The sequence below is a fragment of the Dickeya sp. ws52 genome, assembly GCF_007210685.1.
Lineage (GTDB): Bacteria > Pseudomonadota > Gammaproteobacteria > Enterobacterales > Enterobacteriaceae > Dickeya > Dickeya chrysanthemi.
This window is the reverse complement of record NZ_SZVX01000001.1, coordinates 229,671-345,013: the sequence shown is the minus strand read 5'-3', so window position 1 is coordinate 345,013 and position 115,343 is coordinate 229,671. Positions and strand designations below refer to the sequence as shown.

Below are 115,343 nucleotides of genomic sequence, written 5' to 3'. Positions count from 1 at the left end.
GTTTAACAAATCAGCGACGTTTATATTCATGGAATGTAACTTGTTGTTTACTGGTAAATTATTGATATAAAAAATAATTTAGACTAAATTTACCCTATAAAAGAGGGCCTGACCATGTCTGGACGACAACATGATGATAAGAAAGGTTTGGGTCCCGTTATTCATTATCTGGCAAGGTCGCCAGGGACGGGGAACACCGTCTGGTATGGCCGCGCCATTTTAGTGATTTCTCCGGCGGACAACCAGCCGATGGTGCTGATAAATCACCTCGTTGCTGGCTTTTCGTCCTATCAGGGATATCTGACGCAGCATGAGTGAAGTGAACGATGAGCGTTGCTTGTCATGCGCGGCTTTGGTCTATTGCGGGGAGGCTCACATGACAGGCAACAGAGGTTGGTTGGGCGTAGTCAGCTGTTTTGTGTTGTTTACGCTGGTGTTTTTAAGTCAAAAAATGCGTATTGTCGGAACCTCGCTGGAAGACGGCTTTCATGGCGACCCGGGTATGCTGTTTTTTTTATTGCCAGGCATGGTGTCGAGTTACCTGTCGCGTAATCGGCGATTGCGTTACCCGCTGCTGGGTGCGGCAGCGGCGATGCCGCTTTGCCTGCTGGTATTGCAGATATGGCGGTTTTCCAACTTGTCGTTCTGGCAAGAGCTGGCGTATGTCAGTAGTGCGGTGTTCTGGTGTTTGATGGGCGCCTTGGCATTTCTGTTCTTACGTGCGGTCAGTCTGCATTTGCGTTAGGTTTCTGCCGATGCCGGCAACTGATTGCATGGCGATAGATGTCTTTAGGGAATGAATGCGACCGGCAGGAAAACAACAAAGGCGCTTATCGCGCCCTTGTTGTCATGAGATCAACGTTGTCATGAGATCAACGTTGTCATCACATCAACGATACGTGATTACTGAAACAGATTTTCTCTGGCATAGGCTTCGAAATCGGTGCAGCCGCCAATGTGTTTTTCATCCAGGAAAATCTGAGGCACGGTTTCTACCGGTTTTCCTACCGTTTTAGACAAGTCGGCCTTGGTGATGCCTTCTGCGTGTATGTCGACGTAACGGTAATTGAAATCGTCGCGTTCTTCGGTCAACTTTTCAGCCAACTCTTTGGCTCGGACACAATAAGGACAGCCGGGACGACCAAAAATAACTGCGTACATGTGAACTCCTTAACATCTCATTTTGTCTGGGCATCGCTGTAATCAGGATATACCCATATTGTAACGGTTTTAGCCAACCGCGTTACTATGCCTGCAATCAGATGAGACCTGAAGCAGTCATTACCTGTCATAACGATTAGCGCCGTCTATGATTTTATGCCACCTCTTCTATTGTGGCTTATCGCTTAAAATGGTTGGCGACATTGGTCTGCCTGCTGGTCTGACATATACTAGATGGACGTTTTTTATGGCACGAGGCGCGGACATCGTCGCCGGAAGCTTATCATCTCAACATTGTGTTTCAGGGATATTCAACGTGACGCCAACCATCTCGCTACTACGCCAGCATCGCTCCATCCGATCGTTTACCGACCAGGCGCTCAGCGATGAGCAACGCCATGCCATTATTGCAGCGGCTCAGAGTGCATCCACCTCCAGTTTCTTGCAATGCAGCTCGATCATCCGTATTACCGATCGCGCTTTGCGCTCGCAATTAGTACACCTGACCGGCGAGCAGCCCTGGGTTGGAAAGGCGGCGGAATTTTGGGTATTTTGCGCCGATTTTCATCGTCATCAACAAATCTACCCGCAGGCTGAGCTGGGGCTGGCGGAGCAATTGCTGCTGGGGTGCGTCGATACCGCGCTGATGGGGCAGAATGCGCTGGTGGCGGCGGAGTCGTTGGGGTTGGGCGGCGTTTTCATCGGAGGGATCCGCAATAATATTGCCGAAGTCACGCGTTTGCTGGCATTGCCGCAACAGGTGTTGCCGTTGTTTGGTTTGTGCCTTGGATATCCGGCCGCGCAGCCGGACCTGAAGCCGCGCCTGCCCGCAGAACTGGTGGTGCATGAGAACGGCTATCAACCGCTGGATCGCGCTTTGCTGGCGGAATATGACCAACATATCGTCGAGTATTATCGTCATCGCGACAGCCATCAGCGTATAGACAGCTGGAGCGAACAAATCCGGCGCACTCTGAGCAAAGAGCGCCGGCCATTCATGCTGGACTACCTGCGGCAGCAGGGCTGGGCCACCCGATAGCACCGGAGCGCTATGAAAATCGCCATTCTGTCGCAGGACGGTTCTCTCTATTCTTGCAAGCGATTGTGTGAAGCAGCGGAAGAACGGCAGCACAGCGTCGAGGTCATCAATCCGCTGTCGTGCTATATGAATATTAATTCGGCGGCACCCTCGGTGCATTATCGTGGGCGTCATCTGGACCCGTATGACGCGGTCATTCCACGCATCGGCGCGGCGATTACCTTCTACGGCACGGCGGTGTTGCGCCAGTTTGAGATGCTGGGCAGCATGGTGCTGAATAACGCGATGTCGGTCATCCGAGCCCGCGACAAACTGCACTCGCTGCAATTACTCGCTCGCCAGGGTATCGATCTGCCGATTACCGGTTTTGCGCATTCTCCCGATGATACGGCTGATTTGATCAAAATGGTCGGCGGAGCGCCGCTGGTAGTGAAACTGGTGGAAGGCACGCAGGGGATAGGCGTGGTGCTGGCGGAAACCCAGCAGGCGGCGGAAAGCGTGATTGATGCGTTTCGTGGTCTTAATGCCCACATCCTGGTGCAGGAGTATGTCCGCGAAGCGCAGGGGAAAGATATTCGGTGCCTGGTGATTGGCGATAAGGTCGTGGCGGCGATTGAACGGCAGGCCAAACCTGGGGATTTTCGTTCCAATCTGCACCGAGGCGGTAAGGCCAGCCGGGTGAGAATTACGCCGCAGGAGCGTGCAATTGCGGTCAAAGCCGCAAAAACATTGGGACTGAATGTGGCGGGTGTTGATATACTGCGCTCGGCGCGTGGGCCTCTGGTTATGGAGGTCAACGCCTCGCCCGGGCTGGAGGGTATCGAAACCGTTACCGGGTTGGATATCGCAGGGATGATGATCGAATACATTGAGCAACATCATCGCACCGTATCCCGTTCAGCCAAAGCCGGGTGAGTACGCCGCGTGAACATCGCTTTTGGCGGCGTAGGCGTATCGTACCTGAGTTAGGCGTTGGCGTAGGTCAGGTTTTTTATCTCCATGAATATGAGGCGGTCAAGATGGATTCAATCATCGTCCCTGATTTGAATTTGCTTCGGCGGTGGCTGGATCAACTGGGCATCATTTATTTCGAATGCGATTCTTGTCAGGCGTTACATCTGCCGCATATGCAGAATTTTGACGGCGTGTTTGACGCGAAAGTCGACATGGCTGACAACGTTATCCTGTTTTCCGCCTTGGCGGAAGTTAAGCCGACGGCGTTGATTCCGCTGGCGAGCAACCTAAGCCAGATTAACGCCAGCTCGCTAACGGCTAAGGCCTTTCTTGATGTTCAGGACGATAACCTGCCCAAGTTGATCGTGTGCCAGACATTCAGTGCCGGCGCCGGTATCACGCTCGAACAGTTCCGCCATTTCATGCAGCAAGCCGAGCAGCAGATCTCCATGGTGATTATGGAGGCCAGCGCCAATAATCTGCTGTTTTTAGGCGATGAGGAAGAGAGCCCTGCTGAGCGCTTCAACACCTCCAGCCTGCACTGATTGCGTTATGGATCAATCACTGGCCATTAGCTTTTCTTATTTTCAAAAACCGCATTTAGTGCGGTTTTTTGCTTTCTAATCCATATTTTTTTCTGCGTTTGTCGCTTTGGGACGCAGCACATAGATAAATAGTGAATAAATAATCGATAAAACCCGTTTTTTGCCTTCCGGTATGGTACGGGCGTAACAGTGCGGTTATGCTTTATTTCTGTATGGTTCAGATAATAACGTCGTGACGGGTTGTGTTTTAACGATGAAAAACGCGGGTGCATAGCCATTCATCGGCGACGTTATCCTGAAGCCTGATAAACAACGAACGGTGTTGCTGCCGGGCACCGTGCAATCACCCCCCTATATTTATCCCTGGTATGGAGGAAGGAACGGATGTTCACCCAACGTAAAAAATGGCTTTCGGGTGTTTTAACCGGCTTAATGATGGCCGCGTCCGTCACCGCATCTGCGGAAGAGAAAACGCTGCACGTCTATAACTGGTCTGATTATATCGCACCGGACACACTGGAGAATTTCCAGAAAGAGAGCGGTATTAAAGTCGTGTACGACGTGTTTGACTCCAACGAGGTGCTGGAAGGCAAATTGATGGCCGGCAGCACAGGGTTTGACCTGGTGGTGCCTTCCGCCAGCTTCCTCGGGCGCCAGATCAGCGCCGGTGTCTTTCAACCGCTGGATAAGAGTAAACTGCCGAATTACAAGAACCTCGATCCTGAGCTGATGAAGCTGATCGAAGAACACGATCCGGGCCATAAATACGCGGTGCCTTATCTGTGGGCCACCACCGGTATCGGTTACAACGTGGATAAGGTGAAAGCCGTATTGGGCAAAGACGCGCCGGTCAATAGTTGGGATCTGGTGCTGAAGCCGGAGAACCTGGAAAAGCTGAAGAGTTGCGGCGTTTCCTTCCTCGACGCGCCGGCTGAAATTTATGCCACGGTGTTGAACTATCAAGGCAAAAACCCGAACAGCGCCACCGAAGCGGATTACACCAAAGACGCCACGGATCTGCTGCTGAAACTGCGCCCGAACATTCGCTATTTCCACTCGTCTCAGTACATTAACGACCTGGCCAACGGCGATATCTGCGTGGCTATCGGCTGGGCCGGCGACGTGATGCAGGCGGCTAATCGGGCGAAAGAGGCGAAAAACGGCGTGAACATCAGCTACAGCATTCCGAAGGAAGGTGCGTTGGCGTTCTTTGACGTATTCGCTATTCCGAAAGATGCCAAAAATCTGGATTCAGCCTATCAGTTCCTTAACTATCTGCTGAAACCGGAGGTGATTGCCAACGTCAGTAACCATGTGTATTACGCCAACCCGAATAAAGAGGCTACGGCACTGGTGAAAGATGAAGTGCGTAATAACCCGAATATTTATCCGCCAGCGGATATTCGCGCCAAGTTGTTTACGCTCAAAGTACAATCACCCAAAATCGACCGCGTGATTACACGCTCGTGGACCAAGGTAAAAAGCGGGAAATAACCGCCGCCTTTGATGCCACTTTCATGCAACAGGCGGCTTAACCCCGCCTGTTTGTGCTATTTGTGTCGCAGTCATGTGGCTGCGATTTTGTTCTGCTTTTGCCGGAGAGCAATATTAAGTGAACGAAGCGATTCCCCGCCCCAAGCCCCAGAAAGCGGCCACACCGCTGCTGGAAGTGCGCAACCTGACCAAATCCTATGATGGTCAATTTGCGGTTGATGACGTCAGCCTGACCATCTACAAAGGTGAAATTTTCGCCCTGTTGGGGGCATCCGGATGTGGTAAATCCACATTGTTGCGTATGCTGGCGGGCTTTGAGCAGCCCACTCAGGGGCAAATTGTGCTGGACGGGCAGGACCTGTCTCTGGTGCCGCCTTATCAACGGCCGATCAACATGATGTTTCAGTCTTACGCGTTGTTCCCGCACATGACGGTGGAGAAGAATATCGCTTTTGGCCTGAAACAGGACAAGTTATCGCGCGGTGAAATCAAAGACCGCGTAGAGGAAATGCTGACGCTGGTACATATGCAGGAATTCGCCGGGCGTAAACCGCATCAGCTTTCCGGCGGTCAGCGTCAGCGCGTGGCGCTGGCACGCAGTCTGGCCAAGCGCCCCAAATTGTTGTTGCTGGATGAACCGATGGGCGCGCTGGATAAGAAACTGCGCGACCGTATGCAACTGGAAGTGGTCGATATCCTGGAGCGGGTGGGGGTGACCTGCGTGATGGTGACGCACGATCAGGAAGAGGCCATGACCATGGCCGGTCGTATCGCCATTATGAATCGCGGTAAATTCGTGCAGATTGGCGAGCCGGAAGAGATATACGAAAACCCGAATAGCCGCTTCAGCGCTGAATTCATTGGTTCGGTCAACATGTTCGAAGGGCTGTTGGAAGAGCGCCAGGATGATGCGCTCATCGTACAGAGCCCAGGGTTGGTGCATCCGCTGAAGGTTAATTCGGATGTGTCGGTAGTGGACGGCGTGCCGGTGTACATCGCACTGCGTCCGGAAAAAATCATGCTGTGTGACGATGTGCCGGCGGATGGCTGTAACTTTGCCGTGGGCGAAGTGGTGCATATCGCTTATCTGGGCGATCTCTCTATCTATCACGTTCGGCTGAACAGCGGCCAGACCATCAGCGCCCAATTACAAAACGCCGACCGGTTCCGTAAAGGTTCGCCCACCTGGGGGGATGAAGTCCGCCTGTGTTGGGATGCGGACAGCTGTGTGGTGTTGACGGTGTAACGGGGGAAGACGCAATGGCGATGTTATCTGAACAACATGAACCGCCGGGTCAGTCGATGAGCCCGTTGCGCGCTACACTGGCGCGGTTGCGCCTGGCGCATGGCCGCAAACTGGTGATCGCGCTGCCTTATCTGTGGTTGCTGTGCCTGTTTATGCTGCCGTTCCTGATCGTATTCAAGATAAGCTTTGCGGAAATGGCGCGCACCGTGCCGCCTTATACCGATTTGCTTGAATGGGCGGAGAATCGGCTGCAAATCAGCCTGAATATCGGCAATTATCTGCAACTGTTGTCCGACCCGTTGTACATCGACGCTTACCTGCAGTCGCTGAAAGTGGCGGCGATTTCCACCCTGTGCTGTCTGGTGGTGGGATATCCGATGGCCTGGGCGGTAGCGCATAGCAAGCCGTCCACCCGCAATATTCTGTTGCTGCTGGTGATCCTGCCGTCATGGACCTCGTTCCTGATCCGCGTGTATGCCTGGATGGGTATCCTGAAAGACAACGGTATCCTGAATAATTTCCTGATTTGGCTGGGGGTTATCGATCAACCGTTGGTGATTCTGCACACCAATCTGGCGGTGTATATCGGCGTGGTCTACTCCTACCTGCCGTTTATGGTATTGCCGATTTATACCGCGCTGACCCGCCTTGATTATTCGCTGGTTGAAGCCTCGTTGGATTTGGGCGCCCGTCCGGTGAGAACCTTCTTCAGCGTGATTGTGCCGCTGACCAAAGGCGGCATTATCGCCGGGTCGATGCTGGTGTTTATTCCTACCGTGGGTGAATACGTGATTCCTGAACTGTTGGGTGGGCCGGACAGCATCATGATCGGTCGCATTCTGTGGCAGGAATTCTTCAATAACCGTGACTGGCCGGTAGCGTCGGCGGTGGCGATGGTGATGCTGTTCCTGCTGATAGTCCCGATCATCTGGTTCCATAAACATCAGAATAAAGCCGCGGAGGATCAGGCATGAACAATTTACCGGTCGTGCGTTCGCCGTGGCGGACGCTGATTCTGGTGCTGGGATACAGTTTCCTGTATGCGCCGATGCTGATGCTGGTGATTTACTCCTTCAACAGTTCGCGGTTGGTGACGGTGTGGGCCGGCTGGTCTACCCAGTGGTACAGCGCGCTGTTCGAGGATTCGGCGATGATCAGTGCGGTCTTGCTCAGCCTGACTATCGCGGCGGCCTCAGCCACTATGGCGGTGGTGCTGGGAACGCTGGCGGCGGTCGTGATGGTGCGCTTCGGCAATTTCCGCGGTTCCAATGGTTTTGCTTTTATGCTGACCGCGCCGCTGGTCATGCCGGATGTGATTACCGGGTTGTCGCTGCTGCTGCTGTTTGTATCGCTGGCGCAGGCTATCGGCTGGCCGGCGGAACGCGGCATGTTGACCATCTGGCTGGCGCACGTCACCTTCTGTTCGGCGTATGTCACCGTGGTCGTCAGCGCTCGCCTGCGCGAACTGGATCATTCGATTGAAGAGGCGGCGATGGATCTGGGGGCGACGCCGCTGAAGGTGTTCTTCATTATCACCGTGCCGATGATAGCTCCGGCGCTGGTTTCCGGCTGGCTGCTGGCCTTTACCCTGTCGCTGGATGACCTGGTGATTGCCAGCTTCGTCTCTGGTCCCGGTGCGACCACCTTGCCGATGCTGGTTTTCTCCAGCGTAAGAATGGGCGTTAACCCGCAGATTAACGCGCTGGCCTCTCTGATATTGTTGGTGGTAGGCATTATCGGTTTGATTGCCTGGTGGTTTATGGCCAGGGCGGAAAAGCAGCGTCAACGCGATTTGCAAAAAGCAAGGCGCGGCTGACGATAGCCGCGTTTTCGCCCTGAACTTGCCAATTCCCGCCGCGCCGCCATACTTTCTGGTGGCGCGGTAATATCAGGGGGAACGCAATCATACTGTACAGTAAACGGGAACCGCTGCGGCGGGGCATGTTCGCCCCTGTCTCCATTATGGTGGCGGGCTCAGCGATTATCGCTACCCGGTGTCTGGGTATCGTCCTGACTATCAGTGAGTTGGGGCTGAGTGGTTTTGGCGGCTGGCTCAGTAGTAGCGCCAAACAGTGGGATAGCACGCTGGTGCTGCTGGCGGCGTTGCTGGTGGTTTGCCTCGAAATCCGCTGTGGATTTGCGGTGCTCAGCGGGCTGAACTGGGGGCGCTGGTGTTTCCTGCTGATCCAGTGTCTGGTGACGATGTATATGCTGACGGCGTCGCTGGTGGAGTTTTTGCCGCCGATCTTTCATGTCAGCGGCGACGGCATGAGTGAGATTCTGCATCATTTGCTGATGCAGCGGCTGCCGGATTTTTTGCTGATTTTGCTGTTGTTTTCCCCCCGGCGCAGCCAGCGTTTTTTTACGCGCCATCCCTAACTTTCTCGCACGGGGGTGATACAATCAGCCCCCCTTGATGTTAACGACAGATTTCAGATTTTCCATGCAATGTGCCCGCTATAACGACGGTTCGTGCCGTTCCTGTCAATGGCTGGAAACCGCCTACCCGCAGCAGGTAACCAATAAGCAGCAACATCTGCTCGGGTTGCTGGCCGCTCATCCGGTTCAACGCTGGCTGACGCCGGTAACCTCGGCGGAAAACGCTTTTCGCAATAAAGCCAAGATGGTGGTCAGCGGCAGTGTCGAACGCCCGTTGCTGGGAATGTTGCATCGTGACGGTTCGCCGGTTGATCTTTGCGATTGCCCGCTCTATCCCGACAGTTTTGCGCCGGTGTTTCGTGTATTGAAAACGTTTATCGCCCGCGCCGGACTGACGCCCTATAACGTCGCCCGACGCCGAGGTGAACTGAAATACCTGCTGTTAACGCAAAGCACCTTGAGCGGCCACTTCATGCTGCGTTTTGTGCTGCGCTCCGACGCCAAGCTGGCGCAACTGCGTGCCGCGTTGCCGTGGCTACAACAGCAGTTGCCGCAGTTGACGGTGATATCGGCCAATATTCAACCTGTTCATCAGGCGATATTGGAAGGGGAACTGGAGATGCCGCTGACGGAAGCACAGGCGTTGGAAGAGCGCTTTAATCAGGTGCCGCTGTATATTCGGCCGCAAAGCTTCTTCCAGACCAACCCGCAGGTGGCGGCTGCCTTGTATGATACCGCCCGGCAGTGGGTGTCGGTGTTGCCGGTACGCAGTTTGTGGGATCTGTTCTGTGGCGTGGGCGGATTCGGCCTGCATTGTGCCGGAGCCGATACACCGCTCACCGGCATTGAGATTAGCCCTGAAGCCATTGCCTGTGCTCGACGTTCGGCGGCACAACTGGGGCTGACGAACGTCAGTTTTGCCGCGCTTGATTCCACCCGCTTTGCCGTCGGTGAAGCACAGACGCCGGATCTGGTGATCGTCAATCCGCCCCGGCGCGGTATCGGCGCTGAATTGTGCGATTACCTGAGCCACATGGCGCCGCCGTATCTTCTTTACTCCAGCTGCAACGCCGAAAGTATGGCGAAAGACATCACACGGCTGCCGGCGTATCAGATACGGCAGGTACAGTTATTCGATATGTTCCCGCATACCGCGCATTACGAGGTGCTAACGCTACTGCAACGGTGTGTTTAACGTCATGTCGGCGAACGTGGTTTCTCTCAGAGGCGTTGGTAAAAACAAAATGCAGGACAGGCGAAAATGATTGGCGGGCGAGTACGCTACCGGCGGCAACCGGCAGCGTAAGGGAATATTTACTGCTGCGGGAACCACTTGTCGTTGATGGCTTTGTAGGTGCCATTCGCTTTAATGGCGTTCAGCGCGCTGTTCAGTTTTTCCAGCAGTGCCTGATTATCCGGGCGAACGGCAATCCCCAAACCGATGCCGAAATAGGCCGGGTCGGTGACTTTCTCGCCGACGGTTGCCAGGTCTGGGTTGGCTTTCAGCCACTCGTTGACCACGGCGGTGTCGCCGAATACGCCGTCAAGACGACCGTTCTTCAGGTCGATCAATGCATTCTGGTAACTGTCGTACGGGACGGTTGTCACTTCCGGGTGTTTTTCCTGCAGGAATTTCTGGTGAGTCGTGCCGTTTTCCATGCCGATGCGTTTACCTTTCAGGTCTGCCAGCGAGTGAAACTTGCCTTTCTGAGCGATGACGATCGCTGAATTAGCGTAGTACGGTTGGGTAAACGCTACTTGTTTGCTGCGTTCCGGCGTGATGTCCATACCGGAAATCACCGCGTCATAACGGCGGAATTTCAATGCCGGAATCAGGCTGTCAAATGCCTGATTGGTGAAGCTACAGGTCACCTGTAATTGCTTGCATAGCGCATTGGCAAGATCGATATCAAACCCGACGATCTGGTTGCCGGCATCCAACGATTCAAATGGCGGATAGGTGGCCGACGCGGCGAAGCGGATGGTTTCTGCCGCCATTGCGTTAAAGCTCATGCTGCTAAAAGCGGTGCCGGCCAGCAGTGCGGCAAGAATCAGTTTTTTCATCAGGTACTCCAGCTTAACTTATGTTTATCAACGTGATTGTCGTTGAAAAGGATAACGACACCATGCCATCAAATGTATTTATATGCAAATAATATGATTATAAATTCAAATTAAGTTGTGTTCGGATAGTTTTGATAAAGGTGAAGTACGGTAATGGGTTAAGAATAAAACAGATTTTAATGGGTGGTTCACATGAGGTTGGATGGGTTTTTATGCATAAAAAACGCCGACATAAAAGCCGGCGTAATCAGTGCGTAAGTCATATTTGCTGATGATTCAGGTGTTACGTTGTTCAAACCGCAGTGCGCGGCGCTCGACCAGGCGCATCAACAGCGTCAGCAGGCCATTGACGCACAGGTAGACGATGCCGGCCGCACCAAACACCAATACATCGTAGGTTCGGCCGTACAATAGCTGACCGTAACCCATCACTTCCATCAGGGTAATGGTGTAAGCCAGCGAGGTGCCTTTGAACACCAGCACCACCTCGTTGGAGTACGAAGAGAGCGCACGTTTAAACGCAAACGGCAGCAGGATACGCAGCGTCTGGCGTTGACTCATCCCCAGCGCTGCGCAGGATTGCCATTGCCCTGACGGAATGGCTCGCACCGCACCATAAAACAGCTGCGTGGTGTAGGCTGCGCTATTGAGCGCCAGCGCACTGACTGCGCACAACCACGGTTGCGATAGCAAATTCCACAACCAGTCAATGCGGCGAATCGATTCGAACTGACCGGGGCCGTAATAAATCAGGAAAATCTGCACCAGCAGCGGGGTGCCGGTAAATAATGTGATGTAGCCTTTGGCCAGCACCGACAGCACCGGTGTTTTTAGCGTCAGGATCACCGTCAACAGCAGCGACAACAGTAATGCCAGCAACAGGGCGGCCAGTGTCAGCAACAGGCTGGTGTGTAACCCTTTGAGCAGTTCGGGAATATAAGCCAACATCAGGACGGCCTCCGTTCAAAGCGTGTGGCGCGCGTTTCAATCCTTTTCAGGATCGCCTGACTTAACAACGTAATCACCAGATAGATCGCCGCGGCAATCATGTACCAGGTGAACGGCTCCTGAGTGCGGGTGGCGATGCTTTTGGTTTGCAGCATCAAGTCATTGACGCTGATCAGCGAAACCAACGCGGTGTCTTTCAGCAGCACCAGCCACTGGTTGCCGAGCCCCGGCAGGGCATGACGCCACATTTGCGGCATGATCAGACGGCGGAAAATCACGCCTTTGCTCATACCCAGCGCCTGACCGGATTCCCATTGTCCTTGTGGCACGGCTTTCAGCGCCCCACGCAGCGTTTGCGATGCATAAGCGGCATACAGCAGGGACAAGGCAATAACGCCACACAAAAACGGGCTGACTTCAAAGTTATCGATAGCCAGTTTCACCGGTATTTGCGCCAGACCAAGATTGAGCGTGAAACCGTCGGACAGTATCAGCAGTAACTGGGAGGAGCCGAAATAGATAAACAGCACTACCAGAATTTCCGGCAAACCGCGCAGCAGGGTGACTACCGCGGTGCCGCAGGCGCTGAGGATTTTCCAGCGTGCGGTTTCCCACAGGGCAAACAGCATAGCCAGTAGTAGCCCCAGCAGCAGAGCGCAAACGGCAAGGCCGACGGTCATCCCGGCGGCGCTTGCAAGAGGTTGAAATTCAGTCATTGATTTTTATCGAATTACTGCTGGAACCATTTCTTGTAGATGGTCTGATAGGTGCCATCCTGCTTGATGTTGTTCAGCGCATCGTTGAATTTTTTCACCAGCTCATCATTGTTCTGGCGAACCGCAATACCCAGACCGATGCCGAAGTAGTCTTTATCGGTAACCTTGTTCCCTACGGATGCCAGATTCGGGTTCTGTTTCAGCCAATCGTTGACTACGGCAGTATCGCCGAAGACGGCGTCCAGGCGACCATTTTTCAGGTCCAGCACGGCATTTTGGTAACTGTCGTACGGCACGACGGTGATGTCTTGGTGTTTATCCAACAGGAATTTCTGGTGCGTGGTGCCGTTTTGTACCCCGACGCGCTTGCCTTTCAGCGCAGCGACATCAGTCAGTTTGTCTTTCTGAGCAATAAACAGCGCCGAGTTTTCATAGTACGGCTGGGAAAAAGACACCTGTTGCTGGCGCTCCGGCGTGATGTCCATACCGGCGATCACGGCGTCGTAACGGCGGAATTTCAGGCCGGGGATCAGGCTATCGAAAGCCTGGTTGCTGAACGTACAGGTGGCCTGAATCTGTTTGCACAGCGCGTTGGCGAGATCGATATCAAAGCCGACGATCTGGTTGTTGGCGTCTACCGATTCAAACGGAGGGTAGGACGCTTCGGTAGCAAAACGAATCGTTTCGGCTGCACCGGCGGAAAAGCTTACGCTGCCGAACAGGGCGGCAATGAACAGTTTTTTCATATTATTATCCTTATCTATCAGTGAGATAAATAGCCAGCGAACTCCGGTGTCTGTGGCTGGGAAAAGTGTGAGGCGTCGCCTTGTTCCACAATACGGCCGTTTTCCATGTACACCACGCGGCTGGCGGTCTTGCGTGCGAAATCCACTTCATGGGTGACGATCACCTGAGTGATGCCGGTTTCGCTCAATTCCTTAATAATGCTAACCACCTGAGCGGTGATTTCCGGGTCGAGAGCGGCGGTGGGTTCGTCGAATAATAACACCTGCGGCTCCATCATCAGCGCGCGGGCGATGGCAACACGCTGCTGTTGGCCGCCGGAGAGGTGTAACGGATAGCGGTCGGCGAAGTCGCTCAGACGCAGGCGGCTCAACAGTTTTTCCGCACGAGCCTGCGCATCCTGACGACCGAGCCCCAGCACGCGGCAGGGCGCTTCGACCAGATTCTGCTGTACGGTGAGATGCGGCCACAAATTATACTGCTGGAACACCATGCCGACATTGCGACGCAGTTCACGAATGGCATTTTCGCCGGGCGTCTGGCTGAAATCAAAGGTATTGCCGCCGATGCTCAGCGTGCCGGAGCGAGGCGTTTCCAGCAGGTTCAGCACCCGCAGTAAGGAACTTTTACCCGCGCCGCTGGGGCCGAGCAAAACCAGCGTTTCGCCGGATGGACAATCAAGGGTGACATCGAACAGCGCCTGGTGTGCGCCATAGAAACAGTTAATGCTGTTTAGTTGAATACTCATGCGCAAGAATTGAATAGACATTGATGCCGCAAATGGTAGCCTCGGCAGAATAGTTATGCAATCGTCACGGGTTAAAATTTGCGAATACATGACTTATTGTTGATATTTTAGCACAAAATCTCGCTTTGCTGCGATGACGGGTGGATTTGCCAAGGCGATAGCCGCGCGGCGGCAAACAATCTTCATCCATAACTTTACTCAGTTATAGCCGGATACGTTGCTGAAACAGGCGATTGATGACCGCTGTGTTGTAAAATGGTCTGTTTATGGCGGAAATTGCTATAAAAGTGTAAGAAAGCTGTGAGAAGGTGCCATTAGGCTGGTCATCGAACATCTGATGTGAGGAGGCATGATGCAGTTATCTACTACACCAACGCTGGAAGGACACGTCATTGAAACTTACTGTGGCGTGGTGACGGGAGAAGCTATCCTCGGCGCCAATATCTTTCGGGATTTCTTTGCCGGCATTCGCGATATCGTCGGCGGCCGTTCCGGTGCGTATGAGAAGGAGCTACGCAATGCACGACAGATAGCGTTTCGCGAAATGCAGCAGCAGGCTCAGGAACTGGGGGCGAACGCCGTCGTCGGTATCGATATTGATTATGAAACGGTAGGCAAAGACGGCAGCATGTTGATGGTGTCCGTCAGCGGCACAGCGGTGGTGGTCCGCCGCTTATGAATCGCCCGGTTATCGGGCCGGCGTGGCGGAGCGTGGCCTTGGTTGTGCTGACGCTGCTGGCGGGCTGCCAGACGCGTGAACGTTATGTTGATGAGGGGGATTACCAACTGGATCTGTCGTCTCCGGCTATCAGCCGGGGGGAACGGGTTCGTTTTCTGGTATTTCACTACACGGCTGAAAACCTGAGCACTTCGTTGGAAACGCTTACCACCGGCCATGTCAGTGCGCATTATTTGGTGCCGGCGTATCCGCGGCAGGTCAATGGCAAGCCCGTCGCGTGGAAACTGGTGCCGGAGTCGCAAGCGGCCTGGCACGCCGGCGGCAGCTACTGGCGAGGTTACAGCCAGTTGAACGCGACATCTGTCGGTATCGAGCAGGAAAACCCCGGCTGGCGTCAGACCGCGTTGGGCACTTACTGGTGGCACCCCTATACGCCGCAACAGATTACGTTGGTAACCCGCCTTGCCCGCGACATCATTGCCCGCCATCATATTGCGCCGCAGAATGTCGTGGGGCATAGCGATATCGCTCCCCAACGCAAGGTCGACCCGGGGCCGTTGTTTCCCTGGCGTCAACTGGCGCTGGCGGGAATTGGTGCCTGGCCGGATGCACAACGCGTCCGCTTCTATCTGGGAGATAAACAGACATATACACCGGCAGACAGAGGCGCGTTGCTGAAGAAACTGGCGTGTTATGGCTATGAGGTCAACCCAGGCATGAGCGAGGATCAGCAGCAGCGCGTCGTGGCGGCATTCCAAATGCACTTCCGGCAACAGCGTTATGACGGCGACGCCGACGCCGAAACTGAAGCGATTGCCGACGCATTGCTGGAAAAATACGGCGGGTCCTGCAAAGGAGCGACATGATTCCCCATCATCAGGCATCAGCATGATGGTGAGCGCGATGAGCCTGAAAAACGGCCGTTCGATTTATTCGGCCACACAGGCGGCATCGCGCAGAGGGGGCTAGTCGTTATCGGGAAGGCGATGGATATCCAAACTTTCCGCTTCCTGTGCCAGCGCGGCGATACGGCGCGCCATGCCGCGAAATATGAACAGATGCGCCGGCATCATCAGGAACCAATAACCCAACCCATTGCAACCTGCCGGATGCCACCAGGCGCGAACATCCAGTACGCGGTAGGTTCCTCGGTCGTCAATCGAGAATGCGAGTCGCCCCAGTCCAGGGGCTTTCATACCAAACAACAGTACCAGTTGCTTAAGGGGCTTCACGCGGATGACTTTCCAGCCGTGGACGAGATCGCCTTCGAGCAACGTAGCCCGATTTGGGCGTTGGTAAATCACCTGATTACCGCATAAGTCATCTATTTTGGCCCGGATTGCCCACAGTATATTGGCGTAGAAATAGCCTTCCTGCCCACCGATATTCTGCACTACCTGCCACAGCGCCTGACTGCTGGCGTCGGTCTTGTGGCTGTAACCGGCTTGTTTAGGATAGAACGCGTAGTTAGGGCGCCAGCGTGCCTGGACTTCCGGGTCATATCCCCAATCTGGGTGTTGTGCGGCGGCTTTTTCATCATCCAGCGTTGCCCGTACCGCGTCGTCAAATCCCATCAGTTGTTGTGGAATCAGGCGACGCAGCTCGCTATCGTCCATCGGTAGATCATGTCGTAACCCTTGTACCAGCGCTCGAGCGGTGGAACTGGAGACCGAGGTAACCAAATTCAGAAACCAGGCTGATACCAATCCGGTCGGTACGGGAACCGGTATCAGCAGGCGACGTTTACCCGTAATGCGGATAAAGCGTTCGAACAAGGTTTGATAACTGAGGTATTCCGGCCCGGCGGCGTCAAAAATCCGATGTCGGGCTGCGGGGTGGTGCCTCAGCTCCGTCAAATACGTAAGCAGGTTTTCCAGTGCGATAGGCGCGGATTTTGAGCGTACCCAGCGCGGCGGCGTCAATACCGGCAAATTGTTCACCATGTCGCGCATAATTTCGAACGCGGCGGAGCCTGGGCCGACGATGATGCCGGCGCGCAGTTCGGTGACGGGAATATTGCTACTGCGCAGAATGTCGCCGGTCAGTTTACGTGCCTGCATATGAACGGACGGCCGGTGTTCGGATTGCGCTGAGCCTAAATAAATAATCTGGCGAATCCGACTGGTGCGTAGCACCTGGCGCAGGTTTTGCGCCGATTGGTATTCCCGCTCTAGAAAATCGGCGCCATCGCCCATGCTGTGCGCCAGATAGTACAGCGTATCCGCCTGCCATAGCCCTTCCGGCAGCGTATACGGCTTCATCAGGTCCACATATTCACAGCGTACGCCGGGAAGATTCAGCGCCGCCAACGAATCGATATGACGTGACGCGGCAATGACCGATTGCCCTTGACGGCTTAAACGTGTCAGGAGATGCCGGCCAATATAACCACTGGCGCCAAGGATGAGAATCGGGGCGGGTTTGACGGTCATCATGTGTTTTTGCTCCTGCCACAACAGCGCGATTGATACTGCAGCGGTGTCCCTGTCGATGTTCACGCCCGCAATACATTAAGCCTGACAATACAGTAAACCTGGTAATAGCTGCATTCAGCTTAGCAGTAATACCTATGACACAGCGTAGATTATGCCCCGCCATAAGCGTGACGGTATTTAATATAACTGGAAGCTGAAAGGGGAAAAACCCCGCCTTAACGCTTTCTTAACGAAAATGCGGGGTCGATCCAGAGGCGTGATGTATTGCCGTATGGCAAGGAGAGGTGGCGCGTCAGGCCAGTTCGACGTCGCCTTGTAGCTGGCAACTGCAGGCCAACACATAGCCGTTTTCAATCTCTTCGGCCGTCAATGTCATGGTGCTGGTGGTGGTGTAGTTGCCGCTGATAATACGGGTCTTGCAACTACCGCACACGCCGGCGCGACAGGCCGCGTTGACCGGTAATTGATGGTTTTCCAGCGCCGCCAACAGGCTGATGCCGACCGGGACTTTCAACTGTTGCAATGAATGACGAATCGTCATGGTGAGTTGTTCGCCGTCATCGTCCACGTCGGCATCCGTAGCACCGAACTGCTCTTTGAAAATACGATCGCGCGGCACGCCGGCCTGTATGCAAAATGTTTCCACCTGCTTCATATAAGGCTGCGGGCCACATGTCATCATAGTACGGCTGGCGATATCCGGTACTTGCTGCAACAGCACCGACTCGGTCAGCCGCCCGCTGAGAAAACCGGCTTCAGCCTGCTGTTCCGCCATCAGCGTCAGTTTCAACTGCTGTGGGTAACGCTGGCTGAGCGCTTGCCATTGTGAAGCAAAAATCACGTGTTGCGGGTCGCGGACGTTGAAAATCACCTGAATATCGGTGTGCGGGCGGTTGGCCAGCAACCAGCGCGTCATCGACATAATCGGCGTTACGCCACAGCCTGCGGCCAGCATTAAATAACGGTCGCTGACGGCGTGGGTACAGGTAAATTCGCCTTGCGCATCGGAGATCCACAGATAGTCGCCCGGTTTTACCTGTTCAGTCAGCCAGCGCGAGCCGGTGCCGTTTTCCAGTCGCCTTACGGTGAAGGTGATGAACGGGCTAAGCCCCGGTGAGGAGGACAACGTATAAGCACGCAGCGTTTCACTGCTGTTGGCGATGCTGACCAGTGCGTACTGGCCCGGTTGCCAGGGATAAAAATCATGGCTAATCAGGGAAATCGTCCACACATCCGGCGTTTCCTGATGAAGGGAGTGCACCTGCATACGGTTGGGGCACTGCGGAGTAGGCATGGTCATGGGCTGTCTCCATAACAGCCTTCCGCCGTGTTGCAGCGGAAGGCGAAGGTCAACAAAAAGGTCAGGCGGAGAGGATGTCTTTCAGGTCCTGCTCTACGGTGGTGATGGAGCGCATACCGAACTTCTCGTTCAGAATGGCCAGCAGCGACGGCGTCAGGAACCCTGGTGCGGTAGGGCCGGTGTAGATATTTTTTACGCCCAGCGCCAGCAGCGTCAGCAGGATGACGATAGCTTTCTGTTCAAACCATGACAGCACCAGACTCAGCGGCAGATCGTTGACGCCGCAGCCCAGTTTTTCCGCCAGATTAACCGCCAGCATGATGGCGGAGTAAGCATCGTTGCACTGGCCGACGTCCAGCAGACGCGGCAAGCCTTCCAGCGTGCCGAAGTCCAGCTTATTGAAGCGGTATTTACCGCACGCCAGCGTCATGATCAGGCAATCCTGCGGCACGCTGCGGGCGAAATCCGTGTAGTAACTGCGTTCAGTGCGGCTGCCGTCGCAACCGCCGACCAGAAAGACGTGGCGCAGCTTCTTGTTGGCGACCAGATCAATCACGGTATCTGCGGCATTCAGCAACGTCTGGCGACCAAAACCGACGGTAATCAGATGCTCAATCTCACTGTACGGGAAGCCCGGCAGTTGCTGCGCCTGTGCGATGACGGCGCTGAAGTCGTCGCCTTCCAGGTGCTGTGCGCCCGGCCAGCCAACGATGCTGCGGGTCCAGATGCGGTCGGTATACTGGCCTACGTTAGGATCGATGATGCAGTTGGACGTCATCAGGATCGGGCCGGGGAATTTGGCGAATTCGGTTTGCTGGTTCTGCCAGCCGCTGCCGTAATTGCCGACCAGATGGGAGAATCGCTTCAATTCCGGGTAACCGTGCGCCGGCAGCATTTCGCCGTGAGTATAAATATTGATGCCGGTACCTTCGGTTTGTTCCAGCAGCATACGCAGGTCTTTCAGGTCGTGGCCGGAGATCAGGATCGCTTTGCCGGCAACCGGGCGCACATTCACCTGGGTGGGTTGCGGATGGCCGTAGGCGGAGGTTTCACCCTGATCCAGAATCGCCATCACGTTGAAGTTCATTTTGCCGATGGCCATCGCATTGCCAAGCAATGTATCAACATCGGTAGGCGAGGTGCCAAGCCAGGCCATCAGTGCATGGTAATCGGCGTATATGGCGTCATCGTGCTGCCCCAGTACGTGGGCGTGTTCCATGTAGGCGGCAGCGCCTTTCAGACCATACAGGCACAGCATACGCAGCCCGTGGAGATCGTCGCCAATCGCGGCTTTATCCTTATTCAGTGCAAACTCGGCAGACTGTTGCAACAGTGTCGGGATGTCGTCGCCCGCCAGTTGCAGTTCTGCCATCGGGTGATCGACGGCGACGCTGGCGTCCAGCAAGCGGCAGCGGGTAGCCAGGCTTTCACGCAGGTTAATCGCCTCGCGGGCATAACCGATGATACGTGGTGAATCAAAGTTCACGTTGGTCAGGGTAGAGAAGAAGGCGCGCGGAGCGAAACTATCGATCTCGTGGTCGATGATGCCCAGCGCGCGTGCCTGCAACGCCCAGGCCGACAATCCCTGGAGAACAGCAACCAGCAGGTCTTGCAGGTCAGAGGTTTCGGCGGTTTTACCGCACATGCCTTGCGCATAGGCGCAGCCGTTGCTGGCCGGGGTTCGGATGGTCTGTTCACATTGCACACAATACATGATGGCTTCCTTTTAAAGTTGCATTTATAATGCCTGTTATGAGAATAGAACGGTTGCAGACCGCTAAAAAGGTTTTTTATATGCAATTTAAGCCGAAGTTGATTTAGCGCAATTTTACTTGTGGATGATAATCACTCGCGCCTGAGGGCCATTTTATGCGTTGCGAGTCAGATCCGAGGTATAAGGCTTGACCCTGCCGTGCTTTTATCGTCATGCTCATCAGGAAAGTACAGAACAGGAGGCACGGATGTATCTGGAAAGAGTCGAGATTGTTGGATTCCGTGGCATTAACCGACTGTCGCTGACGCTGGATGACAATACCGTGCTGATCGGTGAGAACGCCTGGGGCAAGTCCAGCCTGTTGGATGCGCTTTCTCTGTTACTGACGCCGTCGCCGCCCCTCTATCATTTTGATCTGCAAGATTTTCATTTTACACCGGGTGATGAAGCCAGCCGTGAACGCCACCTGCAGGTGATCTTTACCTTTTGCGAATCAGAGCCCGGGCATCATTTGGCCCCCCGTTATCGTTCGTTATCGCCGGTATGGATCAAGGGTGAAGGGCGCTTGCACCGCATTTTTTATCGTCTGGAAGGCGAAATGGATGAAAGCCAGGCGATTTTTACCTGGCGCAGCTTTCTGGATGCCAATGGTCAGGCGTTGCCGCTGGAGAATATCGACTGGCTGGCCAGCGAGGTAGTGCGATTACATCCGGTGCTGCGGCTGCGCGATGCGCGTTTTATTCGCCGTTTTCGCACCGGCACACTCATGCCGCAAATCGATGATAATGAACGGCTATCGCGCCAGTTTGAGGCGCTGGTGCGCGAATTGGCGCAGAATCCTAACCGGCTGACTAATCAGGAACTGCGGCAAGGTCTGGTGGCGATGCGCCAACTGGTCGAGCACTATTTCTCCGAGCAGAGTGCGGATCCGAACGACAAGCGCCATCATCGCCATGCGCGTGCCGGCAATGGCCGGGCGTGGCGCTCGCTGGATAACATCAACCGCATGATTTCCGGCTCCCACAACCGCAGTCGCCGCATTATTCTGCTGGAGCTGTTTTCCACCCTGTTGCAGGCTAAAGGTTCGGCGGTGCTTGACCCTCATGCACGGCCATTGCTGCTGATTGAAGACCCGGAAACCCGGTTGCATCCGATCATGCTGTCGGTGGCGTGGGGGCTGTTGACGCAATTGCCGTTGCAGAAGATAACCACCACCAACTCGGGTGAATTGCTATCGCTGGTGCCGGTCGAGCAGGTGTGCCGTCTGGTACGTGAATCGGCGAAGGTGGCGACTTACCGTATTGGTCGTCAGGGAATGACGCAGGAAGACAGCCGCCGCATCACTTTCCACATTCGTTTCAATCGCCCGGCGTCTTTGTTTGCACGCTGTTGGCTGCTGGTGGAAGGCGAAACCGAAGTCTGGATGCTCAGTGAGCTGGCGCGTCAGTGCGGGCATCATTTTGAGGCGGAAGGGGTGAGGGTTATCGAGTTTGCTCAGGCCGGGTTGAAGCCTTTGCTGAAATTTGCCTATCGCATGGGGATTGAATGGCATGTCCTGGTCGATGGCGATGACGCCGGGAAAAAATACGCGGCGACGGTCCGTAGCTTGTTGCAATCACAGGGCGAATCCGAGCGCGACCATTTGACGATGCTGCCGGCGCTGGACATGGAACACTTCATGTACCGCAATGGATTTAGTCAGGTTTACCATCGTATTGCGCAATTACCGGAGCCGGTGCCGCTATCGGCCGCTAAAATCATTACCAAGGCTATCCATCGCAGCTCTAAGCCGGATCTGGCGATTGAGGTGGCGCTGGAGGCCGCATCGCTGGGGGAGTCGGCTATCCCGCCGCTGATTCGCAGTATGTTTTCACGGGTATTGTGGCTGGCGCGCGGAAGAGCGGATTAAGAATACCGGCCGCCCGACGGCGGCCGATATTGGACTCGTTTTGACCTGGTTACAGGAATAAAGGAGAAAGACCGGAAAGCGTAAGGTGAGTATTCAGGCGACCGTTTCACCGGCGACCGGTACGATCAGACTGGCGTGATTCCCTTTAGGCCCCTGGTGCACGGTAAATTGCACCACCTGACCTGCTTTCAGCGTCCTGTAGCCGTCCATCTGAATGGTTGAATAGTGGGCGAAAATATCTTCACCACCGCTCTCGGGACAAATAAAGCCAAAGCCTTTGGCGTTATTGAACCATTTAACAGTACCTGTCTCCATGCATCTTCATCCTTCGCTAGAGTGTTCTCTAAGGTGAGGTTATTGGGTTAAGGCAAACCGAATTGATTAAAACAGCATCAATTCAACCCTACACTCTAGTGAAATCGCACTTGCCGTCAAGCGCTCGGATCGGACAGGTTGCAGCAGGTTTGTGAAAATTTGATATAGATAACGCTATCGTCAGGTTTTATTGCCGTTAATATCAGGAAGGCGCATTTTCGAGGTCTGAGCGATTTTGATAGGTCGGTGATACAATGAAAATCAGACATGCTGCTGTGATAACAGCCAGCGGATTAAGTAGCAGAACTGATTTTGGGTAGAAGATGGGAAATCATAGCACCGGGCCACAGACCGACGACCTGACCAAAGAGCATTATACTGAAGCTTTGCAGCCGCCATCGATGTATAAAGTGATACTTAACAATGACGATTACACGCCGATGGAATTTGTTATTGACGTTCTGCAAAAGTTCTTTTCTTATGATATTGAACGTGCAACGCAACTGATGCTTACGGTTCACTATCAAGGTAAAGCCATCTGCGGCGTATATAGCGCCGAAGTGGCGGAAACCAAGGTGGAGCAGGTGAACCGCTATGCCAGGGAGAACGAGCATCCGTTGCTCTGTACGCTGGAAAAAGCCTGAATAGGGCAATTTATTGGGGGAGGTGCCTATGCTCAATCAAGAACTGGAACTCAGTCTCAACATGGCTTTCGCCAGAGCGCGTGAGCACCGGCATGAGTTTATGACCGTGGAGCATCTGTTGCTGGCGCTGCTCAGCAACCCCTCCGCACGCGAGGCATTAGAAGCTTGTACGGTCGATTTGGCAGTTCTGCGTCAGGAACTGGAAACCTTTATCGAACAGACCACACCCACACTGCCGCAAAATGACGAAGAACGTGATACTCAGCCGACGCTGAGTTTCCAGCGCGTGTTGCAACGTGCCGTGTTCCACGTGCAGTCGTCGGGGCGTAGCGAGGTGTCCGGCGCTAACGTCCTGGTCGCCATCTTCAGCGAGCAGGAGTCTCAGGCGGCCTATCTGCTGCGTAAACACGACGTCAGCCGGTTGGATGTGGTGAATTTTATTTCCCATGGTACGCGCAAAGAAGAGTCCGGCCCGGCTGCAAATCCGGAAAATCCGGTTAATGAAGAACAGGCTGGCGGGGAGGAGCGTATGGAAAACTTCACCACTAATCTCAACCAGCTTGCCCGGGTGGGAGGCATCGACCCGTTGATTGGCCGCGACAGCGAACTGGAGCGTACCATTCAGGTGCTATGCCGCCGCCGTAAAAATAACCCGTTGTTGGTTGGTGAATCCGGCGTGGGGAAAACCGCCATTGCCGAAGGGCTGGCCTGGCGTATCGTGCAGGGCGACGTGCCGGAGGTGATGGCTGGCTGCACTATCTACTCGCTGGATATCGGTTCGTTGCTGGCGGGCACCAAATACCGCGGCGATTTCGAAAAACGCTTTAAATCACTGCTGAAGCAACTGGAGCAAGACCAGAGCAGTATTCTGTTTATCGACGAAATTCACACGATTATCGGTGCGGGAGCCGCATCTGGCGGTCAGGTTGACGCCGCCAACCTGATCAAACCGCTGTTGTCCAGCGGTAAGATTCGCGTCGTCGGTTCCACTACCTATCAGGAATTCAGCAATATCTTCGAAAAAGATCGTGCGCTGGCGCGTCGCTTCCAGAAAATCGATATTACCGAGCCGAGTGTGGAAGAAACGGTACAGATCATTAACGGTCTGAAGCCGAAATACGAAGCGCACCACGATGTGCGGTATACCGCTAAGGCGATTCGCGCGGCGGTGGAACTGGCGGTGAAATACATTAATGATCGCCATCTGCCGGACAAAGCCATCGACGTTATCGACGAAGCCGGGGCGCGTTGCCGCCTGTTGCCCGCTAGTAAACGCAAGAAAACCGTCAATGTGGCGGATATTGAATCGGTGGTCGCCCGTATTGCCCGCATTCCGGAGAAAACCGTTTCCGCCAGCGATCGTGATGTGCTGCGTAATCTGGGTGATCGCCTGAAAATGCTGGTGTTCGGGCAGGATAAAGCGATCGAGGCGTTGACCGAGGCCATCAAGATGAGCCGTGCCGGATTGGGCCATGAGCGTAAGCCGGTCGGGTCGTTCCTGTTTGCCGGACCTACCGGGGTGGGTAAAACAGAAGTCACGGTGCAACTGGCGAAAGCGCTGGATATCGAATTGCTGCGTTTTGATATGTCTGAATACATGGAGCGTCACACGGTCAGCCGTTTGATTGGTGCGCCTCCGGGTTATGTGGGCTACGATCAGGGCGGTTTGCTTACCGACGCGGTGATCAAACATCCGCATTCGGTGCTGTTGCTTGATGAAATCGAAAAAGCGCACCCGGATGTGTTCAACCTGCTTTTACAGGTGATGGACAACGGTACGCTCACCGATAACAACGGCCGCAAAGCGGATTTCCGCAATGTTATCGTGGTGATGACGACCAACGCCGGCGTGCGGGAAACTCAGCGTAAGTCGATTGGTCTCATCCAGCAGGACAACAGTAGCGATGCGATGGAAGAGATCAAAAAGGTTTTCACGCCGGAATTCCGCAACCGTCTGGACGGCATCATCTGGTTCAATCATCTGTCGGCGGAAGTGATTCAGCAGGTGGTGGACAAGTTTATTGTCGAACTGCAGGCGCAACTGGATGCCAAAGGCGTATCGCTGGAAGTCAGCGAAGAAGCGCGTAACTGGCTGGCGGAAAAAGGATACGATAAGGCGATGGGCGCACGGCCGATGGCTCGCGTCATTCAGGAGAACCTCAAGAAACCGTTGGCGAATGAACTGCTGTTCGGCTCGCTGGTGGATGGGGGCTCGGTGAAGGTGGAGTTGGATGCACCCGCTCAGCAGCTGACCTACCGTTTTCTGAGCGCGCAGAAAACCAAAGCTGAAGGCGCAGTTCACTGAGTGAATCGTTGTTAACCGTAATCGTCCTACCCGATCAAAACACAAAGGGCATCGTCAGATGCCCTTTTTTACAACATTGTCTTGATATCTTTACGACATCATCGCCGCGATAGCATAAACATCGGGGATGGTGCCTGCACGCTCAACCATACCAGGTCGTTTGAATTAATAGGCGGGTAAGTAACTTATAGCCTTATAATGCAAACGCCCTCGCCAGAGAGGCAAGGGCTGAAAGGTAAACATCCCGGCATATCGCCTCAGGCGATAAAGCGGGAGTTAACGGCTACGGAAGACAATGCGGCCTTTGCTCAGGTCGTACGGGGTCAGTTCCACAGTCACTTTGTCACCCGTCAGGATGCGGATATAGTTTTTACGCATTTTACCGGAGATATGAGCGGTAACCACGTGCCCGTTTTCCAGCTCAACGCGGAACATGGTGTTGGGCAGCGTATCCAGCACGGTGCCTTGCATTTCAATATTGTCTTCTTTGGCCATCGAATCCTCTAGGTGTAATTACCTTAGTTTTTAACCGGCAAGATAATGCCGAAAAACCCTCATTATGTAAAGGCGCGTAAGCGACCGTCGGTCATTTATCCCCTTTAAGCCGTTGGTCGGGATTGGGGGGAGAGTGTGTCTGCGGGCGCCAACAGTCGTTGTGCAAGACCTGCCGTTGCAACTGGTGCAGTTGATACAGAAATTCGCGTCTCGGGATATCACAAGCTCCCAGAGAGGCCGTGTGGTCGTTAAGCACCTGACAGTCAATCAACTGACCACCGTGGCGTACAAAATGCTGCAGAAACGTTGCCAGAGCATATTTGGAGGCATTGTCTGCCCGGCTGAACATCGACTCACCGCAAAATAGCGCCCCCTGGGCGATACCGTATAATCCGCCGACCAACTGTTCACCGAGCCAGACTTCGACCGAATGCGCCAGTCCGGACTCGTGTAACCGGCAGTAGGTTTGCATGATATCGTCACCAATCCAGGTGCCTTCCTCTCGCTCGTCGGCGCAGGCGGCAATCACCGCCTCAAACGCCTGATTCAGTGTGACCTGATAATCGGTACGCCGAATGAATTTTCTCATGCTTCGGCTAAGGTGAAACTGTGCCGGAAACAATACTGCCCGTGGGTCAGGGCACCACCACAGGATCGGCTCGCCCGGCGCAAACCACGGGAAAATGCCTTGTTGATAAGCGCTCAGTACCCGCTCCGTCGATAGATCGCCGCCATAAGCCAACAGCCCGTTCGGGTCGCGCAGAGCGGTCTGTGGATTAGGGAACTGCAATGAGAAGGGAGAAAGTTCACACAATAGCATGTTCACCTCGGGCTACAGGTGTTGATGAAATTGCCAGTAACGTCCCTGCAACGCCATCAGGCTGCGATGTGACCCTTGCTCCACCATTTTCCCGCCGTCCATTACAAACAGCCTGTCCATGCTTTCCAGCCCATTGAGCCGATGGGTAATGACGAGCAGGGTTCTGCCAAGACAATGCTGCCGCAATATTTGCAGTATGCGTTGCTCCGTGTCGGCATCAAGCCCTTCGGTCGGTTCATCCAGCAGCACCAGCGGTGCCGGGTGGAGCAGGGCGCGAGCGACGCCAATGCGTCGCTGCTCGCCCCCGGACAATTGGCGACCGCCTTCGCCCAGCCAGGCATTGAGCCCTTGGTCATCCAGCAGTTTCTCCAGCCCGACTTGTGTGAGCACCGCTTCCAACTGTGCGTCGCCGGCAGAAGGCGCGGCCAACTGCAAGTTATCCCGTAATGTTGCGCTGAAAATGTGTACGCGCTGGGGAACGACACTCATGGTTGTGCGCAAGGCGGACTCCGGCCATGCCGCAATCGGGGTGTCGTTAAGCCGGATTTCGCCTTCATTGCAATCCCAGGCTCGGGTGAGTAATTGCAGCAGGGTTGACTTGCCGCAACCGGTACGGCCGAGCAAAGCGACATGTTCGCCCGGCGCCAGCGTGAGTGAAATATCGTGCAGCGCAGGTTGGCGTTGTTCCGGGTATGTGAAGCTCACTTTATCCAACGTCAATGCGACCTGCGCCGGCTGTTCAGGCCCCTGAGACGGGAAAGTGACCGGTGGATGGAGTTTCAGTAATTGATCGACTCGCGAAGCGGAAGCCACTACGTGCCCGATATGCTGGAATGCGCCGGCGACCGGTGCCAGTGCTTCAAAAGCGGCAAGAGTGGTAAAAACAAACAGTGCGATAAGCGCACCGGGTTGGCTGTCGTCGCCGACACCGCCCGCGGCCAGCCATAGCAACAAGGTTGCCGTTAATCCGCCGGCGGCGATCAGGATAGCCTGTGACAATGCGCTGAGTCCGGCTTGCTGCCGTTGCCGTTCAAACCAACGCTGTTCCAACACATCCAGTTGCTGGCGAAAGTTTGCCAGTGCACCAAAGACGGCTAATTCTGCCTGCCCCTGGAGCCATGTCGTCAGTTGTACTCGGTAATGAGCGCGTAATGCGGTCAGGTCAGCGCCGATGGGTTGCCCGGCACGGTAAAAGACCAACGGCAGCATCACTAACAACGTCATCATGATAGTCGCCAGCGTGAGCGCCAGCGATGTATCCAACCAGCTTAGCCCATAAGCCAGGGCCAGAATCACCACCAGCGCGCTGACCAGTGGCGAAATAACCCGCAAGTAAAGGTGATCCAGCGTGTCCACATCCGCCACCAGTCGGTTAAGCAACTCGGCCTGACGAAAGCGAATCAGCCCGCCGGGCGACAGCGGTAGAATACGGCTAAACGTGAATACCCGCAGATGCATCAGAACGCGGAAGGTGGCGTCGTGGCTTACCAGTCGCTCAAAGTAACGACTGACGGTACGCAGGATCGCCGCACCGCGCACGCCGGCAGCGGGCAGCATATAGTTGAAGGTGGTTAAGCCCGCCAGCCCGGCAATAGCCGATGCAGCCAGAAACCAGCCTGATAACGTCAACAGGCCAATGCTGGCGAGTAACGTCAGGATAGCCAGTACGATACCCAAAATGAGTTGAAAAAAATGGCGGCGATACAGTGCCAGAAAAGGTTTAAGTACCTGCATTACGTGCGTCTTTTCCATCTTATAGCTCTCCCCGGCGTTGTGTCAGGAGGGCGGCGAACGGCCCATCGACCTGACTCAGGGTAAGATAGTCGCCTTGCTGGACCAACTGACCGTCGGCCATCACCCAGATGGCGTCATAGTCCCGAATTTCGTTTAACTGATGCGTGACCAACAAGGTGGTCTGAGCCTGTGAGGCTTCGCTCAACGCACTCATCACCCGTTGCTCGCTGTGGGCGTCAAGGCTGGCGGAGGGTTCATCCAGCAGCAGCAAACGACATGGGTGCAACAGCGCACGCGCTACTGCAACCCGCTGAGCCTGACCGACAGACAAACGTGCCGCACCGTCGCCTAACTGTGTATCCAGACCTTGCGGCAATTGCGGCAGAAACTCGTGGACGTAAGCGCGTTCAAGCGCCTGTTGCAGTATCGGGTCGCTGGCCTGCGGACGACCTAGCAATACATTCTGTCGCAGCGTGGCTTCCGGAAGATGAGGGTTTTGCCCCACCCAACTAAGATGCTGTCGCCAGGACATCGGTGACAGGGCGCGCAACTCCTCGCCGTTGACGGTTAGCGAACCACGATAAGGCAGAAAACCGAGCAGCACATTGAGCAGAGAGCTTTTTCCGGCGCCGCTGGGCCCGACCAGTGCAACGCGTTGCCCGGCCTCCAGCCTGAAGGTCAATGGCCCGGCCAGTGCTTTGCCTTCGGGGGATAAGATAATGAGTTCATCGGCAATAATCGTGATGGGTGCATCGCTTTGGAATGGGCGAGTCGCGTCGCCGTTTTCCTCGTTTGCGGACGCCGTCATAAAGCGGTGTAGCGCTTCGGCCGCGCCGATGGCCTGCGCTTTGGCATGATAAAATGTGCCGAGATCACGCAGCGGCTGAAAGAATTCCGGCGCCAGAATCAACACCAGAAAACCCGCAAACAGCGTTACGCCGGTGCCGTAACTACCGAAGTGTAATTCGCCAAGGTAGGAGAAACCGAAGTAGACGGCAACCACGGCAATTGAAATCGAGGCGAAAAATTCCAGCACGCCGGAAGAAAGAAACGCCATACGCAGCACTTCCATCGTTCGGCTGCGAAATTGCTCCGAGGCCTGGCGGATTTTGTCGGTCTCGGCATCGCCGCGATGAAACAGGCGTAGGGTATCCAGGCCGCGTAGCCGGTCAAGGAAGTTACCGCTCAATCTGGCTAATGCCTGAAAATTTCGTCGGTTAGCATCGGCAGCGCCCATACCGACCATCGCCATAAACAGCGGAATCAGCGGCGCTGTAGCGAACAAGATCAATCCAGCCGCCCAGTTCACCGGAAAGACGATAATCAGTATCAACACGGGGATGATGGCCGCCAGATACATCTGTGGCAGATAGCGGGCATAGTAATCGTGCATATCGTCAACTTGTTCCAGAATCAACGTCGCCCAACTGCCGGCCGGTTTTCCCTGAATCCAGGCCGGCCCGAGTTGTTGCAGTCGGTCCAACACCTGGCGGCGAATATGCTGGCGAATCGTCTGACCGCAGCGGAAACCGACTTGCTCCCGTATCCAACTCACGATTGCGCGCAACAGGAATGTCGCCGCCAGTAGCAGAAACAGGGTGATGAGTTGGGTTCTCGGCGTGTGGACGATAATCAGTGCGTGCAGTAATGAAGCCAATAACCATGCCTGCGCCATAATCAACAGGCCGCTAACCATGCCCAGCATTAGCGATAGTCGTAACCAGCGGTGTGCCAGGCGGCTTTGTTGTTTCAGCCAGTTGATCAGTTGTCGTTGTCGGGTATCTTTCATCAGGTGCCGATCGCTTCCAGTTGCTACATAAAAATAACGCTTACATAACCGTTACTTAACAAGATTGTACCGGTAATGGCCGTGATGGCGCCATGTTACCTCGGTAGCGGGGTTGTGCAAACGAAAAGCAGAGGCGGAGAAGGGGCGGCGATCAATTTTTGTATCGCGGGAAAAGAATAAAAAAACCCGGGCGCGATCACGACCGGGTTGAGATTGGCACTCATTCGGCGGTTACCCGGCGAGTGCGTCCAGATAACGTTCGGCGTCCAGCGCCGCCATACAACCGGTGCCGGCAGAGGTGATGGCCTGGCGATAGATATGATCCATCACATCACCGGCAGCGAACACGCCGGGAATACTGGTTTGCGTCGCGTTGCCGTGAATACCGGATTGCACCTTGATATAGCCGTTTTCCAGCGCTAGCTGATCACCAAAAATGGCGGTGTTCGGGCTATGGCCGATAGCGATAAAGACCCCGGCGACATCCAGTTGTTCGGTGGCATCGCCAGCCGCTTCGCGCAGGCGTACGCCGGTAACGCCCATCTCGTCGCCCACGACTTCATCCAACGTACGATTGGTGTGCAGCACGATATTGCCGCTGCTGACTTTCGCCATCAGGCGGTCGATCAGAATTTTTTCTGCACGGAAGCTATCACGGCGGTGAATCAGATGCACCTCAGCGGCAATATTGGACAGGTATAACGCTTCTTCGACGGCGGTGTTGCCGCCTCCGACGACCGCCACTTTCTGGTTGCGATAGAAAAAGCCGTCACAGGTGGCGCAGGCGGAGACGCCTTTCCCTTTGAACGCGTCTTCAGACGGCAGCCCGAGATAACGGGCGGATGCGCCGGTGGCGATGATTAAAGCGTCGCAAGTGTATTCATCGCTGTCGCCGAACAGGCGGAACGGGCGGGTTTGCAGGTCGACGCGGGTGATATGATCAAAAACGATTTCGGTATTGAACTTGGCGGCATGGGCGTGCATACGTTCCATAAGCAGCGGGCCCGTCAAGTCATCCGGGTCGCCGGGCCAGTTTTCTACTTCGGTGGTGGTGGTCAACTGACCGCCTTTTTCCATCCCGGTGATCAGCAGTGGATTTAGGTTTGCCCGTGCAGCATAGACCGCGGCGGTATAGCCTGCCGGGCCTGAACCCAGAATTAATAGTTTACGATGTTTAGCTGTGCTCATGAGTTCCTCATTTCACTCGAACGGACGATGTATCCGATTGTAAGGAAATTACTTGCGTAAAAAAAGTGTGGAAAAATGTTGTTGGCTATTGGTTCAATCGTTACGAAATATTATGGAGAAACGATAAATGCTCTGATGGGCCTTCAGCGGTGAGTGAAAACGTCGTCCGGATGGGGCGTTGGCGCCGAATCTGGCACTTTCTTCTGATTTTAATTGTTTTACTTTGACAATCGGCTGTGCTTTTGCGAAAACATCCTTGGAAGAGGAAATATTTTGTATGTGAATAGTTGAATGCTCCGGCTTTTATGCGTTTAGGTCGATATCAGCGACAATCTGCCTGCTGATCGGTAATCGGTATTTTGCAACGTTGCCGGAAACGCAGTCGGAACAAGGGATGCGCACATTACAAAAGGCAGGGGTCTTCTTTAGGGGTGGCTCTGGTACATTGAGATTGGTCAGAGACAGCGTTTAAACAGGGAAGGGTGAAGAGAGACAATAATAATGGTAGACACGAAGAAACGTCCGGGAAAAGATCTTGATCGTATCGATCGCAATATCCTGAACGAATTGCAAAAAGACGGGCGTATCTCCAATGTGGAGCTTTCCAAGCGGGTCGGTCTTTCGCCAACCCCGTGTCTGGAGCGCGTTCGTCGTCTGGAACGACAAGGGTTTATTAATGGCTATACCGCACTGCTGAATCCGCATTATCTGGATGCGTCACTGTTGGTGTTCGTTGAGATTACTCTTAATCGCGGCGCGCCGGATGTGTTTGAACAGTTCAATGCAGCCGTGCAGAAGCTTGAGGAAATTCAGGAGTGTCATTTGGTTTCCGGTGATTTTGACTATCTGCTCAAAACCCGCGTACCGGATATGTCGGCATACCGTAAGTTGCTGGGTGAAACGCTGTTGCGTCTGCCAGGCGTAAACGATACCCGTACCTATGTGGTGATGGAAGAAGTGAAGCAAAGCAACCGACTGGTCATCAAGACCCGTTGACGGTAAGGGTGCATAACCCGATAAATTCAGCTACACTCCTGTGAATCTGTACAGTATGGCGCCGGGTAATGCTCGGCGTTTTATCATGAAACATTTACAGGGAACCTGGAGAGACGCTTGAGCCAGGAATATACAGAAGATAAAGACGTCGCACTGAAAAAACTCAGTGCGGGTCGACGTTTACTGGAAGCGATGTTAATCGTGGTAGTGCTTTTTGCCATTTATCTGGCGGTAGCGCTACTGAGTTTTAGCCCTTCGGACCCCAGTTGGTCACAGACTGCCTGGCACGAACCGATTCACAATCTGGGGGGCGGGGTTGGCGCCTGGCTGGCGGATACCCTGTTTTTCGTCTTTGGCGTACTGGCGTATGCCATTCCTGTGGTGATGGTATCGCTGTGCTGGGTGATTTATCAACAGCGCGGTCAGCGCGCCACGCCGGATTATTTTACCCTTTCTCTGCGCCTGATTGGCACCTTGGCCCTGATCCTGACCTCTTGCGGGTTAGCAGCGCTCAACGTAGACGATATTTACTATTTTGCCTCCGGCGGCGTGCTGGGCAGTTTGCTCAGCAGCTCGATGATCCCGCGTTTCAATAACATCGGCGCGACGATGATCCTGCTGTGTGTTTGGGCTGCCGGATTAACGCTGTTTACCGGTTGGTCCTGGTTGACGATTGCAGAAAAGATCGGTGCCGGCGTGATGGCATGTCTGACGCTGTTTTCCGGCCGTCGTCGTGACGAAGACTACCTGTACGATGACGATGATATCGATGATCAACCGGCAGAAGCAAAACCTGCATCATCCCGTAAAGACACGTCCAATGCCGAGCGCGCCGATGATGCAGAGCATAGCCATAAAGACGAGAGCGTTATGTCGTCGGCAACGGCGATTGATGACGATGACGTACTGTTTTCCGCACCAGCGGTAACCGCGCCGTCGTCAACGGCGGCTACTGCGCCGACGGTATCGACGCTTGTTGATGCGCCGATATCCGATGTCGCAGAGACGCTCGATATCGCGAATAATCGTGTCTTGACGTCGAGGGCGACGACTGACGGTGAACCGGTGTTAAAACCGCATCCTGAACCGATCGTGACGCCGCCGTTGCCAGAACGGGCATATTCCGTTGCTCCTATAGTCGCGTCAGTCGCGTCCGAAATGCCCCGGCATGTTGAGGTGCCGCTCGTCGCGCCAACGTCGTTATCTGTGTCAACGCCGGGGGAGGGGATAGCGCCATCGTCTCTAAGCCCGTCAGCGTTGCCGTCGGAACCGATGCCTGATTGGCAACCGCTGAGTGCGCAGGTTGACGATCGTATCGCCCGACCAACAGCAACAGCGGCGGTCGTTTCACTGCCGGCGGCAACAACGGAAGCAGAACCGAAAAAAGCGGTGCCGTTCATGCCTGCGTTTACTGCGGATGAAGAGAATAACCCGCAAGTCAAACGCGGCATGGGGCCGGAATTGCCGCGACCGAACCCGGTGCGCATTCCCACCCGTCGCGAGCTGGCATCGTATGGCATCAAACTGCCTTCGCAGCGGTTGGCTGAACAGCAGGCTCGCGAAGCAGAGCAACGTGCTCAGGCCGCCGATGCCGATCGGCCGGCCGATGACGTTGCCATGGCACCGGATACGGCCGTGTCGGCGACGTCGATAAGCGATGCGGTCATGTCTACCGAGGAAACCTATCAACATCCTGTCGAGCCGATATCTACCGACGTGTCTGACGACGTGCAGGATGCGCTGGCACAAGAAGCCGCGTTACGCCAAGCCTTTGCCGAGCAGCAACGCGAACGCTACGGTGAAACCTATCCTGACCATGAAGAGGCGGAAGATGCCTTGCTGCAGGCACAACTGGCGCGCGATTTTGCCGCCATGCAGCGCTCTCGCTACGGCGAGGAGCAGGAAGTGGATGCCCCCACGGCGTTTACTGCCGAGCCCGTCAAGGCGGGGTCGGTGGCTACAGACAACCGATTAACCGGAGTAACGCCGCAAGCCGAGGCGCCGCTGGAGAGCGTTTTTGCCATTTCGCCGTTTGCCGATCTGGTTGATGATGGCCCGTCAGAGCCGTTATTTACGCTTCCGCCGCAGGCGTCATTGGCGGATACGCCGCCGGCCGTGCCGGTAAGTGTATCGCCGGTTGCGGCGTCGGCCGAACCTGCCGTGGCAGAGTCTTCGCCGTCGATTATGGACAGCCTGATCCACCCGTTCCTGATGCGTAATGATCAACCGCTGCAGAAACCGACCACGCCATTGCCGTCGCTGGATCTGCTAACGCCGCCATCCATGAATGATGCGCCGGTTGATCGGGACGCGCTGGACGATATGGCGCGACTGATTGAAACCCGACTGGCGGATTATCGCGTCAAGGCCTCGGTGGTGGATTATCATCCAGGGCCGGTGATCACCCGCTTTGAACTGGATTTGGCACCGGGCGTCAAGGCAGCCCGTATCTCCAATTTGGCTCGTGATCTGGCGCGTTCGCTATCGGTGGTCGCGGTGCGTATTGTTGAGGTTATCCCCGGCAAACCCTATGTCGGCCTTGAGCTGCCGAATCGCCATCGCCAAACGGTTTTCCTGCGAGAAGTGCTGGATTGCGACCGGTTCCGCGATAACGCTTCGCCGCTTGCCGTGGTGCTGGGGAAAGATATTTCCGGCCAACCGGTGGTGGCGGATCTGGCGAAAATGCCGCATTTACTGGTGGCGGGTACTACCGGCTCCGGGAAGTCGGTCGGTGTTAACGCCATGATCATCAGCATGTTGTATAAAGCAACGCCTGCAGACGTGCGCTTTATCATGATTGACCCGAAAATGCTGGAGTTGTCGGTATATGAAGGCATTCCGCATCTGCTGACTGAAGTCGTCACCGACATGAAAGATGCCGCCAATGCGTTGCGCTGGTGCGTCGGTGAGATGGAGCGCCGTTATAAGCTGATGTCGGCGCTGGGAGTACGTAATCTCAGTGGTTATAACGAACGGGTGTTACAGGCTGAATCGATGGGCCGCCCCATCCCGGACCCGTTCTGGAAACCTGGCGACAGTATGGATACTCAACCGCCCGTGCTGGAAAAACTACCCTACATCGTAGTGATGGTGGATGAGTTTGCCGACCTGATGATGGCGGTGGGTAAAAAAGTAGAAGAGCTGATCGCGCGCTTGGCCCAGAAGGCGCGAGCCGCCGGCATACATTTGGTTTTGGCGACGCAGCGCCCGTCGGTTGATGTTATTACCGGTTTGATCAAGGCCAATATCCCGACGCGCATCGCGTTTACGGTATCGAGCAAGATTGATTCCCGCACTATTCTCGATCAGGGCGGTGCAGAGTCGTTACTGGGGATGGGCGATATGCTGTACATGGCGCCTAACTCTTCGATTCCGGTGCGTGTTCATGGCGCATTCGTGCGTGATCAGGAAGTTCATGCCGTGGTGCAGGATTGGAAGGCGCGAGGACGCCCTGAGTATATCGACAGTATCATCAGCGGTGATGACGATGGTGAAGGCGGTAGCCTGGGTTTTGACGGAGACGAAGATCTGGATCCGTTGTTTGATCAGGCAGTGGCCTTTGTCGTGGAAAAACGTCGTGCTTCGATTTCCGGGGTACAGCGCCAGTTCCGCATTGGCTATAACCGCGCCGCCCGTATTGTTGAGCAGATGGAGATGCAGGGGATTGTCAGCAGTCCCGGCCATAATGGTAACCGTGAGGTGCTGGCACCACCACCGATGGAATAACTATTGGTGGTGATGTTTCGTCCTGCAAAGAAGCGTAAATGTGGTAGATAACAGATAATTCGCCTGTCATGCCGTGCCCGGCTGGGCTACAGTAGCGTCCGCTTGATAGGCGCGTCCAACAAGATGCGGCCTCTGTGGAGGCGGTGGTGACGGTAAGAACACGCAAAGGATTTTTTGTATGATAAAAATAGGGTTGATAACGGGGTGTTTGCTCACCAGTTTGGTATCCGGTGCGGTTTATGCCGATGCCGCCGGCGATTTGCAAAGTCGCCTGAGCAAGGTGAACAGCTTCCATGCCGGCTTCACGCAGAAAGTCACGACCAATGACGGTGCTGCGGTGCAGGAAGGGGCGGGAGAATTGTGGGTGAAACGCCCGAATCTGTTCAACTGGAAAACCACATCGCCGGATGAAAGCACGCTGGTGTCTGATGGTAAAACCTTATGGTTTTACAATCCTTTCGTGGAACAGGTCACGGCAACTTGGGTAAAAGATGCCACCGGCAATACGCCGTTTATTTTGATCACCCGTAATGACCCGAAAGACTGGGGTAAATATAACGTGAGCCAGAAAGGGGATGATTTTGATCTAACGCCCCGTGCAGCCAATGGCAATCTGAAGCGTTTTTCTATCAATGTAACCAGCGATGGTACGATTCATGGATTTACCGCCACTGAACAAGATGGGCAGCGCAGCGCCTATACGCTGAAAAATCAGCAAAATGGTGAGATAGATGCCGCGAAGTTTCGTTTTACCCCGCCGAAAGGCGTCGCGGTAGACGACCAGCGTCAGTGAGGCGTATGTGAGCAACCTGTCACTCGATTTTTCCAGTAATCAGTTCCAGCCGCTGGCAGCGCGGATGCGGCTGGTCAGGCTGGCACAGTTTATTTGCCGGCAATACCTGCCGGTACCGGGTAAGCCGTTGCCGTGTACCATTGAGGCCGGGCAACGCCACTCCATGATTATGGGGTGGCCGCCGGGAACGGGAAAGACGACGTTGACTGAGTTGGTCAGGTATTATGGTCACACTGATATGGAGCGCCTCTCTGCGGTGACTTCCGGTATCAAAGAAATTCGCGAAGCGATTGAACGTGCGCGCCGGAACCGCGGTGCGGTGCGTCGTAGCATTCTGTTTGTGGGTGAAGTACATCGTTGTAGCAAAGCCATCAATCACTACTTAAAACAACGATTTATAAAGCAGGTTGTGCAACTTTTTGTGCTTCCTCATTGTTCAATGGGGGTGAAGCATGGCTGATTTGTTCGCACAAGAGCCGGTTGCACCACTGCCCGAAGCACTCAGACCACGAACCTTGGATGAGGTTATTGGTCAGTCACATCTTCTGGGGGAAGGTAAGCCGCTGCGCTTGGCTTTTCAGTCTGGTAAGCCTCATTCGATGATTTTTTGGGGACCACCTGGTGTGGGTAAAACCACGCTGGCAAGATTGACTGCCAACTATTTTGACTGTGAGTTCATTGCACTGTCTGCGGTTTTCTCTGGTGTTAAAGACATCAGAGCGGCCATGGAACAAGCTCAACAGAATCTTGACAGAGGCAAGAAGACAATTCTGTTTGTAGATGAAATTCACAGATTCAATAAGTCTCAACAAGATGCTCTTCTTCCTTATGCAGAAAGTGGCTTGGTCACTTTCATAGGTGCAACGACTGAGAACCCATCGTTTGAGGTCAATTCTGCTTTGCTGTCCAGGGCTCAGGTGTATGTGCTGAAGTCTTTGACGGAAGATGAACTGAAGCAATTGTTGAAGAGGGTTCAAAAACAGGTTCTTGGGCACTTAACGTTCGAAGACTTGGCTGTAGATACCATCATTGGTTATGCAGATGGTGATGCCAGAAGATTCTTGAGCCTGCTGGAGCAATGTGCAACGGCTGCCGGCGCTGCTGGGATTCAGGTGATTAATGCCGAATTCATTGGCAATGCTCTTACCCTGAATTCAAGGCGGTTCGATAAGGGTGGCGATAATTTCTATGACCAGATTTCAGCACTTCATAAATCGGTTAGAGGTTCCAATCCTGATGCTGCTTTGTATTGGCTGACACGGATGTTGGATGGTGGTGCCGATCCAAGATATCTATCCAGAAGAATCATCCGTATGGCTTGGGAAGACATTGGGTTAGCCGATCCAAGAGCCATGCAGATAGCCAATGATGCAGCAACGACGTTTGAAAGGTTGGGAAGTCCTGAAGGGGAATTGGCACTTGGGCAGGCTGTGATTTATCTGGCGATTGCTGCAAAGAGCAATGCTGGATATATGGCATACAACCAAGCCAGAGCCTTTGTAAAGCAGGACAAGAGTAGAGAAGTTCCTGTTCACCTTCGGAATGCACCAACGAAGTTGATGAAGGAACTGGGCTATGGGCATGAATACCGATATGCGCATGATGAACCCAATGCCTATGCCGCTGGTGAAACTTACCTGCCTGATGGAATAGACGAACCAGGCTGGTATCAGCCAGTGCCAAGAGGTTTAGAAATCAAGATTGCTGAAAAACTCGCCCTCCTGCGCAAGTGGGATGAAAAGGCAGGCAAGAAATAAAAAGCACCAATGGTTATGTGGAGTAAAACCACACACAATTGCACGTGAGTGGGTAACTGCAATCCACTCGTCATGATGAATTTCAAATAAATCGCTCAGACTTCGGTCTGGATGATTTATTTGAAGTTCTGCCCCGAGGCTCCGTTTCAAATATTGTGTCGCTGATTAGATTGACCTAAGTCGGCCCTGTGCAAAGCACAATTGGGCGACGGGGTTACGTCGTGCCGTTATGTTGCTCTCCGCGCCCATCGCTTTGGGGATTTCTACGATAACGCCAACGGTATCAGTCCAAACGGCATTCATCGTGTGACCAAATACCACTTCGTGCCATACGTGTTCTTGCCAAAAAAAACGCCGCTCCCAAGTTCAGGAGCGGCGTTTTTAGTCCCAATTATGCGTAGTCATGCACATAATTTATATTTCCACACTGCTCAAGTTACTTTGAGTTATTGCGTAGCGTGTTTTTCAGGTTGTTGGCGACAGTGAGGTAGTAGTTGCGTGCAGTAGCATTCATTTGCTGCTCTCCCAATGCACGAAGTGCGCGTATTTTGACATCAATGGCGGGCTTATCGTTTTTGTCTAGTGCTAACAGATAGTCCGCTTGTTCTGCTGCCCACTGAAATTCTTGGTTTTTCAGTGCTGATGTAGCAGTTTTTAGCATTTCTTCACGGCCACCCGCTAATGCAACAATCTTACCTGCTCTCTCCTTATCAGACAGCGGGAATATTCGTGTCGGATTGCCGTCAAACCAGCCGGCATTTTGGCTGTAAATGCCGCGTACTGACCATGCAACAGTTCCGTAGAACTCCTGCAAATAAGGGTGTTTCGCAAGCTTTTCTGGAAGTTTAACCTCTTCGACCAACTCATCAGGCGTTTTGCCTTTGGCTATGCCGTCCATGGTTTTCTCATAAACAAATTTTATGCCGTCACGATAAGCGGTAAGGGCATCATTGGCGTCTGAGCTATTCAGAATTACACCCATATGGCCTGGCACTATGTATTTGGGGTTTAGCGCGATGAGCTTATCAAGACTTACAACCCACTTGTCCACGGGGCGAGTAGGCAAACCACGTAGAGGGGCAATGTTAGGAAAGGTCTTCAGGAGAATATCGCCGGCAATAAGTACTTTGCGCTCAGGCAACCAGACGGAAATGTTTTCATCCGCTTCTCCTGGGGTATGGATCAATTGCAGTGCGACACCGGAAATCCTGAGGCTCTTTTCATCCCCATCGAAAGTACTATTGGGTGGAATATAGCCTACTCGTGTGTGAGGTGTAACTCTTCCATACTCAAGTTGAGTACCCGCATTGATGAAGTCCTCGTCGGGTAATTGCGTGCCGAATGCATCGCCACCGTCGCGCCGACCGCGCCCCGTGTCTGCCTTGGCTGTGGTGAGAAGCTTATGACTGTAGATATCAGGGCTACCTTTGCCCACAAACGCACTCGTGCCGCCAGTGTGGTCAGGGTGATTGTGTGTATAGATGATGGCTTTTACAGGCTGTTTCAGCCGGCTGCCAAATGCCGCCAGAATATTTTGTGCATCAACAGGGTTGGCGGAGGTGTCAATAATGATTGAACCATCTTCACCCTGAATCAACGTCACGTTGCTTGCCGAATAACCTACTGCGGTATACACCCCGTCAGTAACTTCAATGACACGCTTCTGGAATTCCTTTGAATGTGCCGTCAATTTTTCTCGGCCGGCCAGTCCATCGTCTGCATTTGCCCATTGAGTCATACTAAGAATAGATACCGTAGCTGCTACCACACCAATCCTAAACATAGCAAAATTTCTCATTTCATTACCTTTTGTCGCTCGCAAAATAAGTTTGCTGCCTAGGGTAATGATACATAACCCGTTATTGCTGAGTAGATTGAAAATTGGAAGACAGCCTCTCGAAAACGAGAGGCTGAGCTTGTTGGTGACGAGCTTGTTTAGTGACGAAATAGGTTGCTCGCGATGATCCGTGCCGGAAACTACGTTACTCTGGCAATGCGAATGACTTTACCCCGTCTAATGAAAGAGATGGGATTGGAAGCGCGCATGATGAAGCCAGCGCTTACGCTGCCGGTGAAGTGTGTTTACCGCCTGAAATGGCAGAAACACATTACTATCGGCCGGCTTTGCGCGGTTTAGAGGTCAGGATTGGCGAAAAGCTGGCCTGGCTCGCTGCTCAGGATCAAAATAGCCCGACAAAACGCTACCGCTGGCATTCACGTTGCGGTAAGGTTATTCCGAGGTTTTCTGCTGCACGGTACTGCTATTAGTACCCTGTAATTATCGATATCCCCTTAATAATACAAGCACAGGACTAGCATGCTCGATCCCAATTTACTGCGTAATGAGCTAGACGCAGTTGCCGAAAAATTACTGGCTCGCCGAAATTTTAAACTGGATGTAGAAGCGCTGCGCAATCTGGAAGAACGCCGTAAAGTGCTTCAGGTGGAAACGGAAAGTTTACAGGCAGAACGTAACTCGCGATCGAAAGAGATTGGGGCGGCTAAATCGCGTGGGGAAGACATTGAACCGCTGCGCAGTGCTGTAAACGAATTGGGTGAGAAACTGGATGCCGCTAAGGCTGAATTACAGCAAGTGCAAAATGATATCGAAACCATTGCACTGACTATTCCCAATATGCCTGATGATTGTGTGCCGCTGGGTAAAGACGATACAGAAAATCAGGAGGTTATGCGTTGGGGAGAGCCGCGTCAGTTTGATTTCCCGGTGCGTGACCACGTAGACCTGGGTGAATTGACCGGTGGCCTGAGCATGGCGCTTGGGGTAAAGCTGACCGGGGCGCGTTTCTCGGTGATGAAAGGTCAGGTGGCCCGCTTACACCGTGCGTTGGCGCAGTTCATGCTGGATCTGCATACCGGCGAGCATGGTTATCAGGAGGCTTACGTGCCTTATCTGGTGAATCACAATACCCTGTACGGCACCGGGCAATTGCCGAAATTTGGTGAAGATCTGTTCCATACCAAGCCGTTGAGCGAAGAATCGGAAACCAGTAATTACGCGTTGATCCCGACGGCGGAAGTGCCGCTGACCAACCTGGTGCGGGACGAAATCCTCGATGAGGATGCACTGCCGATAAAACTGACCGCGCATACGCCGTGCTTCCGCTCTGAAGCAGGCTCTTACGGTCGTGATACCCGTGGCCTGATCCGTGTTCATCAGTTCGACAAAGTTGAAATGGTGCAGATTGTTCGACCGGAAGAGTCGATGCAGGCACTGGAAGAGTTAACGGGCCATGCCGAAAAAGTCTTGCAGTTGTTGAAATTACCGTATCGTAAGGTACTGCTGTGCAGTGGTGATATGGGATTTGGTTCCTGCAAAACCTACGATCTGGAAGTGTGGTTGCCGGCGCAGAATACCTATCGTGAAATCTCGTCTTGCTCTAACTGTGGGGATTTTCAGGCTCGCCGTATGCTGGCACGTTGCCGCAGCAAGAGCGATAAGAAAACCCGACTGGTGCATACACTGAACGGGTCTGGTCTGGCGGTGGGGCGTGCACTGGTTGCCGTGTTGGAAAACTACCAGCAAGCCGATGGCCGGATCGAAGTCCCTGAGGTGCTGCGACCATACATGAACGGTTTGCAGTTTATCGGCTAAGCCTCTTCGCAAGAACGACGCCTTTCATCAAGCGCCCTGTGGGGCGCTTTTTTTATCGTTGAAAAATCACACATTCGCTATTGCGGTGAGGTGTGGAATTGTCTGATTCCTGCCTGATATCGGTCTTGATAAGAGGATTCGGACATCCTCTTATGGAGCACTGAAGCATTGGGTTCTAAGTTTTTGTCAGTTGCACTGACCAATGCCACTTTGACAAAGAGAAGGCAAATGTCAGCAAGATGAGAACAAGGAGATAACTCCTGCGAACAGAACCAACGAGGTGATTATGCCACAACATATTGTCAGCCTGACAGGGCGGCTACTGGGGGCTTTGCTCTATTACGCACCCGATGATGAACAGAATGCGAGGTTAATCGAACGGCTGCGACAGTCGGCATGGCAACGGACATGGCCTTGCGGCAAGCGGAACGAGATCGTCATGGCGGCCCGGCAGATCCAACTGGGCTTGCAACCCGGTTACGATGAACGGGTATCACTCGCCTGGCGGCGATTTCTCCGTGGTGATGAGGGCATTCCCGCGCCGCCTTGGGGGTCGGTATACCTTGATCGGCACAATGTTTTGTTTGGTGATTCGACACTGGCGCTACGGCGTTGGTTGCGTGATCTGGGCATTGAACCACGGTGCGATCGTCATGAGCCCGAGGATCATATCGGTCTGATGTTGATGCTGGCTGCCTGGTGTGCGGAAAACCAACCGGACAGCCTGCCGGAGCTGCTGAGCGAACATTTACTGCCTTGGGCGATGCGCTATTTGGATTTGCTGGAGCATCACTGCCGTCATCCGTTTTATCAGGGGGTTGCGCGGTTAACCCGTATCACATTGCGGGATTGGCAAACGCGTTTCCAAGTGATTCAGAAAGAAAAAGCGTTGTTCTATTAGCCAGCCTTCCCGGCGGAAAGCTGGGGATATACCTGAACGCACGTGTCGGCTGACGAGCCTGGATATGGCGCAGGCGTCAATGATGAGATGCACGCCCGGCATCACATCATTGAGTTAGCCCGCGATTTCCTACGGCGCATCGCATCGGTCGTGAAAAAACGGGTTGGAGCGATAGGATGAACAATAGCCTACTGGTTTTCTTTTACCAGTTTTACCAGGTAGTTGAACCAGTCGTCTGGCCGACCTAGCCAGGGTGCGATATTCAATGTGGTAAAGATATCATCTACCGCAAAGACTATGGTTGGGAAACCAGCACCGCCTGATTGAGTCAGCCATTGGCGACTTTCCTCGATATGCTTCCGGGTTGGTAAACCGCGCCAGCGCGTATAGGTATTTTCAAAATCATCTAATGGCAGGCCGATTTCCACCGCCATTTTCATTAATACCGATACTTCAGAGATGCTCAATCCTTCAACATAATGAGCACGTTGCAGACGCTCAAGTAAATCAAGCCCGCGGCCGCCTAATTCTTCGGCCGCCAGAATTGCCGTTGTGGGCGGTTCCGAATCCAGTGTCGCGGTGACGTCCCACAGTAAGCCATTGAAATAGCCATCGCCGAAGGGCTGGCCGCTCATCTGGGCAATGCGGCGATCGTGTGGTTGAACGTAGTCCCGCCATTCGGGCGTGATACGGCGGCGGTTCGGCCCGGTCATCATGCCGCCGGCATGTAGCACGACTGGCAGCCCTTCAATTTTGCGAGCTGCATGGATTAACGGCGCTGCGGCATAGCACCAACCGCACAGGGGATCGAAGATGTAGTGTAGCCTGTTCATTCATACGCTCCGTATGTTGCCCGATAGGTGGGGCACATCAGCAAAGGGAAAGAGACTGGTTATCGCGCCACAAACCTTCCCGGGCGTGTGCCAGAATGGCAACCGCTAACTACTTGTGTGACGCTCTATCTTAATTATTGTCTATTTCCTGAGAGTTAGCAGGGAATGGCGTAATTTTATCCTCCCTGTTCTGCGATCACAGATCGCAAACCTGAAAGAAAAGTAGCCACAGTGCGATAGCCGAGGCAAGCCGCCTTGCGGCCGCCGCGGATATTAGCCGTGTTATCTCAGGGCCACTGCATCTCGCCTTTAATGACTTTGGCGCCCAGCTCCAGTGAGCCTTCTTCACCGAGATTCGGATAAGCCTGCTTCATTGCATTAACCAGTGCGGTGCTATTGGCTGATGATGGAATATTCTTCTCAAAAGTTTTCAGATAATTACGTGTGAAGGTGACATTTTGTGGCGACCAGGGCGCAGAGCCGTCTTTATTCGGCAGATAGTGGCTCGGTACCACCGTGGTTGGCTTGAGCTTGTCGATAGCATCCAGATCCTTCAGCCAGTGTTGGCGAGAGGTCGCCGTCTGCGTGTCGGCAATCCATACATGGATATTGGCTGCGGTATGCACGCCGCCAACCACCGTTTTCAGTGATGGAACCCAGACAAACGTACGATCCGGCGTTGCACCTTTCAGGCCAATGATATCAATCTTGTTGCCTTCAAGTGTGAGATGGTCGGCATTCAGCGCCTGAGGGACCACCACCTGCTTCGGCGCATTATCTTTTAGAATCGGTCCCCAGTAAGCCACTTTCTTTTCTTTGGTCGCGTTAATGGCGGCGATAGTTTGTGGTGTGGCGACAATTTGCGCATTAGGGAAAGCGGTTTTCAACACATCCAGACCAAAGTAGAAATCCGGATCATGATGACTGATATAGATCGTTTTCAGGTTCTTGCCGGTAGCCCGGATTTTCTCTACCAGTTTTTCTGCATCATTGCGCTGAAACTGGGCATCAATAAGTAACGCATCGTGCTCACCGGTGATGATTTCAGATGACACCGGGAAGACGGATTTTTCTCCAGGGTTATATACGTCTATCTTCAGCGCGGCGGATGCGGAAAACGCCATAGAAGCGAAGAGGGTGGCGAGTAGGGTGTGCTTTAACATAGGGAATACTCCTTTCTGAATGAGATGGCGTCATGGTAAATTTCATTTTTATAAAGAAAAACCCTGTCTTTCGCGCAGCTTTGTTGCAAAAAACGGACATATAATGGATAGAATTACCGCCGCTCAGGTGTTTGTCGCCATCACCGAACAGGGTAGCCTGACGGGTGCCGCTGATGCTCTGGAGATGTCCCGCGCGATGGTGACCCGGTATCTGGCTGAAATGGAACGCTGGGCTGACGCGCGATTATTGCATCGCAGTACCCGTCAACTGAGTCTGACCACCGAAGGGGAAACGGTATTGCAATACTGCCGCGAATTGCTGGCGGTATCGCAAAAGCTGGATAGGCCCGCCCGTGAAAAGATGGAGCCGGCTGGATTAATGCGGTTAACCTGCTCACCTTCATTGGCGCAGACAACATTGGTCGAGGCGATCACGGCCTATCTTCGGCGTTACCCCAAAACAGCGGTCGACCTGCAGGTGGCAAGCCATACTCTGAACCTGATTGAGGAGCGTATTGATCTGGCGATCCGGATCACCAGTCAGTTGGATCCAGGGTTAATTGCCCGTCGATTGGGCGGTTGCCCGTCAGTGGTGTGCGCGGCGCCGTCTTACCTGGCCGCTCAGGGGACGCCGCAACGGGTGGAAGAGCTCGCCGTGCATGATTGCCTGACTTATTCATTTTTCGGCAAAAGCCTGTGGCAATTCATCCGGAAGGGGGAAACGATAGCCGTACCGGTTAGTGGCAGTTTCAGCGCCAATGATTCGCTGACTCTACTGGAGGCGGCGTTGAATGGCGCCGGCATAAGTTTGCAGCCGGTTTATTCCGTCACGGATCTGATCGCCAGTAAACGGCTTATCGCGTTGTTTCCCGAGGTACAACCACAAGAACTGGATATTTACGCGGTGTACCATTCCCGTGAGCGGATGTCGCCGGCGTTGCGAGCACTGGTGGATTTTCTTGCCGACTGGTTCGACGGCAACCTGGAGTGGAAACGGGTTTCACGCCGCTGATACTGCGCCGGGCTGCCGGTATCGTGGTGTATGAGCAAATTGTGCGGCTGCTGGTGATAAGAGAATTGACTTTGCTATTACCAGTGGCATGATGCGCGCAAATCATCCTTTCTTTCTGGTTTGCCTCTCCATGTCAACCTATACGCGCCCGGTTTTGCTGCTGCTCTGCGGGCTGTTGCTGCTTACTGTTTGTCTGGCTGTTCTCAATACGCTGGTACCATTGTGGCTTAATGATCGTCAATTGCCGGTTTGGCAGGTTGGCGTGGTCGGTTCGGCCTATTTCAGCGGGAATTTGGTCGGTACGTTGGCGGCGGGCGGGTTGATCCGACGTTATGGTTTTAACCGTAGCTATTATCTGGCTGTGCTGCTGTTTGGGTTGGCGACGGCGGCGCTGGCATTGTCTTCGGATATCGGGAGCTGGATTCTGTGGCGTTTTGTCGCCGGTATTGCCTGTGCGCTGATTTGGGTGGTTGTAGAAAGTGCTCTCCTTTGCAGCGGCAATGCACTTAATCGCGGTCAACTGCTGGCGGCGTATATGATGGCGTACTATCTGGGCAGCGTAATGGGGCAATTGCTGCTTGGAATAGTGCCTACGGCATTGCTCAGTATTTTGCCCTGGCTGGTGGCGCTGGTATTACTGGCGGCGTTACCTTTGCTGTTTGCACGTATTCCGCCGCCGCAGCCTGTGACGCAACGCGTTAACGTCTGGCGAATGCTACGCTATCGCTCCGCCCGTTTGGGCATCCAGGGTTGCGTCATTTCCGGGGTTATTCTTGGTTCACTGTATGGATTGATGCCGTTGTATCTTGCGCATCAAGGTATGAGCGATGCCAGTGTAGGCTATTGGATGGCATTATTAATCAGCGCGGGTATTCTGGGGCAATGGCCGGTCGGGCGGCTGGCGGATCGTTATGGCCGATTGTTGGTGCTGCGTGTACTGGTTTTTGCGGTGATTCTTGGCTCACTGGCCATGTGGCTTCCAGGGCGATATAGCATGGCGCCGTCGTTGTTTTTGCTCGGTGCCGCCGGTTTTACGCTCTATCCGGTTGCGATGTCATGGGCGTGTGAGAAGGTGGCGCCTAATGAGCTGGTCGCCATGAATCAGGCATTACTGCTGAGCTACACCATTGGTAGTCTCTGTGGGCCAAGTCTGGCCGCGATGCTGATGCAGACCTATTCCGATCAATTATTGTTTGTTTTGATTGCTGCCGTGTCCCTGGGATATCTGATTATCCTGTTGAAAAAAGCGGATCATCATCCCCGGCCGCTGGCTGTGTGATCCGGCCCATTATTGTTTGTCGCATCGTCGATGTTGGTGGTTGCCGGGAGAGAGGCGCCCGATTTCGACGATGTTATTCCACAGGACTTCGGCAACCGGGCTCAGTCGCTGTTTGGCATTGCGAACCAGGTAAAAGATGCTGCTGAGTTGCAACTTCTCTGGGGCGATTGCCACCAGTTTTCCTTCTTGTACCCAGCGTGAGGCATAATGGTTCGGCAGGAAGCCCACATGAGTACCCGCCAGAATTAACAGCATACATCCTTCCTCACTGTAGGCGATGCCTTGTTGCCCCTGTTTGGCGACGGGCCCTAATTGCTTACAAACTTCATTGATATCGTAACCGCCAATCAGCAGTCGTTTCGGGTTTAGGGTGCCGCCACGCCACGCTTGCTCAATACGTTCTGCCTGTTCGGTTGCCGCGTAAAATGCACTGTATTCAATGAAAGCGGGCTGGAAGAAGATATCGGGTGGAACATCATTCGACAGGACGGTGAGCACGATATCCAACTCACCGTTGCGTAACCGCGCCATCAGCGATTGATGGTCGCTGATGTGCAGGTTCATCGATGCATCGGGGCTTAACTCCAGCAAGCGACGTATTGCCCGCGCAACCGCTTGATCCGGATGGGAAACAATATTATCCAGGCAGCCAAGCCGTACCTCGCCGATAAGTTCATGCTTGATACGCGCCAATCGATTGGCGAAATCATCCAATGTGGCAATCACCGAACGCGCTTCCTGATAGACCAATTCACCTTCGGTCGTCAGCGCAAAGCCACCCCGGCCGCGTTCGCACAAAATCAACCCCAATGTGTCTTCCAGCCGGGAAAGGTAATGACTGAGAACTGGCTGGCTCAATCCGGTGGCGTCTTGTGCATTGGTTATGCCTTTGTTTTCAACAATTTTACAAAATAACTTTAGCCAGCGAATTTCCAGTTTATCGAGCCGCATGATGTGCCCCTGAACACATATACCGCCCGCCAATCATCAGGTTACAAGCGCGTAGGCACTGCCTTGTGGAGACGGTAGCAAGCCGCGGATAAGGCGACGAATATCGTCTCGCCGGGCAAAAACGGTTAATTGCACAAAATGCGAGCTAACCGGCCGGTAACCTGAATTATGTCGGGTATGGCTGTTGCAATTAACATTGAAATAAACCTAATTTATTCAATGTATTTTCCCTGTAGCCCGTGTATTTCGCCTCGTTTGAAGCAGTTACCACGCCATGGCGTGATTATGCACGACTCCCTTCGCTTCTCCAGTACGCCGCATCAAATAACGTTACTGTCTTGTGTTACATAATGCATAGCATGATGTGTTTTTATAGTGCTGGCTTGCTCTGGATTGTGATAAAGCAAAAGTATGGAAAGCAGGGTGATGACGACGAGCATGTCGGCATGAATCGGCCAGTCATGTCGTATCTGTGGGTATTGACTGGCGTTTTCTTGTTGGTGGCGGCAGCACTGATTAGTGCGTTAATCAATGGTAGTCAACGCCAGCCAGGTGATGTGTAACGCTGGCCGACGGAACGGCGTAACCCTCAGTACACAACTTTGTGACCGTAACTGGTCAGAATAGACTTAATGCGGTCCATGGTATCAGCCTTAGGCGGCTTGATGCCATCCAGCTTGTATTCCTCGCCCATGGCTGTCCATTTGTGTTTACCCAACTCGTGATAAGGCAAGAGTTCGATTTTCTCGATATTGCTCATCTCTTTGGTAAATTCACCCAACAAATGTGCGGAGGCATCGTCATCGCTCCAGTCAGGGACGACAACATAGCGGATCCAGGTGCGTTGATTGCGTTTGGCGAGATAACGGGCAAATTCCAGCGTGCGGTGGTTGGATACTCCGACCAAATTCTGATGCACCTCGTCGTTGAGCTGTTTGAGATCCAGCATGACCAGGTCGGTGACATCCAGCAGTTCGTCAATGACCGGGTCGTAGCGGCGGACGAAACCGTTGGTATCAAGACAAGTATTGATGCCTTGCTCATGGCAGGCGCGGAACCAGTCACGGACGAACTCGGCTTGCAGAATGGCCTCGCCGCCGGATGCCGTCACGCCGCCGCCGGATGCATTCATAAAATGGCGATAGGTCACGACTTCCTTCATTAACTCTTCTACCGTCACTTCCTTGCCGCCATGAGTGTCCCAGGTGTCGCGGTTGTGGCAGTAGAGGCAACGCATCAGGCATCCCTGAAAGAAGGTGATGAAGCGGATGCCGGGGCCGTCAACCGTGCCACAGGATTCGAAAGAGTGAATGCGACCAATAACTGACATGCGAGGTTTCTCCAGGTTGGGCCGGGAAATAGCGGCCTGCAATGAGCGCAGTAACAACAACGTAGCACGCAGGGCTACAACGCTGTTGTTCTGCGTCGAATCTGTTTTGTCAGCCCGCCAGCCGGGAATTGATAGCCGGCTGACAAAACAGGTTCTGAGTTATTCGGCGGGAGCGGTGAAAAAATTTCACTGGGGAAATTTTTAGTGCTGCTTACGGCAGCCCACAAAGGAGACGGGCAAAACCCGTTATAAAAAGGCCCCACCGATGTGGAGCCTTTAGTTTACGCCTTTTCAGACAGACATGTAATTACATGGACTGTGTGAAAGTACGGGTAATAACATCCTGCTGCTGTTCTTTAGTCAGCGAGTTAAAGCGAACGGCATAACCAGACACACGAATGGTCAACTGCGGATATTTTTCCGGGTTTTCCATTGCGTCGAGCAGCATTTCACGGTTCATCACGTTGACGTTCAGGTGCTGGCCGCCTTCGATGCTGGCTTCGTGGTGGAAGTAACCATCCATCAGGCCCGCAAGGTTGGTTTTACGCACGTCATCATCTTTACCCAGCGCGTTCGGCACGATAGAGAAAGTATAAGAGATACCATCTTTCGCGTAGGCGAACGGCAGTTTAGCCACAGACGTCAGAGAGGCAACGGCACCCTTCTGGTCACGACCGTGCATCGGGTTGGCACCCGGTCCGAACGGCGCACCAGCGCGACGGCCATCCGGGGTGTTACCGGTTTTCTTACCGTATACCACGTTGGACGTAATGGTCAGTACGGACTGAGTCGGGGTCGCACCACGGTAGGTATTCAGTTTCTGAATTTTCTTCATGAAACGTTCAACCAGATCACAAGCCAGGTCATCAACGCGTGAATCGTTGTTACCGAACTGCGGGTATTCGCCTTCGATGTCAAAGTCGACCGCCAGACCGTTTTCATCACGTACTGGTTTTACTTTGGCATATTTAATCGCAGACAGGGAGTCAGCCGCTACAGACAGACCCGCAATACCACACGCCATAGTACGGAATACGTCACGGTCATGCAGCGCCATCAGAGATGCTTCATAGCTGTACTTGTCGTGCATGTAGTGGATGATATTCAGTGCGGTGACGTACTGTTTAGCCAGCCAATCCATGAAGTGATCCATACGCTCCATCACTTCATCAAAGTTCAGCACATCGCCTTTGATCGGTTCGGATTTCGGGCCGACCTGCATTTTCAGTTTTTCGTCCACGCCGCCGTTAATCGCGTACAGCATGGTCTTCGCCAGGTTAGCGCGAGCGCCGAAGAACTGCATTTGTTTGCCGACAACCATCGGGCTTACGCAACAAGCGATAGCGTAATCGTCGTTGTTGAAGTCCGGACGCATCAGGTCATCGTTCTCGTACTGCAGAGAGGATGTGTCGATAGATACTTTCGCAGCGAATTTTTTGAAGTTCAGCGGCAGTTTTTCAGACCACAGAATGGTCATGTTCGGTTCCGGAGACGGCCCCATAGTGTACAGGGTGTTCAGGAAACGGAAGCTGTTTTTGGTAACCAGCGTACGGCCGTCGATACCCATACCAGCCAGTGATTCGGTTGCCCAGATCGGGTCGCCAGAGAACAGTTCATCGTATTCCGGAGTACGCAGGAAACGCACCATACGCAGTTTCATCACCAGATGGTCGATCAGTTCCTGAGCGTCCTGTTCGGTGATTTTGCCCGCTTTCAGGTCACGTTCGATGAAGATATCTAGGAAGGTGGACACGCGACCGAAGGACATGGCGGCACCGTTCTGGGATTTCACCGCGGCCAGATAGCCGAAGTAAGTCCACTGAACCGCTTCTTTGGCGTTAGTTGCCGGGCCAGAGATATCGCAGCCATACTTCGCCGCCATCTCTTTGATTTGCGACAGAGCGTGGTGCTGGTCAGCGATTTCTTCACGCAGGCGGATAGTCGCCTCCAGATCTTCACCGTTTTCCAGTTTGGACTGCAGGGAAGTGAACTGGGCGAATTTGTCCGCCATCAGGTAGTCGATACCGTACAGAGCCACGCGACGGTAGTCGCCGATGATACGGCCACGGCCGTAAGCGTCCGGCAGACCGGTCAGCACGCCGGATTTACGGCAGCGCAGGATATCCGGAGTATAAACATCGAATACGCCCTGGTTGTGGGTTTTACGGTATTCGGTGAAGATTTTTTTCAGTTGCGGATCCAGTTCACGGCCATAAACCTTGCAGGAGCCTTCAACCATTTTGATACCGCCGAACGGAATCAGCGCACGTTTCAATGGCGCATCGGTCTGCAGACCGACGATTTGTTCCAGTTTCTGGTTGATATAACCGGCATCATGAGAGGTAATGGTAGCCGCTACATTGGTATCGAAGTCAACCGGCGCGTGAGTGCGGTTTTCCTGTTTGATGCCTTCCATAACGGCATCCCACAGTTTAGTCGTTGCCGGGGTAGCACCAGCCAAAAAGGATTCATCACCTTCATACGGCGCATAGTTTTTCTGAATGAAGTCACGCACGTTGACGCCATTCTGCCATTCGCCTTTGCTAAAACCTTCCCAAGCCTGGGCGAGTTTCTGATTAAGTTCGGTCATATTACACCTACCTTTGATTTGGATTTTTATAACCCGACGTTGCGGCCGACAGCAGCTTAGTGCTGATCTCCACCGCGCAAATAAATGGCCCAGTAAGTTAACCCTACCAGCAGTCCACCGCCAATGATGTTGCCGAGCGTGACGGGGATCAGGTTGTCGACAATAAAATTGCTGATGGTTAAGTGCTCAAACTGGCTCGGCGTCATGCTGATGGCGTGCCAGAATGCCTCTGGAGCAAAATTCTTAACTACAATCCCCATCGGGATCATGAACATGTTGGCGATACTGTGCTCGAAGCCGCTGGCGACGAACATCGCGACAGGCAGAATCATGGCCAGCATTTTGTCAGTCAGCGTACGGCCGGAATAACTCATCCAGACAGCCAGACAGACCAGCAGGTTTGCCAGTATCCCAAGGCATAAAGCCTCGATGAAAGTATGCTCCAGCTTGTGATTAGCCGTCTGCAACACATTCAGGCCCCAGGCGCCATTCGCCACCATGTGCTCACCGGAAAACCAGATGAGCGCGACGAAAAACAATGCGCCAATCAAATTGCCTAAATAAACGTTGAGCCAGTTTAACCACAGTTGTTTCCAGGTAATGCGCCCGCTGGCTTTGGCAATGACGGTCAGGACGGTGGACGTGAACAAATCCGCGCCACAGACGACGACCAGCATCAACCCCATGGAGAAACAGATACCCCCTATCAGTTTAGCCATACCATACGGCATGGATGAAGACCCGGTGGTAGCCGTGATATAGAAAACGAACGCAATGGATATAAACACACCGGCAGTAATTGCCAGAAAAAATGCAGTAAGCGGTTGTTTTGTTGCTTTATAAACGCCGGCATCTTCAGCGACTTTCGCCATTGCCGATGGTAATAACAGGGTGAAGGGGTTGTCAGCTTTCACACTAACTCTCTCTTAAAATTTATCTACGGTGAGATACTAACAAAGGGTTATTCGCCATAATTTGACGTGGATCATACCACAGGAATTTATTAGGCTGATCAGGAGCCACTCTATAGTCATTTTCACCATTAAGGTGCTGATTTTAATTAAAAAAATATTTTTTAAAAATTATAAAAACAGTTGAATTGGGAGTAAAAATTAACGTATTTGACGTTAAAAAAAATAAGACTTTGTAGTCATTTCATGCCTCAAATTTATGCTGTTTAATTTATTTTTTACCATCCGATAACAATAATGCATTTATAAAAATAAATATCCCGTCTCGACTTAATATATCCATACAAAAATAAAGGAATACAGTGGGCTTTGGGCAACACTACACTGCCGGATTGGGCCGAGGCAGCATAAAAATAAACGATACGCTGAAATCATAGTGGTATTCATGCGAGGCGGTATACCGGATGGCGCCTTGCGCCATCCGGTTAAGTGGCGCAAGGCTTATTTCGTTTGCCAATGTGCGCGTTTAGCGCGTTGCAATTTTTCATAAGCCGCCAGCAGCGACTGATGGGCCGGCAGAGCGTTCAGATCAGCATCGACGGTAAACAGTCCGTAGAAGCACTGTTCACCGGCGATAGCGGCGCTCGCGGCATCCAAGGCATCCTGGCCGTACATGCGAACGAAAGCATCGTAGTATTGAGCCGGGTCGCGCTCAGGTTCCAGTGCCAGTTGTAGTAATGTTTGCAGGCAACGGTAATAATTACGGCGTTCCGGTGCAAAGACGGATTGGTTGAAATCCAGCGACCATTCAGCCCAGCTCAGCGCTTGCTCCAGATCGCCGCCAGCCAATGCCAGCATGGATTTCAGTTCGCCAATACGTAACGTAAACCATCCGTTATCTTTACCGGTGGCGATACCCAGCAGTTCGCGGACACGCGTAAAATCATCCAGACCCTCATCATCTAACTGCTGCAGCAACGCCAGATAATCCGCCTTTTCCCATTGGCTGTCCGGTAAAGACAGCAGCGTTTCGCGCAGATGCGCACCCATGCTGTTGTTCGCCAGTAACAGGTCTTCTGCCGGATAGATGTCCGACATGCCCGGCACCAGAATGCGGCAGGCGTATACCGACAGATGCTCGTAATCCGCGATATACACTTCTTTATCTTCTTTATTGAAGATGGCCATCAGTGTTGCGAATTCCTGTTCCGTGGTACCGCTGAAATCCCAGTCGACGAAGGTATAATCTGGCTGTGTTTTAAACAGATCCCAGGAAATCAAGCCGCTGGAGTCGATAAAATGGGTTTCCAGATTGGTGTGTTCGGCCACTTCTTCATTGTCGAACGTCGGCGGTGTGAACACGTCGAGATCTTTCAGTCCCCGGCCCTGCAGCAATTCCGTGACGGTACGCTCCAACGCTACGCCGAAATCCGGGTGTGCGCCAAACGATGCAAAACAGGTACCATTGGCCGGGTTGAACAGTACGACGCAGATCACCGGATACTGACCGCCCAGCGATGCGTCATAGGCGAAGATCGGGAAGCCTTCCTGTTCCAGCGTGGCGATGGCTTCCACCACACCAGGATAGCGTGATAGAACCTCCGCCGGAATTGCTGGCAGGCTGATGGCTTCGGCGATAATCCGGTTCTTCACATAGCGTTCAAATACTTCCGACAGCCCTTGCACGCGGGCTTCATTGCGGGTATTCCCCGCAGACATGCCGTTAGACACGTACAAATTTCCGATGATATTCATCGGAATATAGATTGTTTGCTGATCAGACTGGCGGGTAAACGGCAACGCGCAGATGCCACGGCTGTGATTGCCGGACTGCAGATCGACGAGATCGCTGGCGACAAGCTGTTGGTCCGGGTCATAGAAGGCGTGCAGACGGGCGTCAAGAATGCCTTCCGGCAGGCTGTCGTCTTCAGGAAGCGGGAACCACTTCTCGTCAGGGTAATGAACGAATTCGCCTTCGGCAATCTGCCGACCCAGATAGAAATCGGCGAAAAAATAGTTGGTGGACAGACGTTCGAAGTATTCACCCAACGCGGAAGCCAGCGCCGCTTTTCGGGTCGCGCCTTTACCATTGGTGAAACACAGCGCACAGTCGCGGTCGCGGATATGTACCGACCAGACATTGGGCACCGGGTTCAGCCAGGATGCTTCTTCGATGTTGAACCCCAGGTCGAGGAGCTGTTGTTGAAAACGGGCGATGGAATCTTCCAGGGCGGCGTCTTTGCCTGGGATAAACGTTTGGGTCATGGTTCGAACCTGAATATGTTATGAGGAGGCTGCATCATACGTGGTTTTGTGTATCGACTCTATCTCGCATGTTGCATATTGCGCAGCGTCTCCAGACCATGTTGTAACCGATATGTTGACAGACACAATAACAGGCGGACGAGTGCGCAACTTTTCAGGCGGCAGGGTAATAAGCGTTGCAGGTATGAAAGACGAGTGATAAAACCGATAGCAGGGTAAACTGATGCGACACAGACAGGTCGCTATTGAATATGTGGTGAGGGGAAATGACTCAGGTTTTTAATTTTAGTGCGGGTCCGGCCATGTTACCGGTGGAAGTGTTGCGTCGTGCGGAACAAGAACTTTGTAACTGGCATGGACTGGGCACATCGGTGATGGAAATCAGCCACCGTAGCAAAGAGTTCATGCAGGTAGCCAGCGAGTCTGAGCAGGATTTGCGTGATTTGTTGAAAATCCCCTCAAATTACAAAGTGTTATTCTGTCATGGCGGTGCCCGCGCGCAGTTTGCCGCGGTTCCGCTTAATTTGCTGGGTGAAAGCACGACGGCAGATTATATTGATGGCGGTTATTGGGCGCACAGCGCAGTTAAAGAAGCTGAGAAATATCTCACGCCTAATGTGATTGACGTGAAAACCCGTGTTGATGGCCTGCGCGGCATTAAACCGATGCGTGAGTGGGCGTTGTCGGATGATGCGGCGTACGTGCATTACTGCCCGAATGAAACGATAGATGGGCTGGCGATCGAAGAAGAGCCTGACTTTGGCGACAAAATCGTCGTGGCGGATTATTCCTCCAGTATCCTGTCTCGTCCACTGGATGTCAGCCGTTATGGCGTGATCTATGCCGGTGCGCAGAAAAACGTGGGGCCAGCCGGCCTGACGCTGGTCATTGTGCGCGATGATCTGCTTGGCAAAGCGCGTCGCGAACTGCCGTCTATTTTGGATTATAAGATTCTGTTTGAGAACGACTCCATGTTTAACACACCGCCGACATTTGCCTGGTATCTGTCTGGTCTGGTGTTCAAGTGGTTGAAAGAACAGGGCGGCTTGCTGGAGATGGAAAAACGCAATCAGGCTAAAGCGGATCTGCTGTATGCCGCTATTGACGGCAGCGATTTTTATCGCAATGACGTTTTGCCCGCCAGCCGTTCCCGCATGAACGTGCCGTTCCAGTTAGCGGATGCCGCGCTGGATCCGATCTTCCTGCAGGAAGCGCAGGCCGCCGGGTTGCAGGCGTTGAAAGGACACCGTGTTGTCGGCGGTATGCGTGCGTCCATTTACAATGCCATGCCGCTGGATGGCGTAAAAGCGTTGACGGAGTTTATGGCCGATTTCGAACGCCGTCACGGCTGATAACTTGATAAATATAGCGCGATAACGTGCTGTTGCTGATTTTTAACCCCGGTTATCTGGCCGGGGTTTTTATGTAAACTTTTGGAGAACATGTTTCACATGCAGGAATCCCTGACCCTACAACCGATCTCATTAATTAACGGTACGATCAATCTGCCTGGTTCCAAAAGCGTTTCGAATCGCGCTTTGTTATTGGCTGCGTTGGCTAAAGGCACTACGCACCTGACTAATTTGCTGGATAGCGATGATATTCGCCACATGCTCAATGCGCTGAGTGCGTTAGGTGTGGAGTATCGCCTGTCTGCTAATCGTACCGAGTGCGAAATTGTTGGTTTAGGTACTCCATTAACCGCATCTGCTCCGCTGGAGCTGTTTCTGGGGAATGCCGGAACGGCCATGCGCCCGTTGGCCGCGGCGTTATGCCTGACAGAGGGCGATATCGTATTGACCGGTGAGCCGCGCATGAAAGAACGCCCGATCGGCCATCTGGTGGATGCATTGCGTCAGGGAGGCGCTCGTATCGACTATCTGGAACAGGAAAACTACCCGCCGCTGCGCTTGTCAGGCGGTTTTCAGGGTGGAGAGATCAGTGTCGACGGCTCGGTATCAAGTCAGTTCCTTACCGCATTGTTAATGGCGGCGCCGTTGGCGGTGCAGGATACGCGTATCAGCATCAAGGGCGAGCTGGTTTCCAAGCCCTACATCGATATTACCCTGCATATGATGGAAACCTTTGGCATCACGGTGCTCAATGATGATTACCAGACCTTTGTGGTTGCAGGTAATCAGCAGTACCAGTCACCAGGGCATTACTTGGTGGAAGGCGATGCGTCGTCCGCCTCCTACTTTTTGGCGGCCGCCGCTATCCGGGGAGGGACGGTACGTGTGACCGGCGTCGGTCGTAACAGCGTACAAGGTGATATCCTTTTTGCCGATGTATTGGAGAAAATGGGAGCCCGGATAGGCTGGGGCGACGACTATATTGAATGTCAGCGCGGGGAACTTCACGCGATTGATATGGATATGAACCATATCCCTGATGCGGCGATGACCATCGCTACGGCGGCGTTATTTGCCGAGGGCGGAACGACGACGCTGCGCAATATCTACAACTGGCGTGTAAAAGAAACCGATCGTTTGGCTGCTATGGCGACGGAACTGCGTAAGGTTGGCGCTGAAGTAGAAGAAGGGCATGACTACATCCGCATTACGCCGCCGACACAACTGAAAGCGGCTGAAATCGGAACGTATAATGATCACCGCATGGCGATGTGCTTCTCCCTGGTGGCGCTGTCTGATACGCCGGTTACAATCCTCGACCCCAAATGTACCGCCAAAACATTTCCGGATTATTTCCAGCAACTGGAGCGCCTGAGTCAGCATAATTAGTACTTTGCGCACAGGCTAAACGCGATAGCTCTGTGCGCGATTGTTTAGCGTTATGCTCTGGGGATGACAATATTTGCGCGATTTTCTGCAGTAATAAGCCTTTAATCTCACGCTTACTGCCTCAGCAGGGTATAATAGCCCGGTATATTGTCTGCAATGACATGCGATTTTCCGGTTTTGAAGGAGTGAGAAATGGCGGTGACTGCACCGGTAATTACGGTTGACGGGCCCGGTGGCGCAGGCAAGGGGACCTTATGCAAAGCGTTGGCGAAGGCGCTGCAGTGGAATCTGTTGGATTCTGGCGCGATTTATCGCGTACTGGCATTGGCGGCTTTGCACCATCAGGTAGATATTTCGTCTGAAGAAGCGTTGGTGCCGATAGCGTCGCATCTGGATGTGCGATTTGTGCCGGAAGACGATGGGCAACTGAAAGTGATTCTGGAGGGCGAAGATGTCAGCAATGAAATCCGAACCCAGGAAGTCGGCAATACGGCGTCTCAGGCTGCGGTATTTCCGCGCGTTCGTGAAGCGCTGTTGCGCCGTCAACGGGCATTTCGCGATGCGCCAGGGCTGATTGCCGATGGTCGCGACATGGGAACCGTCGTATTTCCCGACGCGCCGGTGAAGATATTTCTGGATGCCAGCGCAGAAGAGCGCGCTAAACGTCGTATGCTCCAGTTGCAGGCGAAAGGCTTTAATGTTAACTTTGAACGTCTTTTGTCCGAGATTAAAGAGCGTGACGATCGTGACCGTAATCGTTCGGTTGCGCCGTTGGTACCGGCACCTGATGCGCTGGTGCTTGATTCCACGCACATGTCGTTGGACGAAGTGGTCGAGCGGGCGCTGGCATATATACGCCAGGTATTGCCTCAATCGGCCTGATTATGTCTTTTCACCCCGCCGCAAGGATGCCTCGGGGATGTGAAACAACCCCATCGGGCAGGACGCCAGGTGGACGTTAAATTTAAAAACCCAAAGATTATCAACATGACTGAATCTTTTGCTCAACTCTTTGAAGAATCCCTGAAAGAAATCGAAACCCGTCCGGGTTCCATCGTTCGCGGCGTTGTGGTTGCCATTGATAAGGACGTAGTCCTGGTTGATGCCGGCCTGAAATCTGAATCTGCCATTCCGGTAGAACAGTTTAAAAACGCGCAGGGTGAAATTGAAATCCAGGTTGGTGATGAAGTAGACGTAGCTCTGGACGCGGTAGAAGACGGCTTCGGTGAAACGCTGCTGTCTCGTGAAAAAGCAAAACGTCACGAAGCATGGCTGATGCTGGAAAAAGCTTACGAAGAAGCTGCCACTGTTACCGGTGTTATCAACGGTAAAGTGAAAGGCGGTTTCACCGTTGAGCTGAACGGTATTCGTGCGTTCCTGCCAGGTTCTCTGGTTGATGTTCGTCCGGTACGTGACACCCTGCATCTGGAAGGCAAAGAGCTTGAGTTCAAAGTAATCAAGCTGGACCAGAAACGTAATAACGTCGTTGTTTCCCGTCGTGCTGTTATCGAGTCTGAAAACAGTGCCGAGCGCGATCAACTGCTGGAAAACCTGCAGGAAGGCATGGAAGTCAAAGGTATCGTTAAGAACCTCACTGACTACGGTGCGTTCGTTGACCTGGGTGGCGTTGACGGTCTGCTGCACATCACCGATATGGCCTGGAAACGCGTTAAGCATCCGAGCGAAATCGTCAATGTGGGCGACGAAATCACTGTTAAAGTGCTGAAATTCGACCGCGAGCGTACTCGTGTTTCCCTGGGTCTGAAACAGCTGGGCGAAGATCCGTGGGTCGCTATTGCTAAGCGTTACCCGGAAGGCACCAAGCTGACTGGCCGTGTAACCAACCTGACTGATTACGGCTGCTTCGTAGAAATCGAAGAAGGCGTTGAAGGTCTGGTACACGTATCCGAAATGGATTGGACCAACAAGAACATCCATCCGTCCAAAGTGGTTAACGTGGGCGACGTGGTTGAAGTTATGGTTCTGGATATCGACGAAGAACGTCGTCGTATCTCCCTGGGCCTGAAGCAGTGCAAAGCCAATCCGTGGCAGCAGTTCGCTGAAACCCACAACAAGGGTGACCGTGTAGAAGGTAAGATCAAGTCTATTACTGACTTCGGTATCTTCATCGGTCTGGATGGCGGCATTGATGGTCTGGTGCACCTGTCCGACATCTCTTGGAACGTGGCTGGCGAAGAAGCCGTTCGCGAATACAAGAAAGGTGACGAAATCGCCGCTGTCGTACTGCAGGTTGACGCAGAGCGCGAGCGCATCTCTCTGGGCGTGAAACAACTGGCTGAAGACCCGTTCAACAACTACCTGTCTGTTAACAAGAAAGGTGCGATTGTTACAGGTAAAGTCACTGCAGTTGACGCCAAAGGTGCTACAGTTGAATTAGCTGATGGCGTTGAAGGTTACCTGCGTGCTTCTGAAGCATCTCGCGACCGTATCGAAGACGCGACCCTGGTTCTGAACGTAGGTGATGAGATCGAAGCCAAATACACCGGCGTTGATCGTAAGAACCGCGTTGTTAGCCTGTCCATCCGTGCCAAGGATGAAGCTGACGAGAAAGATGCTATTGCTTCTGTTAACAACAAACAGGAAGAAAGCAATTTCTCTAACGCCATGGCAGAAGCTTTCAAAGCTGCAAAAGGCGAGTAATGACGGTGGGTTAGGCGGTGCGGCTTGCCGCCTGACCTCAAACGGTAGTAAGTTAACGTGGCATTGACTGACCACATACTTGGAGGAACCATGACCAAGTCTGAACTTATCGAAAGACTTGCTGGACAGCACTCTCATATCCCGGCCAAGGTGGTTGAGGATGCCGTGAAGGAGATGCTGGAGCAGATGGCCACAACGCTGGCCAGCGGTGATCGCATCGAAATCCGTGGGTTTGGCAGTTTTTCACTCCACTACCGTGCACCGCGTGTGGGGCGTAATCCTAAAACTGGCGAGAAAGTGGAACTGGAAGGCAAATATGTTCCTCATTTCAAACCAGGTAAAGAATTGCGTGATCGCGCTAATATCTATGGTTGATTAGTCAGCTATAGCGCCTGATTTACAGATAGCACCCAATCGGGTGCTATTTTTTTGAATATAATCAGCGGTTATCGCGTTGTTCTGATGTGACATGCCCCGATATTTTCAGATGAAGGTTGATACGAGGCAGGCGATCGAAACAGGGGCGTTATTTCATCAGCAATACATAAGCGATGACGGGCGTTATCTTATTCTGCTTCAGAAGAGTATTAAATACGGTACCCAACCCCGCAGTACGGTATTCTTTGTCGCATTCACCACTGGCTACGGCTGCCTTACCTTTTTCACCCAAAATAAAGCTGCCGCCCCCTTCTTGTTTGATTGGGCAATGGTGCCGTGTAACAAAGTCCTCATAGAGCCACCCCTCTTGTGGCGTAACAAATTGCACCAAAATACCTGTTTTTTCTTTATACAGTAATTTTTGGGTATAGCTGTACTCAAGCGTCAGTTTGCAATCTGTATATTGCTGTGTGCAGGGTAAGGTGGTGTGGCTGTTAGCATCAAAGGTGCGGTATTCTGCCACCGGCATAGTTTGATACCAATATTTGGCATTGCGAATTGTACTCTCCGGCATTTTGATAGCCGCCGGGTTGACCAGCACCAGCGAGTGGTCCGGTGTATCTTCTTTCACGACTAACTCACCGTTACGGTAAAGCGTCATAATCTGTGTGTTGTCTAAACCGTTGCGCTTAAGTACGTTTTCTACCTCGGTTGAGGCGGCCTGTGACGGATGAGCGAAAAGTACCGTTGCCGTCGCCAGAATACTCGCCAGCCTAAAGTCTCTGTTGCTGAATTTCATGGTTTGCCCTTATTGAACAGTAATGTAAATAGCAAAATCCCCACAGTACAGGGCGTGTTGCTATAGCCTTGCGTTGTGAAGTACCAAAGTAAGGGCAGGGTAAATAAAGTAAGCTGGATGGCACTCGGCCGGAATACGGATAGATGCTGTTAAAAACCGTAAGGCCGGGAGTATGGGAGAAAAGCCCGATATACCCATCAGGCGTCGAGTTGCAGGTGTGTTGGTTTCATTATCCGGCCCATCCTGGGGCTCGCCCTTTCAGGGCCGCAGCGAGCGGCGTTCAACACTACATTTTGTCCTGCAACTCGAATTATTCAGGGTATAAAACGGGCTCCGGAAAGATTATTGGGTATGACGCGATTTTAAATGCTGGATGATGGTCCCTAAATCCAGCTCTTGATCCTGCAATAGCACCAGCAGGTGATAGACCAAATCAGAGGCTTCATTGGTCAATTCTTCGCGGTCGTGCACAGTGGCGGCCAGTGCGGTTTCCAATCCTTCTTCACCGACCTTCTGGGCGATGCGTTTAGTGCCGCTGGCGTACAACTTGGCGGTGTAGGAACTGGCCGGGTCTGCGTGCTTACGCTCTGCCAGAAGTTGCTCCAACTGATATAAGAATTGCCACTGCGTTTCTGCCGGGTGGAAACAGCTGTTGTTGCCGAGATGACAAGTCGGGCCGATTGGATTAACCAGAATCAGCAGCGTGTCGTTGTCGCAATCCGGGGTAATCGATACCACGTTGAGAAAGTGGCCGGAAGATTCGCCTTTGGTCCATAACCGTTGCTTGGTGCGGGAATAGAACGTGACCTTACCGCTCTCTTCCGTGACCTGTAACGCGTCTTGATTCATGTAGCCCAGCATCAGCACTTCGCCGGAAACCGCATGTTGCACGATAGCGGGCATCATGCCATCGGTTTTTTGCCAGTCGAGCTGGCTTCGTTGTTGTTCGGTTAACACAGCCGGATCTCCACGCCTTGTTGCTTAAGGAACTGTTTGAGTTCGCCAATATTGATAATCTGTTTATGGAATACCGATGCCGCCAGCGCGCCGTCCACACCGACATCCTGAAACGCGTCAAGGAAATGTTGCATGGTGCCGGCCCCGCCGGAGGCAATCAGCGGAACCTGGCACACGTCGCGTACCAGTTTGAGTTGTGCCAGGTCATAACCGTTACGTACGCCGTCCTGATTCATCATATTGAGCACGATTTCACCAGCGCCGCGCTTTTGCACTTCCTGCACCCAGTCGAGCGTTTCCCACTGTGTAACGCGGGTACGCTTTTCATCACCGGTGTATTGATTGACATGATAACGGCCGGTTTCGGTATCGTGCCAGGTATCGATACCAACGACGATACACTGCACGCCGTAGCGTTCGGCTAGGCGCGAGATCAGGTCCGGGTCTGCCAGGGCCGGCGAGTTGATGGAGATTTTATCCGCGCCGAAAGACAGGATCTGCCCGGCGTCTTCTACGCTTTTGATGCCGCCGGCGACGCAGAATGGAATGTCGATCACTTCCGCCACACGGGAGACCCAACTTTTATCGACCACTCGGCCGTCAGATGACGCGGTGATATCGTAGAACACCAGCTCATCGGCGCCTTCCTGCGCGTAACGCTGAGCCAGCGGTACGATATCGCCGATGATTTCGTGATTACGGAATTGCACACCTTTCACTACCTGGCCGTCGCGAACGTCCAGACACGGGATTATCCGTTTTGCCAGCATGAAATCGCCTCCGTCACGTTGAATTTGCCTTCCAGCAAGGCCCGGCCGACAATCACGCCTTGTACGCCGCTGCTACGCAGGGCGGCGATATCCGCCAGCGAGCCAATGCCGCCGGACGCCTGAAATGCCACCTGCGGATAGCGGGCGCTGATTTCACGGTACAGCTCGACGTTAGACCCCTGCAACGTGCCGTCGCGGGAGATATCGGTGCAGAGCACATGTTTCAGACCAAAGGGCAGGTAACGTTCTACGGTTTGCTCCAGCGTGATACCGGAGTTTTCCTGCCAACCGCTGATAGCGATGTTTTTCACCCCGTCGGCGTCAATCCGTACATCCAGCGCCAACACCAACGCATCCGCACCGTAGCGGGTGAACCATTGTTGCACTTGCTCCGGCTGTTTTACTGCGGTGGAACCAATCACCACCCGACTGGCTCCAGCCGCCAGCAGGGCGTCGACATCCTGCTCGGTACGGATGCCGCCACCGACTTGCACGGGTACGGAAACTCCAGCCAGCAGCGTTTTCAGCAATGGAATCTGGCGCGCCGTCGGATCTTTGGCACCGGTCAAATCTACCAGATGCAACACCTTTGCGCCTTGCTGTTGATAGTCTTGCAGGCGGGGTAGCGGGTCGCTGCCGTACTGGCGCTGCTGACCATAATCACCCTGATGCAAACGGACCACCTGTCCATCAATCAGGTCTAATGCGGGAATAATCATGTCCGTTTACATCTCCAGAAAATTCTTCAGTAGCTGAGCACCGGCCGCACCGGAGCGTTCCGGGTGGAATTGAACGCCGTAGAAGTTATCCTTCTGTACTGCCGCGGTGAAAGCATCGCCATAATGAGATTGAGCAATAGTATTGGCGCAAACCGGCATGGCGTAGCTGTGGACGAAATAAAAGTACGAGCCATCCGGAATATCGCGGAACAGGCGGTGACCCGCCTGCGACGTCACTTGATTCCAGCCCATATGCGGCAAAGGCAGGCCGCGGTCGGCCATTTGCACGACGGGTGTGTCGATAATGCCCAGCGTGTCGATGCCGCCGTTTTCGTCGCTGCGGCTACCCAATAACTGCATCCCCAGACAGATGCCCAGCACAGGCTGGGTGCAGGCTTTAATCAGCGCAATCAATTGGCGTTCAGCCAGTTGGTCCATTGCTGCTTGCGCGGTGCCGACGCCCGGCAAAAACAGTTTATCGGCGCGTAATACCACTTCCGGTTCGCGACTGACCTGCGGGTCATAACCCAGACGCTTGACGGCATACATCACGGACGACAGGTTGGCGCAGCCGGTATCCAGGATCACCACGTTCATCACAGCACTCCTTTGGAGCTGGGCAGCGTGTCGCCTTCGACCCGAATCGCCTGGCGCAGGGCACGACCAAATACCTTGAACAGGCTTTCGACGCGGTGGTGATCGTTACGGCCTTTGGTTTTCAGGTGCAGAGTGCAGCCCATAGCGTAAGAGAGCGAGCGGAAAAAGTGCTCGACCATTTCGGTACTGAGATCGCCGACGCGTTGATAGTTAAACTCAGCCTTGTATTCCAGATGCGGGCGACCGGAAATATCCAGTGCGCAACGTGCCAGGCATTCATCCATCGGCAATACAAAACCGAAACGGCCAATTCCCCGCTTATCACCCAACGCTTTGTTCAGCGCTTCACCCAGCGCCAGCCCGGTATCTTCCACCGTGTGGTGATCGTCAATGTACAGGTCGCCTTTTACGTCGATATTCAGACGAAAACCGCCGTGGGTGGCAATCTGGTCCAGCATGTGGTCGAAAAAGCCGACACCGGTATGGATCTTGCTGCCGCCTTCGCGATCCAGCCAGACGTTGACGTCGATCGCGGTTTCACGCGTGACGCGGTTAACGTGCGCGTGGCGGTCGCGCTTCGTCAATTGTGCGGTGATAGCCTGCCAGTTCAGGCCGTCACGCTGATAGCGCAGCCCCGTGATCCCCATGTTTTGCGCCAGTTGAACATCCGTCTCGCGGTCGCCAATCACAAAACTGTTGGCGCTATCCATCACGTTGTCTTTCAGGAAGGCATCCACCAGTGCGGTTTTGGGTTTACGGCAATCACAGTTATCGCCAGGGAAGTGCGGGCAAATCAACACCCGTTCAAAACGAATCCCTTGCGAAGTAAAAATCTGCATCATCAGGTTGTGCGGCGGGTCGAAATCTTCCTGTGGGAAGCTGCTGGTGCCTAACCCATCCTGATTGGTGATCATCACCAGTTTGAAACCGGCCTTTTGCAGGGTAAGCAGCGACGGAATGACATCCGGCTCCAGTGCCAGCTTATCCAGCCGATCAACCTGATAGTCTTCGGGCGGTTCGGCAATCAGCGTGCCGTCACGGTCGATGAAAAGATACTTTAATCCCACAGTGATTCCTCAAGTTATGCTGTTTTGCCTGACAATGCCTGCAACGCGCTGATGACACGTTCGCACTCGTAGCGGGTGCCGATAGTTATACGCAGACATCCCCCCAGCCCCGGCTGTTTATTCTGATCACGTAAGATAATGCCCTGATCCCATAAGGATTTGAAGACTGCGGGTGAATCAGCGAAACGCACCAGCAAGTAGTTGCTTTCACTGGCGTACACCGTTTCCACGTTCGGCAGCGTTTTTAACGAGTCGCTGAGCCAGCGGCGATTTTCGCTGACCTCGGCCACATTACGTCGCATGGTCGCGATACCGTCTTCACTGAGCGCCTGGGCGGCGATATCCGCCACCGGCAGCGCCAACGGGTAGGGGGCGATCACTTTCAGCAGCAGTTGGATCACGTCTGTGTTGGCGAGTGTGAATCCGCAGCGCAGCCCGGCCAATGCAAAGGCTTTAGACAGGGTGCGCAGTACTACCTGATGCGGATATTGCGCCAGCCAGCCGACCGTAGTCGCCTGTGGGCAAAACTCGATATAAGCTTCGTCGATAGCGACGATAGCGCGACCGCGCGCCAGCTCCAGCAGGCGGCGCAAATCCTCCGGGTTGATCTGGTTGCCGGTGGGGTTGTTGGGCGAACAGACATAAATCACCTTGACGTTGTCCAGCGCGCCTTCGATAGCCGCCAGATCCAGTTGCCAGTCGGCGGTTGCCGGCACCACACGGCGCTCTACGCCGAACGTTTCGGCGCTGACGGCGTACATGCCGTAAGTCGGTGGACAGAACAACATGGCATCTTTACCCGGTTCGCAAAACGCACGGATTAATAACTCAATGCCTTCGTCTGCGCCGCGGCTCACCAGTACCTGCTCCGGTGTGACGCCGGCGTAAGCGGCATAACGTTCAATAACCTGCGCAGGCTGGCATTCCGGATAACGGTTAAGCGTCTGCAAGGTTAGTTGGTACTGCGGTGCCTGCGGGTATTCGTTGGCATTTAACCACACGTCGCCTTTTCCCCCCAGGCGGCGAGCGGACTGATACGGGGTCAGACGGCGGACATTGTCGCGAGCCAGATTTTCAATACTCATGCTTGCTCCTTGAGGGCGTTGACGCGCAGGGTGACGGCGTTTTTGTGGGCGGTCAATTGTTCGGCTTGCGCCATGATCTCAATCGTTGACGCCAGTCCCAGCAAACCTTGCGGCGACAGCTGTTGTACCGTCATGCGTTTCTGGAAATCCGCCAGCCCCAAACTGGAATAGGTGGCGGTGTAACCGTAAGTTGGCAACACATGATTGGTGCCGGAGGCATAATCGCCGGCGGATTCCGGTGACCAGTCACCCAAAAATACCGAACCGGCGCTGGTGATGCGGTCAACCAAAGCTTCGGCGTTACGCGTCTGAATAATCAGGTGCTCCGGGCCGTACTGATTGCTGATGTCGATGCACTGGTCCAGATCGCGCGCTACGATCACCCGGCTGCTGGCCAACGCCTGACGAGCGATATCCGCACGGGATAACGTAGTCAACTGACGTTCCACCGCAGCGATCACGGCTTGTGCCATGTCGGCATCCGGCGTCAGCAGGATAACCTGCGAATCCGGGCCGTGCTCAGCCTGCGACAGCAGGTCGGAAGCGACGAAATCCGGCGTGGCGCCGCCGTCGGCAATCACCAACACTTCGGACGGCCCGGCCGGCATGTCGATAGCCGCCCCGTCGAGTAACTGACTCACCTGACGTTTGGCTTCGGTAACATAAGCATTGCCGGGGCCGAAAATTTTATCGACTTTCGGCACGCTATCGGTGCCGAATGCCATCGCTGCGATCGCTTGTGCGCCGCCCAGTTGGAACACTTCCTGTACGCCACACAGTTTTGCCGCGTACAAAATCTCGTCGGCGATAGGCGGCGGTGAACACAGAATCACGCGCTGGCATCCGGCAATTCGCGCCGGGGTCGCCAGCATCAACACGGTGGAGAGCAACGGGGCGGAACCGCCCGGAATATATAACCCCACGTTGGCGATCGGCCGGGTTACCTGCTGGCAACGCACGCCCGGCTGGGTTTCTACGCTGATCGGCGGGAGTTGTTGCGCATTATGGAAGGTTTCGATATTGCGCACGGCGGTCGCCATCGCTTGTTTGATATCGTCACCCAGTCGTGCAACGGCGGCGTCAATCGCTTCGGCAGATACGCGCAGGCCATCGACTTGTACCTTATCGAAACGAGCACTGTATTCACGCAGAGCGGTATCGCCGTCGTCACGCACCTTTGCCAGAATTTCGCTCACGATGGTACTGATACGATCGGAAGCGGAAATGGCCGGGCGAGTCAGTAACCGGCATTGCTCCTCTTCAGTGCAGGTCTGCCAGTTAATCAGGGTGTTGAAGCGGTTGCTCATGGCATTACTCCATCATCTTCTCAATCGGCAGTACCAGAATAGAGCTGGCACCCAGTACTTTCAGTTTTTCCATGGTTTCCCAGAACAGGGTTTCGCTGCTGACCATGTGCATAGCGACGCGGTTTTGATCGCCCGCCAGCGGCAGAATGGTTGGGCGTTCGGCGCCTGGTAATAGTGCGATGATTTCATCCAGACGTTCGCTGGGGGCGTGCAGCATGATGTATTTGGACTCGCGCGCCTGGATAACGCCCTGCATACGGGTCAACAGTTTGTCGATCAACTGCTGTTTTTCGGCGGGCATCTCACCGTCACGCTGGATAAGACAAGCTTTAGAGCGGTAAATTACTTCGACTTCACGCAGGCCATTGGCTTCCAGCGTCGCACCGGTGGACACCAGATCGCAGATAGCGTCGGCCAGACCGGCGCGCGGCGCGACTTCGACCGAACCGTTGAGCAGACAGGATTTGAAATTGACGCCTTGCTTATCGAGATACTGCTTGAGCAGGTGCGGGTAGGAGGTGGCGATGCGTTTGTTTTGCAGACATTGCGGGCCGGTGTACTCCTCATCAAGCGGCATTGCCAGCGACAGACGGCACCCGCCGAAATCCAGGCGGCGCAGCGTGAAATAGCGCGGGTCTTCGCCTTGTGCGCGGCGGTTGAGCAACTCTTCTTCCAGCACGTTTTCGCCGATGATGCCCAAATCCACCACGCCATCCATCACCAGCCCCGGAATATCGTCATCGCGTACGCGCAGAATGTCGATAGGCATGTTTTCGGCAAACGCGATCAGGCGTTGCTGCTGCAGGTTGATTTTGATGCCGCAGCGGGCCAGCAGTTCCCGGGAGTCGTCGCTCAGGCGGCCTGATTTCTGCATCGCGATACGTAAACGTGTTTTATCCAGCATGTGAACCTCAATTTATCCTGTCTGTGATGCCTGTTAAGCAGGCTTTTTTAAAAAATTCCGGCCAAAAAAAAGCCCCCGGAATCAATCTTCCGGGGGCTTTTCTTACGCGTCTACCGCCACTGGAAGATCTGAACGTCTTCCAGCACCTATCGCCTGAAAGACTACTCAGGGTGATGGTGATGATGGTGGTTGAAGTTAACGCGTAACATAAATTCGTCTCTTTTTCGTAAAAACAGAGTGATGTTGTCTGTTGGTTAACCTAAACCATGTTGATGTGATAGTGCAACATTTTTTTACCTGCCGTATATAAATCACATTGCCGCCGGATGGATGATAAGAGTACATAATGACATGTGCAGAATGTTTATCCGGGGAACTGAATTGCCGGAATGTCGGGAGAATGACGATGAAAAAGGTAGCGATAATCGGGCTTGGCTGGTTGGGTATGCCGCTGGCGTTGGCGTTACAGCGCCGAGGGTATCGTGTGGTGGGCAGTAAAAGCACCGACGATGGCGTAACGGCGGCGCGCTTATCCGGCGTGGAATGTTACCGCCTGAATCTGACGCCGGAGCTGGAGTGCGAGCCGGATGAGCTGGACATCCTGCTGAATGTGGATGCACTGATTATCACGTTGCCGCCAGGGTGCCTTGAGCGCGAGAGCGGCGCTTATTTGCCGGCGGTACAACGCGTGGTCAACAGTGCGCTGGCGCACGGTATACCGCGCATCCTGTATACCAGTTCCATTTCGGTTTATGGTCCGGTGATCGGTCGGGTGAAAGAAAATCATTCGCCGCAGCCGGAAACCGGCGTCGGTAAAGTCTTACTGGAGCTGGAGCAATGGCTACATGCGCTGCCGCATACCGAAGTCGATATCTTACGGCTGGCCGGGTTGGTGGGAAATCATCGTCATCCAGGACGTTTTCTTGCCGGGCGTCGGGATCTGCCGGATGGCAGTCATGGCGTGAATCTGGTCCATCTGGAGGATGTGATCGAGGCTATCATGCTGTTGCTGCAACGTCCGCACGGCGGGCATCTTTATAATTTATGCGCGCCGTTACATCCGGCCAAACAGAATTTTTATCCGGAACAGGCGCGCCAGATGGGACTGGAGCCACCGCAATTCTTGCCTGGCGATCCGTCGCAAGCCAGGTTGATCAACGGGCAACGAATCTGCAGCGAACTGGGGTTTGAATATCACCATCCCGACCCGATGACGATGGTGTTTTAGGTTGGGCTTGCATTGTTCACCGGTTTATCTGCTATCTCAGTTCTTAAACTCGTGGATATAAAAACGGCCCGCTAATTGCGGGCCGTTCGTCAGGATAACGTTAGGTCTTTCAAAAAGAAGCCCAGTCGTCCTGATGACCTTTAGCGTCGGGTTTCGCTAATGCTTTACTCTTACCGGCGGCGGGCAGAGCCTGCACCGGACGACGCGGCGTGTTCAGTGATGCAACCGTGTGCGACGAGGCAGTCGGGGAGTCCGACAGCCGGAAGGTCGCCACCAGTTTTTCCAGCAACATAGCCTGTTCTTCCAGTGTATTGGCGGCAGATGATGACTGCGAAACCAGCGTGGCGTTTTGTTGGGTCGTGCTATCCAATTCGGTAATGGCACGGGAAATCTGTTCGATACCCCGGCCTTGCTCTTCCGACGCAGAGGAGATCTCACCCATGATATCGTTAACGCGGGATACCGATTTAACGATGCTATCCATGGTTTGCCCTGCTTCGGCTACCAGCGTACTCCCTGCGTTAGTGCGTTCTACCGATTCGGTTATCAAGGCTGCGATATCTTTTGCCGCCTGTGAACTGCGTTGGGAAAGGCTACGCACTTCACCAGCCACCACGGCAAACCCACGCCCTTGCTCACCGGCACGGGCGGCTTCCACCGCCGCGTTGAGCGCCAGAATATTGGTTTGGAAAGCAATGCTATTGATGACGGCGGTGATATCGGCGATTTTGCGAGAACTGGCGGCAATGTCATCCATCGTTTTCACCACGTTCTGTACCACTTCGCCGCCTTTATGCGCATTTCTCGATGCATCGGACGCAATCTGGCTGGCATGACGGGCGTTTTCGGTGTTGTTTTTCACCGTTGAGGTCAACTCTTCCATGCTGGCGGCGGTTTGCACCACGGCGGCCGATTGTTGCTCGGTGCGTGAGGCGAGATCGCTGTTGCCGGCGGCAATGTCGGCCGCCGAATGCGTGACATGCGCTACGCTGTCGCGCACATCGGAAATCATCTGCCGCAGGCGATTGTTCATGGCCGCCATCGCGGCGGTCAACTTGCCCAGTTCGTCGTGGCGGTCCACTTCGATGGTGGCGGTCAGGTCACCGCTGGCGATGCGTTCAGCCAGCATCAGATTATGCATGACCGGGCGGGTTATCTGACGAATGATGTAAACGGCAATCAAAATACCGATGATGACCGCGATGACGCCAATCAGCAGCGTTACGTTGGCTGAGCCGTACGCCAGCGCATCGTTTTTGTTTTTTACCACGGTAATTAAGGATTTGATCACCGCACTACTTTTATCACCGCCGGTTTTTACCGCATTTTCTGCTTTCTTCAGCTCGCCCCAGGCGCGGATGTAGTCCTGATTCAGTGAGGCGTATTGTGCGGTGTATTTCCAGAGCGCCTCCGTGAGTTTCTGGCTGTCGCCGGAGAGTATGGGTTGTAGGTCCTGATAAATTTTTTGTGCTTCGGCATAACGGCCATTAAACGCTTTGACGGCATCATCGGTACCTGCAAGCTGCAACTCATAAGCGAGGTTTTTCAGTGATTCCGCGGCGTATGCCAATTCTTCTATACGGTGGAGTAACGCCTGGTCCAGTTGCTGGGTTTGCAGGCCGTCACGGAAGGTTTTGACGGCATTTTGCGTATTTAACGCGGCGATTTGTTTTCTAAGCGCGACAATCTGTTGCGTGGATGTCGACATATCGGCGACTGACTTTTGGAAATCCACCATGATCTTATCCAGATCATTGATATAACCCAATTCATCGCTATGCCAGGACAAGGTATGAGCGCTTTGAGTCAGCTCAGCCGCATGTTTGACGAAACCCGTTAATACGGTCTGAGTGCTGTCATCGGGAGTATAGAAATATTTAAGGCGATTAATTTTGGCCTGAAAAACTTCAATGTTGATGTTGTAAATCAGGTTGGTTTTTTCGTAGATATCTCGAATGTCACGAAAGCGCATAGCGCTGAGAGTGGACGCTATGATCACCAGAAATAACACCACGCCGAATCCCAGGTAGAGTTTATGAGAGATTTTGGTGTTTTTTATCGCGCTGCTTAACCCCATTGCCGTACTCCTTAAAAGAAATTACCTGAGTGTTTATTGGTTTGCTGCTGTGAATATTATCGAACATCAGTATTCATAGGTTGTCGGTTTCAGGCCGTAGCCAGCCTGTATGTTATCGGTGAGTGTTGCGTAGAAATTTAGTTTTGTTTGTATTATGTGATGGTTTTTGTGACATAGGATGGTTTATTTGGCGAATATCTAAAAAAAACTGGTGTAATTGACCAATGTCGGCATTTCTATTCAGTGCAATGACCGAGCAGGAAAGTAGCAATGCTGCACAACGTAGTCATGCTGATCGATGATGCAAGAGTATAGCCCACAAAACGCGGGCCATACCTCGACGGGGCAACGGGAGCTTGGGGAAGGTTAATCCAGGTGTTTTTTACGGTAGAGACGCCGGGGATGCCCAATCTTGCCGTAACGCATTTCTACATCAAGAAACTGGTTTTCAAGCCCGTACTCCAGATAACGCCGGGCTGTGGTTTTGCTTAATCCGGTTTTTTCCACCACTTCGTCTACGGAAAACAGGTTTTCCGGTTGGTTTTGAAAGAGTTGCTTAACCAGACTGAGGGTATTCTCTTCAATGCCTTTGCTGCCGGGCCCGTTAGGTACGGTAGAGGCTTGCAACTGGTAGAGTACGTCCACGTTCTGTTGATCGACGACTTTGTAAGTATGCTGCGTTTTGACAAACTGAATGAAACGTTCAAGCGATGAGCGCAAGCGAGGGTAGGACACGGGTTTGATAATGTAATCAAACGCGCCGCATCGAATGGCTTGCGCACAGGTATTCATGTCGCTGGCGGCAGTAATGAAGATGACCGAGCAGTTAATGCTGCGCATCAGATCGCTTTCGATCAACTGAACGCCTTCACCATCCGGCAGGTAGTTATCCAACAGCATCAGCCGGGGTTTGTACTGCTGCAACATGCGCTTGGCTTCGCTCAGGGTTGACGCCGTGCCCACGACTCGCAGTGCGAAATTCTTTTCGATAAATTCCGCATGGATATTTGCCAGCTTTCTTTCATCTTCAACGATCAGCACATCGAAGTTTTCAATCGTTCGTTCAGTCGGCATGGTGCTCGCAATCGGCATGGTACTGGTATTCCCTGTTTTTGGTTATAAAGTAGCTTTTGGAATAAAGATAGAAAAAATAGCGCCGTGAGGCGAATTGTCAGAAACTTCGATCACACCCTGTGCCTGACTGACATAGCTGGCGACCAGATGCAGGCCGAGCCCGTGATCGCCTTCCTGTTTACTGGTGACGCCCATCTCAAATACCCGATCCGCAATGGCGGGGTCAATCCCTGTGCCCTGATCAGCCACTTCAATGACTAATTCCTGTTCACCATCATGGATATAGACTTCAACAGGCGAGTAAGCCTGGGTGCTGGCCAGCGTAGCTTCTACGGCATTATCGATTAAATTCCCAATAATTGACATCAACTCTGTTTCACTCAGGGAAGCCGGGATACTGTTGAGCTGACAACGTGGATCAAAATGCAGCTCTATGCCTTTTTCACGGGCGCTGGCGTATTTACCCAACAACAGGCCGCAAAGCGCCGGAGAGCAGAAACGGCTGGAGATGAAGTCCAGCACCACCTGTGCGCCTTCAGACTGCGCTTCAATGTAACGAATGGCTTCATCATAGCGACGCAGATGCAGCAACCCAGCCAGCGTGGCGGTCCAGTTGAGTTGTTCGTGCCGCAAAATACGCAGACTGTTGGCGTAGCGTTTGACCTGGCTGAGTTGCAGACTCAGCGTGTGGAGATCGTTCTTGTCGCGAAAACTGATCACCCAACCCTGCAACTCATCTTCCAGCATAATGCGCACGCGGCTGGCGATAACCGTGATCTGATTGAAACGACAGATCTCATCATGGGTATCGGTTACCCAAATATCGCCATTAGAGAAGAACGGTACCGGCGCTATCACGTCATCGATCGGTTTACCGCGCAATTGGTACGAAGGCATCGCCAGGCCGAGAAGATCTTTCGCTGCGTGGTTGATCACGGCAATATTGCGCTGTTTATCGATAGCGATTACGCCTTCATAAATCGATTCCAGCAACGCTTTTTGCTGCCTGACCAGCAGCCGAATTTCGAAGGGTTCCAGCCCGAACATCTGTTTTTTCAGGTTACGTGAGAACCACCATGAAAAGAAGAACAGCGCAACCAGCATGGCGACGATGCCCAGGCTGACATGGGCCACTTTACTGAGTGTCAGGTTGTCGATGCGTTTTTTCAGATAACCGACAGACACAATGCCGATAACACGGTCACCATCCATGATGGGTGCCTTGCTGCGTAGCGAGATGCCGATAGCGCCGCGCCGTAGCGTGATGGTGCTTTGCCCCTCCAACACTTCTTTATTATCGCCGCCGATCATTTCGGTGCCGAGCAGTGACGGTTCTTCAGAATGGTAAAGATGGTTGGCGTTGCGATCGCCGATGACGATGAAGCTGGCATCGCTGCGGGCTTTAATTTGATCAACCAGATTGTCGATGGTCGCCGTGTCGTTGTGTTTCACTGCCTCGACTAATGAAGGAATAATCGCGATTTCACGTGCCTGAATCTGCGCCCGGCTGCCCAGTTCATCATAAAGCTGTTGGTCTACGGCACGGTAGTAGTAAAGCCCTGCGGTGATGAGCAGCAGAGAAAAAAAGATCATCAGGTAGATGAACAGCTTGAGATGGAACGGTAGCCTGACAGTCATAATGTGCTAAATCACCGGTAAAACGAACAAACGAAGATGGCTAATTTATCATGAAAGGCGTAAAAGAAAGGGGATAAAAAATAGTCTTGTGAAGCGCCCAGCGCAATTTGTGGAAATATATCCGTCATACTTCAAGTTACAGGTGTGTTGGCTTTCTTCGCTCACCCCGGACACTGACTTGAGTCAACTCCCGGAGATTCGCTGCGTCGCCGTCTTCCTGTAACTCGAATTATTTTGGATATAGTATTTATCTTTCTGTTTTTTTAATAGAACGTAAATTGAGTGTCACGAGAGTCAGACATTTTAATTACTTTTTTTCAACATGTTATTTTCTTATTGCAATAGTGACCATTTGCGCCATAAAAACCACAGAAAAAAACATCTCGCCATCATTTTTTAATTATTTGATTTTAATTGATAAAATAATAAAAACCATAGAAACCATAAGTGCCATTAAAACTCATTTTTTAATTTGAGGATTATCACATAATAACGGGCGTTGACCTTTTACTATGCACGGGAAAATAACAAGGGGAGAAGGTTATGAGTACCACTGATGATTCTTATATCGTTGTAAAAGATGAAGCCTCTGGGAAGGTTTCATTAAAAGAAAAATGGTGGCACGTTCTGGATAACTATAAAATTGGTGTTATTCCAGTGCCGCTGTTTATTCTGGCCGGTTTATTAATTGCGCTGGATTGTCTTGAAGGCAAACTGCCCAGCGATATCGTAGTCATGGTTGCTACGCTGGCGTTTTTCGGCTTTGCGTGCGGTGAATTCGGTAAGCGTTTGCCGTTTATCGGCAAAATGGGGGCCGCTGCGATTTGCGCCACGTTTATTCCATCTGCGCTGGTTTATTACGGTCTGCTGCCGTCGGTTATTGTCGATGCCACGACCAAGTTCTACAAATCCACCAATATTCTGTATCTCTATATCTGCTGCATTATTGTCGGCAGCATTATGAGCATGAATCGGCAGACGCTGATTCAGGGCTTCCTGCGCATTTTCTTCCCCATGTTGTGCGGTGAAGTCGTGGGTATGCTGGTTGGTATGGGTGTCGGCATGATGCTGGGCCTGGATCCGTTCCAGATCTTCTTCTTCCTGGTGCTGCCGATTATGGCAGGCGGTGTGGGTGAGGGGGCGATTCCTCTGTCTATCGGTTATGCCACCTTGCTGCACATGGATCAAGGCGTCGCGCTGGGCCGCATTCTGCCGATCGTGATGCTGGGCAGCCTGACTGCCATCGTTCTGGCCGGTACGCTGAACCAACTGGGTAAACGCTATCCGCACCTGACTGGTGAAGGCGACTTGATGCCGAACAAAGCAAACGGCACCGAACAGGCTCCGGCCACACTCACCAGCACGCTGAGCGGCAAAATGGACCCGGCCAATCTGGCGGCGGGCGCTCTGCTGGCTATCCTGCTGTACATGATCGGTATGTTGGGCCATAAGCTGATTGGTCTGCCGGCACCGGTGGGTATGCTGTTTGCCGCCGTCATCGTGAAGCTGGCTAATGGCGCATCTCCGCGCCTGCTGGAAGGGTCTCAGGTCGTTTACAAATTCTTCCAGACTTCTGTGACTTACCCGATTCTGTTCGCCGTCGGCGTGGCGATCACCCCTTGGGAAGAACTGGTACACGCTTTCACTATTACCAATCTGTTGGTGATTGTGTCCACTGTTGTAGCACTGGTGACCACCGGCTTCTTTGTCGGCAAGAAAATCGGTATGCACCCGATTGATGTCGCCATCATCTCCTGCTGCCAGAGCGGGCAGGGCGGTACCGGCGACGTAGCCATTCTCACCGCCGGCAACCGTATGGTACTGATGCCTTTCGCTCAGATTGCTACCCGTATCGGTGGGGCAATCAACGTCTCCGTGGCCTTGCTGGTACTCGGCAAGTTCCTGGTGTGACGGTGTATGACAAAAAAACAAATAACGCCGCGATAGTTCGCGGCCTTATTTAAACGGGAAAGATTATGAAACTTGCAAGTTACCGCCATCACGGCAAAAACAGCTACGGTATCCACACGCCGGCAGGTCTGATTGATTTAGGCAGCCGCCTTGGCGACCGTTATCCGGACCTGAAAGCCCTGCTGGCAGGCCAGGCGCTCCACGACGCCGCCGCCTTCCAGACCGAGACGCCCGATGTCGCCGTCGCCGACGTTACCTTCCTGCCGGTGATCGTCGCGCCGTCCAAAATCCTTTGCGTCGGTATGAACTACGCCGACAAGCGCAAAGAGTTTGACGAGCAGAACCCCGCGCCGACCCTGTTTGTGCGCTTCGCCGACTCCCAGACCGGCCACGGCACGCAGGTGCTCAAGCCGCACTACTCCAGTGAGTTCGACTATGAAGGCGAACTGGCGGTCATCATCGGCAAAAACGGCCAGAACATCCACCGTGACGAGGCGTTGTCGTTTGTCGCTGGCTACAGCTGCTACATGGACGGCTCCGCTCGCGACTGGCAGCACAGCTGGTTTACCGCCGGCAAGAACTGGCAGAAGACCGGTGCCTTCGGCCCGTATCTCACCACCCGCGACGAGATCCCCGACCCGCACGCCCTGGCCATCCGTACCTATCTCAACGGCCGTATGGTGCAGGACGACACTACCGCCAGCATGATCCACAAGGTGGCGGATCTGATCGAGTACATCAGCACTTTTACCGCGTTGAGCGCCGGCGATGTCATCATCACCGGCTCGCCGGGCGGCGTCGGCAAGAAACGTACCCCGCCGTTGTTCATGAAGCCGGGCGACAGCATTGAAGTGGAAATCGAGAACGTCGGCCACCTGCGCAACACCATCGGCGAGGCGGTCAGGCCGGTGAAAACCCCGCGCGCCGAACCCGTGGCGGCCGGGCACTGAATCGTTCCCGCCGGGATGCCGGCGGCGCCGGCCCCGGCGTGACGGGGTATAGCAACAAGCAGGATGACCGTTATGTATGCCGATGAGAGCATTACGTTTACCACGCTGGATGTCCGTACCCAGCCTCCCGCACTGGCCGACATTGCACAGTTTCTTGACGCCTGCCGGCTGGGCATGGACCGGGATCTCGAGTTCGTTGTGGTGGGACGGCATCACGGCAGACTGGTAGCCTGTGCCGGGCTGTGCGGCAATACCATCAAGTGCGTGGCGGTGGACCCCGACTACCGCGAGCTCTGTCTGGGCGTGAAGGTGGTGAACGAGGTGGTGCAACTGGCGGCCGAACGCGGCCTGTTCCACCTGTTTCTCTACACCCGCCCCTGCAACATCGCGGCGTTCCGCGGCTGCGGTTTCCACCCGATCGCCTGTTATGACGACCAGGCGGTGCTGATGGAGAACACCCCCATCGGCATCCGGCAGTACTGCCGCTCGCTGTCGACGCAGTTACAACCGGGCCGGGACATCGGCGCCATCGTGATGAACGCCAACCCGTTTACCCTAGGGCACCGCTACCTGGCCGAGCAGGCCGCCCGCGCCTGCGACTGGCTGCATATCTTCGTGGTACGCGAGGATGTCTCCTTCTTTCCGTTCGCCGAACGGCTGGAGATGGTGCGTCAGGGCGTGGCGGACATCCCGAATCTGACGGTGCACGCCGGGTCGGCCTACCTGATTTCCAAGGCCACCTTTCCGGGATATTTCCTGAAGGAAGAGAAGCTGATCACTCGGGCGCACGCCGCGCTGGACCTGATCATCTTTCGTCAGTACATCGCCCCGGCGCTCGGCATCACCCGGCGTTTCGTCGGCACCGAGCCGTTCTGCCCGGTGACGCACCAGTATAACCAGGACATGCACCACTGGCTGGAGCAGGACGGGCGGGTAGCCGCCCCGGCGCTGGACGTGGTGGAAATCGAACGGACGCGCGAACACTCCGGCCTGGCGATTTCCGCCTCTGAAGTGCGCCGGCTGCTGAAGCAGCGCCAGTTCGACGCCATTCGCGAGATTGTGCCGGCGACGACGTATGCGCATTTACAACGCCATGGCGAGCTCGCCTGCGCGTGACGCGTCTTTAATGTATCAAGCAGGTAAAACAACATGAAAATTATCAAGGAAGCCCTGGCGGGCACCTTCGAGTCCAGCGACCTGCTGGTCCGGGTGTCCCCGGCGGAAGGCCCGCTGACCGTGGTGATAAACAGCGAGGTCATCAAGCAGTTCGGCGACCAGATCACGCTGGTGGTGAACGACACCCTGCGTACGCTGGGGGTGGAAGCCGGCACCGTGGTGGTGGAAGACAAGGGCGCGCTGGACTGCGTGATCCGCGCCCGGGTGCAGAGTGCGGTGCTGCGCGCCGCCGGCGTTGACGAGATCGATTGGGAGAGACTGTGATGAGCGCTACTCAGACGAAAGCCACTCAGCCGAAAAAACTGCGCCGCAGTATGCTGTTCCTGCCGGGCGCGAATGCCGCCATGCTGTCCAACGCCTTTATCTACCGGCCCGACTCGATCATGTTCGATCTGGAGGATGCGGTATCGCTGCGCGAGAAAGATACCGCGCGTCTGCTGGTCTACCATGCGCTGCAACACCCGATGTATCAGGACATTGAAACCGTGGTGCGCATCAACCAGCTCAACACGCCGTTCGGTCTGAAGGACCTGGAAGCGGCAGTGCGGGGCGGCGTGGATGTCATCCGCCTGCCGAAGACCGACTCCACCGACGACGTCGATGAGCTGGAGCATCACCTGGTCCGCATCGAAAAAGCGTGCGGCCGTGAAGTCGGTTCCACCCGCATCATGGCGGCCATCGAGTCGGCGGTCGGGGTGATTAATGCGGTGTCCATCGCCCGCTCCTCCGAACGGATGATCGGTATCGCGCTGGCGGCGTTCGACTATGTGATGGACATGCAGACCGAGCGTGGTGACGGCACCGAGCTGTTCTATGCGCGCTGCGCGGTGTTGCACGCGGCCCGCGCGGCCGGCATCGACGCCTTTGACGTGGTGTATTCCAACGTCAACGACGAGGCGGGCTTCCTGAAGGAAGTGGAGCTGATCCGCAAGCTGGGTTTCAACGGTAAGTCGCTGATCAACCCGCGCCAGATTGAGCTGTTGCACAACGCCTACGCGCCGACTCAGGACGAAGTGGACTACGCCCATCTGGTGATCAAGGCGGCGGAAGACGGCGAGCGCGCCGGTCTGGGGGTCATTTCGCTGAACGGAAAAATGATCGACGGCCCGATTATCGACCACGCCCGCCGGGTGGTGGAGCGCGCGCTGGCGTCCGGCGTGCGCCAGTAGACGCCGACCGGTTAACCGATATTTCCGCACGGGCCGGCGGCGTGATGTCGCGCCGGCGGGCCGTCGCCATGACAGGATTGGATCATGAGTAATTTTATTGAAGCACTGCAGCAGCAATATCCGGAAAAAAGCCACCTGCAGCCGTTCGTCAGCGCCAACCATCGTACCCCCTGGCTGAATGACGTCACCGAAAAACACCAGCGCAAGCTGTGCGCCGATCTGGAAGAGGCCATTCGCAAGAGCGGGCTGCAAGACGGCATGACCATTTCGTTCCACCACGCGTTCCGTGAAGGGGACAAGGTGATCAACCACGTGGTGGACACGCTGGCACGGCTGGGCTTTAAAGACCTGACGCTGGCGTCCAGCTCGCTGATGACCTGCAACGCGCCGTTGATCGAACACATCCGCAACGGCGTTATCCGCCGTATCTACACCTCCGGGATGCGCGGCAAGCTGGCGGACGCCATTTCGCATGGCCTGATGAAAGAGCCGGTGCAGATCCACTCGCACGGCGGCCGGGTGCACTTGTTGCAGAGCGGCGAGTTGAAGATAGACGTGGCGTTTCTCGGGGTGCCGAGCAGTGATGAATTCGGCAATGCCAACGGCACGTCGGGGAAATCCCGTTGCGGGTCGCTGGGCTACGCGATGGTGGATGCACACTACGCGAAGACGGTGGTGCTGTTGACGGAGAGTCTGGTGCCGTTCCCGAACATGCCGGCCAGCATCGTGCAGGACCAGGTGGACTTCGTGGTGCCGGTGGAGGAAGTGGGCGACCCGGCGAAAATCAGCGTGGGGGCGGCACGTGTGACCAGCAACCCGCGTGAGCTGTTGATAGCACGCCGGGCGGCGGACGTGATCGCGCATTCCGGGTATTTCAAACCGGGCTTTTCGATCCAGACCGGTTCCGGCGCGGCATCGACCGCCTGTACCCGTTTTCTGGAAGACCGGATGCAGAAACAGGGGGTGACGGCGCGCTTCGCACTGGGCGGCATCACCGGCAGTATCGTCGATCTGCATGAAAAAGGGTTGATCGAGAAGCTGCTGGATACCCAGTGTTTCGACGCCAATGCGGCGGCCTCGCTGGCGAAAAACCCGAACCATGTGGAAATTTCCACCAACGTGTACGCCAACCCGAGCGCGAAGGCAGCGTGCTGCGACCAACTGGATGTGGTTATCCTGAGCGCGCTGGAAATCGACACCCAGTTCAACGTGAACGTCATCACCGGCTCGGACGGGGTGATGCGTGGGGCGTCGGGCGGTCACTGCGACGTGGCAACGGCGGCGAATCTGACCATCGTGGTGGCGCCGCTGATCCGCAGTCGTATCCCGACGGTGGTGCGCCAGGTGACAACCTGCGTGACGCCGGGGAGCGCCATCGACGTGCTGGTGACGGACCACGGTATTGCGGTGAATCCGGCGCGACCGGAAGTGGCGGAACGTCTGACTCAGGCGGGCCTGAGCGTCATGTCTGTCGAGGAGCTGTACCAACGGGCGATCCAACTGGTGGGCGAACCGAAGGCGATTGAATTCCACGATCGTATCGTGGGGGTGATCCGCTACCGCGACGGCAGTGTGATCGACGTGGTACGTCAGGTAAAAGAGGATAACGCGTGAGTGATATTGCGACGGATACACCGGCCAGCGTCTCACTGAATACCCTGCTTGCGGCGAAGGATCGCCGCTGTGCACGCCAGCAGCAATTGCTGGCGCAGCACCAGTCGACGCTGGTGTCGTTGACGCTGGTGACCCCCGGAGCGGTGAAAGACTCGGCGCTGTACCGTCGAGGCATGGCTGAAGCGGTCGCGGCGTTCAATGACCTGTGTCTGGCCCGCGGCTGGGAGGTGCTGGAGCAGCAGTTGCACTGGCTGGATACCGGTGCGGAATCATTCTGGGTCGTGACCAAGGATGCGTTGAGTGTCAAGGCGGCGGCGATTGCGCTGGAGGATCAACATCCATTGGGGCGTTTGTGGGATTTCGACGTGTTCTGCCCAGAGGAAGGATCAATCAGCCGAACGTTGCTGGCGCACGAACATCGTCGGTGTATACTTTGCGATGAATCGGCACATGCCTGCGCGCGTTCACGCCGCCATGCGTTACCGGACGTGATTGAAAAAGTCGAGAGTATCCTCCATGCCTGGTTTAACGCACACTGAGTCAGCGGCACCTTCTCCACTACTGACTACGCTATTTCCTGATGCCACCGGTGCGCTGGTGGCCCTGCCGAATATTCATCAATGGGTTGTCGCTGCGCTGACGGTCGAGGTGATGTTGACGCCAAAACCGGGTCTGGTGGATAGGGATAACAACGGTGCGCATCACGATATGGATGTGCCGTTGTTTCAGGCCAGTATCGCTGCGCTGACGCCGTGGTTTGCCCGTTTTACCGAAGCCGGCGTTGCACATAGCGCGTTGCCGATAACACAGTTATTGCCGCAAGTCCGGCCGATTGGCATTGCGGCCGAACAATCCATGTTGGCGGCGACCGGGGGCGTAAATACCCATAAAGGCGGTATTTTTGCCTTCGGACTCTTGTGCAGTGCGGCCGGCTGGTTGGCGGGGCGTCGGCAGCGATTGACACAGGACGGCTTATGCGAATGTGTGGCGCAAATGAGCGCCGATCTGGTGCGTAATGAACTGGAAAATAGCCAACACACCGCGACGGCAGGGGAACATCTGTTTCGACGTCATGGCCTGACCGGTGCAAGGGGCGAAGCCGCCAGCGGTTTTGCTACCGTACGCCACTATGCGTTGCCCGTTTACCTGAGCGCGCGTGCGCAAGGGAAAGACGAGGAATCGGCCCTGTTGCAGGCATTGGTCGTTTTAATGGCTCACAACCCGGATACTAACGTCGTCTCTCGCGGCGGTATAGATGGGTTGACGTTCGTGCAGGCGTATGCACGAACACTACTTTCCGACGGGGTGACCCATCAGGGATTACAGGAGATGAACCGTGCGTTGGTGGCGCGCAACATCAGCCCCGGCGGTAGCGCTGACTTACTGGCGTTAACCTGGTTACTTTCACACTATCCTGCCGTCTGAACCTCGTCTATTATTGGCTGACAGCCCCCTCTCTATTTTTTTATGAGTACTTGCCTCGCGCCGGTGGGGCTTGCTGTCTGTCGGCGGTGCCGAATGTACAACGTATGAGCTAATGAATTGATAAAACACTAAAGTTGACGGCATCACTGTCGATACTAGTGCCATGTCGTATCCAGAGGGTTCTGGGACACTGAATAACGGATTAACCATTCAATTGACGGTGGGGATGGATGTAGTGGATGACAATATGAAAGAGCAGTACGCCAGGCGTAACAAAATGGCGATTTGCGCCACCTTGCGCGGACTGCAAAGACAAGACGCCGCAGTAATGGTGTATCACACACACGGTCAGTTCATCAGTAAGATCCTTGAGGTTGATTCGGACGAGGGCGAGTTCCTGTTTGACCTTGGGGCACTGGAGCGTGAGAACAGTCGTGCGCTGTTTGCCGGCGAGCTTGCGTTCGCGGCGGAAACGGCTGGTGCGAAGGTTGAATTCCGGTCCACGATTATCCGCATGGTCGAACATGACGATTTACCGGCATTTTGTGCGGCTGTACCCGACGTACTTTACTATATTCAGCGTCGTAATTTTTTCCGTATTAACTCTCCAGCCTGGCCCCCGATGATCTGCCGGGGCGAGTTGCCTGATAACAGCTACTTTGAATTTAACCTGAAGGATTTATCGCTGGGCGGCTTGTGCATGTATACCGACGATCAATCCAGGGTTGGTCTTTTTGAGCCGGGAATGACGCTGAAAAACGTCGATGTTGATCTTGCCAGCTACGGGCAGTTCTGCCTGGATTTAGAGTTCGTTACTCATGCCACCACAAAAGTCGTGGACAGCAAAGGCCGGGTAAAACAGATCGAACGCTTGAGCTTTAAATTTCCGCAATTGAATGCTGCGCAGGAGCGTGGGCTACAGCAGGTGATTACCGAACTGGAATTAGACCAGAACGAGAAGCGCAAACGCCTGCGTTGAATCGATTGATTGACCCCAGGCCGGCGGCAGTCGTGCAAGTCGTACGCGATCGGCTTCACAGGTCTTGTCTCTGATTGCGGGCTGGGGCAAAATACGCGCCCTGAAAAACCGACGCACAGTTACCGCGTCGGTTATTTTTTTGTATTTCATCAAGAGGCCGGCGCTGTTTATGGCTCCGGATAGATATCAGTCAATACGCAGCCGCGGGCTGCACAGAGTGAATAGAGATAGACAATGGGGCAATCAGTTGTTTTGGAGCCGGTGCCCGCCGGCTGGCGCTGTCAATGCAGCGGCACAGATGCCGCTTCGGCAGGCTTTGTCATGAGCGGCATGTCGGCTGCTCGCTACGCTTACCTCGGTTACAGCGACATTGCGCGCTCGTCCACATCCCGTTACTTGAAACACCAAACGATGACGTTGTCGTCGGCGGTGCATTCATGGTTGATGGCGACTGTCGATAAAGGAGGTTTGCGTCATGACAACTGATTCCACGGTGACCACATCACGTGTGCAACTGCGTAAGACCCTGACGTTGGTCCCGGTAGTGATGATGGGGCTGGCGTATATGCAACCGATGACGCTGTTCGATACATTCGGTATCGTTTCCGGGCTGACGGATGGGCATGTCGCCACGGCTTATGCGTTTGCATTGATCGCCATTCTGTTTACTGCGCTCAGCTATGGTAAGTTGGTGCGCCGCTTCCCATCCGCCGGGTCAGCTTATACCTATGCCCAGAAAGCCATCAGCCCGACAGTCGGTTTCATGGTGGGGTGGTCATCGTTGCTGGACTACCTGTTTATGCCGATGATCAATATCCTGCTGGCGAAAATCTATTTTGAAACGTTGATTCCCGGTATTCCATCCTGGATCTTTGTGGTTCTGCTGGTGGGATTCATGACGTTATCGAATTTGCGCGGTATCAAAACCGTCGCTAATTTCAACAGCCTGATTGTGGTGTTGCAGGTTGGCGTGATGGTGGTGATTACCAGCATGGTGATTTACGGTGTGTCTCACGGTGAAGGCGCCGGTACGTTGGCGAGTAGCCGCCCGTTCTGGTCTGATAATGCGCAAGTGGTGCCGATGATTACCGGCGCGACGATTTTGTGCTTTTCATTCCTGGGATTCGACGGCATCAGTTCGTTGTCTGAAGAAACCAAAGACGCCGGCCGTGTGATTCCGAAAGCGATTTTCCTGACGGCACTGCTCGGTGGCGTGATTTTCGTGGTGGTGTCTTACTTCCTGCAACTTTATTTTCCGGATATCTCGCGTTTTCAACACCCGGATGCGTCACAGCCCGAAATCATGCTGTATGTGGCCGGTAAAGCGTTTCAGTTCGGCATTCTGATTTTCTCCTGTGTCACTGTGCTGGCTTCCGGCATGGCTGCACATGCCGGCGTATCCCGCTTGATGTACGTGATGGGCCGAGACGGAGTATTCCCGGAGCGTTTCTTCGGCTATGTACACCCGCGCTGGCGTACACCGGCGTTGAACGTATTGCTGGTTGGCGTGATTGCGCTCTCTGCCGTGTCGTTCGATCTGGTAACGGCAACCGCGCTGATCAACTTCGGTGCGCTGGTCGCGTTCACGTTTGTGAATTTGTCGGTGATTTCTCAGTTCTATATTCGTGAGCGCCGCAACAAGACGCTGAAAGACACGGTAAATTATCTGATTCTGCCGGTGATGGGCGCACTGACCGTTGGCGCGCTGTGGTTAAATCTGGAAAAAACGTCCATGACGTTGGGGCTGGTGTGGGCGGCGATTGGTTTGCTCTATCTGGCTATTGTGACGCGTCGTTTCAGTCAACCCGTGCCGCAGTACAACGAAGATCTGGCGTAACTAACCGGACGATATACCGCGATAAACGTAACGTTATTGACAGGCTCCCATGATTCCATGAGAGCCTGTTTTTTTGCACCCCCGAACGGTTTATCGATCGGGGCGTTGCCTACCCGATGGCAACGCGCCGCCGCGCAGGCGGGAATATCACGTCAGCAGTTGCTGAGCATAGGCAAACAGCGCTTTCAGCAACGCTGCTTTCTTTTCGTCACCATCGTGAAGCTGATAAAGCTGATTCAAGGTATCAAAGTAATCCTGTACCCGCTCAGTGGTAAACATGGCCCGACGATGCGCCAGCCAGCGTTGCTGCTCTTGTTCATCCAGAGTGCCGGGGAAATTGCGGGCGCGATAGCGAAACAGTAATTCCTCCACCCGGCGGTCGGCAAACTGAAGATTCAGCGCAGGAAGATGCTGAGCATCGGTTTTACGGATAATCGCCATTGCGGCGCGGTCGGCGTCACTGAAAAAACCATCATACAATTGCAGGTCGACATCTTTCGCCGCCTCAAACGGTGGAGCATCGGCAAACAGCGCCACCACTTTCTCTCTTACGCTGCTATTTTGACGCAATAATTGCAGATTATTCAGACAATGCTGACGGTCGATCCCCAGCCGTTCCGCATCTTCCGGACGCAGTGTACTGGCCGGCGCCAGCACCGGGCATTTATTGATATGTACCAGTTTGATCGGCACTGGGGATTCATCTTCCGCCAACAAATCACGGCGAGTGTACAACCGCGTGCGCAGTTCATCAGCATCCAGCGACAGTAATGGCTGAATATCCCCCGCCAGATCGCAGACAATGACGGCGTTACGGTTATCCGGGTGCCAGGCCAGCGGAACAATCCAACTGGTATTGCCACGGGCTGCGCCAAACATACCGGAAACATGCACCAGCGGCTTCATTTGCGGGATATCGATTAACGCGCTGACTTTGTTTTTGTTGCGCAACCCGTAGAGATAATCGAACAATTTGGGTTGTGCCTGTTTAAGCAGACGCGCCATCGCAATAGTGGCATAGACATCAGACATGGCATCGTGTGCCTGAGTATGTTCAACGCCGTTGGCGCGCGTCAGATGTTCGAGCCTGAAGCTTGGGAAGCCGTCGTCGTTTTCAGGCCAGACAATGCCGTCTGGACGTAAGGCATAGCACGCTCGCAGCATATCCAGTAAGTCCCAGCGCGAGTTACCGTTTTGCCAACTGTAGGCATAAGGGTCGATGAAGTTGCGGTAAAACAGATTACGGCTAACTTCATCGTCAAAACGAATATTGTTGTAGCCCATGATACAGGTGCCCGGCACACTGAACGCTTCGTGGATATGGCGGGCGAATTCCGTTTCGCGTATCCCCCGGCTCTGTGCGATTTGTGGCGTAATGCCGGTAATCATCACCGCTTGCGGATCGGGCAAATAATCGTCGGCTGGCTGACAGTAGATAACGACCGGCTCGCCAATCACGTTAAAATTCAAATCGGTGCGGACACCGGCGAACTGCGCCGGACGGTCTTTGGCCGGGTGCTTGCCAAAGGTTTCATAATCGTGGATGAAAAAAGTGGGTTCGGTGTGTTGATTTTGCACGGTATCTCTCTGTTCAGCCTGACGACGGCAAGTACTGGATATCACTCATACTGTCGTGACGCATGGTTGTCACCGTCAGTGTTAACGGGCATCAGCGCTATGCGGAACGTCTCGCCAGTCTAAAGGCAACTTAATCAGTCTTTCAGTAAAAAGGGTGACGGACAACACAAGGTCGTCATGGTAAACCATCCTGCCGTCTGACTAAAGTCGACATCGTTGATGTCATGGCGTGTTGAATCGAGTCAGATGCAATCAGCGCAAGGGAGTGATAGGGTGCACATAAAGGCAACGATTGCATCGGCGATGTGGGGAAACCACCTTGTCGACGATAGCGGCTAACCTGTATGGTTAATACAGGGCGGTTTCCGCAGGACGAATCTTAATCGTTAAGTAAGGGTAGAAAAATGGAGAAGGGTAATACTAAGCCATGTTTCCAGGATGTGCTGGAATTCGTGCGTATGTTCCGTCGTAAGAATAAACTACAGCGTGAAATCACAGACAACGAAAAGAAAATCCGTGATAACCAGAAGCGTGTACTGCTGCTGGATAACCTGAGCGAGTACATTAAACCGGGTATGTCGATTGAAGACATTCAGAACATTATCGCCAACATGCGTAGCGATTATGAAGACCGTGTTGATGAATACATCATCAAAAATGCGGAGCTGTCAAAAGAGCGCCGTGAGCTGTCTCGCAAAATCAAAGAAATGGGTGAAATCAAACCGCCGGTGGAGGCGAAATAATTTCACTGACGCTCAGGGCCGGTTTCCGGCCCTGATGCTTTTTGGGGCGGGCTGATGATTCCAGCCGCCTACGACTGGCTCATCACGATTTCCGGCGCCAGCGCCTTTTTCTGCATCATGCAGTCGCGCCAGGCGCTGCCGGTCTGGCCTTTATCCAGCGCGTCTGCGTTGATGGCGGGGATTGCCCGCACCTGCGTGTCGATGATCTTGCCGCCGCCGACGGTGTTGATAGTCTGATTTTTGACGTAATACCGTGCCATTACGTGATATTTCCCATCGAGATGCTTTACCTGCGTCAGTAAATCGGTAGTGCACTCGTTGGCGGCGCGCGCCACATGCAGGAACTCGGTATCGGTCGGTTCGTCCCGTGACGACGTCGAGCAGGCTGACAACGCCAATACGCTGATGATGAGAATCACGTTTTTATCTGCCATGTGCCAATATTCCCTTTCGCTTTTTGCCAATAGTCAGTGGCATACCTCTTTTTGCATAACGATGAAGTTTTTGCATAGCGATGAAGCATCACTGTCAGGCATGACCTGCGACATACCATTCAACGAACCGCTTCTGGTTGTCAAGGCAAGAGCGGGCGGGCTTTTACCGCTTTCATACCATCTCGCATCATTGTTGCAAGCGACTGCAACCGTTGCGGTTGTTTGCGTAGCGGGTTCAGGAACGCGAATTCCTGCCTATCGACCAGGACTGTACGCTGGCACACTGCGCCCAGATTGAACGACTGCCGGAAATCCGGCGAAAAACGGGTAAGGGACATACCATCAGAATTTCATTGAACCAACTGGCGACAGCGCTCATCGTCGGCCCGTTGTTGTTGCTGATATTGCCGGATTTGCCGACGCTGCCTGTGCTGATATGGGGCCTCCCTGCCGTGTTGCTGCTTAAGACGCGATTTTATCCGCTTGGTCTGGTGACGATTGGCGTGATTTGGAGTCTCTACAACGGCCGGGAAATACTCCACCAGGTGGAGCAGTTTACCCAGCGGCCGCTGACCGCAAGGGTCAGTGTCAGTAGCGTTCGCTTTGCACAAGCGGATGCCGATCAGGTGGTAGTGCGTTTATGGCAGATCAACGATCGCTGGGTATTTCCGCCGCTCTACGCCCGGCTGGATGCGTTGCCGCAGATGGCGGACTGGTGCGGCGGACAACAGTGGAGCGTTAGGTTACGGTTGCGTCCGGTGCATAGCCGATTGAATGAAGGCGGTTTCGATCGCCAGCGCTGGGCACTGGCTAAAGCACAACCGTTGACCGGGCGAATATTGTCCGCAGAGAGCGTGGCGCCCGAGTGTGGATGGCGTCAGCGTCTGGTTAATCAGGCCGAACAACAAACTCTCCTGCTGCCGTGGCGCGCCATCATACTGGCGCTGGCGGTTGGGGAGATGAACATGATTGACGATGACATTCTCGATGTGCTTCGGCAGACAGGGATCATGCATCTGATGGCGATATCGGGGCTGCACATCGTACTGGCGGCATTATTTGGCTGGAGTATTGTGCGTGCAGCGCAGTATCTGCTGCCGGTTCACTGGGTAGAACACCGCGCTCCCTTATGGTGCGGCTTGTATTGCGCCTGGGGATACGTCTGGCTGGCCGGTGGTAACCCTCCGGCGGTCAGGGCTGCATTGGCGTTGTCATGCTGGACGCTACTAAGGTTGCGTGGCTTGTCGGTATCAGCATGGCAAGTGTGGTTGTGGTGTGTGGGATTAATTCTGGTCAGCGATCCGTTGAGCGTTCTTTCAGACAGTTTCTGGCTTTCTGCGCTGGCGGTCGCCGCTCTGATTTTCTGGTATCAGTGGGCTCCGCTGCCACTGCATTTGCAGCATTCCTGGCGTTGGGGATGGTTGCGCGGGCTACACATGCAAATAGGCGTCACACTATTGCTGATGCCATTGCAGGTCTTGCTATTTCATGGCGTTAGCCTGAGTTCATTGCCTGCCAACCTATGGGCGGTGCCGCTGGTCTCATTCGTTACCACCCCGCTGATTCTACTGGCGTTACCATTGATGGTGGTTCCGGGGATAGCGCAAGTACTCTGGTGGCTGGCTGATCGTTCGCTGGCACTGGTTTTCCTGCCGTTGCAGGCCATGCCGGCGGGTTGGCTATCACTGGGTGAACACATCGTGCCTTACAGTGTGGCGGGGTGGCTGGCGGTGATTGTCTGGCGCTTCGCCTGGTGGCGGACGTATCCGTTCAGCCTGCTGGCGCTGATACTGATGGCGGCGTTGCGGCCAAAACCGCCGGTACCGTTGTGGCGAGTTGACATGCTGGATGTCGGGCATGGGCTGGCTGTGGTGATTGAACGGCAAGGTAAAGCCTGGCTGTATGATACCGGACCCGGCTGGGATGGCGGCAACAGCGCCGAGCGTGAAATCCTGCCTTATCTTAAGTGGCGAGGACTACAGTTGGAGGGCATCATTCTTAGCCACAGCCATCTGGATCACCGTGGTGGGGTGAAGGCGTTGCAAGGTGCGCTTTCATCTGTGCCGATATACAGCCCGTTGCTTGAACCGGATCATCGACCTTGCGTACAAGGGAACCAGTGGCGCTGGCAAGGATTGACATTCAGCGTGATTTGGCCGCCGGTGCAGGTTCGGGAAGCCGGCAATAATGATTCCTGTGTGGTGCGGGTGGATGATGGCCGCTATCGGGTATTGCTGACGGGCGATTTAGAGCGCGAAGATGAAGCTATGCTGCTGCGCACTCAACGAGATAAGTTGGCGGCGGATATTCTACAAGTGCCGCATCATGGCAGCACTACGTCGTCATCACCGCCGTTTTTACGTGCGGTGGATGCACAAGCGGTGTTGTCATCCAACTCACGATACAATCCGTGGCGCTTGCCGGCAGTGAGTGTGGTACGGCGTTACCGGCAGATGGGCTATCGCTGGCACGATACAGCCGTCGGCGGGCAACTGAGTGTGCGTTTTTTCGACGAAGGCATTGAAATGTTGCGCTACCGGGGTGAAATATCACCTCGCTGGTATCATCAGTGGTTTGGCGCTAACCGGGATAATGAGTAATAATAGACGGCTATTTATCAAAGGCTCAGGTTTATTGCATGATTAATGATAAAGATCTCTCCACATGGCAGACGTTTCGTCGCCTTTGGCCGATGATCTCCCCTTATAAAACCGGGTTGGCCGTCGCGGCGGTGGCGTTGGTCGTCAACGCCGCTGGTGATACGCTGATGCTGTCCCTGCTTAAGCCGCTGCTGGATGACGGGTTCGGCAAGGCTGACCGCAGTGTACTGGTGTGGATGCCGTTGGCCATTATCGGGCTGATGATTATGCGCGGTATTTCCAGTTATGTTTCCAGTTATTGTGTGGCTTGGGTATCGGGCAAAGTGGTCATGAACATGCGTCGGCGTCTGTTCAGCCACATCATGGGAATGCCGGTTTCTTTCTTTGATCAGCAATCTACCGGTACGCTGCTGTCGCGTATTACTTATGATTCCGAGCAGGTGGCGGCTTCGTCGTCAAACGCGTTGGTGACTGTGGTGCGGGAAGGTGCCTCCATCATAGGGCTATTTGTGCTGATGTTTTGGTACAGCTGGCAGTTATCGCTGATTCTGGTCCTGATTGCTCCTATCGTTTCTTACAGTATGCGGGTGGTGTCGAAGCGTTTTCGCAGTATCAGCAAAAATATGCAGAACACCATGGGGCAGGTGACGACCAGCGCCGAGCAGATGTTGAAAGGACACAAAGAAGTACTGATTTTTGGCGGTCAGACCGTCGAAGTAGAACGTTTCGACGCCGTCAGCAATCGTATGCGCCAGCAGGGGATGAAGATGGTATCGGCGTCCTCCATTTCTGATCCGATAGTTCAGTTGATTGCCTCTCTGGCGCTGGCATTCGTGTTATACGCCGCCAGTTTTCCGTCGGTGATGGAAACCCTGACCGCCGGCACCATCACGGTGGTGTTTTCTTCCATGTTTACGCTGATGCGCCCGCTGAAATCGCTTACTAACGTTAATGCTCAGTTCCAGCGCGGTATGGCTGCTTGCCAAACCCTGTTTACCATCCTGGACATGGAGCAGGAAAAAGATACCGGTACACGTGTTCTGGCGCAGGCGAAAGGCAATATCGAGTTCCGTAATGTCAACTTTGCTTATCCGGGTAAAGAGACGCTGGCATTGAAAAATATCAGCCTGCATATTCCACCGGGGAAAACCGTGGCGCTGGTGGGTCGCTCCGGGTCGGGCAAGTCGACTATCGCCAATCTGATTACGCGTTTTTACGATATTCAGTCCGGTGAGATTCTGTTGGACGGGCACGATCTGCGTGACTACACACTACCGTCATTACGCAGCCAGGTGGCGTTGGTGTCTCAGAATGTTCACTTGTTCAACGATACCATTGCCAACAATATCGCGTATGCCTGCGGCGAACGCTACAGCCGTGAGGATATTGAACGTGCGGCCCAAATGGCTCATGCGATGGATTTCATCGGCAAACTGGAGCACGGTCTGGATACGGTGATCGGCGAGAACGGCGTTTTACTCTCCGGCGGTCAACGTCAGCGTATCGCTATTGCCCGAGCGCTGCTACGAGATTGTCCTATTCTGGTTTTGGATGAAGCAACATCCGCGTTGGATACCGAATCGGAGCGGGCCATTCAGGCCGCGCTGGACGAGTTGCAGAAAAACCGCACCGCATTGGTGATTGCCCACCGTCTGTCGACGATTGAGAAGGCAGATGAAATTCTGGTGGTAGAAGATGGGCAAATTATCGAACGTGGCCAGCATGATGAATTGCTGGCTCGGAACGGTGCCTATGCCCAGTTACACAAATTGCAGTTTGGCGCATGATTGAGCGCATCTGGTCGGGGCGTTCCCCGCTGTATCTGCTGTTGCTGCCGCTGTCGTTGCTCTATGGGTTGATTAGCCATGTTATTCGGCTTAGTTATCGCAACGGCTGGCGTAAGGTATGGCGTGCACCTGTTCCGGTCGTGGTTGTCGGAAACTTGACCGCCGGCGGTAATGGCAAAACACCGGTGGTGATCTGGCTGGTGGAGCAACTGCAACAGCGCGGTTACCGTGTCGGCGTAGTGTCGCGTGGTTATGGCGGTAAAGCGGAACAGTACCCGCTGCGAATCACCGATGAGGTCGCGACAGCGCAGGCCGGCGATGAGCCGGTGTTGATTTATCAGCGTACCGGCGCGCCTGTTGCGGTGTCGCCCAAACGACGTGAGGCGGTAGAAGCATTGCTGGCATTCCAGCCGCTGGATGTGATCGTGACCGATGACGGTTTGCAGCATTATGCGTTGGCGCGGGATATGGAACTGGTGGTGGTGGATGGCGTTCGTCGCTTCGGCAATGGCTGGTGGTTGCCGGCCGGGCCTATGCGGGAGCGGGTTTCACGCTTGCAGTCGGTTGATGCGGTGATTGTGAATGGCGGTGAGGCTAAAGGCGGTGAGATTGCCATGCAGCTTACGGCTGGGGAGGCGGTTAATCTGCTGACTGGGGAACGCCAGGCGGTAGCTGCGTTGCCGCCGTTGGTTGCTATGGCCGGGATCGGCCATCCGCCGCGCTTCTTTGCGACAGTAAAAGCGATGGGCGGTACGTTGGTGCGCGAGGTGCCCTTTACCGATCATCAGCATTGGCAGCCGGAAGCGTTGCACTCATTGACCAGCAGCGACCAGCAACCGCTGATCATGACGGAAAAAGACGCGGTGAAATGTCGCGCTTTTGCACGCGCCAACTGGTGGTATCTGCCGGTTGACGCCGTATTATCCGCGCCGGAATCGGCGTTACTGCTACAGCGTCTGACGCACCTGATAGATACGCATCGCGTATCGCGTCAGACGGAAACCGGGTGACCGGCTCTTTTTGATAATCGCTTCTTGATGGGAGGAAGCATGGATCATCGTTTGCTTGAAATCGTGGCGTGTCCGGTGTGTAACGGGCGGTTGATTTTTGACAAAGAAAAACAGGAGTTGATTTGCAAAGTCGACGGGTTGGCTTACCCGGTGCGTGATGGCATTCCTGTCCTGTTGGAACATGAAGCCCGTACACTGGCACCGGATGAGATCGCACAATGACGTTTACTGCAATTATTCCTGCTCGCTATGCTTCGACCCGGTTACCGGGTAAGCCGCTGGCGGATATTCACGGCAAACCGATGGTGATACACGTGATGGAACGCGCCCGCGAATCCGGTGCCGGTCGCGTAGTCGTGGCGACCGATAACGCCGATGTCGCACGTGCCGTCGAGCAGGCGGGGGGCGAAGTCTGTTTGACCAGCCCAAACCATAATTCCGGTACCGAGCGTCTGGCAGAAGTCATCGATCGTTACGGTTTTACCGATGATGAAATCATCGTCAACGTACAAGGCGATGAGCCGTTGATCCCGCCGGTGATCATTCGCCAGGTGGCGGAGAATCTGGCTGGCAGCCGTGCCGGTATGGCGACGCTGGCAGTACCGATCACGACATGTGAGGAAGCGTTTAACCCGAATGCAGTGAAAGTGGTAACGGACGCCGAAGGTTATGCGCTTTATTTCTCTCGTGCGACTATTCCGTGGGAGCGTGACCGTTTCGCCGAATCCCGAGACAGCATTGGCGACCATTTCCTGCGGCATATCGGTATTTATGCCTACCGTGCCGGATTTATTCGGCGCTATGTCGGTTGGGCGCCCAGCCAATTGGAGAAAATCGAGATGCTGGAGCAACTGCGTGTGCTTTGGTATGGCGAGAAAATTCATGTGGCGGTAGCTAAAGAAGTCCCCAGTGTCGGGGTGGATACGCCAGAAGATCTGGCTCGCGTCAGGGCAGCGATGACAGCAAACTGACGGCGGACATTATTCATTTTCTTATGAGCGTATGTGCTGCAGGCGCATACGCTTTTTTTATCCTGCGTATTATCGTTATTATTATAATCAACGAATCTTTAATAACATATCGCTATTGTTATTTCGCATTTTAATAAATGAATGCGTTGGAATAATAAAATCAGTGTTACAGATGCATAAACGTTAACCATGACTTATTATTAGGCGGCATTTACGCCATGGCAATAAATGCATTGATTTGGCAAAGAATGCATTGATTTTTTACTTAAGGATGGAGTAACAACATGAACGTGAATAAAAAATTTCTACCCGCAATAATTGGATGTGTACTTGCTGGGACGGCAGCACAGAGTCTGGCTGCTGAATACTATTTGGCGCCGAATGGCAGCGACTCCGCCAACGGCAGCAAAAGCGCTCCCTGGAAATCCTTCGCCCGCGCGCAGCAAACTCTCTCCCCCGGTGATCGCCTGTGGGTCCGTGGCGGCACCTATACCTTTACCGCCGGGCTAAATAGTTGTGCCAGTCAGACGGACGTCGTGAACGCGATTACGTTGAATAAGAGCGGTACTTCCGGCAATCGTATCGAGTACGTCGCTTATACCGGCGAAAAGCCAGTGTTTGATTTCAGTCAGATGAAAGATGACTGCCGCGTTAAAGGATTTAACGTCGTTGCAGACTGGGTAACCGTCAGAGGGCTGGAAATCAAAGGGGTGCCGCAAAATAACAACAAGAACCATGAATCCTGGGGCGTATGGATCAAGGGCAGTAACAATCGGTTCGAGCAACTCGATATTCACCATATCATGGGCACAGGGCTGTTTTTACAGAATGGCGCCGGCAACGTTGTTCTCAATACCGATTCACACCATAACTATGATCCGCTGACTTCCAACGGCGCCGGTCAGAGCGGCGACGGTTTTGGGGCGCATATCGCCGCCAATATGCCGGGTAACGTTTTCAGCGGTTGCCGCGCCTGGTCCAACTCGGATGACGGTTTTGACCTGATCAATGCCTATTCCGCGGTAACGATTGAGAACTCCTGGGCCTGGTCTCACGGTTATCTGCCTGGGACGACGACGTCGCTGGCGGCAGGCAACGGTAATGGTTTCAAAGCCGGTGGCTACGGCGCTAAATACGTGAGCAACGCACCGAAGCATATCGTGCGCAACTCGGTGGCGTTCCTGAATAAAGCCGCGGGTTTCTATGCCAACCATCACCCTGTCGCCAATGACTTCTTTAACAATACGTCGTTCAGTAATGCCGTCAATTACAGTATGCGAGGCATCGACGCAAACGGTAATGCTGTCGCGCTGGGCACCCTGCGCAACAACATCTCTTTCGCCGCGAAGTCGCAGTCGTTGACGTATACCGACGGCGCTAACATGCGTTACAACTCCTGGAATTTCAGCAATGCGCTCTCAAATGCTGAGTTCCAAAGCGTATCGACCACGGGCTGGGATGCGGCACGTCAAGCCGACGGCAGCCTGCCGGTGCTGAAACATCTGCGTCTGGCGTCAGACAGCTGGATGATTGATAAAGGCGGTGACGTCAAGATCGCCTATAAAGGCGCCGCGCCGGATCTCGGGGCGTTTGAGCTGAAATAAGCGGCGAGACGGCGAGCCCTCTGAGGCAATACTCAGTGATGCGATGCCGTTAGCGCTGTTACCTATACCTATTTATTACCTATGCCCGCTATTGCGGGCATTTTTGTTGTCAGCTTTAAACCACCTCCTCGGGAGGTGGTGATTGTTGTAGTCGCGTGTTTGTCTCCCCGTGCGGAATTCCGCTGGTCGTTAACCGTTTCTACCGGCATATATCCCGTTTTCTTTGATCTGCATTGAAGAAATTGTTGTGGGCTGCTCGCATGATACGTGCAGATGCGTATCTGCAACTGCGAGATCTGTTGCCTATGGAACAATTAAAAGCTGAGTTAAGTACGGTATTGGGTGAATCGCTCAGTCGTCTTGAACGTATCAGTGAACAGCCCTATGCGCACTTGTATGCGTTGTATGATCACGCGGGCAATGCTATGCCATTGCTGGCGAAAAGTTATATTTGTCAGGGTGTTGCCAGCCAGGAAGCCTATAAGCTGAGCATGTTGTCTCGTGAAGGCGAAGTCCGGCTACCGACCGTATACGGGATGGTGATGACCCACCAGGTGCCGTATAAGGAGCTGTTGCTCATTGAGCGTTTGCGTGGCGTATCGGTAGAGGCGCCGTCCCGTTCGCCTCAACGTTGGGCGTTGCTGATGGATCAGATTGTCGAAAGTATGCTGGCCTGGCACCGTATCGACAGTCACGGTTGCGTCGGTACGGTGGACAGCACACAGGATAACAGCTGGCCGAATTGGTATCGTCAGCGTCTGGAGGTGCTCTGGGCTACGCTGATGAATGTCAATGCGACGCAACTGACACCGCAGGATCGCACGGTGCTGTACCGTTCCCGGCAGAGTTTGCCGGTGCTGTTTGCCGATTTCGACGACAGTTGCGTATTGGTACACGGCAATCTGACCTTACGCAGTATGCTGAAAGACCCCCGCAGCGACCAACTGCTGGCGATGATCAATCCCGGCATGATGTTGTGGGCGCCGCGAGAATACGATCTGTTTCGTTTGTGCGAAGAGCCGGGTATGCCGGAACAGCTGTTTTACCATTATCTGAAACAGGCGCCGTTGGCCGAATCTTTCGTTTGCCGCCGCTGGCTGTACATTCTGTGGGCGGCGGTTTCTCGTTACATCCACACCGGCCAGTTGGATCGCCCCTTGTTTGACACCGCAACCCGCGAACTGCTGCCCTGGCTTGAGTAATCAGCCATACGGGCGATCGCCGATCGCCCGTATGCAGGTGTCAGGATTCCGGCGGGGTGACGCCTTTCATTTGTTGCCAAATCAAACCGAGCCCTTCATACCAGGCTCGCTCGCTGTGCGACAGGTAAAGTGCGGATGGAAATACCCGTTCCCATGGATTCAGCGGCGAGGTCATCGCTAACTGATTGGCAGGAGCCGGAATCGGGTGCAGGCCGCGCGCCTGGAAAAAGCGAATCGCGCGCGGCAGGTGGCTGGCCGAGGTCACCAGCAGGAACGGCTGTTTGCCGATCAGCGCTTCCGTACCCGCCGCTTCTTCTTCGGTATCGCGGGCCTGATCCACCAGCAGGATATCCTGTGCCGGAACCCCTAAACTCTCGGCGACGCGTGCAGAAGTGCTGGCGCTGGTAACGGGATTGCTCCGTGCGGCGGCACCGGTGAAGATAAGCTTAGCGCCGGGGTTTGCGCGCCATAGCCGGATGCCTTCGGTGACGCGGGCGAGGCTGTTATTGATCAAATTAGCGCTGGGGGGCCAGTCCGGATTGAAGGTATATCCGCCCCCCAGCACCACGATATAATTCACTTTTGGGAACTCCGGCGTCCAGGTTGGGTAATGGGATTCCAGCGGCAACAGCAGCTTATCGGCCACGGGTTGCAGGCTCAGTAACAGCAGGGCCAGCCATCCTCCCGTCAATAAGGCCCGGGCAGTTTTTTGCCAGCGGGAAAACCATAACAAGGCGAGGGCCAGGCCCATGACCAGCATCAACAACGGCAGCGGCAATAACAGGCTGCCGATGTATTTTTTGACGGCGAACAGCATAAAATAGCGTCCCTTTTGAATGAAAAAACGCCATACGGGCGAAATTCGGGTGTTCAGAGCATTTATTCTAGGCCAGCCTGTGACAGAATGGCAGGTTCAGAGAAAAACCAGCCGTTTAGGTCGTACCGTCACCCATCATGCAGAACCGTGAAATGCAGGATCGTAATTTTAACGATATCGCTGATAAATTTGCCCGCAACATTTATGGCACCACCAAGGGGCGGCTGCGTCAGGCGGTATTGTGGCAGGATTTGGAAACCCTGCTGACGCGCCTGCCGCCACGACCGCTGCGTATTCTGGATGCGGGCGGCGGCGAAGGGCCGATGTCGCGTCGGCTGGCGGCGTTGGGGCACCAGGTCTTGTTGTGCGATCTGTCCGATGAGATGATTGCGCGCGCCCGTGAGGCGGCATGTGAACAGGGCGTGGCTGATAACATGCAATTTGTACGCTGTGCGGCACAGGATATCGGCGAGCATCTGTCGCAACCGGTGGACCTGGTGCTGTTTCACGCCGTACTGGAGTGGGTGGCGCAGCCGCAGCAGGCGTTGCAGGCGTTGAGCGATTGTCTGGCGCCGGGCGGCGCGTTGTCGCTGATGTTCTACAACCATCAGGCGCTGGTGATGCGCAACATGGTGCTGGGCAATTTCGGTTATGTGGAAGCCGGTATGCCCAAACGTAAACGTCGTTCGCTGTCGCCGGATCACCCGCTGGACCCGCCGCAGGTTTATCAGTGGCTGGAGGCTCTGGGGCTGCAACTGAGCGGCAAGACCGGCATACGGGTATTTCATGACTACCTGCAAAACAAGCAACAACAGATCGACGATTTTGACCTGCTGCTGGCGCTGGAACAGCGTTATTGTCGGCAGGAGCCCTTTATCAGCCTGGGGCGTTACATTCATGTCATGGCGCACAAGCATGTTATGGCGCATAAGCCCCCTATGAAGGATGCATTATGAGTGATTTTTCCCAGACCGTACCCGAACTGGTTGCCTGGGCGAGAAAGAATGACTTCGCTATTACGCTGCCCACCGAGCGTCTGGCGTTTCTGCTGGCCATCGCCACCCTGAATGGCGAACGAATGGACGGCGAAATGAGCGAAGGGGAACTGGTGGATGCCTTTCGTCACGTCAGTAAAGGTTTTGAGCAGACCAACGAAACCATTCCGGTGCGCGCCAACAATGCGATCAACGATTTGGTGCGTCAACGTCTGATCAACCGTTTTACCAGCGAACTGGCGGACGGCAACGCAATTTACCGTTTGACGCCGCTGGGTATCGGCATTACCGATTATTACATTCGCCAGCGTGAGTTTTCCGCGCTGCGCTTGTCGATGCAGTTGTCGATCGTGGCGCAGGAATTGGGACGTGCGGCGGAGGCGGCGGAAGAAGGGGGCGATGAGTTCCACTGGCACCGCAACGTGTTTGCGCCGCTCAAGTATTCGGTGGCGGAAATTTTCGACAGTATTGACTTGTCGCAGCGGGTGATGGATGAGCAACAGCAGGGAGTGAAAGAAAGTATTGCCGGGTTGCTCAATCAGGACTGGCGTGCGGCGATCTCCAACTGTGAAAAACTGCTGACTGAAACCTCCGACACCCTGCGCGAACTACAGGATACGCTGGAAGCGGCGGGCGACAAACTGCAAACCAGCCTGCTGCGCATTCAGGATGCGACGCTCGGCCACGCAGAACTGGCGTTTGTCGATAATCTGGTTTTTGACCTGCAAGGTAAGCTTGACCGCATTATCAGTTGGGGCCAGCAGAGCATCGATCTGTGGATCGGCTATGACCGCCATGTACACAAATTTATCCGTACCGCCATCGACATGGATAAAAATCGCGTGTTTGCCCAGCGTTTGCGCCAGTCGGTTCAAAGCTATTTCGATGCGCCTTGGGCGCTGACTTACGCCAACGCCGATCGCCTGCTGGATATGCGTGATGAAGAGTTGGCGTTGCGCTCCGAGGAAGTCACCGGCGAGTTGCCGCCGGACCTGGAGTATGAAGCCTTCAGTGAAATTCGCGAGCAGATCGCCGCCCTGATCGAACAGGCGTTGCAGAAATACAAACAGCAACAAATACCGCTTAATCTGGGGGATGTCGTGCGGGAATACCTGAAACAGTACCCGCGCTCGCAGCATTTCGACGTTGCCCGAATCGTGGTCGACCAGGCGGTTCGCCTGGGCGTGGCCGAAGCTGATTTTACCGGATTGCCTGCGCTGTGGCAGGTAATCAATGATTACGGAGCCAAGGTGCAGGCCCATGTCATCGACAAATATTGATCAACAGGTTTCCGCGCGGCTGATGACCGCGCTGTCCAACACCTTGTTTCCGGCGCTGGACAGCCAGCTGCGCTCCGGCCGTCACATCGGCGTGGAAGAGCTGGAAAATCACGTTTTCCTGATGGATTTTCAGGATGAGCTGGAACAGTTCTACGGCCGTTACAACGTAGAATTAATTCGCGCGCCGGAAGGGTTTTTCTACCTGCGTCCGCGTTCTACCACATTGATCTCGCGTTCGGTGCTGTCCGAACTGGACATGATGGTGGGCAAAATTCTCTGTTACCTCTACCTCAGTCCCGAACGGTTGGCGCATGAAGGCATTTTCAGCCAGCAGGAGTTGTATGAGGAGTTGTTGAGTCTGGCGGATGAAAATAAGTTGCTGAAACTGGTGAACCAGCGTTCCACCGGTTCTGACCTTGACCGGCAGAAACTGCAGGAAAAAGTGCGTACGTCGCTTAACCGGTTACGTCGCCTCGGCATGATTTATTTCATGGGTGCCGACAGCAGTAAATTCCGCATTACCGAGGCGGTGTTCCGCTTTGGCGCCGATGTGCGCAGCGGCGACGACCCGCGCGAAGCGCAATTGCGGATGATTCGCGACGGCGAAGCCATGCCGATAGACGGCAGCCTGTCGCTGGACGATAGCGATGATGGCGACGGTGCCGGCGATAACGCTTCCGGTGATGAACAACGCGCTGAGGATGAACAGGAATGATTGAACGCGGTAAATTTCGCTCACTGACGCTGGTTAACTGGAACGGTTTCTTTGCCCGCACCTTTGATCTGGACGAACTGGTTACCACCCTGTCCGGGGGCAACGGCGCCGGGAAATCCACCACTATGGCGGCGTTTATCACCGCGCTGATCCCGGATTTGACATTACTGCACTTCCGTAACACCACGGAAGCCGGCGCCACCAGTGGTTCCCGCGATAAAGGGTTGCACGGTAAGCTGCGTGCCGGTGTGTGTTACTCGGTGCTGGATGTGGTCAACTCCCGTCACCAGCGTGTGCTGGTCGGGGTGCGTTTGCAGCAGGTCGCCGGGCGCGATCGCAAGGTCGACATTAAACCTTTCACTATTCAGGGATTGCCGGTCGCCGTCTCGCCGACGCAGATTCTCACCCAGACGGTGGGCGAGCGTCAGGCGCGCGTCCTGTCGTTGCAGGAAGTAAAAGACCGGCTCGACGAGTACGAAGGCGTTCAGTTCAAGCAGTTCAACTCCATTACCGATTACCATTCGTTGATGTTTGATCTGGGCGTCGTGCCCAGACGCCTGCGTTCGGCGTCGGACCGCAGTAAGTTTTATCGCCTGATCGAAGCCTCGCTGTACGGCGGGATTTCCAGCGCCATTACCCGGTCTCTGCGCGATTATTTGCTGCCGGAAAATAGCGGCGTGCGCAAAGCTTTCCAGGATATGGAAGCCGCACTGCGCGAAAACCGCATGACGCTGGAAGCGATCCGCGTTACCCAGTCCGACCGCGACCTGTTCAAGCATCTGATCTCCGAGGCCACCTCGTACGTGGCGGCGGATTACATGCGCCACGCCAATGAACGGCGTATACATCTCGACGGCGCGCTGGCGCTGCGTCGCGAGCTGTTTGCCAGCCGTAAGCAGTTGATTACCGAGCAAAACCGCCATGTGGAAATGGCGCGTGAACTGCAAGAGCAAAGCGGTGCCGAAAGCGATCTGGAAACCGATTATCAGGCCGCCAGCGATCACCTCAATCTGGTGCAGACCGCGATGCGCCAGCAGGAGAAGATCGAGCGTTACAACGCCGACCTGGAAGAGCTGAGCTATCGGCTGGAAGAGCAAAACGAGGTGGTGGAAGAGGCGCGCGATCAACTGGAAGAGAATGAAGCCCGCGCTGACGCCGCCGAGCAGGAAGTGGATGAACTGAAGAGCCAGTTGGCCGACTACCAGCAGGCGCTGGATGTGCAGCAGACGCGCGCTATTCAGTACAATCAGGCGCAGCAGGCGCTGGAGCGCGCCCGTAGCCTGTGTCAGGTGCCGGAGCTGACGCCGGACAACGCCGATGAATGGCTCGACAGTTTCCAGGCCAAAGAACAGGAAGCCACCGAACTGTTATTGATGCTGGAGCAGAAACTGAGCGTGGCGGATGCCGCCAACAGCCAGTTCGAGCACGCGTACCAGTTGGTGTGCCGTATCGCCGGCGCCGTCAGCCGCAGCGAAGCCTGGGACGTGGCCCGAGACCTGCTGCGCGATAGCTCTTCTCAGCGCTATCTGGCCGAGCAGGTGCAGCCGCTGCGTATGCGGTTGTCGGAGCTGGAACAACGCCGACGCGAGCAGCAGGATGCCGAGCGTTTATTGCAGGAATTCGTCAAACGCAGCGGTCAGGATTACCAGCCGGAAGATCTCGACGACCTGCAACAGGAACTGGAAGCCCGTATCGAAGACCTGTCCGTCCGTGTGTCGGAAGCCGGCGAGCACCGGCTGGCGCTGCGTCAGGAACTGGAGCAGATCCAACAGCGTATCGCGCAGTTGACCACCCGCGCGCCGGTATGGCTGGCGGCGCAGGAATCCCTGACTCAGTTGGGCGAGCAGAGCGGCGAACACTTTGTCGACAGCCAGCAAGTTACTGAATTCATGCAGCAGTTGCTGGAGCGCGAACGTGAAACCACGGTGGAGCGCGATAGCGTGGCGGTGCGCAAACAGCAGGTGGATGCGCAGATTGAACGCCTGAGCCAGCCGGGCGGCTCCGAAGACCCTAGGCTTAACGCGCTGGCCGAACGGTTTGGCGGGGTGCTGTTATCCGAAATCTATGACGACGTCACGCTGGATGACGCGCCGTACTTCTCCGCGTTATACGGCCCGGCGCGTCACGCCATCGTGGTGGCGGATCTGTCGCTGGTGCGTGAGCAACTGGCCGGTCTGGAGGATTGTCCGGAAGATCTCTACCTGATCGAAGGGGACCCGCAATCGTTCGACGATAGCGTGTTCGAAGTGGAAGAGCTGGAAAAAGCGGTGGTGGTGAAAATCGCCGATCGGCAGTGGCGCTATTCCCGCTTCCCGGAAGTGCCGCTGTTTGGCCGTGCCGCCCGCGAGCAGCGCCTGGAGAGTTTGCGCGAAGAGCGCGAGCAATTGGCCGAGCAGTACGCCACACTGTCGTTTGATGTACAGAAGATCCAGCGGTTGCATCAGGCATTCAGCCGCTTTATCGGCAGCCACTTAGCGGTGGCGTTTGACGCAGACCCGGAAGCGGAAATCCGCCAGATCGGTAGTCGGCGCGGCGAGCTGGAGCGCGCCATCAGTAATTTCGATAACGAAAATCAGCAGCAGCGCCAGCAGTACGAGCAAGCCAAAGAGCAGGTCGGCATGTTGAATCGCCTGATCCCGCGCATCAGCCTGCTGTGCGACGACGCGCTGGTCGATCGGGTGGAAGAGCTGCGCGAAGAGCTGGACGAAGCCGAAGACGCGGCGCGTTTTATACAGCAGCACGGCGCTTCGCTGGCGAAACTGGAACCGCTGGCGACGGTGTTACAGAACGACCCGCAACAGCATGAACAGATGCGCGAAGATTATGCCCAGGCGCAGGCGGCGCAACGCACGGCCAAACAGCAGGCGTTTGCCCTGACCGAAGTGGTACAGCGCCGCGCACATTTCAGTTATACCGACTCGGCGGGCATGTTGAACGCGAATGCCGATCTCAACGATAAACTGCGCCAGCGGCTGGAGCAGGCGGAGCAGGAGCGTACCCGCGCCCGCGAGCAGCTTCGCCAACAGCAGGCGCAACTGACCCAATACAGCCAGTTGCAGGCGTCGCTGAAGAGCTCTTACGACGCGAAACGCGACATGCTCAAGGAACTGACGCAAGAGCTGTCGGATATCGGCGTACGTGCCGACGCCGATGCCGAAGTGCGTGCCCGGGCGCGTCGTGATGAGCTACACGCTGCGTTGAGCGCCAACCGTTCCCGCCGCAATCAACTGGAAAAACAGATTACCTTCTGTGAAGCGGAAATGGACGGCCTGCAGAAAAAACTGCGTAAGCTGGAGCGTGATTACCACGTGATGCGCGAGCAGGTGGTGACCGCCAAAGCGGGTTGGTGCGCGGTGATGCGGCTGGTGAAAGATAACGGCGTCGAGCGTCGCTTGCATCGCCGTGAGCTGGCGTACATGAGCGGCGATGATCTGCGATCCATGTCGGATAAGGCGCTGGGGGCGTTGCGTCAGGCGGTGGCGGATAACGAACACCTGCGCGATGTGCTGCGTATGTCGGAAGATCCGAAACGGCCGGAGCGCAAAGTGCAGTTCTACATTGCGGTGTACCAGCATCTGCGTGAGCGTATCCGTCAGGATATCATCCGTACCGATGACCCGGTGGAAGCCATCGAACAGATGGAGATCGAACTGAACCGGCTGACCGAAGAGCTGACCGCCCGCGAGAAGACGCTGGCGATCAGTTCCCGCAGCGTGGCGAACATTATCCGCAAGACCATTCAGCGCGAGCAGAACCGCATTCGTATGCTCAACCAGGGGCTACAGGCGGTGGCGTTCGGTCAGGTGAAGAGTGTGCGGCTGAATGTCAATGTGCGCGAAACCCATACCACGCTGCTGAATGTGTTGTCGGAGCAGCAGGAACTGCATCAGGACCTGTTCAACAGCACTCGCCTGACCTTCTCCGAAGCGCTGGCGAAGCTGTATCAGCGCCTGAACCCGGAAATCGACATGGGGCAACGTACGCCGCAAACCATCGGTGAAGAGCTGCTGGATTACCGCAACTATCTGGAGATGGAAGTGGAAGTCAACCGTGGCGCCGACGGCTGGTTGCGCGCCGAGAGCGGGGCATTGTCCACCGGTGAAGCCATCGGGACCGGGATGTCGATTCTGGTGATGGTGGTGCAGAGCTGGGAAGAAGAGTCCCGTCGCTTGCGCGGCAAAGATATCTCGCCGTGCCGTCTGCTGTTCCTTGATGAAGCGGCGCGTCTGGATGCCAAGTCTATCGCTACCTTGTTCGAGCTGTGCGAACGGCTGGAAATGCAGTTGATTATCGCGGCGCCGGAGAACATCAGCCCGGAAAAAGGCACCACCTACAAGCTGGTGCGAAAAGTGTTCCAGAACCACGAGCATGTGCACGTGGTGGGGCTGCGCGGATTTGGCAGCGAAACGAAAGAGAACCTACCGACGGCGTAATCTCCTGGCGCCACTCTCTTCGGCATAATGCTCCTGTGCATAATAATGCGCCATACCGTCGGGTGTGGCGCATTGTCCCTCACGATTCCCATCTCTTCGCCGGTGCGGCATTTTCGTCTGCGCCTGCCGTGTTTTCATCCGAATGCGATTTTCCCCTTGGCAGGCGCGGCGTTTCGCCGAGTCATCCCGGCCTGCGTTACGTAATTTCTCTGTGGGCGTCAGCGTGGTGATGGTGCGGCGATCGCTGTTCCTCACTGCGCTGGCAATGCTATTCCGATGTGCAGACTCATGGAGATGAACATGGTAGACAGACTGACACCCTATAAACTGGCACCGCTGGCGGATGACGCGGTAGTGTCAAATTACGTTAAGAACATCAGCAATTACGTGATGACCAACAACCCGAACGCCGAAGGGTATAACGCCCTGAACAAGTCGGGCATTCTGCTACAAACGCATGAAACGAAACGATTTGGTCACAATGCGATTTCCGCAGGCAAAGCCATCGGCACGATTCTGATCATTTCCAACCAACTGATGAGCGGGCTGGCGACCATGAAGGCGTGGGCGAAGACGTTGAGTGACGCCGCGACGTCGGATGCGGTGAGATTTCAGAATGTCGAATGGCTGATCCATCTTCACCTGAATTCACCCTTGATGAATGATTGGGCTATCACCACCGGGGCGGCGAACCTGATCAAAGAGCTAGAGGCGCAGGGAAAAGGAACGGTAAAAATCCGTTTTGCCATTGATTGCAGCGCCTGGTTGATGAACCGGGAGCATCGGAAACTGGACGATGCCGTCGCGCCCGCCGACGCAGATTTATCGAAAGTGAAAGGCAAATTGTCATTGCGGGAGAGTCGGTTGAAAACCATACCCTATGGGTTGCTGCGAGCGTTTGGTTTGCACAAAGCTATGTTGCTGAATAATCGTCCCCAGAATGCGGCCGACGAAGCCCGCGATCTTTACCTGATTGTCGATGTGGAGCCGGGCGAGGCGTTGGTTCCTTATTTGGATACGCCGGATAAAGAGATTAGCAGCAACCGTGCGAAGTGCTTTCTGGCAACCTGGAATATGCTGAACAGCGGTCGCAAAGTAGTCTATAACCGGTTGCAGTGGTTACCGCATTATGCCGGTAGCATGGCGTCGGAATGGTACAACATGAAATACCCTGACGGCGCGCCGATAGATAGCGTGAATGGCAAAGATATCCGAATCATCAAGAGCAATGAAACCAAGCTGAAAGTCGAGCTGGCGGTGAAAACCTGCATGGATAAACTGACCGCGTTCCTGAATACCGCTGGTGTTGCCAGCCCTTATCCTAGCGAGCCTTTGCTGGGGTTCAGCATAAAGGATTATGCGTCTCCGCAGGTGATCACGGCGATGCCGGGAACGACGGCTAAATCGAAGGTAGGAGCCGAGCGGGAGTTCATCCTGGGCGGCAAGGCGGTGGCTTATGTGGAAGTGTGCGATGTCATGGGGCTCGGCGCCGGTGAAGGGCAGTCCCTGAAAGCGCATGTGGGGGGCAATAACGCGGACTATACCGCCACTCGGATTTGGACCTCCTCATGGGGAGCCTTAAAGGATATTGTCGCCAGCAAGCTGCGTCTGGAACGGGTGGAGTCCGGCGGTACGGTCAGCTATGAGGCCAAAGCGAAGATAACCGTGCAGGATCTGAAGGATATGGGTGGGGTCTATGTGGGCACAGATCCAGGAACGACCGTTATCGTTGATTTCTGAGTGACGCACGCCGCCGTCGGGGCGGTATAATGTTGATAACAAACCTTTCGGGCTGTGTGAGACAGCCCGATTTTTATGGCGAAATGTATCAGGACGAATAAATTGAACATCAATGCATTACCTCTGGATGCCAATACCAATGGCTGGTCGGCGTTGTTGTCGCCGCGAGTAGCGAAGCCGTCGTTGCGCCAGACGATCAAGGCGGATTGGCTGGTGATTGGCGCGGGTTACGCCGGGCTGGCGTTCGCCCGCCGAATAGCGGAAAACCGCCCGCATGAGCAGGTGGTGGTGGTGGATGCCGTGGACATCGACGACAGCGCGTCCGCGCGTAATTCCGGTTTCGCCATCGACTTGCCGCACAATATCGGTAGCTCTACCGCGGAACTGGAAAAGGCCGCCAACTATCGCCGCTTATTGCACGCCGGGCTGGCGCAACTGGAAGCGTTGATTGCTCGTCATGCCATTGAATGCGACTGGAATCGACGCGGCAAGTATCACTGTATTGTCCGACCCGAACTAGGGGGATTGCTGGAACAGTACGCCCATGAATTACAGGCATTATCGGAGCCGTACCAGTTGCTACAGGGTGAGACGTTAGCCCGCCAATTGGGAACCCCTTATTACCATGCGGCGATCCATACGCCTAATTGTGTCTTGCTCAACCCGGCGGCGTTGGTGCGGGGGCTGGCGGATAGTCTGCCGGATAATGTGACGCTGTATGAACGTTCGCCGGCGCTGGAGATTCAACCCGGCCGCGCGGTGCGGGTGCGTACGCCTTATGGCGAGGTACAGGCCCGGCAGGTGATGGTGGCGACCAACGGCTGCGCCCGGCAATTGCCGATGTTTTCCCGTCAGGTGGTGGGGTTGTCGACATTTGCCACCCTCACCGAACCGCTGACGGCAGAACAACAACAGCGCATCGGCCAGATTGGCGAGTGGGGGATGACGCCAGCCAACGCCATTGCGGGGGCAACGTTACGCTATACCCGTGATCATCGCTTCCTGATTCGCCAGCATGTGGCCTACGTGCCTGGTTACACTGTCACGACACGCTACACCGCGGAGATTACGCGGCGACATCAGGCGATCTTTCTGTCCCGTTTTCCGCAACTGGCCGATGTACCGGTCGCTCATACCTGGTCCGGCATGATCAGCGTGACCCGTAACGGAGCACCCGGCTGGGGGCGTTATGGCGATAATCTGTATGCCGCGGTGGGATGCAACGGTGCCGGCATTTCCAAACAGACCATTGCCGGCAGTACGCTGGCGGATCTGGCGACCGGCGTCGATAACCCGTTGATTGCCGATATGCAGGCGCTGGGAAAACCTAACTTCATTCCACCGCGTCCGCTACTGGATATCGGCATTCACGGCAGTATTTTGAAAGAGCGCTGGTTGGGGCGAAAAGAGTATTAAAACGCGTCAGGCCGGTTTGAGAGGGAATTGCCGTCATGGATGGCCGTCAGCTATGGGATAAAACGCTTGACCTTCCCGTTACTGGAAGGTGCAGTCTGCCGGTCATGATCATCATTTTTCCTCATGATAATCGACGGGAGGAGTGACATATGCGTCGCCGAGAGTTCATCAAGTTAGCCACTATGCTGGGGGCCGCCAACCTGCTGCCCTGGTGGAGCCGTTCCGTATGGGCCGACGAACGCCCGATTCTGCCTGTGCCGCCACTGTTGTCGCCGGATGCGGGCGGCAACCTTGCCCTGAAATTGCAGACCGGCACTATGAGTTGGCTGGCCGGGTTGGAAACCGCAACCTGGGGCGTTAACGGCGGTTTCTTAGGGCCGGCGTTGCGACTGGAACAGGGTCAGGCGGTCACCCTCAACGTCACGAATGCCTTGCCTGAAACTACCACGTTGCACTGGCATGGACTGGAGATCCCCGGTAATGCCGATGGCGGCCCACAGGCGGAAATTACGCCGGGAAGCACATGGAGTGCGGCGTTCCGGGTCGAGCAACCGGCGGCGACGGCGTGGTTTCATCCACATACCCACGGGGTAACGGGGCGGCAGGTGGCGATGGGGCTGGGGGGATTGATTCTGATTCAGGATGTCGCCAGCCGGGCGTTGCCGTTGCCTTCTCAATGGGGAGTAGATGATATTCCATTGATCTTGCAGGACAAACGGCTGGATGCCAAAGGGCAGATTGATTATCAACTGGATGTGATGTCGGCGGCTGTGGGCTGGTTTGGCGACCTGATGCTGACTAACGGCGCGCGCTACCCGCAGCATCGTGCGCCGCGTGGCTGGCTGCGTTTGCGAGTGCTTAACGGGTGTAATGCCCGTTCGCTGACGCTGGCTGCCGGCGATGGACGCCCGCTGTATGTGATTGCCAGCGAGGGTGGTTTGCTGGCGGAGCCGGTGCAGGTGAGCGCGCTGACCGTGCTGATGGGCGAACGTTTTGAGGTATTGGTCGATGCGCGTGACGGTAAAACGTTCGATATGGTGACGTTGCCGGTCACACAGATGGGGATGAGTTTGCCGCCGTTCGATCAGCCATTGCCGGTGTTACGTATTCAGCCGACCTTGCAGCCGGGTGCAGGGCAACTGCCGGAAACGCTGGCGTCATTGCCGGCGCTGCCGTCAACGTCAGGACTGAAAACACGCCAATTACAGTTAACGATGGACCCACAACTCGACATGCTGGGTATGCAGGCACTCATGCAGCGTTATGGTATGCAGGCGATGGCAGGGATGAATATGGCCGAGCACGGCTCGATGTCGGGTATGTCTATGCCGTCCGGCTCAGGACAGAATGGCATGAACCACGGCAATATGAACCACGGTAATATGAATCATGGCGACATGAACCACAGCGCGATGAATCACGGCGCGATGAATTCACCGACGGGGCAGGCGGCGCTGGATATGATGTCGGCCAATCGCATCAATGGCGCGGCATTCCAGATGGGACAACCGATGTTTGAGGTTAAACGCGGTGAGCTCGAAGTGTGGAGTATTTCCGGGCAAGGCGACATGATGTTGCATCCTTTTCATATTCACGGCACCCGCTTTCGTATCTTGTCTGAGAATGGCAAACCGCCTGCCGCCCATCGACAAGGGTGGAAAGACATTGTGCACGTGGAAGGCGCGCGTAGCGAGGTGCTGGTGCAGTTCAATCATCCCGCACCGAAAGAACGGGCGTTTATGGCGCACTGCCATTTACTGGAGCACGAAGACACCGGCATGATGATGTCGTTTACCGTCTCCTGATACCTCAAGCCGGAAAGGCACTGTCTGTTGCCCTGACGCCCTTTAGGCGCCGGTGTCGGACAGCGCTTTTTCTTGCTCGCTGAGCCGCTGATCGAAACGTTCACGCGCTTGGGTTACCTGCGGCAGATACTCCGTCGTCCAGCGATAAAGCGCCTTAAACGGCTCCTTCAGTGTGTTCCCGAGCGGTGTGATGTGATATTCCACCGCAACCGGCGAAAACGTCAGTACCCGACGTTCTACAATACCGTTACGCTCCAGTTTTCGCAGGCACTGCGTCAGCGCTTTTTGTGTGATGCCTTCCAGGCTGCGTTTGATTTCGTTAAAGCGCAGCGGTTTTTCGCATAGCGCGCCCAGTACCAGCACTGACCATTTGTCGGCGATTTGCTCCAGCAAAAAACGGCTGGGGCAGTTGGCGTAAGAGTAAGGAGATGTACAAGATTTCGGCATAGTAGTTTCCTTTAGGCTACCAGGTAGCATAAATGTGCCTGATTGACACCAGGTTTACATTGTATACCATCACAGGTTCGTGCCCAAGGAGATTGATTACATGGCCAATATTGATGTGCTGTTCCGTCCTTTTACGTTAAAAACACTGCAATTAAAAAATCGTATCGTGATGGCGCCGATGACCCGGTGTTTCGCCGCCGATGGTATTCCGGGCGATGATATTGCCGCCTATTATCGCCGTCGGGCGGAGGGTGAAGTCGGGTTGATTTTGTCTGAAGGCACCGTCGTGGATCGCCCCGGTTCGAGTAACCACCCCGGGATTCCGTTTTTTCATGGCGAGCGTGCGTTAGCGGGCTGGCAGCAGGTGATTGACGAGGTCCACGCAGCCGGCGGCAAGATGGGGCCGCAAATATGGCATGTTGGCTCGGCTCCGTACCCCGGTGTGGAATGGGATCCGGATTACATCGAAAGCCCGTCGGGGTTGTTCTCGCCGGAGATGGAGCGCGGTCATGCCATGACCGATGAAGACATTGCCGATACCATCTCGGCATTTGGTCGCGCCGCGGCCGATGCGAAGCGCCTAGGGTTTGATACGCTCGAATTGCATGGTGCGCATGGTTACCTGATAGACCAGTTCTTCTGGGGTGGGACCAACCAGCGTACTGATGCGTTCGGTGGGGCGACGATTAAACAGCGTGCGCGTTTTGCCGCTGAAGTAGTGAAGAGTGTTCGAGACGCCGTAGGGCCGGATTTCCCGCTGATTTTACGTGTCAGTCAATGGAAGCAGCAGGACTATAGCGCCCGTCTGGCACCGACGCCGCTGGCGCTGGAAGACTGGCTGGCGCCGTTGGTCTCCGCGGGTGTGGATATTCTGCACTGTTCGCAGCGTCGCTTCTGGGAACCGGAATTCCCGGATGTGGATGGTGAGAATGGGCTGAACTTCGCCGGTTGGGTGAAGAAAGTGACCGGTGCCGCGACCATCAGCGTAGGGTCCGTCGGTTTGTCTGATGAGTTTTTCGGCGCTTTTGCCGGCAAAGGCGCCAATCCGGCGAGCCTGGATAAACTGCTCGAGCGCATGGAACGTGACGAATTTGATTTGATCGCCGTCGGTCGTGTACTGCTGACTGACCCGCAATGGGCGGCGAAAGTTCAGCGTCAGGAGCTGAATAGCCTTAATGGTTTCGAGGCGGCTTCCCTCGGCCAACTGGTGTAAACTTTGTCAGGCCCCGTTATCTCGGGGCCTTTTTATGCACGCTATAATCTGACGACTATAGCATTCGGATCGCGGCATTGACGACAAAACGGCTCTCTTCACTGATTGGGCAATCTTCCGGAATATCGGACGCTTGACGCACGATTAGCCAGGCATCGTGTTCACTTTCGTTCAGACAGATTTCTTCCTGCATCACATCAACCAGAAAATTCCATTGCCGGACTTTTTCGTTAGTGGGTGCCAGATAATCGAAAAAACCCAGATAGTGACGGATATAACGCAACCGCAAACCGGTTTCTTCCTGCAATTCTCGCATCAGGGTGGCAAGCAGGTTGTGATCGCCGGGTTCGCGTCCGCCACCGGGAATCTCCCAGTGTCCGGGTAACTCCGGATCATTGGCGCTGCGGCGCACCAGCAGTATACCGCCCCGGAATACCACCGCCGCCGCCATGGTTTGCCGGGTAATCCCTTCCTGTTGAGCCTGAAACTCAAACTGACACAACATCCTGGTGTAGGTGCTGTCCTGTGGTGAAAACAAAAACATGCTCGAGTACCTGCACTGGGTGAATGGACGCCTCCAACCGGACATGCTAGCGAGTCCGGATGACAGTGATATTTCACACACAGAATAAGTACAATAGAAATCTTTACAAAAGTAATTATTGTTATTCAATGTTTCGACATAAATTGACATAAGCCCGCGCGAAGGCGGGCTAAGAGAGAGAGGCGCCGCCGACAGGATAATCGGCGTCAGAACGGGGATCAGCGAACGTTAGGTACGCGGATGTTGCCATCGCGACACTGCGTTTTTATCGATTTGCCACAAGACTGAAAATTCAGATCTTTGTCCATACACACCCGAATTTCAGACAGCTCCGGGCCGCTACAAATCGCCACGATGCCCCCTTGCGGTATCGCCGGATTGCTCTGGCGGAATGAGGCCAGAATTTGATCCGCCGTCATTTGCAACGGCTTGGCCGGCGCGTTGAAACTGGCCGGGATTTTCACCTTGGTCAGCGCCTGGTCCGCCGCCTGTAAATACCCGTTCGCGCCCAGCCCGCTACAGGTGCCGTGTTTTTCCCACTCGTGCGTGAGCAGGTCATCGGTTGGGAACAGGGTATTGCCGTACTTGCGCTCTTGCGCGGTAAGCGCCGTTATCGGCGGGCAGTCTTGCGGCCAGCCGCCGTTGGCATATTGCGGCCACAAGCCGTGCAGTACAAAGCCATACCCTTTGGAGCATTGCTCATTGCTGGCATGAGTCAGACAAAATGTGGGTGACCAGGATAACGTCAGCAGATAGAAATCAAACACCCCCGCCTGGCCTTTTGCCGGTGCGGCGGGGCTGGTCATCAGGCCGATTGCCAATACCAGTCCGGCCAATAACGAATATACTTTTTTCATCATCTTCTCCTGTCGAATTTTCAATTTTTCAGGCGCAACAATCCTGTTGCGCCCAATTTTTGCCGATGAGTAATCACCAATAAACCTCTTTGATAAATCTTATTTTTTCAGATCATCAGTTAAAGAGGATATAACCAAAATAATTCGCGCTGCAGGATAACACGCCCGCGTTTTGAATAACGCAACGCATTAGCCCTTCAGGGCAAGGCTTATTTGAGCCTTGTAACATGGCAACCGTGCGAACCCCAGATGCTCACCTTGGCAACTGGGGAGGGGCGGGTAGCCAATATACCTGCAACCTGGCGTATGATGGGTATATACCCGTCATACTTCAAGTTGCAGGTGCGTTGGCTGCGTTCGTTCACCCGAATCACTTACCTGAGTAAGCTCATCGGGATGAAATGAGAGACATCCTGTCTCTCACCAGAGGCCAGCCTTTGGCTGGTCAAATTCGTTCCCGACGAATTTGTCTCTCTCTTGCCGCCTTCCTGCAACTCGAATTATTTGGGGTATAAATAATTGTTATCTCTGCGCTATGTCGATGCGGCAGCTGTATTCTGTATGAATAAAAAAGCGATAAATGTCAAATCCCGGCGTGAAATTT

General features: G+C 54.4%; 100 protein-coding genes, 3 pseudogenes and 1 other annotated feature (1 of these 104 only partly in view). Of the genes and pseudogenes, 60 read left to right on the top strand and 43 right to left on the bottom strand.

Going from position 1 to position 115,343, the window contains the following annotated elements; genetic code table 11:
* A protein-coding gene (locus FDP13_RS01560) for an aspartate:alanine antiporter (protein WP_012770096.1) crosses the window boundary here: on the bottom strand, positions 1–30 show its beginning. It extends 1,659 nt beyond the left edge of the window; the window shows 30 of its 1,689 coding nt (coding positions 1–30); the start codon lies at positions 28–30; the stop codon falls past the left edge of the window.
* Between the two features lie 84 nt (positions 31–114).
* Here FDP13_RS01560 and FDP13_RS01555 point away from each other — a divergent pair, with 84 nt between their 5' ends.
* Positions 115–318, top strand: a complete 204-nt coding sequence (locus FDP13_RS01555; protein WP_234424359.1) for a hypothetical protein — start codon at positions 115–117, stop codon at positions 316–318.
* 58 nt (positions 319–376) lie between these two features.
* Entirely contained in the window at positions 377–745 is a 369-nt protein-coding gene (locus tag FDP13_RS01550; protein WP_143838325.1) for an inner membrane protein YbjM, read from the top strand.
* A gap of 158 nt (positions 746–903) precedes the next feature.
* Here the strand turns inward: FDP13_RS01550 and FDP13_RS01545 are convergent, their stop codons facing one another.
* On the bottom strand, positions 904–1,161 hold the full coding sequence (locus FDP13_RS01545) for a GrxA family glutaredoxin (RefSeq protein WP_012770093.1): 258 nt from the start codon (positions 1,159–1,161) through the stop codon (positions 904–906).
* A gap of 316 nt (positions 1,162–1,477) precedes the next feature.
* On the opposite strand from FDP13_RS01545, the gene nfsA reads away from it, so the two are divergent.
* The 9 genes from nfsA to rlmC all read left to right on the top strand — a co-directional run bounded on the left by nfsA (position 1,478) and on the right by rlmC (position 10,013).
* Positions 1,478–2,200 (top strand): oxygen-insensitive NADPH nitroreductase, encoded by a 723-nt coding sequence (gene nfsA, locus FDP13_RS01540; protein WP_033575609.1) that lies wholly within the window; start codon positions 1,478–1,480, stop codon positions 2,198–2,200.
* A gap of 12 nt (positions 2,201–2,212) precedes the next feature.
* Positions 2,213–3,115, top strand: coding sequence for a 30S ribosomal protein S6--L-glutamate ligase (gene rimK, locus FDP13_RS01535; protein WP_012770091.1), 903 nt, complete (start codon positions 2,213–2,215; stop codon positions 3,113–3,115).
* A 104-nt stretch (positions 3,116–3,219) separates the two neighbouring features.
* Complete coding sequence (locus tag FDP13_RS01530) at positions 3,220–3,699, top strand: YbjN domain-containing protein (protein ID WP_033575610.1); 480 nt, start codon at positions 3,220–3,222, stop codon at positions 3,697–3,699.
* Positions 3,700–4,083: 384 nt separating this feature from the next.
* Positions 4,084–5,193 (top strand): spermidine/putrescine ABC transporter substrate-binding protein PotF, encoded by a 1,110-nt coding sequence (gene potF / locus FDP13_RS01525; RefSeq protein WP_012770089.1) that lies wholly within the window; start codon positions 4,084–4,086, stop codon positions 5,191–5,193.
* Positions 5,194–5,311: 118 nt separating this feature from the next.
* Positions 5,312–6,439: a putrescine ABC transporter ATP-binding subunit PotG gene (potG, locus tag FDP13_RS01520; RefSeq protein ID WP_012770088.1), complete on the top strand. Its 1,128-nt coding sequence runs from the start codon at positions 5,312–5,314 to the stop codon at positions 6,437–6,439.
* 14 nt (positions 6,440–6,453) lie between these two features.
* Positions 6,454–7,413 carry a putrescine ABC transporter permease PotH gene (gene potH, locus FDP13_RS01515; RefSeq protein ID WP_033575611.1) on the top strand — a complete coding sequence of 320 codons (960 nt, stop codon included), beginning with the start codon at positions 6,454–6,456 and terminating at the stop codon, positions 7,411–7,413.
* Positions 7,410–8,255, top strand: coding sequence for a putrescine ABC transporter permease PotI (potI, locus tag FDP13_RS01510; protein WP_012770086.1), 846 nt, complete (start codon positions 7,410–7,412; stop codon positions 8,253–8,255). The genes potH and potI overlap by 4 nt, the downstream gene beginning before the upstream one ends.
* A gap of 125 nt (positions 8,256–8,380) precedes the next feature.
* A complete protein-coding gene (locus tag FDP13_RS01505) occupies positions 8,381–8,818 on the top strand; it encodes a YbjO family protein (RefSeq protein ID WP_143838322.1) in 438 nt (145 codons plus the stop codon).
* 64 nt (positions 8,819–8,882) lie between these two features.
* A complete protein-coding gene (gene rlmC, locus FDP13_RS01500; protein ID WP_143838391.1) occupies positions 8,883–10,013 on the top strand; it encodes a 23S rRNA (uracil(747)-C(5))-methyltransferase RlmC in 1,131 nt (376 codons plus the stop codon).
* 119 nt (positions 10,014–10,132) lie between these two features.
* On the opposite strand, the gene artJ (FDP13_RS01495) is transcribed toward rlmC, so the two are convergent.
* The 5 genes from artJ (FDP13_RS01495) to artP all read right to left on the bottom strand — a co-directional run bounded on the left by artJ (FDP13_RS01495) (position 10,133) and on the right by artP (position 14,038).
* A complete protein-coding gene (gene artJ / locus FDP13_RS01495) occupies positions 10,133–10,882 on the bottom strand; it encodes an arginine ABC transporter substrate-binding protein (protein ID WP_143838320.1) in 750 nt (249 codons plus the stop codon).
* A 276-nt stretch (positions 10,883–11,158) separates the two neighbouring features.
* On the bottom strand, positions 11,159–11,830 hold the full coding sequence (artM, locus tag FDP13_RS01490) for an arginine ABC transporter permease ArtM (RefSeq protein ID WP_143838318.1): 672 nt from the start codon (positions 11,828–11,830) through the stop codon (positions 11,159–11,161).
* Positions 11,830–12,546 (bottom strand): arginine ABC transporter permease ArtQ, encoded by a 717-nt coding sequence (gene artQ / locus FDP13_RS01485; protein WP_143838316.1) that lies wholly within the window; start codon positions 12,544–12,546, stop codon positions 11,830–11,832. The genes artM and artQ overlap by 1 nt, the downstream gene beginning before the upstream one ends.
* Positions 12,547–12,560: 14 nt before the next feature.
* Positions 12,561–13,292, bottom strand: coding sequence for an arginine ABC transporter substrate-binding protein (gene artJ, locus FDP13_RS01480; RefSeq protein ID WP_012770080.1), 732 nt, complete (start codon positions 13,290–13,292; stop codon positions 12,561–12,563).
* A gap of 17 nt (positions 13,293–13,309) precedes the next feature.
* Positions 13,310–14,038: an arginine ABC transporter ATP-binding protein ArtP gene (artP, locus tag FDP13_RS01475; RefSeq protein ID WP_193745577.1), complete on the bottom strand. Its 729-nt coding sequence runs from the start codon at positions 14,036–14,038 to the stop codon at positions 13,310–13,312.
* Between the two features lie 352 nt (positions 14,039–14,390).
* Here artP and FDP13_RS01470 point away from each other — a divergent pair, with 352 nt between their 5' ends.
* Both FDP13_RS01470 and FDP13_RS01465 read left to right on the top strand, forming a co-directional pair.
* On the top strand, positions 14,391–14,717 hold the full coding sequence (locus tag FDP13_RS01470; RefSeq protein ID WP_012770078.1) for a heavy metal-binding domain-containing protein: 327 nt from the start codon (positions 14,391–14,393) through the stop codon (positions 14,715–14,717).
* Entirely contained in the window at positions 14,714–15,583 is an 870-nt protein-coding gene (locus FDP13_RS01465) for an N-acetylmuramoyl-L-alanine amidase (RefSeq protein WP_143838314.1), read from the top strand. The genes FDP13_RS01470 and FDP13_RS01465 overlap by 4 nt, the downstream gene beginning before the upstream one ends.
* A gap of 99 nt (positions 15,584–15,682) precedes the next feature.
* Here FDP13_RS01465 and FDP13_RS01460 read toward each other — a convergent pair whose 3' ends face one another.
* The 3 genes from FDP13_RS01460 to hcp all read right to left on the bottom strand — a co-directional run bounded on the left by FDP13_RS01460 (position 15,683) and on the right by hcp (position 20,166).
* Entirely contained in the window at positions 15,683–17,152 is a 1,470-nt protein-coding gene (locus FDP13_RS01460; protein ID WP_143838312.1) for a DUF2867 domain-containing protein, read from the bottom strand.
* Positions 17,153–17,444: 292 nt separating this feature from the next.
* Positions 17,445–18,452, bottom strand: a complete 1,008-nt coding sequence (hcr, locus tag FDP13_RS01455; RefSeq protein ID WP_012770075.1) for an NADH oxidoreductase — start codon at positions 18,450–18,452, stop codon at positions 17,445–17,447.
* 61 nt (positions 18,453–18,513) lie between these two features.
* Positions 18,514–20,166: a hydroxylamine reductase gene (gene hcp / locus FDP13_RS01450; RefSeq protein ID WP_012770074.1), complete on the bottom strand. Its 1,653-nt coding sequence runs from the start codon at positions 20,164–20,166 to the stop codon at positions 18,514–18,516.
* A 247-nt stretch (positions 20,167–20,413) separates the two neighbouring features.
* Between hcp and FDP13_RS01445 the strand changes: the two genes are divergently transcribed.
* The gene (locus FDP13_RS01445; protein ID WP_012770073.1) at positions 20,414–22,075 is read left to right on the top strand and encodes an ATP-dependent endonuclease; all 1,662 of its coding nucleotides are present in this window, start codon (positions 20,414–20,416) and stop codon (positions 22,073–22,075) included.
* Positions 22,076–22,168: 93 nt separating this feature from the next.
* On the opposite strand, the gene cspD is transcribed toward FDP13_RS01445, so the two are convergent.
* Positions 22,169–22,390 carry a cold shock-like protein CspD gene (gene cspD, locus FDP13_RS01440; protein WP_012770072.1) on the bottom strand — a complete coding sequence of 74 codons (222 nt, stop codon included), beginning with the start codon at positions 22,388–22,390 and terminating at the stop codon, positions 22,169–22,171.
* A 323-nt stretch (positions 22,391–22,713) separates the two neighbouring features.
* On the opposite strand from cspD, the gene clpS reads away from it, so the two are divergent.
* Together clpS and clpA are read left to right on the top strand one after the other, a co-directional pair.
* Complete coding sequence (clpS, locus tag FDP13_RS01435) at positions 22,714–23,034, top strand: ATP-dependent Clp protease adapter ClpS (protein WP_012770071.1); 321 nt, start codon at positions 22,714–22,716, stop codon at positions 23,032–23,034.
* A gap of 28 nt (positions 23,035–23,062) precedes the next feature.
* Positions 23,063–25,339 (top strand): ATP-dependent Clp protease ATP-binding subunit ClpA, encoded by a 2,277-nt coding sequence (clpA, locus tag FDP13_RS01430; protein WP_033575619.1) that lies wholly within the window; start codon positions 23,063–23,065, stop codon positions 25,337–25,339.
* Between the two features lie 276 nt (positions 25,340–25,615).
* Here the strand turns inward: clpA and infA are convergent, their stop codons facing one another.
* From infA to trxB, 5 genes are all read right to left on the bottom strand, one after another.
* The gene (gene infA, locus FDP13_RS01425; protein WP_002211347.1) at positions 25,616–25,834 is read right to left on the bottom strand and encodes a translation initiation factor IF-1; all 219 of its coding nucleotides are present in this window, start codon (positions 25,832–25,834) and stop codon (positions 25,616–25,618) included.
* 91 nt (positions 25,835–25,925) lie between these two features.
* Positions 25,926–26,654, bottom strand: coding sequence for a leucyl/phenylalanyl-tRNA--protein transferase (aat, locus tag FDP13_RS01420; RefSeq protein ID WP_143838310.1), 729 nt, complete (start codon positions 26,652–26,654; stop codon positions 25,926–25,928).
* Between the two features lie 12 nt (positions 26,655–26,666).
* Positions 26,667–28,388 (bottom strand): cysteine/glutathione ABC transporter ATP-binding protein/permease CydC, encoded by a 1,722-nt coding sequence (cydC, locus tag FDP13_RS01415; protein WP_199886289.1) that lies wholly within the window; start codon positions 28,386–28,388, stop codon positions 26,667–26,669.
* A 19-nt stretch (positions 28,389–28,407) separates the two neighbouring features.
* Positions 28,408–30,177: a cysteine/glutathione ABC transporter permease/ATP-binding protein CydD gene (cydD, locus tag FDP13_RS01410; protein WP_143838306.1), complete on the bottom strand. Its 1,770-nt coding sequence runs from the start codon at positions 30,175–30,177 to the stop codon at positions 28,408–28,410.
* Between the two features lie 231 nt (positions 30,178–30,408).
* On the bottom strand, positions 30,409–31,365 hold the full coding sequence (gene trxB, locus FDP13_RS01405) for a thioredoxin-disulfide reductase (RefSeq protein ID WP_012770066.1): 957 nt from the start codon (positions 31,363–31,365) through the stop codon (positions 30,409–30,411).
* Positions 31,366–31,866: 501 nt separating this feature from the next.
* Here trxB and lrp point away from each other — a divergent pair.
* The 6 genes and pseudogenes from lrp (at position 31,867) to FDP13_RS01380 (ending at position 38,637) form a co-directional block, all read left to right on the top strand.
* A complete protein-coding gene (gene lrp / locus FDP13_RS01400) occupies positions 31,867–32,361 on the top strand; it encodes a leucine-responsive transcriptional regulator Lrp (protein ID WP_010277211.1) in 495 nt (164 codons plus the stop codon).
* Positions 32,362–32,553: 192 nt separating this feature from the next.
* Positions 32,554–32,991, top strand: a pseudogene (locus FDP13_RS21945) (DNA translocase FtsK 4TM domain-containing protein); the annotation flags it as partial.
* Between the two features lie 420 nt (positions 32,992–33,411).
* Positions 33,412–36,087, top strand: a pseudogene (locus tag FDP13_RS01395) (DNA translocase FtsK); the annotation flags it as partial.
* A gap of 178 nt (positions 36,088–36,265) precedes the next feature.
* Complete coding sequence (gene lolA, locus FDP13_RS01390) at positions 36,266–36,880, top strand: outer membrane lipoprotein chaperone LolA (RefSeq protein ID WP_012770064.1); 615 nt, start codon at positions 36,266–36,268, stop codon at positions 36,878–36,880.
* Between the two features lie 7 nt (positions 36,881–36,887).
* Positions 36,888–37,340: an AAA family ATPase gene (locus FDP13_RS01385; protein ID WP_143838304.1), complete on the top strand. Its 453-nt coding sequence runs from the start codon at positions 36,888–36,890 to the stop codon at positions 37,338–37,340.
* A complete protein-coding gene (locus FDP13_RS01380; RefSeq protein ID WP_012770062.1) occupies positions 37,333–38,637 on the top strand; it encodes a replication-associated recombination protein A in 1,305 nt (434 codons plus the stop codon). The genes FDP13_RS01385 and FDP13_RS01380 overlap by 8 nt, the downstream gene beginning before the upstream one ends.
* 436 nt (positions 38,638–39,073) lie before the next feature.
* Here the strand turns inward: FDP13_RS01380 and FDP13_RS01375 are convergent, their stop codons facing one another.
* A complete protein-coding gene (locus FDP13_RS01375) occupies positions 39,074–40,435 on the bottom strand; it encodes an alkyl/aryl-sulfatase (protein WP_234424358.1) in 1,362 nt (453 codons plus the stop codon).
* A gap of 213 nt (positions 40,436–40,648) precedes the next feature.
* On the opposite strand from FDP13_RS01375, the pseudogene FDP13_RS01370 reads away from it, so the two are divergent.
* The 3 genes and pseudogenes from FDP13_RS01370 to dmsD form a co-directional block, all read left to right on the top strand.
* A pseudogene (locus FDP13_RS01370) lies at positions 40,649–40,845 on the top strand (recombination factor protein RarA); the annotation flags it as partial.
* A gap of 109 nt (positions 40,846–40,954) precedes the next feature.
* Complete coding sequence (gene serS, locus FDP13_RS01365) at positions 40,955–42,250, top strand: serine--tRNA ligase (RefSeq protein ID WP_143838302.1); 1,296 nt, start codon at positions 40,955–40,957, stop codon at positions 42,248–42,250.
* Between the two features lie 286 nt (positions 42,251–42,536).
* Positions 42,537–43,151 (top strand): Tat proofreading chaperone DmsD, encoded by a 615-nt coding sequence (gene dmsD / locus FDP13_RS01360; protein ID WP_033575624.1) that lies wholly within the window; start codon positions 42,537–42,539, stop codon positions 43,149–43,151.
* A gap of 188 nt (positions 43,152–43,339) precedes the next feature.
* Here the strand turns inward: dmsD and FDP13_RS01355 are convergent, their stop codons facing one another.
* Together FDP13_RS01355 and FDP13_RS01350 are read right to left on the bottom strand one after the other, a co-directional pair.
* On the bottom strand, positions 43,340–43,984 hold the full coding sequence (locus tag FDP13_RS01355) for a DsbA family protein (RefSeq protein ID WP_012770058.1): 645 nt from the start codon (positions 43,982–43,984) through the stop codon (positions 43,340–43,342).
* 287 nt (positions 43,985–44,271) lie between these two features.
* Complete coding sequence (locus FDP13_RS01350) at positions 44,272–45,147, bottom strand: MBL fold metallo-hydrolase (protein WP_012770057.1); 876 nt, start codon at positions 45,145–45,147, stop codon at positions 44,272–44,274.
* A 103-nt stretch (positions 45,148–45,250) separates the two neighbouring features.
* On the opposite strand from FDP13_RS01350, the gene FDP13_RS01345 reads away from it, so the two are divergent.
* Complete coding sequence (locus tag FDP13_RS01345) at positions 45,251–46,159, top strand: LysR family transcriptional regulator (RefSeq protein WP_143838300.1); 909 nt, start codon at positions 45,251–45,253, stop codon at positions 46,157–46,159.
* A gap of 130 nt (positions 46,160–46,289) precedes the next feature.
* On the top strand, positions 46,290–47,438 hold the full coding sequence (locus tag FDP13_RS01340; protein WP_012770055.1) for an MFS transporter: 1,149 nt from the start codon (positions 46,290–46,292) through the stop codon (positions 47,436–47,438).
* Positions 47,439–47,447: 9 nt separating this feature from the next.
* Here FDP13_RS01340 and FDP13_RS01335 read toward each other — a convergent pair whose 3' ends face one another.
* The 5 genes from FDP13_RS01335 to ycaO form a co-directional block, all read right to left on the bottom strand.
* A complete protein-coding gene (locus FDP13_RS01335) occupies positions 47,448–48,389 on the bottom strand; it encodes a LysR family transcriptional regulator (protein ID WP_143838298.1) in 942 nt (313 codons plus the stop codon).
* 589 nt (positions 48,390–48,978) lie between these two features.
* A complete protein-coding gene (pflA, locus tag FDP13_RS01330; protein WP_012770053.1) occupies positions 48,979–49,719 on the bottom strand; it encodes a pyruvate formate lyase 1-activating protein in 741 nt (246 codons plus the stop codon).
* A gap of 307 nt (positions 49,720–50,026) precedes the next feature.
* Positions 50,027–52,309: a formate C-acetyltransferase gene (pflB, locus tag FDP13_RS01325; protein WP_012770052.1), complete on the bottom strand. Its 2,283-nt coding sequence runs from the start codon at positions 52,307–52,309 to the stop codon at positions 50,027–50,029.
* A 56-nt stretch (positions 52,310–52,365) separates the two neighbouring features.
* Entirely contained in the window at positions 52,366–53,223 is an 858-nt protein-coding gene (gene focA / locus FDP13_RS01320) for a formate transporter FocA (RefSeq protein WP_143838297.1), read from the bottom strand.
* 498 nt (positions 53,224–53,721) lie between these two features.
* Positions 53,722–55,485 carry a 30S ribosomal protein S12 methylthiotransferase accessory factor YcaO gene (gene ycaO / locus FDP13_RS01315; protein ID WP_143838295.1) on the bottom strand — a complete coding sequence of 588 codons (1,764 nt, stop codon included), beginning with the start codon at positions 55,483–55,485 and terminating at the stop codon, positions 53,722–53,724.
* 266 nt (positions 55,486–55,751) lie between these two features.
* On the opposite strand from ycaO, the gene serC reads away from it, so the two are divergent.
* The 5 genes from serC to ihfB all read left to right on the top strand — a co-directional run bounded on the left by serC (position 55,752) and on the right by ihfB (position 61,262).
* Positions 55,752–56,837, top strand: a complete 1,086-nt coding sequence (gene serC, locus FDP13_RS01310; protein WP_143838293.1) for a 3-phosphoserine/phosphohydroxythreonine transaminase — start codon at positions 55,752–55,754, stop codon at positions 56,835–56,837.
* Between the two features lie 99 nt (positions 56,838–56,936).
* Positions 56,937–58,226 carry a 3-phosphoshikimate 1-carboxyvinyltransferase gene (gene aroA / locus FDP13_RS01305; protein ID WP_012770048.1) on the top strand — a complete coding sequence of 430 codons (1,290 nt, stop codon included), beginning with the start codon at positions 56,937–56,939 and terminating at the stop codon, positions 58,224–58,226.
* Between the two features lie 192 nt (positions 58,227–58,418).
* Positions 58,419–59,108: a (d)CMP kinase gene (gene cmk, locus FDP13_RS01300; protein WP_143838292.1), complete on the top strand. Its 690-nt coding sequence runs from the start codon at positions 58,419–58,421 to the stop codon at positions 59,106–59,108.
* Between the two features lie 105 nt (positions 59,109–59,213).
* Positions 59,214–60,887 (top strand): 30S ribosomal protein S1, encoded by a 1,674-nt coding sequence (rpsA, locus tag FDP13_RS01295; RefSeq protein ID WP_027712234.1) that lies wholly within the window; start codon positions 59,214–59,216, stop codon positions 60,885–60,887.
* Between the two features lie 90 nt (positions 60,888–60,977).
* Positions 60,978–61,262 (top strand): integration host factor subunit beta, encoded by a 285-nt coding sequence (gene ihfB / locus FDP13_RS01290; protein WP_012770045.1) that lies wholly within the window; start codon positions 60,978–60,980, stop codon positions 61,260–61,262.
* A gap of 151 nt (positions 61,263–61,413) precedes the next feature.
* Here the strand turns inward: ihfB and FDP13_RS01285 are convergent, their stop codons facing one another.
* From FDP13_RS01285 to hisG, 9 genes are all read right to left on the bottom strand, one after another.
* Entirely contained in the window at positions 61,414–62,064 is a 651-nt protein-coding gene (locus FDP13_RS01285; RefSeq protein WP_143838290.1) for a hypothetical protein, read from the bottom strand.
* Positions 62,065–62,406: 342 nt separating this feature from the next.
* Positions 62,407–63,021 (bottom strand): bifunctional phosphoribosyl-AMP cyclohydrolase/phosphoribosyl-ATP diphosphatase HisIE, encoded by a 615-nt coding sequence (gene hisIE, locus FDP13_RS01280; RefSeq protein WP_012770043.1) that lies wholly within the window; start codon positions 63,019–63,021, stop codon positions 62,407–62,409.
* Positions 63,015–63,791 (bottom strand): imidazole glycerol phosphate synthase subunit HisF, encoded by a 777-nt coding sequence (hisF, locus tag FDP13_RS01275; RefSeq protein WP_143838288.1) that lies wholly within the window; start codon positions 63,789–63,791, stop codon positions 63,015–63,017. Before hisF ends, hisIE begins: the two co-directional genes overlap by 7 nt.
* Positions 63,773–64,510, bottom strand: a complete 738-nt coding sequence (hisA, locus tag FDP13_RS01270) for a 1-(5-phosphoribosyl)-5-[(5-phosphoribosylamino)methylideneamino]imidazole-4-carboxamide isomerase (RefSeq protein WP_143838286.1) — start codon at positions 64,508–64,510, stop codon at positions 63,773–63,775. Before hisA ends, hisF begins: the two co-directional genes overlap by 19 nt.
* A gap of 6 nt (positions 64,511–64,516) precedes the next feature.
* A complete protein-coding gene (gene hisH / locus FDP13_RS01265) occupies positions 64,517–65,107 on the bottom strand; it encodes an imidazole glycerol phosphate synthase subunit HisH (RefSeq protein WP_012770040.1) in 591 nt (196 codons plus the stop codon).
* Entirely contained in the window at positions 65,107–66,174 is a 1,068-nt protein-coding gene (gene hisB / locus FDP13_RS01260) for a bifunctional histidinol-phosphatase/imidazoleglycerol-phosphate dehydratase HisB (protein ID WP_033575635.1), read from the bottom strand. The genes hisH and hisB overlap by 1 nt, the downstream gene beginning before the upstream one ends.
* 14 nt (positions 66,175–66,188) lie before the next feature.
* Entirely contained in the window at positions 66,189–67,259 is a 1,071-nt protein-coding gene (gene hisC, locus FDP13_RS01255; protein ID WP_033575636.1) for a histidinol-phosphate transaminase, read from the bottom strand.
* Positions 67,256–68,566 (bottom strand): histidinol dehydrogenase, encoded by a 1,311-nt coding sequence (gene hisD / locus FDP13_RS01250; RefSeq protein ID WP_012770037.1) that lies wholly within the window; start codon positions 68,564–68,566, stop codon positions 67,256–67,258. The genes hisC and hisD overlap by 4 nt, the downstream gene beginning before the upstream one ends.
* Before the next feature lie 4 nt (positions 68,567–68,570).
* Complete coding sequence (gene hisG / locus FDP13_RS01245) at positions 68,571–69,470, bottom strand: ATP phosphoribosyltransferase (RefSeq protein ID WP_143838284.1); 900 nt, start codon at positions 69,468–69,470, stop codon at positions 68,571–68,573.
* 63 nt (positions 69,471–69,533) lie between these two features.
* Positions 69,534–69,656 (bottom strand) — a sequence feature (His leader region).
* A 220-nt stretch (positions 69,657–69,876) separates the two neighbouring features.
* On the opposite strand from hisG, the gene FDP13_RS01235 reads away from it, so the two are divergent.
* Positions 69,877–70,698, top strand: a complete 822-nt coding sequence (locus FDP13_RS01235) for an SDR family oxidoreductase (RefSeq protein ID WP_143838282.1) — start codon at positions 69,877–69,879, stop codon at positions 70,696–70,698.
* Positions 70,699–70,807: 109 nt separating this feature from the next.
* On the opposite strand, the gene FDP13_RS01230 is transcribed toward FDP13_RS01235, so the two are convergent.
* From FDP13_RS01230 to FDP13_RS01220, 3 genes are all read right to left on the bottom strand, one after another.
* Complete coding sequence (locus FDP13_RS01230) at positions 70,808–72,775, bottom strand: methyl-accepting chemotaxis protein (RefSeq protein ID WP_143838280.1); 1,968 nt, start codon at positions 72,773–72,775, stop codon at positions 70,808–70,810.
* A 366-nt stretch (positions 72,776–73,141) separates the two neighbouring features.
* The gene (locus FDP13_RS01225; RefSeq protein WP_012770033.1) at positions 73,142–73,867 is read right to left on the bottom strand and encodes a response regulator; all 726 of its coding nucleotides are present in this window, start codon (positions 73,865–73,867) and stop codon (positions 73,142–73,144) included.
* 24 nt (positions 73,868–73,891) lie between these two features.
* The gene (locus tag FDP13_RS01220; protein WP_143838278.1) at positions 73,892–75,487 is read right to left on the bottom strand and encodes a sensor histidine kinase; all 1,596 of its coding nucleotides are present in this window, start codon (positions 75,485–75,487) and stop codon (positions 73,892–73,894) included.
* Between the two features lie 543 nt (positions 75,488–76,030).
* Here FDP13_RS01220 and FDP13_RS01215 point away from each other — a divergent pair.
* The 11 genes from FDP13_RS01215 to FDP13_RS01165 all read left to right on the top strand — a co-directional run bounded on the left by FDP13_RS01215 (position 76,031) and on the right by FDP13_RS01165 (position 86,548).
* Positions 76,031–77,398 carry a 2-hydroxycarboxylate transporter family protein gene (locus tag FDP13_RS01215; RefSeq protein WP_143838276.1) on the top strand — a complete coding sequence of 456 codons (1,368 nt, stop codon included), beginning with the start codon at positions 76,031–76,033 and terminating at the stop codon, positions 77,396–77,398.
* 65 nt (positions 77,399–77,463) lie between these two features.
* Positions 77,464–78,348, top strand: a complete 885-nt coding sequence (locus FDP13_RS01210; RefSeq protein WP_012770030.1) for a fumarylacetoacetate hydrolase family protein — start codon at positions 77,464–77,466, stop codon at positions 78,346–78,348.
* Positions 78,349–78,420: 72 nt separating this feature from the next.
* Positions 78,421–79,464, top strand: coding sequence for a [citrate (pro-3S)-lyase] ligase (citC, locus tag FDP13_RS01205; protein ID WP_143838274.1), 1,044 nt, complete (start codon positions 78,421–78,423; stop codon positions 79,462–79,464).
* A gap of 33 nt (positions 79,465–79,497) precedes the next feature.
* Positions 79,498–79,788, top strand: coding sequence for a citrate lyase acyl carrier protein (gene citD, locus FDP13_RS01200; RefSeq protein ID WP_012770028.1), 291 nt, complete (start codon positions 79,498–79,500; stop codon positions 79,786–79,788).
* Entirely contained in the window at positions 79,788–80,693 is a 906-nt protein-coding gene (gene citE, locus FDP13_RS01195) for a citrate (pro-3S)-lyase subunit beta (RefSeq protein ID WP_012770027.1), read from the top strand. Before citD ends, citE begins: the two co-directional genes overlap by 1 nt.
* 84 nt (positions 80,694–80,777) lie before the next feature.
* Positions 80,778–82,307 (top strand): citrate lyase subunit alpha, encoded by a 1,530-nt coding sequence (citF, locus tag FDP13_RS01190; RefSeq protein WP_012770026.1) that lies wholly within the window; start codon positions 80,778–80,780, stop codon positions 82,305–82,307.
* Positions 82,304–82,846 carry a citrate lyase holo-[acyl-carrier protein] synthase gene (gene citX / locus FDP13_RS01185; protein ID WP_081979754.1) on the top strand — a complete coding sequence of 181 codons (543 nt, stop codon included), beginning with the start codon at positions 82,304–82,306 and terminating at the stop codon, positions 82,844–82,846. The genes citF and citX overlap by 4 nt, the downstream gene beginning before the upstream one ends.
* Positions 82,824–83,732 (top strand): triphosphoribosyl-dephospho-CoA synthase CitG, encoded by a 909-nt coding sequence (gene citG / locus FDP13_RS01180; protein WP_143838272.1) that lies wholly within the window; start codon positions 82,824–82,826, stop codon positions 83,730–83,732. Before citX ends, citG begins: the two co-directional genes overlap by 23 nt.
* A 226-nt stretch (positions 83,733–83,958) precedes the next feature.
* Positions 83,959–84,711: a flagellar brake protein gene (locus FDP13_RS01175; RefSeq protein ID WP_012770023.1), complete on the top strand. Its 753-nt coding sequence runs from the start codon at positions 83,959–83,961 to the stop codon at positions 84,709–84,711.
* 234 nt (positions 84,712–84,945) lie between these two features.
* A complete protein-coding gene (locus FDP13_RS01170; protein WP_038927014.1) occupies positions 84,946–85,197 on the top strand; it encodes a hypothetical protein in 252 nt (83 codons plus the stop codon).
* Entirely contained in the window at positions 85,187–86,548 is a 1,362-nt protein-coding gene (locus FDP13_RS01165; protein WP_012770021.1) for an APC family permease, read from the top strand. The genes FDP13_RS01170 and FDP13_RS01165 overlap by 11 nt, the downstream gene beginning before the upstream one ends.
* Before the next feature lie 147 nt (positions 86,549–86,695).
* On the opposite strand, the gene sbcB is transcribed toward FDP13_RS01165, so the two are convergent.
* A complete protein-coding gene (gene sbcB, locus FDP13_RS01160; RefSeq protein WP_143838270.1) occupies positions 86,696–88,126 on the bottom strand; it encodes an exodeoxyribonuclease I in 1,431 nt (476 codons plus the stop codon).
* 404 nt (positions 88,127–88,530) lie between these two features.
* Here sbcB and FDP13_RS01155 point away from each other — a divergent pair, with 404 nt between their 5' ends.
* Positions 88,531–88,869, top strand: a complete 339-nt coding sequence (locus FDP13_RS01155; RefSeq protein WP_012770019.1) for a DUF496 family protein — start codon at positions 88,531–88,533, stop codon at positions 88,867–88,869.
* Positions 88,870–88,937: 68 nt separating this feature from the next.
* Here FDP13_RS01155 and FDP13_RS01150 read toward each other — a convergent pair whose 3' ends face one another.
* Positions 88,938–89,303: a hypothetical protein gene (locus FDP13_RS01150; protein WP_143838268.1), complete on the bottom strand. Its 366-nt coding sequence runs from the start codon at positions 89,301–89,303 to the stop codon at positions 88,938–88,940.
* 140 nt (positions 89,304–89,443) lie between these two features.
* Positions 89,444–89,641, bottom strand: coding sequence for a hypothetical protein (locus tag FDP13_RS01145; RefSeq protein WP_143838266.1), 198 nt, complete (start codon positions 89,639–89,641; stop codon positions 89,444–89,446).
* A gap of 9 nt (positions 89,642–89,650) precedes the next feature.
* On the opposite strand from FDP13_RS01145, the gene FDP13_RS01140 reads away from it, so the two are divergent.
* The 7 genes from FDP13_RS01140 to FDP13_RS01110 all read left to right on the top strand — a co-directional run bounded on the left by FDP13_RS01140 (position 89,651) and on the right by FDP13_RS01110 (position 98,477).
* Positions 89,651–91,903: a ComEC family protein gene (locus tag FDP13_RS01140; protein ID WP_143838264.1), complete on the top strand. Its 2,253-nt coding sequence runs from the start codon at positions 89,651–89,653 to the stop codon at positions 91,901–91,903.
* 38 nt (positions 91,904–91,941) lie between these two features.
* On the top strand, positions 91,942–93,690 hold the full coding sequence (msbA, locus tag FDP13_RS01135) for a lipid A ABC transporter ATP-binding protein/permease MsbA (protein ID WP_012770016.1): 1,749 nt from the start codon (positions 91,942–91,944) through the stop codon (positions 93,688–93,690).
* Positions 93,687–94,700, top strand: a complete 1,014-nt coding sequence (lpxK, locus tag FDP13_RS01130; RefSeq protein WP_033575643.1) for a tetraacyldisaccharide 4'-kinase — start codon at positions 93,687–93,689, stop codon at positions 94,698–94,700. The genes msbA and lpxK overlap by 4 nt, the downstream gene beginning before the upstream one ends.
* 39 nt (positions 94,701–94,739) lie before the next feature.
* On the top strand, positions 94,740–94,922 hold the full coding sequence (locus FDP13_RS01125; RefSeq protein WP_012770014.1) for a Trm112 family protein: 183 nt from the start codon (positions 94,740–94,742) through the stop codon (positions 94,920–94,922).
* Positions 94,919–95,671: a 3-deoxy-manno-octulosonate cytidylyltransferase gene (kdsB, locus tag FDP13_RS01120; RefSeq protein ID WP_033575644.1), complete on the top strand. Its 753-nt coding sequence runs from the start codon at positions 94,919–94,921 to the stop codon at positions 95,669–95,671. The genes FDP13_RS01125 and kdsB overlap by 4 nt, the downstream gene beginning before the upstream one ends.
* Before the next feature lie 284 nt (positions 95,672–95,955).
* Positions 95,956–97,275, top strand: a complete 1,320-nt coding sequence (gene pelN / locus FDP13_RS01115; RefSeq protein WP_012770012.1) for a pectate lyase PelN — start codon at positions 95,956–95,958, stop codon at positions 97,273–97,275.
* Positions 97,276–97,580: 305 nt separating this feature from the next.
* A complete protein-coding gene (locus tag FDP13_RS01110; RefSeq protein WP_143838385.1) occupies positions 97,581–98,477 on the top strand; it encodes a YcbJ family phosphotransferase in 897 nt (298 codons plus the stop codon).
* A gap of 40 nt (positions 98,478–98,517) precedes the next feature.
* Here FDP13_RS01110 and elyC read toward each other — a convergent pair whose 3' ends face one another.
* Complete coding sequence (gene elyC / locus FDP13_RS01105; RefSeq protein WP_012770010.1) at positions 98,518–99,294, bottom strand: envelope biogenesis factor ElyC; 777 nt, start codon at positions 99,292–99,294, stop codon at positions 98,518–98,520.
* A 152-nt stretch (positions 99,295–99,446) separates the two neighbouring features.
* On the opposite strand from elyC, the gene cmoM reads away from it, so the two are divergent.
* From cmoM to cueO, 7 genes are all read left to right on the top strand, one after another.
* Complete coding sequence (cmoM, locus tag FDP13_RS01100; RefSeq protein WP_143838262.1) at positions 99,447–100,250, top strand: tRNA uridine 5-oxyacetic acid(34) methyltransferase CmoM; 804 nt, start codon at positions 99,447–99,449, stop codon at positions 100,248–100,250.
* Positions 100,247–101,569, top strand: a complete 1,323-nt coding sequence (mukF, locus tag FDP13_RS01095) for a chromosome partition protein MukF (RefSeq protein ID WP_012770008.1) — start codon at positions 100,247–100,249, stop codon at positions 101,567–101,569. Before cmoM ends, mukF begins: the two co-directional genes overlap by 4 nt.
* Positions 101,550–102,284 (top strand): chromosome partition protein MukE, encoded by a 735-nt coding sequence (gene mukE, locus FDP13_RS01090; protein ID WP_033575647.1) that lies wholly within the window; start codon positions 101,550–101,552, stop codon positions 102,282–102,284. The genes mukF and mukE overlap by 20 nt, the downstream gene beginning before the upstream one ends.
* Positions 102,281–106,717, top strand: coding sequence for a chromosome partition protein MukB (gene mukB / locus FDP13_RS01085; protein WP_143838260.1), 4,437 nt, complete (start codon positions 102,281–102,283; stop codon positions 106,715–106,717). The genes mukE and mukB overlap by 4 nt, the downstream gene beginning before the upstream one ends.
* Before the next feature lie 300 nt (positions 106,718–107,017).
* Positions 107,018–108,457 carry a hypothetical protein gene (locus tag FDP13_RS01080; RefSeq protein ID WP_012770005.1) on the top strand — a complete coding sequence of 480 codons (1,440 nt, stop codon included), beginning with the start codon at positions 107,018–107,020 and terminating at the stop codon, positions 108,455–108,457.
* Positions 108,458–108,559: 102 nt separating this feature from the next.
* A complete protein-coding gene (locus FDP13_RS01075; RefSeq protein WP_143838256.1) occupies positions 108,560–109,873 on the top strand; it encodes an FAD-binding oxidoreductase in 1,314 nt (437 codons plus the stop codon).
* Positions 109,874–110,022: 149 nt separating this feature from the next.
* A complete protein-coding gene (cueO, locus tag FDP13_RS01070; RefSeq protein ID WP_143838254.1) occupies positions 110,023–111,678 on the top strand; it encodes a multicopper oxidase CueO in 1,656 nt (551 codons plus the stop codon).
* Positions 111,679–111,720: 42 nt separating this feature from the next.
* On the opposite strand, the gene FDP13_RS01065 is transcribed toward cueO, so the two are convergent.
* On the bottom strand, positions 111,721–112,125 hold the full coding sequence (locus tag FDP13_RS01065; RefSeq protein WP_234424356.1) for a helix-turn-helix domain-containing protein: 405 nt from the start codon (positions 112,123–112,125) through the stop codon (positions 111,721–111,723).
* A gap of 100 nt (positions 112,126–112,225) precedes the next feature.
* Here FDP13_RS01065 and FDP13_RS01060 point away from each other — a divergent pair, with 100 nt between their 5' ends.
* On the top strand, positions 112,226–113,338 hold the full coding sequence (locus FDP13_RS01060) for an NADH:flavin oxidoreductase (protein ID WP_143838250.1): 1,113 nt from the start codon (positions 112,226–112,228) through the stop codon (positions 113,336–113,338).
* A gap of 55 nt (positions 113,339–113,393) precedes the next feature.
* Here FDP13_RS01060 and FDP13_RS01055 read toward each other — a convergent pair whose 3' ends face one another.
* Together FDP13_RS01055 and FDP13_RS01050 are read right to left on the bottom strand one after the other, a co-directional pair.
* Positions 113,394–113,882 carry an NUDIX hydrolase gene (locus FDP13_RS01055; protein WP_143838249.1) on the bottom strand — a complete coding sequence of 163 codons (489 nt, stop codon included), beginning with the start codon at positions 113,880–113,882 and terminating at the stop codon, positions 113,394–113,396.
* A 218-nt stretch (positions 113,883–114,100) separates the two neighbouring features.
* Complete coding sequence (locus tag FDP13_RS01050; RefSeq protein WP_231578067.1) at positions 114,101–114,742, bottom strand: ribonuclease T2; 642 nt, start codon at positions 114,740–114,742, stop codon at positions 114,101–114,103.
* Positions 114,743–115,343 lie beyond the last annotated feature (601 nt).

Bases quoted from the DNA above. Each gene is read 5' to 3' on its own strand.
- FDP13_RS01555 (WP_234424359.1), top strand. From the start codon at position 115: ATGTCTGGACGACAACATGATGATAAGAAAGGTTTGGGTCCCGTTATT.
- FDP13_RS01550 (WP_143838325.1), top strand. From the start codon at position 377: ATGACAGGCAACAGAGGTTGGTTGGGCGTAGTCAGCTGTTTTGTGTTG.
- FDP13_RS01545 (WP_012770093.1), bottom strand. From the start codon at position 1,161: ATGTACGCAGTTATTTTTGGTCGTCCCGGCTGTCCTTATTGTGTCCGA.
- rimK (WP_012770091.1), top strand. From the start codon at position 2,213: ATGAAAATCGCCATTCTGTCGCAGGACGGTTCTCTCTATTCTTGCAAG.
- FDP13_RS01530 (WP_033575610.1), top strand. From the start codon at position 3,220: ATGGATTCAATCATCGTCCCTGATTTGAATTTGCTTCGGCGGTGGCTG.
- potF (WP_012770089.1), top strand. From the start codon at position 4,084: ATGTTCACCCAACGTAAAAAATGGCTTTCGGGTGTTTTAACCGGCTTA.
- potH (WP_033575611.1), top strand. From the start codon at position 6,454: ATGGCGATGTTATCTGAACAACATGAACCGCCGGGTCAGTCGATGAGC.
- potI (WP_012770086.1), top strand. From the start codon at position 7,410: ATGAACAATTTACCGGTCGTGCGTTCGCCGTGGCGGACGCTGATTCTG.
- FDP13_RS01505 (WP_143838322.1), top strand. From the start codon at position 8,381: ATGTTCGCCCCTGTCTCCATTATGGTGGCGGGCTCAGCGATTATCGCT.
- rlmC (WP_143838391.1), top strand. From the start codon at position 8,883: ATGCAATGTGCCCGCTATAACGACGGTTCGTGCCGTTCCTGTCAATGG.
- artJ (WP_143838320.1), bottom strand. From the start codon at position 10,882: ATGAAAAAACTGATTCTTGCCGCACTGCTGGCCGGCACCGCTTTTAGC.
- artM (WP_143838318.1), bottom strand. From the start codon at position 11,830: ATGTTGGCTTATATTCCCGAACTGCTCAAAGGGTTACACACCAGCCTG.
- artQ (WP_143838316.1), bottom strand. From the start codon at position 12,546: ATGACTGAATTTCAACCTCTTGCAAGCGCCGCCGGGATGACCGTCGGC.
- artJ (WP_012770080.1), bottom strand. From the start codon at position 13,292: ATGAAAAAACTGTTCATTGCCGCCCTGTTCGGCAGCGTAAGCTTTTCC.
- artP (WP_193745577.1), bottom strand. From the start codon at position 14,038: ATGAGTATTCAACTAAACAGCATTAACTGTTTCTATGGCGCACACCAG.
- FDP13_RS01470 (WP_012770078.1), top strand. From the start codon at position 14,391: ATGCAGTTATCTACTACACCAACGCTGGAAGGACACGTCATTGAAACT.
- FDP13_RS01465 (WP_143838314.1), top strand. From the start codon at position 14,714: ATGAATCGCCCGGTTATCGGGCCGGCGTGGCGGAGCGTGGCCTTGGTT.
- FDP13_RS01460 (WP_143838312.1), bottom strand. From the start codon at position 17,152: ATGATGACCGTCAAACCCGCCCCGATTCTCATCCTTGGCGCCAGTGGT.
- hcr (WP_012770075.1), bottom strand. From the start codon at position 18,452: ATGACCATGCCTACTCCGCAGTGCCCCAACCGTATGCAGGTGCACTCC.
- hcp (WP_012770074.1), bottom strand. From the start codon at position 20,166: ATGTATTGTGTGCAATGTGAACAGACCATCCGAACCCCGGCCAGCAAC.
- FDP13_RS01445 (WP_012770073.1), top strand. From the start codon at position 20,414: ATGTATCTGGAAAGAGTCGAGATTGTTGGATTCCGTGGCATTAACCGA.
- cspD (WP_012770072.1), bottom strand. From the start codon at position 22,390: ATGGAGACAGGTACTGTTAAATGGTTCAATAACGCCAAAGGCTTTGGC.
- clpS (WP_012770071.1), top strand. From the start codon at position 22,714: ATGGGAAATCATAGCACCGGGCCACAGACCGACGACCTGACCAAAGAG.
- clpA (WP_033575619.1), top strand. From the start codon at position 23,063: ATGCTCAATCAAGAACTGGAACTCAGTCTCAACATGGCTTTCGCCAGA.
- infA (WP_002211347.1), bottom strand. From the start codon at position 25,834: ATGGCCAAAGAAGACAATATTGAAATGCAAGGCACCGTGCTGGATACG.
- aat (WP_143838310.1), bottom strand. From the start codon at position 26,654: ATGCTATTGTGTGAACTTTCTCCCTTCTCATTGCAGTTCCCTAATCCA.
- cydC (WP_199886289.1), bottom strand. From the start codon at position 28,388: ATGCAGGTACTTAAACCTTTTCTGGCACTGTATCGCCGCCATTTTTTT.
- cydD (WP_143838306.1), bottom strand. From the start codon at position 30,177: ATGAAAGATACCCGACAACGACAACTGATCAACTGGCTGAAACAACAA.
- trxB (WP_012770066.1), bottom strand. From the start codon at position 31,365: ATGAGCACAGCTAAACATCGTAAACTATTAATTCTGGGTTCAGGCCCG.
- lrp (WP_010277211.1), top strand. From the start codon at position 31,867: ATGGTAGACACGAAGAAACGTCCGGGAAAAGATCTTGATCGTATCGAT.
- lolA (WP_012770064.1), top strand. From the start codon at position 36,266: ATGATAAAAATAGGGTTGATAACGGGGTGTTTGCTCACCAGTTTGGTA.
- FDP13_RS01380 (WP_012770062.1), top strand. From the start codon at position 37,333: ATGGCTGATTTGTTCGCACAAGAGCCGGTTGCACCACTGCCCGAAGCA.
- FDP13_RS01375 (WP_234424358.1), bottom strand. From the start codon at position 40,435: ATGAGAAATTTTGCTATGTTTAGGATTGGTGTGGTAGCAGCTACGGTA.
- serS (WP_143838302.1), top strand. From the start codon at position 40,955: ATGCTCGATCCCAATTTACTGCGTAATGAGCTAGACGCAGTTGCCGAA.
- dmsD (WP_033575624.1), top strand. From the start codon at position 42,537: ATGCCACAACATATTGTCAGCCTGACAGGGCGGCTACTGGGGGCTTTG.
- FDP13_RS01355 (WP_012770058.1), bottom strand. From the start codon at position 43,984: ATGAACAGGCTACACTACATCTTCGATCCCCTGTGCGGTTGGTGCTAT.
- FDP13_RS01350 (WP_012770057.1), bottom strand. From the start codon at position 45,147: ATGTTAAAGCACACCCTACTCGCCACCCTCTTCGCTTCTATGGCGTTT.
- FDP13_RS01345 (WP_143838300.1), top strand. From the start codon at position 45,251: ATGGATAGAATTACCGCCGCTCAGGTGTTTGTCGCCATCACCGAACAG.
- FDP13_RS01340 (WP_012770055.1), top strand. From the start codon at position 46,290: ATGTCAACCTATACGCGCCCGGTTTTGCTGCTGCTCTGCGGGCTGTTG.
- FDP13_RS01335 (WP_143838298.1), bottom strand. From the start codon at position 48,389: ATGCGGCTCGATAAACTGGAAATTCGCTGGCTAAAGTTATTTTGTAAA.
- pflA (WP_012770053.1), bottom strand. From the start codon at position 49,719: ATGTCAGTTATTGGTCGCATTCACTCTTTCGAATCCTGTGGCACGGTT.
- pflB (WP_012770052.1), bottom strand. From the start codon at position 52,309: ATGACCGAACTTAATCAGAAACTCGCCCAGGCTTGGGAAGGTTTTAGC.
- ycaO (WP_143838295.1), bottom strand. From the start codon at position 55,485: ATGACCCAAACGTTTATCCCAGGCAAAGACGCCGCCCTGGAAGATTCC.
- serC (WP_143838293.1), top strand. From the start codon at position 55,752: ATGACTCAGGTTTTTAATTTTAGTGCGGGTCCGGCCATGTTACCGGTG.
- aroA (WP_012770048.1), top strand. From the start codon at position 56,937: ATGCAGGAATCCCTGACCCTACAACCGATCTCATTAATTAACGGTACG.
- cmk (WP_143838292.1), top strand. From the start codon at position 58,419: ATGGCGGTGACTGCACCGGTAATTACGGTTGACGGGCCCGGTGGCGCA.
- rpsA (WP_027712234.1), top strand. From the start codon at position 59,214: ATGACTGAATCTTTTGCTCAACTCTTTGAAGAATCCCTGAAAGAAATC.
- ihfB (WP_012770045.1), top strand. From the start codon at position 60,978: ATGACCAAGTCTGAACTTATCGAAAGACTTGCTGGACAGCACTCTCAT.
- FDP13_RS01285 (WP_143838290.1), bottom strand. From the start codon at position 62,064: ATGAAATTCAGCAACAGAGACTTTAGGCTGGCGAGTATTCTGGCGACG.
- hisF (WP_143838288.1), bottom strand. From the start codon at position 63,791: ATGCTGGCAAAACGGATAATCCCGTGTCTGGACGTTCGCGACGGCCAG.
- hisA (WP_143838286.1), bottom strand. From the start codon at position 64,510: ATGATTATTCCCGCATTAGACCTGATTGATGGACAGGTGGTCCGTTTG.
- hisH (WP_012770040.1), bottom strand. From the start codon at position 65,107: ATGAACGTGGTGATCCTGGATACCGGCTGCGCCAACCTGTCGTCCGTG.
- hisC (WP_033575636.1), bottom strand. From the start codon at position 67,259: ATGAGTATTGAAAATCTGGCTCGCGACAATGTCCGCCGTCTGACCCCG.
- hisD (WP_012770037.1), bottom strand. From the start codon at position 68,566: ATGAGCAACCGCTTCAACACCCTGATTAACTGGCAGACCTGCACTGAA.
- hisG (WP_143838284.1), bottom strand. From the start codon at position 69,470: ATGCTGGATAAAACACGTTTACGTATCGCGATGCAGAAATCAGGCCGC.
- FDP13_RS01235 (WP_143838282.1), top strand. From the start codon at position 69,877: ATGAAAAAGGTAGCGATAATCGGGCTTGGCTGGTTGGGTATGCCGCTG.
- FDP13_RS01230 (WP_143838280.1), bottom strand. From the start codon at position 72,775: ATGGGGTTAAGCAGCGCGATAAAAAACACCAAAATCTCTCATAAACTC.
- FDP13_RS01225 (WP_012770033.1), bottom strand. From the start codon at position 73,867: ATGCCGATTGCGAGCACCATGCCGACTGAACGAACGATTGAAAACTTC.
- FDP13_RS01220 (WP_143838278.1), bottom strand. From the start codon at position 75,487: ATGACTGTCAGGCTACCGTTCCATCTCAAGCTGTTCATCTACCTGATG.
- FDP13_RS01215 (WP_143838276.1), top strand. From the start codon at position 76,031: ATGAGTACCACTGATGATTCTTATATCGTTGTAAAAGATGAAGCCTCT.
- FDP13_RS01210 (WP_012770030.1), top strand. From the start codon at position 77,464: ATGAAACTTGCAAGTTACCGCCATCACGGCAAAAACAGCTACGGTATC.
- citC (WP_143838274.1), top strand. From the start codon at position 78,421: ATGTATGCCGATGAGAGCATTACGTTTACCACGCTGGATGTCCGTACC.
- citD (WP_012770028.1), top strand. From the start codon at position 79,498: ATGAAAATTATCAAGGAAGCCCTGGCGGGCACCTTCGAGTCCAGCGAC.
- citE (WP_012770027.1), top strand. From the start codon at position 79,788: ATGAGCGCTACTCAGACGAAAGCCACTCAGCCGAAAAAACTGCGCCGC.
- citF (WP_012770026.1), top strand. From the start codon at position 80,778: ATGAGTAATTTTATTGAAGCACTGCAGCAGCAATATCCGGAAAAAAGC.
- citG (WP_143838272.1), top strand. From the start codon at position 82,824: ATGCCTGGTTTAACGCACACTGAGTCAGCGGCACCTTCTCCACTACTG.
- FDP13_RS01175 (WP_012770023.1), top strand. From the start codon at position 83,959: ATGGATGTAGTGGATGACAATATGAAAGAGCAGTACGCCAGGCGTAAC.
- FDP13_RS01170 (WP_038927014.1), top strand. From the start codon at position 84,946: ATGGGGCAATCAGTTGTTTTGGAGCCGGTGCCCGCCGGCTGGCGCTGT.
- FDP13_RS01165 (WP_012770021.1), top strand. From the start codon at position 85,187: ATGACAACTGATTCCACGGTGACCACATCACGTGTGCAACTGCGTAAG.
- FDP13_RS01155 (WP_012770019.1), top strand. From the start codon at position 88,531: ATGGAGAAGGGTAATACTAAGCCATGTTTCCAGGATGTGCTGGAATTC.
- FDP13_RS01150 (WP_143838268.1), bottom strand. From the start codon at position 89,303: ATGGCAGATAAAAACGTGATTCTCATCATCAGCGTATTGGCGTTGTCA.
- FDP13_RS01145 (WP_143838266.1), bottom strand. From the start codon at position 89,641: ATGTCCCTTACCCGTTTTTCGCCGGATTTCCGGCAGTCGTTCAATCTG.
- msbA (WP_012770016.1), top strand. From the start codon at position 91,942: ATGATTAATGATAAAGATCTCTCCACATGGCAGACGTTTCGTCGCCTT.
- lpxK (WP_033575643.1), top strand. From the start codon at position 93,687: ATGATTGAGCGCATCTGGTCGGGGCGTTCCCCGCTGTATCTGCTGTTG.
- FDP13_RS01125 (WP_012770014.1), top strand. From the start codon at position 94,740: ATGGATCATCGTTTGCTTGAAATCGTGGCGTGTCCGGTGTGTAACGGG.
- kdsB (WP_033575644.1), top strand. From the start codon at position 94,919: ATGACGTTTACTGCAATTATTCCTGCTCGCTATGCTTCGACCCGGTTA.
- pelN (WP_012770012.1), top strand. From the start codon at position 95,956: ATGAACGTGAATAAAAAATTTCTACCCGCAATAATTGGATGTGTACTT.
- FDP13_RS01110 (WP_143838385.1), top strand. From the start codon at position 97,581: ATGGAACAATTAAAAGCTGAGTTAAGTACGGTATTGGGTGAATCGCTC.
- elyC (WP_012770010.1), bottom strand. From the start codon at position 99,294: ATGCTGTTCGCCGTCAAAAAATACATCGGCAGCCTGTTATTGCCGCTG.
- cmoM (WP_143838262.1), top strand. From the start codon at position 99,447: ATGCAGGATCGTAATTTTAACGATATCGCTGATAAATTTGCCCGCAAC.
- mukF (WP_012770008.1), top strand. From the start codon at position 100,247: ATGAGTGATTTTTCCCAGACCGTACCCGAACTGGTTGCCTGGGCGAGA.
- mukE (WP_033575647.1), top strand. From the start codon at position 101,550: ATGTCATCGACAAATATTGATCAACAGGTTTCCGCGCGGCTGATGACC.
- mukB (WP_143838260.1), top strand. From the start codon at position 102,281: ATGATTGAACGCGGTAAATTTCGCTCACTGACGCTGGTTAACTGGAAC.
- FDP13_RS01080 (WP_012770005.1), top strand. From the start codon at position 107,018: ATGGTAGACAGACTGACACCCTATAAACTGGCACCGCTGGCGGATGAC.
- cueO (WP_143838254.1), top strand. From the start codon at position 110,023: ATGCGTCGCCGAGAGTTCATCAAGTTAGCCACTATGCTGGGGGCCGCC.
- FDP13_RS01065 (WP_234424356.1), bottom strand. From the start codon at position 112,125: ATGCCGAAATCTTGTACATCTCCTTACTCTTACGCCAACTGCCCCAGC.
- FDP13_RS01060 (WP_143838250.1), top strand. From the start codon at position 112,226: ATGGCCAATATTGATGTGCTGTTCCGTCCTTTTACGTTAAAAACACTG.
- FDP13_RS01055 (WP_143838249.1), bottom strand. From the start codon at position 113,882: ATGTTTTTGTTTTCACCACAGGACAGCACCTACACCAGGATGTTGTGT.
- FDP13_RS01050 (WP_231578067.1), bottom strand. From the start codon at position 114,742: ATGATGAAAAAAGTATATTCGTTATTGGCCGGACTGGTATTGGCAATC.